Below are 90,325 nucleotides of genomic sequence, written 5' to 3'. Positions count from 1 at the left end.
AATCCATATTTTTCGGTACGTTACAGCAATTCCGAGAAAAGCGAGTGGGTAAAGATGCCTTTTGGGCAACAGGCCGTTGAAATATAAGGTTTCGTTGCTACTGCCCCACTCGGTGCCAGGTCTTGAAATATAAGGTTTCGTTGCTACCATTGCCGGACTATGGCGCGCCCACTTCGTGTTGAGTTCCCATTCGCCGTTTATCACGTTACCTCTCGCGGTAATGCGCGCGCCGATATCTTCCTCGACGACATCGACCGGCGAACCTTTCTCGATACCCTCGGCATCGTCCTCCTGCGATACAACTGGCTCTGTCACGCCTTCTGCCTGATGGGCAACCACTACCACCTCATCATCGAAACGCCCGATGCCAACCTCTCTCAAGGGATGCGTCAGCTCAACGGAACCTACAGTCAGACGTTCAACAGGCGCCACGGTCGTGTCGGTCACATCTTCCAGAGCCGGTTCCGGGCCGTTGTCGTCCAGAAGGATTCCCATCTCCTCGAATTGTCCCGCTATGTGGTGCTGAACCCGGTCCGGGCCGGGATGGTAGCAACTCCAGAGCAATGGCCCTGGAGCAGCTATCTTCCCCTGCTGGAGGGACCCGGTGCTTCCAAGGTGCTTACCTCCCAGTGGATGCTGAGTCAGTTCGGTGGAACCACATCCGAGGCTCTAAAGAAGTATCGGGATTTCGTCCTAAAGGAGGACCCACAAGATCGATCACCTTGGTGGAGAGTCAATGGGGAGGTTGTCTTCGGAACTGAGGAGTTCGCTACAAAAATCCATGCCTTGGTTGGGGCCAAGGAGGAAACACCCGAAATACCGAGTCTGCAGCGACATGTGGGCCGACCTGCGCTGGAGGTGCTCTTTCCCAAAGGTAGAACCGCCCCAAGAGGGGAAAGAAACTGTGCCATCGGCGACGCACATCTCAAATATGGCTACGGGCTGAAGCAGATCGCGGACCACATCGGCATGCACTACACCTCTATCAGCAAGGTTATAAAGACGCTTCTGGTGAAAAAGTGATTTTTCAAGACCTGGCACCGGTCGGGGGAAGCGATGTGTCGGTGCGTGACCGCTGGCGCCGGAGGAGAATCCTATGCAAGAGGAAGAACTCTACTGGTTGGCGCAGGATCAACAGCAGCGGCTTGATGAGCTGACCTCGTGGGACCCGGAGGTCAAGGTGAAGCCGCTCAAGCGCGACGTCCGCTCGCTGGGGATGCTCCTCGGCACCGTGATCCGCGAGCAGGCGGGGCTTTCGAGCTATGAGGCGGAGGAGGAACTGCGGCGCCTGGCGATCCGCCATCGCTCGCTCGATACCGGGGCAGGGGAGGGGAGCGGGAACGCCGCCGAGGAAGAGGTGCTCAAGAAAGCGATGGTGGAGATGGTGGGTAAGCTGTCCGAGGAGGAGGCCTACCACATCGTCAAGGCCTTTGGCACCTACTTCGAGCTGACCAACCTCGCCGAGACCAACCATCGCAAGCGCCGCCTGAAGGCCGCCCAGCTCGCCCGACAAAAGAAGGACAAGCCAGGCTCCATCCGCGGAACCCTGCAGCGGATGCGCGAGGCGGGGATCAGCGGACCGGATGCCCTGGCCTGTCTGAGACAGGTCGAGATCACCCCGGTCTTCACGGCTCACCCGACCGAGGTCGCCCGCCGGGTGGTCCTCTTCAAGAGGCGGCGCATCGCGGACGCGCTGGAGGTTCTGGACCGCCTGCCGTTATCGCCGGCTGCCGCAGCACACGAGCAGGACGCCATCCTCACCGAGATCACCGCGCTTTGGCAGACCGATGAGGTCCGCCGCACCCAGCCCACGGTCCTGGACGAGATCCGGATGGGGATCAACCACTATCCCGAATCGCTGATCCAGCCCTTGCCCCACCTCTACCAGAACATCGCGGACGCCTTCCGGGAGATCTACGGTCTGGAGGTATCCGCCAGCGAGCTCCCCACCGTGGTCCGCTTCGGGTCCTGGACCGGGGGGGACCGGGACGGCAACCCCTTCGTGACCACCGAGACCACCCGGGTCGCCCTGCAGATGGCGCGCGCCACCATCCTTGCCCAATACCTGCAGGAGATCGACGAACTGCGCGAGCTTTTGACCACCTCCAGCTGCCGGGTCGATTGCTCCCCGGAACTGGCCGCCGCCATCGAGGAGTACTGCCGGGAATTCCCGGTGCTTTTGCCCAAGGTCAGCGGCTACCCCACCTGCGAGCCGTACCGGCGGTTCCTGGCCATCGTCCTGCATCGTCTGCGCCGCGCCTACGACGAGCCGGGCCACCCGGACGCGTACCGGGATGCCGCCTCCTTCCGTGCCGATCTCACCCTGGTCCGTGCTTGCCTGGCCGCCCAAGGGGGCGAGCGGCTCGCCCGCAGGTACCTCGACGCCATCCTGCGCCGGGTGGAGACCTTCGGCTTCCACCTGCACACCCTCGACATCCGCCAGCACGCCCGGGTCCATGCCCAGGCGGTCGCCGAACTCGGTGCCGGCACTTCCCTGAAGGGGGGCGAGGGGGCCGTCTCGGCCGCGCCTTCTCCCGAGACCGTCAACCTGCTCGACACCTTGCGCACCATCGCCGATCTCAAGCGGAGCTATCCGCCGCAGTCGATCACCAACTACGTGATCAGCGGGGCCGAGTCGGTCTCCGACGTCCTCTCCCTGGTCTGGCTCATGGAGGTGGCCGGGGTGAAGGTCGCCGCCAGTGAAGACGGCAGCGATCCCGGGGTCATGCCGGTCCCCCTTTTCGAATCGATCCAGGATCTGCGCAACGCCCCGGAGGTCTGCCGGATCCTCTGGTCCTCCCCGGAATATGCCCTCTACCTCGATTCCTGGGAGCGCCGGCAGGAGGTGATGCTCGGCTACTCCGACTCCAGCAAGGACGGGGGGATGCTCACCAGTACCTGGGAGATCTATCAGGCTCACCGGGACCTGCAACGGGTCGCCATCGAGTGCGGGGTGAAGCTGCGGCTTTTTCACGGCCGAGGGGGGACGGTGGGGAGGGGCGGGGGGCCGACCTACCGGGCGATCGCGGCCCAGCCGCCGGAAGGGTTCAGCGGCAGCTTGCGGCTCACCGAACAGGGGGAAGTGATCAACTGGAAATACTCCGACGCCATTCAGGCGGAGCGCAACCTGGAGCTGATGGTGGCCGCCGCGCTCGACTCCTTGAGCCTCGAAGGGAATCGGACGACGGGAGGGGGGTGGGAGGCGACCATGGAGCGTCTCTCCGACTCCTCCTACCGCTTTTACCGGGAGAGAATCGCGGAGAACCCGGACATCATGCCCTATTTCGAGGAAGCGACTCCGTTTCGGGAGTTCGATCTGGCCAAGATCGGTTCCCGTCCGGCCAAGCGGAGCTCCAGTCACGACCTGGCCCAGCTGCGGGCGATCCCCTGGGGGTTCGGCTGGATGCAGAGCCGGCACGTGATCCCCGCCTGGTTCGGCGTCGGCCACGCCCTGGAGCAGTTCGTCGGGGCGCAGGAGGACGGTCTGGCGGTGCTTCGGGAGCTGCTGGCAACGGTCCCGATCTTCAACGACCTGATCCGAAACGTGGAACTCGCGCTCACCAAGGTGGACCTCCCCCTGGCCAGCCTCTATGCCGACCTGGTTTCGGACCCCGCCCTCAGGGAGCGGGTATTTGGCATGGTGGTGGAGGAGTACCAGCGCACCAAGACGCAGATCCTGGCGCTTACCGGCCAGCAGGAACTTTTGGAGCGAAATCAGGCGCTGGCGCGCTCGCTCAAGCTGCGCAACCCTTACGTCGACCCGCTGAGCCTGATCCAGATCGAGCTTTTGCGGCGCAAGAGAGGGGGGCAGAGTTCCGACAACACCGACTTCGTGCTCGCCGCCACCATCAACGGCATCGCGTCCGGATTGAGGAACACCGGGTGAATCTTCCGATTCCGTGTCTGCCCCTTAAAAGAAAAAAAAAGGCACCCGGTTTTGCCCGGGTGCCTTTTTCTACGCTGTGTGCGCCGAAAAGTCTGAAAACCTGAGTTAGTTGTTGAGGGGAAGTGACAACCGCTTCAGCTGGTGACAGTTGAACAGCATGTCTTCGTGTACCACCCTTTTCTGCCAGAAGCCGCGGCCTTCGATGCACTCGCCGACCGATAGTGTCTCCGCGGAACCAATGACGGTAATCAGCTCCTCGCTGCCCAGGACTCTGACATGAAGGATACTCAACCCGGATTGCCGACTCTGGTACACGATCCGCTCAACACTTCCCGTGACATGTGCTTGTATTCCAAGCATGGTGGCCTCCGTTTCCGTAGATTCTGGCATGCCGTGGCGGCCGAATCATAGCAGTTTCGTAGACCCTGGCAAGAAAAAATTAAACAGACCCAATAAGGTCACTTTTTTTCCTTTATTGGCAGCCGGATAGCGCTCGTGACGGTTCGGTCCCTTCGTTCGGTACCGGGTCAGCCAGGTTTCAGACTTCGCGAGCCCTCACTCCGACCTTCTCCCGAAGGGCGAGGGAAATCAGGTTTCCTCGTTATCAAAGGGGAGACGTTTGACTTCAGAGGGTGAAATAAAACGTGGCGCCTTGACCGGGCTTGCTGTCGGCCCATACCTTGCCGCTGTGGCGCTGCAGTATCTTCTTCACCGTGGCAAGACCGATCCCCTGCCCCTCGAACTCGGAGCCGTGGAGCCGCTCGAAGATCTGGAAAAGCTTCTCGCTGTAGGTCATGTCGAAGCCTACCCCGTTGTCCTTGACGAAAAAACAGTTATGCCGGTCGACGGTGGTCCTGCCGAACTCGATCTGCGCGGCAGGCCGGGGGGAACTGTACTTCCAGGCGTTGCCGATCAGGTTTTCCAAAAGCTGCCTTAGGAGAATGCGGTCCCCCTTGGCATGAAGCCCTGCCTGGACGGAAAACTCGACCCGGCGCTGCGCATCGGTTTCCCGGAGGGTCGTCGCAATCCCTTGGGCGATCTCGCTCAGGTCCACGTCTTCGCAGGTCAGGGCGGACCTGCTGATCCGGGACAGGTCCAAAAGGTGGTCGATCAGGCTGGACATGGTCCGCGTCGCAACTTTGATACGGTCCAGGCAATGCCGCCCCTCCGAGGTGAGCTCGGCCTCCAGCAGTTCCTCCAGCATGGTGCTGTAGCTGTTGATGTGACGCAGCGGTGTCCTCAGGTCGTGGGATACCGAGTAGCTGAACGATTCGTGGTCGCGGATGGCCGCCTGCAGCTCCGCGGTTCTCGCCAGGACCCGTTTTTCGAGGTCGGCATTGAGCTGGATTACCTCCTGCTCCGCCTGCTTGCGTTGCTGCACCTCTTTGGCAAGCTGCCGGTTCCGTTCTTCCAACTCTTTCGTCCGTTCCCGGACCAGCCGTTCGAGATTGTCCCGGTGGTGGCGCAGTTCACATTCGGCGCGTTCGCGCTCGGCGATGTCCCGGAAGCGTTGCAACGACTCGTCGATGGCCTCGAACAACGGGCGGAGTTCGATCGGTTTCAACACGTAGCGGTTGATGCCGAGCCGTATGCATTCGATGATCCGCGAACTCTCGCTGTAGGCGGTCAGAACCACGATGGGCACCTGCACCGCCAGTTTCCGTATCTCGCCGGCCATGGTCAGGCCGTCCATGCCAGGCATGCTCAGGTCGGTAACGACGATTTGCGGCTGCACCTCCTGGAAAAGGGCCAGCCCGGTCTCCCCGTCCTCGGCAAAGTACAGTTCCAGATCCGGGTAACGTTCGGAGAGAACCTCCACGAGCGCAAGCCGGGAAGCCCGATCGTCTTCCACGATCAGCATCGTCGAACTGCCAGAACCCTTCACACGTACTTCCGACATGGCCATAAGCCCTCCCCATAACTACTTCTCTGCGAGGTGTGCGACCTGTGAAAGCTACTGCGAATGCGCAAGTAAATGTCAGAACAACATGCCTGAACAGGAGTAAAGCTCGATTGCATCGAATTTTACTGTCATATCCGGAAAAATCCACAGTTCTGGTAGTACCAGATTCATTGGTCCGGCCCTCCTCTGGCAGAAGGTGGCTGGCTCACATCGTGTCGAGCCATAGCGAGCACAGGTTTTTATCGACAGACGTTGCAGCTGAGAGGGGCTTCGGCGGGGCAGAGGCGAAAGCACACAATGTGGATTTATTGTGGTGACTTAGAAATTTCTTGAATATCGGCACGCCGTGGACTAGCCTTCCCGCAAAAGCACCAACGAAGCAAAAGGAGATGCGTGGGCCTTCGGAAGCGATGGTCCTGACTCCAGGAGGAGAGACGATGAACTACAAGGTGTTGGGAAATACGGGCGTGCTGGTTTCCGAGCTTTGCTTTGGGACCATGACCTTTGGGAGCGAAGCGGACGAGGCGGAATCGGCGCGGCTTTTCAACCGGTGCCGGGAGGCCGGCATCAACTTCTTCGACTGCGCCAACAACTACGGCGACGGACGCGCCGAGATCATTTTGGGAAACCTGATCCGCGACTGCCGGGACGAGGTGTTCATCACCTCGAAGGTCTCCCAGCGGGTCGGCAAGGACATCAACGCGCTGGGTTCCTCCCGGCGCCATATCATGTGGTCGATCGACCAGAGCCTGGCCCGGTTGAAGACCGACCGGATCGATCTCTACTTCATCCACCACTTCGACCCGCTCACTCCCATGGAAGAGACGCTCTCGGCCCTCGATGACCTGGTGCACCAGGGGAAGGTGCTCTACCTCGGGGTGAGCAACTGGGCCGCCTGGCAGATCGCCAAAGCGTTGGGTATTTCCGGGCAAAAGGGATGGGCCCGCTTCGCCTGCATCGAGCCGATGTACAACCTGGTAAAAAGGCAGGCCGAGGTGGAAATCCTCCCCCTGGCGTTGTCCGAGAAGTTGGGGGTGATCCCCTACAGCCCCTTGGGGGGAGGGCTTCTGACCGGGAAGTATTCCGGCAGCGAAGCGCCGGCCGCCGGTCGGATCGCCGAAAAGAAGCAATATAACCTGCGCTACAGCAGTCCCCGCTACTATGAGACGGTGGAACGCTTTACCCATTATGCACAGGAGCTCGGGGTCAAGCCGGCTACCCTTGCGGTGAGCTGGGTGATGTCCCATCCCGCGGTCAGCGCGCCGATCATCGGTGCCCGCAACCTGGCGCAGTTGGAAGACTCTCTGGCCGCAGCCGATTTCGCCATGACAGCCGAGGTGCTGCAGCGCATCGGTGAATTTTCCGAGGCTCCCGGCAACGCAACGGACCGGTTGGAAGAGGAGATTGACGCGAGCTTCAAGCTGAGAAACAGGTAGGGGGCAAGGCAGGGCCGGCTCCTGAGGTACCGCTCCTTTGTCGCAACGGTCTTTCAATCGCACCCGTTGATACGAGGTTTGCTGAGGGGAGCATGCTGCCCCCTCATTCGGGAAGTAACAAAAGGGGACCGGCACCTTTCGGAGCCGGTCCCCTTTTCCATTGCACCGCTTACCCTTCCGGCGAGAGGTACGGTGATAGGTCGTCGTGCTGGTTTGAATTATTTTAAAATGCGAAAAGCTCTTGATATAATAGGTAGTTATCGGATGATGCGTCCGTGCCGGGGAGGCGGGCGGCCGCAGCCGATGATGGTATCCGGTGATGATGGTGTCCGGAGAAGGAGGCCATTATGAAGATAGTGAGAAACGTAGCAATCGTTGTGGTAACGTCGTTGACTCTGGGATGCTCGGGCATGACGCCGCGGCAACAGAGCACCTTGAGCGGGGGCGCGATCGGTGCCGGCGCCGGGGCCCTGATTGGCGGGGTTGCCGGTGGCAGCCCGGCGGCCGGTGCGGTGATCGGTGGTGCTGCCGGCGCTGCGGGCGGATACTTCCTTGGGCCGCAGCACCGCCGCTGATTCTGATACCGTCGACCTTGAGGCAGTGGCGCAAAGGCACCTGGTTCCGGCCAGGTGCCTTTGCCTGCTTTTGGGCTACCTACGCCGGGAGCCGTCACGGTGATGGGCCTATAAAGAGGCATTGGAGGTGCCGGATCACAGCGGAATCCTTTCCGGTTTTAAAAGAAATGACTAATAATTCACTATTAATTATAATTAATTATATGAGTTCAGCCGTGTCGTTTTCTGGTCATGTCGAGAACTGGGGAGATGATTATCGTGGCGACGGCAGTCGGGGTGGGATTCAGCACACAACGGAACAGCGTAGAGGCAGGGAGAGAGGCGGCCCGGGCAGCAATGCTGCAGGTAGCCATGGCCCGTCCCGATTTCGTCTTCGTTTTTGCCACGGTCGGGCATGAACAGCAGGCCCTCCTGCGTTCGGTGCGTGAGGTGACGGGCGGAGCGCCGCTGTCGGGATGTTCCGGTGAAGGGGTGATCACCTGGGGGATGGTCGACGAAAGCAACTTCACCGTGGCAGTGATGGCGATCAAATCGGATGAAATGCGCTTCGGAAACGTCAGCGTCAACGGCGATGGTCGCTCCGCCCGGCAGGTGGGGAGGGCTCTGGCTGAGGAAACATACCGTGTCTTGGCACCGGACAGCTTTGCCTGTTTTGTTTTTGCCGACGGCTTGGCGTTTGACTTCGAACCTCTGCTGCGCGCCTTTGAAGGGGGACTTCCGAAGGACCAGCGACTCCCGGTGTTCGGAGGGCTGTCCGCCGACAACTGGATCAGCAGGAAGACCTACCAGTACCACAACGACGAAGCCTCGAGCGGTACCGTATCGTGCGTCATCCTTTCCGGTACGGCCCAGGTGGCCTGGGGCGTAAACCACGGCTGTACCCCGGTCGGAACCAAGCGGATAATTACCCGCTGCAAGGGGAACGTCATTTACGAGATCGACGGGATACCCGCCTTGGAAGCAATCCGGGAGTACGTGGAAGGGGATCTCAATCATCACTGGAACAAGCTGTCCTTGAACCTGTGCCTCGGCTTTCGCCTTCCGCAGCATTTACAGACCGGTTACAACGAATACGTGATCCGGTACATGATGGCCAAGGATGATCGGGCCGGTTCGGTCACCATTCAGTCCGACGTGGAAAACGGCACCGAACTCTGGATCACGCGCCGTGACAAAGAGCTGATGCACGAGGGGCTGAAGTCGACAACGGAGCGGATCACTGGGCAGATGGGAGGAAGGCCACCCAAGTTCGTACTCCAGTTCGAGTGCGTCGGGAGGGGGCGGGTCCTTTTCCGGGAACAGGAAAAGCTGGAGCTTTTAACGCAGCTCCAAACGAGGTTGGGGACGGCGTTGCCGTGGATCGGGTTCTATTCCTACGGGGAGATTGCCCCCATTTCCGGCTGCAATTACCTGCACAACTTTTCCGCGGTCGTGGTTTCGGTTTACTGAGTACTTATCATGACAAAAGATGGCAGCTCGAAAGACGACAGATGGAGCGAACTGGTACACGAGAAGGAGACTCTTGCCCAGCAGGTGAAGCGCCTGATCCGGGCGGAAGGGCTGCTCTACAACTATCAGGAAAAACTCGACGACCAACTTCGGGAATACCAGGATCTTTACGATCTCAGCAAGAAGATCCTCGGCACCAACCAACTGCAGACGATCCTGGAACATGCCGTGGAGTACGCCACCGCACGGCTTCAGTACGAACGCGCCGTCTTCTTTACCCGCTGCGAGTTGAGCGGAAATTTCGTGGCCTGCGCTCTGGAGGGTTTTTACAACGAGGCGGAACGCGCTGAGGTGCGGTCCACCGTCATAGCGCACGACGCGCCGCTACTCGCTTGTTTCATTCAGGAAGGCGAACGACTCCTCCAGGACAAGGACCTTCTGGTGTGCCAGGAGGGGGCGTGTTCGGATCTGCTCAAGAGTTACCGCTCGGTGCTGCACTTTGAGGAGTTCCTGCTTTACGCGCTCGGTCCGCCTTCGGCGCCCCTGGCGCTGCTGATCGTCGGCAACTCCCAAGCTGATCCCAGCTTCTACCGCGCGGTTTCTGCCGCTCCAGACTCTCTCATCGGTCTGGGCAACTTCGTCAGCCTCATTTCGTCTCACGTGGAAAACACCATATTGCAGGTAGAGGTGGAGCGGATCCGCCAGCTGGAAATGCTCGCGGAAAGGAAGTACCGGGACATCTTCGAGAATTCGGTGGATGGAATCTTTCGAAGGACTCCACAAGGACGCTATCTCGACGCCAACCCAGGCCTCGCCCGCATGCTCGGGTATGACTCTCCGGAGGCGCTGTTGGGGGAAGTCTACCGGGTCGCGGACCTTTACGTCCGCCCCAGCCGGCATGATGAGCTGGTCGAGCAAATCGAGAGGCAGGGATTCGTCAGCGCGTTCGATGCCGAGCTCTACCGGAAGGACAAGAGCGTTATCTGGGTTTCGATTAGTGCGCGTGCTGCGCGCGATGAGAAGGGAAACATCAGTTTCTACGAAGGTGTTATTGAAGACATCTCCGAACGTAAGCGAGCCGAAGAAGCCTTGCGCCGGAGCGAACAAAGGTATCGGCAACTGACTGAGACGCTCGAGCAACGGGTGGGGGAGACGGTTGAGGAGTTGCGGGAAAAAGACAGAATGCTGATCCTGCAGAGCCGCTTGGCGCTGATGGGTGAGCTGCTCAACAACGTTGCACATCAGTGGAGGCAGCCGCTCAACATGCTGGCTCTCCTGGTGCAGGAAGTGCCGGTCATTTTCCGCCGTGGCAGTTGCGACGAGGCGTACATCGACGGCACCACCCGTAAGGAGATGGACATCATCGATTACATGTCGCGAACCATCGACGATTTTCGGCACTTTTTCACCCCGGATACCATAAAGACCACCTTCAACGTGCTGGAAAACATCCAGCACACCTTGTCGCTATTGGAAGGGATGTTGAAAGCCTGTCATATCGAAATCGTCGTCAAAGGGGATGTCGGCGCGGAAGTTTGTGGCTATCCAAACCAGTTCTCCCAGGTGATGATCAACCTCCTGAACAACGCGCGGGACGCCTTCGAGCGGCGTGAGATCGATGCGCGTCGAATCGAAATCGGTCTGGAAAGAAGTGCGGGGAACGTGGTAATCCGGGTGGCCGACAATGCTGGGGGAATTCCCGAGGCAATCGTGGATAAGATCTTCCAGCCTTACTTCACCACCAAGGGCCCGGAACAGGGAACGGGCATCGGTCTTTTCATGTCGAAGACCATCATAGAAAAGCATATGCAGGGGGTCCTGGAGGTACGGAACCGGAAGGGAGGCGCGGAGTTCATCATCACCCTTTGATCTTCATTGGCCTACTGCACCGGTAGCCCACGTACCGGCGAGCCTGCGGTGATACTCCTTCCTTTCCGGAAATGTTATGATGCAACCAAAACTCCCAATCGAAAGGACGCAACGTCATGGCAAATACAATCAGACTGCACCGTGTGCTTCGTTCACCCCCGGAAAGGATCTACCGGGCATTCCTCGATCCGGATGCGATGGTCAAGTGGCTTCCGCCGAATGGGTTCATCGGCAAGGTACACCACCTCGACGCCAGAGTCGGCGGCACCTACCAGATGTCATTCACCAACTTCAGCAGTGGCTTTAGTCAATCCTTCGGCGGGGAATACCTCGAACTGGTACCCAACGAGATGATCCGGCACACCGACCGTTTCGAGGACCCCAATCTGTCTGGTGTCATGCAAACGACGGTCACCCTGAAGCAGGTATCTTGTGGAACCGAGGTCAGCATCGTACAGGACGGGCTCCCCGATGTGATCCCGGTCGAGAACTGTTACCTTGGGTGGCAGGAGTCTCTGGCCCTTTTGGCAAAACTCGTCGAGGCCGAGATCCCCGACTGACCAGTGCGGCACCACCTGACCAGCCGCAGAAAGAAAAGGCACCTGGTTTCTACCAAGTGCCTTTTCACTTTCATTCACGAGGGTAACAGGGATGAAGGGGATGAAGGGGATAGAAACCATTCAGTTGGCCATGCTCAAGCCTTGCTGGATTATCGCAAAGCGATTGCCGAAACGGCGATACTCCAGTTTCGGAGTCCCAAAGTTGATCAGGAGACCTACCTCAATTCCCGTTGCCTTCAGATAATTCATTACTTGGGCAAGGTGCTCTGATGCGAGCGCCTTTACCGCTTTCAACTCGAGCAGTACTTGTTTTTCGACCACGATATCGGCGGTGAAGTTTCCTACCACCACTTCTCGGAATCGAACCTGAAGCGGCACCTGATTCTGGGCCTTCAGCCCCATTTCGCTCAATGCAATCAACAGAGCGTTTTCATAGACCTTCCACAAACCCGCAGCCCAACTCGTTGCTGACTTCGAAACAAGCTCCAAGGATTTTCTCGGTGAGCTCTTCAAAGAGCATGGGATCTCCTTTTGTTGCCGGGCTCATCCCCTTGATCCCCTGCATCCCTGTTTGATCCGGTGCAGTAACTGCTCAAGTGCGTTTGCGCCCCGTCCTCCCGCCGACGGCAAACGACAGTCGGGCCAGTCGGCGATGCCGGAACGCGGGATCGATAACCGGGATCCCTGCGCTGCAGGTCACCAGTCCTTCGGCTACTGCCTTGTCAAAGCAGTCGTGAGCGGCGTTTCTCAGGGTGTCGAAGAATAGGAGGCTGGATACCATCGCGTTGTAGCAGGAAACGCCGAGCACCTCGTGAGGCTGCAACCCGCTGGCGAAAGCGCCGATCGCGGTCAGAGCCACGAAGGGGGCACTGATCAGCGCGGTATAAAGGATCAGAGATGCCCGCGCCCGGATTGCCTCCCTGGTCAGCCGTACTGATTCCCAAGGATCCTCGTCGTCAAACCCATAGTAGTCACGTTCGTGCACGGCTCCCTCCCACTTTCCAGGATGACAGCTGTACGGGCGAATCGGTTCGGCAATTGTACCGGATATAACCTCCACCGGGGAAGCGTGAGATCCGGGGGATAAGGCGGCTTCGCAAAGGTTCCGTGTTGCGGCGCCCCTTACCGCCATCTTGGGCGGATCGCACAACGATTGGCGCTCCGGCAGGTCTTGCCTCGGCCGCGGTATGAGGTCGATGAATTTGTGAAACCAATCAAATGAGAGGGGAATGTGCAAAAAATGTGCAAATTTTCTATTGCAGAGTGACTGCTGTTGTGGTGAAATGAGCCACGCGTCGTCAAATTCATAAGTAGGCAGGGCAGTGTATGAGTGCGATTCTGTGGGCTTTTGGTTTGGTAAGTGTTGTCGTTGTGGCGGTTCAATTCTCCTTTTTATCGTCCCGCGCCAAGTCCGATAAAGACAAGGCCTGAACCCCGGGTGGCGCCGAGGCGGTTTTAGCAGTTTTCCGGCCCCAAGGGGAGGATCTGGTGTGGACAGAGAAAAGATTGCTGGCCAACTTCTGATGGAAAATCCTCCTGGTAACTATCCGGACTACGAGGCGATCGTTAAGGCGTTGAATCAGGGAGTAAGCAAAGAGGAAATTCTTTCGATGGAAGAAGTCATCCGGTGGCCGAAAACCTACCGGTGGCTCAAGGAACAGCTTTAACGCATTGAGTTTTACTGGCTGCAAGGCCACTTTGGTGGATATGGCCCTATCATCACGCGATGGTAGGGTTTTTTTTGCCCGCTCGAACGCCTCCTGTTTTCGTCGGCGCCCGTCGTGTCATTTCCAGATCTTTTTAAAGTAATGCGTTTTATAGCCGATAGATAGCTATGTTGACGTGGTGTCGCCGGCGCGCTTTGTCCGCTGACCGCGAAACTTTTACCAATCACCAAGGAGGGAAAGAGGGCACGCGGTAACGGGCAAAGAGCCTGCTCCACCATCGATAAATCCCTCGGAACACACCATGATAGATTTCCTGGTCGACAAGTACTACCGACTCTCCATCAAGTCGCGTCTTTTTCTGCTTTGCGTCTGCTATTCCGTTTGCATCATCGCGGCCTCCTACGCCGGGCAAAGCAGCAGCTACCTGATACGGTTCGGCGTACTGATCGTCTCGATCATCGCCGGATTCGTTTTCGGGTTCCTCAACATGGTCGGCATCAAGAACTCGATCGAGCGCACGCTCAATTGGGTCCGGACCCTCGCCGACGGTGACATCTCCAAGCCGATCATCGCTTTGCGCAACAACGAGATCAGCCACATCCTCCAGGCGCTCGAGGTGTTGCGTGTTGCCACCAGGGACAGCGTTACCCATTCGGCATCCGCCTCGCACGAGGCGTCTGCTGCCAGCCAGAAACTTTCCGACATCGTCGGCAAGCTGTCGCAAACTGTGCACAGCCAGACGGAATTGATCGAACAGAGCCACCAGCTTACCCAGACTGTGACGGTGAACCTCGACATAACCGAGGAAATGTCGGTCTCCACCACCGAGACGATCGAGCAGACCCGGGAATCGCTTTCCAAGTTCGTCGACGACCTGAACCGCGCTGGCCGCATCATCATTTCCGAATCCGACAACCAGGCTGCGCTGAACGTTCAGACGAAGGAGGTCTCCCAGAAAGCCTACGATATCCGCAATGTCCTGGAGATCATCTCCGACATCGCCGATCAGACGAACCTGCTCGCTTTGAACGCCTCCATCGAGGCCGCCCGGGCCGGGGAGGCCGGACGCGGTTTTGCCGTCGTCGCCGATGAAGTCCGGGCGCTGGCGGCGAAAACCCAGAATTCGCTGGCCCAGATCAATACCGGGATCGAGGCTGTGGTTCAGGGGGTGGAGCGTCTTTGTGCGGCCAACGAGTCGAGCGCGACGCGGATGCGCGAGATTGCCGAGAATACCCGCGGGCTCATCACCGATGTCGGTGAGACCGACGACCGGCTTAAAGGTTCGCTGCAGATATCTTCCGACCTGGTGAACAAAACGACCTTCATTGCCACCCGCACCAAGGAGTTGTTCGACCTGATGCAGCAGGTGATGACCCTGTCCGAGCAAAACGGCTTCGTGGTCGACGAAGTCGGTGTCGTGGCATCCAATCTCTCCGCCAAATCGGAAAACCTGGAGAACCAACTCGCCAAGTACAAGATCTGATGCGGTCACTTTGCCAGCAGGTAAACGGCCCGGTCTGAACGGCTGACAAAAGATCGTGATGCGAAGGGTCGATACTGGCATTGATTAAAACCCCGGCAGCTATACAATGAAAAGAAAGCTTCGGGGGTATGGAGGGGGATGTCATGGCAAAATGCAATTACTCAGAGACCTGTCCTTTCCTCAATACCAAGATGCCCGCTATGTCATTGGTGACCAGCGGCCTTCTGGCTCAGAAGTACTGCGACGGGAATTTCACCGGTTGCGAGATCCATAAGACCGCCACGGCCGAAGGGATGGAGAACGTCCGAGAGGATGCCAACCCGGTCGAGAAGGCCGAGGTTTACAATAAGGTTCGCAATTGGATTTCCCTGGGCCGGTATGGTTGGTAAGGGAGATCTGTTCCAGGAAAAAAGAAGAGGCACCCGGTTCGACGACCGGGTGCCTTTTCTTTTCGGGATGATGCCTGAAGCACCGAATCGTGGGAGCTCGAGTCTCGGGCGGGCTTAAATCAGCGGTTTTTTGAAGTTCCCCGGTTGTCCGAGGGGGATCAAGGCTGGACTGTCGGCATGCCGAGCCATTCCACGAAGTCGCTTCGCTGGGCGGGAAGTTTCAGCAGGTAAACGGCCATTTCATAGAAGTTGGTGTCGGTCCGGTTGGCACCGGCCCGGAAGTAACCGGTGAGGAGCTTCGACATCGCGTCTTTGTCCTGAGCCTTGGTCAACAAAAAGAGACGTTGCGCAAAGTCGGTCGGCAACGGGAGGTTCGCATCGAGAACCTGAACGTCTGAGTCGGAAAGCTGCATTACGATGAAGTGTCCGTTGCCGTCGTCAAAGTTTATTTCCCCGGAAGGCTTTTCGAAGTACGTGGTGATGACTACGCCATCGGGTGTCGACCCCTTTGCCGAAAACGACTGCCAATTACGCATGGAGTAGACGTTGCCGCTGGGAAAGCGCAGCTCTCCGTTGCCGGCGGGGGTGATGGCCCAACCGAAGTCATGGTTGAAGGCCTTGACCCTCGCCTCGACATCTTCTTGGGCGGGCGCGCCTGCCGGGCTCTTCCCTTCCGGATTCAGCACCGCGTTGCGGACCTCATGGACCTTCTCGGAGACCGATCGTTTGTCCCCGTCGAATATGGAAAGCGTCGCCTGGAAAGCCGTGGTCGGCGGCGTCGGCACCGCGTGGGCCACACCGGTTAAAAAAAGAAGCGCTAGTATCGCCAGGATTGTTCTCATCCGTACCTCTGTGATGGGCTCGTTTATGCTGCAGGTTGCTATTCTAGGGTAAAAACAGGAATAAAAACAACCGTATAGGTTCTAATGTGACCTCGGTGCCGGAAAGAAGAGGGCCCAGCCGATCATGGCTGAGCCCGTTTCCTTGGATAACGAAACTGGAGCTTCGAAAGCCTTTGCGTTCCCAGGGTGGACCTTGGGAACGAGAATAACGCGACCTACCTTTGCTTTTGGGACGGCGCGACAGGGGCGTGCCACTGCAACGAAAAAAGGCACCCGGTTTTCACCGGGTGCCTTTTTTTTCATTACTGCGTCTCTATCAGGGGAGTTCGGTCTCGCCCATCAGGTAGCGGTCGCATTCGCGGGCCGCGCCGCGCCCTTCGTTGAAGGCCCACACGACGAGGCTCTGGCCGCGCCGGCAGTCGCCGGCGGCGAAGACGCCGGGGATGCTGGTGGCGTAGTTGCCGTAGTCTGCCTTGATGTTGCTCCGGCCGTCCTTTTCCACCCCGAGGGCCTCGGGAAGTTCCTGCTCGGGTCCCCAAAAGCCCATCGCCAGAAGCACCAGGCTCGCCGGGAGGACCTTTTCGGTGCCCGGCACGTGGGTCGGCACGAACTGCCCTTTGTCATTCTTTTCCCACTTCACCTGGACCGTGTGCACCGCCTTCACGTTGCCGTCGGCGTCGCCTTCGAACTTGGTCGCGGTGGTCAAGAAGACGCGCGGGTCGTCGCCGTACTTGGCGGCCGCTTCTTCCTGGCCGTAGTCGACCTTGTGGGTCTTGGGCCACTCCGGCCACGGGTTGTCCTGGGCGCGGGTCTCGGGGAAGCGGGGCATGATCTCGAGCTGGGTGACCGAGTTGCAGCCGTGGCGCAGCGAGGTGCCGACGCAGTCGGTGCCGGTGTCGCCGCCGCCGATGATGATGACGTCCTTGCCTTTGGCGGAGATGACGTCTTTCCCCTTTTTGAGGATCGCCTTGGTGTTGGCGGTCAAAAAGTCCATGGCGAAGTGGATCCCCTTGAGGGGACGTCCTTCGATGGGGAGGTCGCGGGGGAGGGTGGCGCCGGTGGCCAGAACCACCGCGTCAAACTCGCCGCGCAGCTTCTCCACCGGATACTCGGCGCCGCCGATGGCGGTGTTGCAGACGAAGGTGATCCCTTCCTCCTCCATCAGCTTGATGCGGCGCAGCACCACGTCCTTCTTGTCGAGCTTCATGTTCGGGATGCCGTACATGAGCAGGCCGCCGGGAAGGTCGGCACGCTCGAACACGGTCACCTGGTGCCCGGCCTTGTTGAGCTGGGCTGCCGCCGACAGACCGGCGGGGCCGGAGCCGACCACGGCAACCTTCTTGCCGGTGCGGACCTGGGGCGGGTTGGGAGCGATCCACCCCTCCTGCCAGGCGCGGTCGATGATGCTCACCTCGATGTTCTTGATGGTGACCGCAGGCTCGGTGGCTCCCAAGGTGCACGACCCTTCGCACGGAGCGGGGCAGACCCGCCCGGTGAACTCCGGGAAGTTGTTGGTCCTGAGCAGACGGGCCGCAGCCTGTTTCCAGAGCCCGCGGTAAACCAGGTCGTTGAACTCGGGGATCAGGTTGTTGATCGGGCAGCCGCAGGCCATGCCGGAGACCAGCATGCCGGTGTGGCAAAACGGGATGCCGCAGTCCATACAACGGGCGCCCTGGGTGCGGAGCTTCTCCTCCGGCAGGTGCAGGTGGAACTCGTTCCAGTCCTTCAGGCGCTCCAGCGGCTCGCGGTCGGCGGGGAGTTCCCGAAGGTATTCCATGAATCCGGTTGGTTTTCCCATAGTCCTATCCTATTCCAAGAAATCGCTTCTCGATGAAAGTGTATGCAGGGAACGTCAGAGGGGGACAGGCACCTTTCGGTGCCAGTCCCCTTCCATCTTCTAGTGTCCGGCCTGGGCGTTTTCTTCGAAGGCCGCCGCCAGTGCGTCGTCGCCGCTCAAACCGGCGGCTTCGGCACGTTCGATGGCCTGCAGCACCCGCTTGTAGTCCGTCGGCATGACCTTGACGAACTGACGGGCATAGGTCCGCCAGTCGTTCAGGATGGTGATGGCCCGGGCGCTGCCGGTCATTTCGGCGTGGCTTTCGATCATCGCCTTCACGGTCGCCAGGTCCTTCTCGGTGAGCTGCTCCAGCTCCACCATCTGGATGTTGCAGCGGTTTCGGAACTCGTGCTGGTCATCCAGGACGTAGGCGACGCCGCCGCTCATGCCGGCGGCGAAGTTGCGGCCGGTCTCGCCGAGGATCACCACGGTGCCGCCGGTCATGTACTCGCAGCCATGATCGCCGACCCCTTCGACAACGGCGTTGACCCCGGAGTTGCGGACGCAGAAGCGTTCGCCGGCGATCCCGCTGATGTAAGCGTTGCCGGAGGTGGCGCCGTAGAAGGCGACGTTGCCGGCGATGATGTTCTCCTCGGCCTTGAACTTGGAGCCGGCCGGGGGATAGACGACGATGGTGCCGCCGGAAAGGCCTTTGCCGACGTAGTCGTTGGCGTCACCGGAAAGCTCCAGGGTCATCCCTTTCGGGACGAAGGCGCCGAAGCTCTGGCCGGCCGAGCCGTGGAACTTGAGCCGGATGGTGTCCTCGGGAAGCCCTTCCGCCCCGAAGGTGCGGGTGACTTCGTTGCCGACGATGGTGCCGACCACGCGGTCGATGTTGGTGATCGGAAGCTCCGCGGTGACCTTCTCCCCCTTCTCGATGGCCGGCTTGCAGATCTCCAGGAGCCGGGTCATGTCGAGGCATTTGTCGAGGCCGTGGTCCTGGGACTCGGTGCAGTAGCGGCTACCCTTGATCCCCATCTCCGGCTGGTACAGGACGTTGGAGAAGTCGAGCCCCTGGGCCTTCCAGTGGGCGACGGCCCGCTTGGGCTCCAGGCGGTTGGCGCGGCCGACCATCTCGTTGAAGGTCCGGAAACCGAGCTCGGCCATGATCTCGCGGACTTCCTGGGCGATGAAGCGCATGTAGTTGACCACGTACTCCGGCTTGCCGGAGAACTTGGCTCTAAGGACCGGATCCTGGGTGGCGACGCCGGCCGGGCAGGTGTTGGAGTGGCAGACGCGCATCATGACGCAGCCCAAGGTGACCAGCGGCGCGGTGGCGAAGCCGAACTCCTCGGCGCCCAGCAGGGCGGCGATGGCGACGTCACGGCCGGTTTTGAGCTGGCCGTCCACCTCGACGATGATCCGGCTGCGCAGGTTGTTGAGCACCAGGGTCTGGTGCGTTTCCGCGAGACCCAGCTCCCAGGGGAGACCGGCGTGCTTGATCGAGGAGAGCGGGGAAGCGCCGGTGCCGCCGTCGTAGCCGGAGATGAGCACCACGTCGGCATGAGCCTTGGCGACGCCGGCCGCGATGGTGCCGACCCCGACCTCGGAGACCAGCTTGACGCTGATCCGGGCGCGGCGGTTGGCGTTCTTCAGGTCGTGGATCAGCTCCGCCAGGTCTTCGATGGAGTAGATGTCGTGGTGCGGCGGGGGCGACACCAGCCCGACCCCCGGGGTGGTGTGCCGGGTCTTGGCGACCCACGGGTAGACCTTGTGGCCGGGAAGCTCGCCACCTTCGCCCGGCTTGGCCCCCTGCGCCATCTTGATCTGCAGCTCGCTGGCGTTGGTCAGGTAGTTCGCGGTGACGCCGAAGCGGCCGGAAGCGACCTGCTTGATGGCGCTGTTCTTGGAATCGCCCTTTTCGTTAGTCCAGGTAAAGCGCTCGGGATCCTCGCCACCTTCGCCGGTGTTGGAGCGGCCGCCGATACGGTTCATCGCGATCGCCAGCGCCTCGTGGGCCTCCTGGCTGATCGAGCCGTAGGACATGGCGCCGGTCTTGAAGCGCTTCATGATCTCTTCGACCGGCTCGACCTCTTCGATCGGCACCGGCACGCGGATCTCGGTGTTGAAGTCCAAAAGGCCGCGCAGGGTGTAGAGGCGCTCGTTCTGCTCGTCGATCAGCTTGGAGAAGACCTTGAACTCCTGGTAGTCGTTGGTGCGGGTCGCCTTCTGCAGCGCGGTGATGGTGAGCGGGTTGAAGAGGTGCTCCTCACCTTCCTTGCGCCACTGGTACTGGCCCCCCGGATCCAGGGTCGGATCCACCGGCACCCGGTGCGGGTACGCCTTTCTGTGCCGGACCAGGAGCTCGTCGGCGATCCCGTTCAGGTCGATGCCGCCGATGCGGGACGGGGTCCAGGTGAAGTACTTGTCGATGACCGACTGGTGCAGGCCCACCGCCTCGCAGATCTGGGCGCCGCGGTAGCTCTGGATGGTGGAGATACCCATCTTGGCCATGGTCTTGACGATCCCCTTGATGGACGCCTTGACGAAGTTCTTGACCCCTTTCTTGTATTCCAGCCCCGGGAGCATCCCCTCCTGGATCATGCCGTCGATGGTCTCGAAGGCCAGGTAGGGGTTGATGGCGGTGACGCCGTAGCCCAGAAGGACCGCGAAGTGGTGCACCTCGCGCGGCTCGCCGGACTCGAGGACCAGGGAGACGTGGGTGCGGGCCGCGGTGCGGATCAGGTGGTGGTGCAGGCCGGCCACGGCCAGAAGGGCCGGCAGCGCGGCGTACTCCTCGTTGACGCCGCGGTCGGAGAGGATCAGGACCGTGGTCCCGGACTCGACCAGCCGGATCGCGGAGGCAAACAGGCTCTCGAGCGCCTTTTCCATCCCCTGGGCGCCGTCGGTGGCCTTGAAGAGCAGCGACAGGGTGTCGGTCTTGAAGCCGGGCTGGTTCAGCTCGCGCAGTTTGGCCAGTTCCTCGTTGGAGAGGATCGGCTGCTCCACGTGGATGACGCGGGCGCTGGTCGCGGTCGGCTTCAACAGGTTCGACTCGGAGCCGATCCGGACCGAGGTCGCCGTGATGATCTCCTCGCGGATCGGGTCGATCGGCGGGTTGGTCACCTGGGCGAAGAGCTGCTTGAAGTAGTTGTAGAGGAGCTGCGGCTTCTCGGAGAGGACCGCGAGCGGCGTGTCGGTACCCATGGAGCCGAGCGGCTGGATGCCGTCGGTGGCCATCGGGCCGACGATGGTTTCCTGGTCCTCGAAGGTGTAGCCGAAGGCCTTCTGGCGCTGGAACAGGGAAGAGGGCTCGGCCGGCTGCGCGGAGGCGGCCTTGGGGAGATCCTCCAGGTTCAGGTGGTTCACCTTCACCCAGTCGCCGTAGGGCTTGGCGGAGGCAAGCTCGTCCTTGATCTCCTCGTCGGGGATGATGCGTCCTTGCTCGGTGTCGACCAGGAACATCTTGCCCGGCTGGAGGCGACCTTTCTTGATGACCTTCTCGGGCGGGACCTGGAGCACCCCGGCCTCGGACGCCATGATGACCAGGTCGTCGTCGGTCAGGTAGTAGCGGCAGGGGCGCAGACCGTTACGGTCGAGCACGGCGCCGATGATCCGGCCGTCGGTGAAGGTGAGGGCGGCCGGGCCGTCCCACGGCTCCATCAGGCAGGCGTGGTACTCGTAGAAGGCGCGCTTCTCCTTGCTCATCGACTCGTGGTTTTCCCACGGCTCCGGCACCATCATCATGATGGCGTGGGGGAGGGTGCGGCCGGACTGCACCAGGAGTTCCAGGCAGTTGTCGAACATCGCCGAGTCGGAACCGTTGGCGTCGATCACCGGCAAGAGCTTCTTGATGTCGTCGCCGAAGAGTTCGCTGGAGAACATGGACTGGCGCGCATGCATCCAGTTCACGTTGCCGCGCAGGGTGTTGATCTCGCCGTTGTGGGCGAGGAAATGATAGGGGTGGGCGCGGTCCCAGCTCGGGAAGGTGTTGGTGGAGAACCGGGAATGGACCACGGCAATGGCGGTCTCCATCGCGTCGTCGCACAGGTCGGGATAGTACTGGTCCAGCTGGGCCGGCATCAGCATCCCTTTGTAGACGATGGTGCGGGTCGACATGCTGGCGGTGTACCAGAGCGGATCGACCCCCTCGTCGCGGATCTCGTGGATGGCGCGCTGGTTGACGATGTAGAGCTTGCGGTTGAACGCGTCCTCGTCGGCGCACGATGCCGGGCGCTTGAAGAAGATCTGCCGGATCAGCGGCTCGCCGGCCTTGGCGGTATCGCCCAGCAGGGAGTTGTCGGTCGGGACTTCACGCCAGCCCAAGACTTCCACACCTTCTTCGGTGATGATGCGCTGGAAGACGTGCTTCGCGGCGCTCCGTTCGGTGGGGTCGGGCGAGGTGAAGAGCATGGCGACGCCGTACTCTCCCGGTGCGGGAAGTTCGATGCCGGCGGCCGGGCAGACCTTGCGGAAGAAGGCGTCGGGCATCTGGATCAGGATCCCGGCGCCGTCGCCGGTGTTGTGCTCGCTGCCGACCGCGCCACGGTGATCAAGGTTGGCCAGGACGGTGATGGCCTGCCGAACGATCTCGTGGGACTTCTTTCCCTTGATGTTGGTGACGAAGCCGACGCCGCAGGCGTCATGCTCGAACTGGGGATCGTACATCCCTTGCTTCTTGGGTAATCCGATTTTTTTCATGATGCGACCTTTGCGGGGTAGTGTTCCTGGATCAAGTGGACTGCCTCAGTGAGCAATAAAGGTGCCACTTTCGTATTAACGAGGCACCTTGAACGTTTACATCCGTAACTAGGGGTTTTATCAGGCGGCGTGTTTGATGGATTCCTAATGATAGGGGGCGCCGGACGACCGGTGTGAGTATTTTTGTGCTCAGGTGAGTACTCAGCCCGCCGGCGAGTCCCCGGGGGCGACTGCTCCTCTCACCCACGTTTATCTCTTTTCGCGGCCATGTATGTCAACCTGTTTTCTGATATCGGTTGACAAGTGGGGCGTGGGGTGGTAGCTCGGAACGGCGGGATTTCCCCAGTTGCTGCACGGTTGCTGCATCTTTCGGCCGTAAGATGCGGCAGCGCGAGGCGGAAACGGCCTCCGCAGCGCAGCGTCGGCTTGCCCCTTCCTGAGCACCGCGCCTTTCGGGGGGAGGCTCGACCCGCACTACTCCGCTTTCAGGGATCTCACGCATGGAATTTACCCCCACTTCCGTCCCGGAACTCCTCGAATCCGCGCGGCAGCAGGCTTCTTCCGGCCGCCCCGCCGACGCCTTGATGACCGCTCGCGCCGTTTTGCAGCGGGAACCGGAGAACCTCGCGGCCCTCGACCTGGCAGCGCGAGCCGCCTGGAGCCTCGGGGACCTCCGGGCGGCGGAAAGCTACTGGCAGACCGCGCTCCGGGCGCACCCCTTCTGTGCGGAGGCGTACAACAACCTCGGTGCCCTCTACGCGGGGAACGGGCAGCGCGAAGCCGCTAAGGCCTCATTCCTGCACGCCCTGGGGATCGCACCGGATTACGCGGATGCCCACGCCAACCTGGGGGCGCTCTACATCGAGTTGGGGCAGCTGACCGATGCGGTGGCCTGTTACCGGCGCGTCACCGAACTTCGACCGGAAGAGGCTACGGCTCATTACCGTTTGGGGATCCTGCTGAAAGAGCTGGGGGGTGTCGTCGAGGCGGAAGCCTGCTATCGGCGCGCCATCGAGCTCCGCCCCGAGTGGGACGAACCGTACAACAACCTCGGGGTCTTGTTGGTGCAGCAAAAGCGGTATCCGGAAGCGGAGGAGTGTTTCCGCCTGGCCATCACCCGGAATCCGGACGGCGTCGATGGCAGGAGCAACCTTGGGGTGCTCCTGGCCAAGTCGGGACGGTTCGCCGCCGCGGCGGTCTTTCTGGAAGAGGCCGCTGCCCTTGGGGCGGATCAACCCGAGGTGCACTACAACCTGGGGAACGTCCTGGCCGAAATGAATCGGTTTGGGGCCGCCGAAGCGTGCTACCGGCGGGCGCTGCTGATCCGGCCCGATCACGCCGACGCCCATTACAACCTCGGCAACCTCCTTGCCCGACTCATGCGCTTCAATGAGGCGCAGGCCTCTTTCCGGTGCGCCCTGGCGGCCCGTCCGGGTTTCCCGGAGGCGCTCAACAACCTGGGAAACCTCCTCGCCCTGCACCAGTTTCATGGCGAGGCGGAGGAGTATTACCGCCGTGCCCTGGCGTTGGAGCCGGGACTGGCCGACGCCCGTTGGAACCTGGGGTTGCTCCTTTTGGCCTTGGGGGAGTTCGAGGAGGGGTGGGAACTCTATGAAGCGCGCTACCATCCGGAGATCAGGCAGAACCCCTGGCGGTTGCCCGAGCTCCCCTTCCCGCAGTGGGGGGGGGAGGATCTGCGCGGCAAGTCGATCGTCATCTGGCCCGAACAGGGTTTCGGCGACGAGATCCAGTTCGTGCGGTACCTCCCGCTGTTACGGGAGCGGGGCGTCGCCCGGCTTACCCTGGTTTGCAAGGACGAGCTGAAGCAGCTCTTCCTCGATTCGGCTGTCGGTGCGGACCGGATCGTGGCGCTGAGCGAAACGGAGCAGCTTGAAGCACATGAGTACTGGTGTTACTCACTGAGCGTGCCGCGGCACCTGGGGACCAGGGTGGAAACCATACCCGCCGCCGTACCCTACCTGACGGCGACGCCGCTTCGGATGCGCGGCTGGGGAGAACGGCTTCCCGCCGCGGGGTTCCGGGTCGGTCTGGTATGGAAGGGGGCACCCGGGCACCGCAACGACGCCAGCCGTTCCCTGCCCGGCCTCGCCTCACTCGCCCCGCTCTGGTCGGTTCCCGGGCTGGCGTTCATCGGGCTGCAAAAGGATGCCGGGGAACCGGCCGCCTCTTTTCCGGAGCAGCCCCTGCTCGACCTGGGGCCCGAGCTGCGGGATTTCGCCGATACCGCCGCCGTGATCGCGCAACTGGACCTTGTCATCTGCGTGGACACGGCGGTCGCCCACCTGGCCGGCGCACTGGGCAAACCGTGCTGGGTGCTGCTCCCCTACCATGCCACCGACTGGCGCTGGATGATCGGGCGCGAGGACTCCCCCTGGTATCCCGGCGTCTTGCGCCTGTTCCGGCAGGAGAAGCTCGGCGAGTGGGATGAGGTCGTGGCGAGAGTGAGGAAGGCGCTTTCCGAAGTGGCCGGTCTCGGGTAGAACGCTAAACCTGACGCGCCCTGCGCTCCTTCCTTCATTTGTGGTAGGCGTCGGTCTTGATGATCTCCACGCCGGTCCACCCCCAGTAGACCCGGTGCCTCTTGATCAGGCCGTTTTCGATCTCCATCACTTCCACGAAATCCATCTGCTCGCCTTCCGGGGTCTCCCGGGGATATTCCCACAGCAACAGCCGGCCGTCGGTGAAGTAGCCCTTGCGGTAAAAGGTCCTGCGGTGCGGTTTGCGCGGTGCCGCGATCTCCAACAGCTCCCGGATCGCCTCCCTGCCGCGGCAGACGCCATTGCTGGTCCCGCGGAGGTGGGGAACCAGCGGGCTCTCCAGGACCGCATCGGGGGCGTACAACGCTATCATGGCGTCGAGATCGTCCTCGGACCAGGCCCGGTCCCACTCCTGGTAGACGTGCTCCACCATCGCTCTTTGTTCTGCCGAAACCACGTTCTCTGCCAAATTCCCGGTCATGGTGTATTCCCTGTTCACTACCAGCCGACGCCCCGTACTGAAACAACGATCTCACTTTTTGGGACAGGTGCGACCGGCCGGTCATCTGAGGTTGTCTTTCTCTAACTATTTTAGGAGAAAGGGCGGATTTGGAGAAGAGTCCGTGGAACGGGTGACGTGGTTATGGGGGGGAGCCCGATTGCCGGTGAGTTCCGCCGGAAGGCGGCAACTGCGGAGGTGGCGGATCAACTGGGTCAATTGCGCCTGGATAGTCGCTCTATTTCGTTTCTTGCCTGCGGGATTGTTTATGGCTTAATTGGACGGTCCCACTCACTGGCAATGAGCAGAGAGCAATAAGCAATGAGCAGTGAGCAGTGAGCAGAGAGCACAAGACAATGACTTCACTTATTCCCGCATCTAATCCCTCCCCGTACCTATGGTTGGCGGAGAAAGGAGTCTCATGAACGACATATTTAAGGCATTGACGGAACGGATCCTGGTGATCGACGGGGCCATGGGGACCCAACTCCAGGAGCGCCACCTCTCCGCCGATGATTTCGGCGGGCCGTCGTTTGAAGGGTGCAACGAGCACCTGGTGCTGACCCGGCCCGACGTGATCCGGGATGTGCACCGCGCCTACCTGGAGGCGGGTGCGGATATCATCGAGACCGACACCTTCGGCGGCACCGGGATCGTCCTTGCCGAATACGGGCTGGAGCATGAGGTGTTCACCATCAACCGGCGCGCCGCCGAGATCGCCCGGGAAGCATGCGAGGCCGTTGCCACGGCCGAACGGCCGCGCTGGGTGGCCGGCTCCATGGGGCCCACCACCCGCACCATATCGGTAACCGGCGGGGTCACCTTCGAACAGATGGTACACACCTTCCAGGGGCAGGCCGCGGGGCTTTTAGCCGGCGGGGTCGACCTCCTCCTTTTGGAAACCGCCCAGGACACCCTGAACCTCAAGGCCGCCGCCGAGGGGATCCGGCTTGCCTTTGAGGAGAGCGGGCGGCAGGTGCCGCTCATGATTTCCGGCACCATCGAGCCGACCGGCACCATGCTGGCCGGCCAGGGGGTGGAGGCGCTGTACGCCAGCGTCGCCCACCTGGAGGAGCACCTGGGGCTGATCAGCATCGGGCTCAACTGCGCGACCGGTCCGGAGTTCATGACCGACCACCTGCGCACGCTGGCGGCCATCGCCGACTGCTGCGTTTCGGTCTATCCCAACGCCGGGTTGCCGGACGAAAACGGCTGCTACGCGGAATCGCCTGCCTCCCTGGCGGCGAAGCTCGCCCGATTCGTCGATGCCGGCTGGATCAACATCGTCGGCGGCTGCTGCGGCACCACTCCGGCCCATATCGCGGCCATCGCCGCGCTGGTGGCGGGCAAGGCGCCGCGCCGACCCACCGCCTTGCGGCGCCGGGTCATCAGCGGCATCGAGGCGCTCGTCGTGGAAGAGGATGCCCGGCCGGTCCTGGTGGGGGAGCGGACCAACGTCATCGGCTCCCGAAAGTTCAAGAACCTGATCGTGGACGAGCGCTTCGAGGAGGCGAGCGAGATCGCCCGGTCCCAGGTCAAGGGGGGCGCCCAGGTGATCGACATCTGCGTGGCCAACCCGGACCGGGACGAGGCGGCGGACATGATGAGGCTTTTGGATTTTCTCCCCCGCAAGGTGCGGGTGCCGATCATGATCGACAGCACCGACGCCAACGTCATGGAGCTCGCCCTGAAGCGGCTCCAGGGGAAGTGTCTGCTCAACTCGGTGAACCTCGAGGAAGGGGAGGGGCGCTTCGCCCGGGTGGCCCCGCTGCTGCATCGTTACGGCGGCGCGGTGGTGGTCGGATGCATCGACGACGACCCGCAGCACGGGATGGCGATCACCCGGACGCGCAAGCTGGAGGTCGCGCGCCGCAGCTTCGAGCTTTTGACCGGTAAATACGGCCTGCGCCCCGAAGACCTGATTTTCGACCCGCTGGTCTTCCCGGTGGGGACCGGCGACGAAAACTACATCGGCTCGGCGTTGGAGACCATCGAGGGGGTCCGTCTGATCAGCGAGGCCTTTCCCCGGTGCAGCACCATCCTGGGGATATCCAACGTCTCCTTCGGGCTCCCCACCGCCGGGCGCGAGGTGCTGAACGCGGTCTTTCTCTATCACTGCGTCAAGGCCGGTCTGACCTATGCCATCGTGAACGCGGAAAAGCTGGAGCGCTACGCTTCCATTCCCGAAGCGGAGCGCCGGCTGGCGGAGGACCTGATCTTCTGGCGCGGCGAGGATCCGGTGGCCGCATTTGCCGCCGCTTTCCGGGACAAGAAGCCGGTCTCCGAGACCCCGGTCGCATCCCTTCCCCTGGACGAGCGGCTGCCGCTCTACATCATCGAGGGGAGCAAGCAGGGGCTCACCGATGACCTCGACGAGGCCCTGGCCCGGGGGGACCGTCCCCTGGACATCATCAACGGGCCGCTCATGGCCGGCATGGCCGAGGTGGGGCGGCTTTTCAACGACAACCAGCTGATCGTGGCCGAGGTGCTCCAGTCGGCGGAGGCGATGAAGGCGGCCGTTTCCCATCTTGAGCCGCACCTGGAAAAAACCGAGACGGCAGCCAAGGGGAAGCTGCTTCTGGCCACGGTCAAGGGGGACGTGCACGATATCGGCAAGAACCTGGTGGAGATCATCCTTTCCAACAACGGTTTCACCATCGTCAACCTGGGGATCAAGGTGGCCCCGGAGGTGTTGATCGAGGCGGCGCGCCGGGAGCGTCCCGATTTCATCGGCCTCTCCGGTCTTCTGGTCAAAAGCGCGCAGCAGATGGTGGTGACCGCCGCCGACCTCAAAGCTGCCGGCATCGACGTGCCGCTCATGGTGGGGGGGGCGGCGCTTTCCCGGGTCTTTGCCGACACCCGCATCGCCGCCGAGTACGCCGGTCCGGTCCTTTATGCCAAAGACGCCATGGCGGGGCTGGAGTTGGCCAACCAGTTGGCGGACCCGGCCCGCAAGGGTGAGCTTTTGAAGTCGCTTTCGGAACAGCAGGCGGCCTCGGCGAAGCTGATGGCGTTGAAGCAGGGGAAACCCGCGGAAACATCCGCCGGGGCCGGGACCTCGGCGGTGCGCCGCGACGCCCCGATCCTGCCGGCGCCCGATTTCGAGCCGCACCTGTTGCGGGACATCCCGATCGCCCAGGTGGTCCCCTTCTTGAACCGCCAGATGCTCTACACCAAGCACCTGGGGCTTACCGGGGTCGTGGAGCGCCTGCTGGCCGAGGGGGACGACAAGGCCCTCAAGCTGCACGGTGCCGTCGAGGAGCTGCTGAGCCTTTGCGCCCGGGAGAAGCTGCTCCGCCCCCAGGCGCTGTACCGGTGGTTCCCGGCCAACAGCGCCGAAAACGACCTGATCCTGTTCGATCCGCACCAGCCGGACCGGCAAACCGCGCGGTTTTCCTTCCCGCGGCAGCCGGGGGGCGAACGGCTCTGCGTGGCCGATTTTTGCCGGCCGCTCGAGGGGGGGGAGCGGGACAACGTGGCCCTTTTCGTGGTCACCTGCGGGCTGGGAGTGCGGGAGTTGGCCGAAAAGTGGAAACGGGACGGGGAGTTTCTCCGCTCCCACCTGATCCAGGCGCTCGCCCTGGAGATGGCCGAGGCGACCGCCGAGTACCTGCACTGGCGCATCCGGACCGGCTGGGGAATTGCCGACGATCCGAGCCTGACCATGAAGGAGATCTTCAATGCCGGTTACCAGGGGATCCGGGTCTCCTTCGGGTATCCCGCCTGCCCGGAGCTTTCCGACCAGCGGATCCTGTTCGACCTTTTGCAGCCCGAGTGCATCGGCGTGCAGCTTACCGAAGGCTACATGATGGACCCCGAGGCCAGCGTTTCCGCCCTGGTCTTTCACCATCCGGAGGGACGGTATTTCAGCGTGGGAGCGTAGCCGGCGGCGGGGAAGCGGCGAGCGGTAGTGGGTGAGCCCCGACCGCGGGGGACCTTCGCGTTTCATCCCCCAACGCGGCCTAGGTGCCAGGCGCCCGGCGCCCGGCGCGGAAAAAATTGGCGGCCCGACTAAAGTACAGATTTCATTGGAATGCGTTTTGTGTTATAAGCCGGCACAGTGAATACTGTGGAGTCTTGCCCGGGGCGGCAATGATGGAGCGCCTGGTCTGGGCAGGGCCGATGAACCTGCAGCTGCCGTTGGTTGTGGAGGGATGTAGTGGGAAAGTCGTCGGTTAACGAGGTGGTGGTCCGCCAACTCCTCATGCTGTATCGGGATCGGGAGTGCTGGCTCACCGTGCGGGAGATGGCGCAGCGCTGCGGGATCAGCACCTCCTGCGCGGAAAAGATCATCAGACGGTACCGCATGGGACAGATCGACGCCGACGGTTTGAAGACCGCGCCGCTTTTCCCCGAGATCTTCCGCAAGGGGAATGCCTGCAGCCAGCTCTGTTTTCCCTTCTGACCCCAGCGCGTTACGAGAAAAAGCCAGCCCCTCCGGGAAAACAGGAGGGGCTTTTGTTTAGTACCTGGCCGGCGATCGAGTGCCGGCCCCAACGATAGTGGTGCCGCGATGTCTTTGAAGAAGAGAGATTTGTACGTCATCCTGGCCGTCTTCTGTCTCGGCCTCGTGCTTGCCTTGGGCAGCTTGAAAGGCAACGGAAAGGACACCCCGTACGACGAGATGCATTGGAAAGTCTACCGGGCGCTGCAGGCCGGGCAGCAACGGGAAACGGTGGAGAAAGGGTGCAACGAGTGCCACGCCATCGTCACCATCAAGAACCACCCCCCCAAGGAGCAATGCCTCATCTGCCACAAGCGGGTCCAGCGGTGAACCGATCGGTTAGCGTGTCGGGGAAGGAGGAGCGGTGCACAAGATCGAGCCGGCAACTTTGGAAACGGGAAACGCCATCGCCATGCTCCGGACGCTCAACATCAACCTCAGGGAGATCGGCGAGTCCCATGCCGTCATGGAGGTCACGGTGGATGAGCGGCACCGGAACTATTTCGGCGGTGCCCATGGGGGACTCATCGCCACGCTGATCGACACGGTGTCCTTTTTCCCCAGGCCGCTGCTCCCTTCCGGGAAAACCTGCACGACCACCAATCTCGCGGTCACCTATGTCCGGCCCGCTCTGGTCGGCGACGTCTTGACCGCGCGCTCCGAACTCATGCATTCCGGGCGCAAACTGGTCAGCCTGAGCGTCACGGTGAAAAACCAGCACGACAAGCTGGTGGCTCACGGCAATGCCACCTTGATGGTTTCCGGCTGAAAAGAGGACGATAAGAAACGGGAGAAAGAAGGGATCGGCTGCTAGGGCGGCTGGTCCCTTTTTCGTTTGGGGAGACCGGTTCGGTGCGACCCCTGCCGGAGAAGGTAAATCAGCCCTTATTTGCGATTTTTACTGGGTTGATTGCAATGAGTTGTAATTATTGGGCAATCAAGAAATCCTTACAAAAGTTGACAATTTTGTTAAAGCGCCGAACTGCAGTGGCCGATAAGAAATTCCATAAGTTACGTAATTTCGTGTCATCGTTTTTATCTATGACGGCCATGGATTGACGAGATTGACTTGGGTTTGGGGCGTGGGGTCGGAACTGCGGGAGGATGATTCTATGGGGGGCACAGCATGAAGTGGAACGACATCAAGATGAGAGGGAAATTACTGGTTCTGGCATCGGTTGGTGTCATAGCGCTGGTTCTCGTTGGCGCCATGGGCACCTTCGATCTGCGGCGCTTGAACGTCGACCTGCGCAACTTGAACCAGAATATCGAGAACGTAACCAAATTCAGCGAAATGAAGGAAAGGTTGCTGCTGGCCCGGCTCGATGTCGTCTACATGATGTCGCTTCAGGACGTCCAAAAGGTCCAGGAGAAAAAGGACGATTACGAAAAGCAGGTCGCGCGGATCCACGAGTTGTCGAAGGATGTCGAGCGAATAAATCTCGACGGCGGGGAGAAAGGGCTGGTTGCCACCTTTAAGGAGGGGAGTGAAGCCTACGACGCGCAGGCCAGGAAGTTGTCCCAGATGCTTTTGGAGGCACACCGCTCCGGCAACCGGGCTGCCCTTGTCGAAGCCATCAACTTCGGTTCCGAACAGGTAGCGCCGTTGTACAAAAAGCCCGCTGAAGCGATCGAGGCACTGCACAGCAAAAATATCAAAGAGAGCAACGATATTTTCCTGACCGCCGACCACACGGCGCAGACCAAAGTGGTCGTGAACATCGTGATCATCATTGCCGCGGCCGGGGTTTCGCTGTTGATCGCCTTGGTCATCGCCAATGGACTTACCAAGGCTCTGCAACAGGTGTTCAGTACCATGGAGCGGATCGCGGACGGGGATCTCACGGCGCGTTCCACGATCAAATCCCGGGATGAAATGGGGATGCTCGGCAACGAGATGAACGCGATGGCCGAAAAGCTCACCGACATCATCAAAAGGCTTTCCGGCAACAGCCTGTCGGTCTCCTCGGCTGCGGTTCAGATGAATGCCACGGCTGAGCAGATGGCCACCAGCACCGAGCAGCTCGCGTCTCAGGCCAGCACCATCGCCACCGCCTGCGAGGAAATGGCCGCGACCTCTTCCGACATCGCCCGAAACTGCCATGCCGCAGCCAATGATTCGTCCAAGGCCAATGATGCGGCGATGGCAGGGACCAAGGTCGTCGAGCAGACCGTCACGGTGATGGAGCGGATTTCCTCGCGGGTACGCTCCACCGCACAGACCGTCGAGTCTCTCGGCGCCCGCTCGGACCAGATCGGTGAGATCATCGGCACCATCGAAGATATTGCCGATCAGACCAACCTCCTGGCTCTCAACGCCGCTATCGAGGCGGCGCGGGCCGGAGAACAGGGACGGGGGTTCGCCGTCGTCGCCGATGAAGTGCGCGCCCTGGCTGAGCGCACTACCAAGGCCACGCGCGAGATCGGCGAAATGATCAAGTCGATCCAGGCGGAAACCAGGAATGCCGTCTCGGCCATGGATGAGGGGGTGCGCGAGGTGGAGAACGGGACGATGGAAGCTTCCCGATCGGGCGAAGCCTTGCAGCACATCCTCGAGCAGATCGCCAACGTGACCAGCCAGGTCAACCAGATCGCCGTTGCTGCCGAGGAGCAGACCGCAGTCACCGTGGAGATCAACAACAACATCCAGCAGATTACCGATGTCGCCAACCTGAGCTCCCAATCGTCCCATGAGGAAGCGGCGGCGGCACATCAACTCGCGGCACTCTCCGAGGACCTTAAGAACATGGTTGAGCAGTTCCGGTACGCGTGACGCCGCAGACCGTACCTATTACCTTTCGATGAAAAAAGGCATCCGGAGACACCGGGTGCCTTTTTTCTTTGTCTGGACCCGTTTATTACCAAAGTCGCAGTCCGCTGTTCCAAAACTGTTACTGGGTATCGTTGCAAACTGTTGTATTTATCGGCCGATACTATTGGCAGTTCGGAAAATATTCTCTCTGGTTTACTGGAAGTGGCTGATCACCTTCCTGTTTTAGCCAATCCGCTTATTCCCTCTCACTGACAAGTGCTCTGCCCTCCTCCAATAATATTCTCAACTTATGACAGAATAAAAAAATCTGTAATACTTAAGGCGTCAAGAATTCCCTACACAAGGCTGGTAATGAGCTAAGGGTTGGGACGGTTGAGGTGCCGATGCCGTTTTATGAGTTCATGGCTGAGGTCTCTTCGCAGCGCAAGGTGGGCAAGGGCAAGCCGGTGGAGCGACCTCGTTGATTATCGGGTGCAGTATTGGAAAGGGAGGAAACAACATGTGGAGCGATATCAGGATGAAGGGGAAGTTGCTGGTTTTGGCTTCGGTCGGTATCGTCGCACTGGTCCTGGTCGGGATCATGAGTACCCTCGATCTGAAGCACTTGAACGGGAACCTGAACGAGCTGAACGGAAACATCGAGAGCGTCACCAAATTCAGCGAGATGAAGGAGCGGCTGCTGCTGGCCCGGCTGGATCTGGTTTACATGATGTCGCTGGAAGACCTGGACAAATTCCTGGCAAAAAAAGAAGACTACCGACAGCAGATTTCCCGGATAACTGAAATGATCAAAACCGCCGATGCCGGCCTGGACCAGGAAGAACAGGGCTTGCTGGCGGTCTTCAAGGAAGGCTATCTGGCTTACGATGTCGAGGGTAAAAAACTGGCCGATATGTTGGTCGAGGCCCGCAAATCCGGTGACAAGGCCGCCCTGTCCGAGGGGATCAGGTTCGGCGCCGAGGTGGTGGCCCCGTTGTACAAGAAACCTGCTGACGCAATTGCGGCCCTGCACGCCAAGAACATCAAGGACAGCAATGACATCTTCAAAGCGGCCGACAAGAGTGCGAAAAGCGAAATCGTGGTCAACATAGTGATCATAATCGCCGCCGTCGCCGTTTCGCTGGTAATTGCGCTGCTCATCGCCAACTCGATCTCCAAGGCTTTGCAGGAGGTCTTCAACACGATGGCGCGAATCGCCGACGGCGACCTTACCGCGCGGTCCTCCATCCGCTCCAAGGATGAGATGGGGATGCTCGGCAACGAGATGAACCTGATGGCGGAAAAACTCACCGGCATCATCCGGCGGCTTTCGGACAACAGCCAGTCGGTCTCTTCTGCCGCAGAGGAGATGAACTCGACCGCCGAACAGATGGCGGCCAGCACCGAGGAGCTTGCCGCCCAGGCGAGTACCATCGCTACCGCCTGCGAGGAAATGTCAGCCACCTCCTCGGACATCGCGCGCAACTGCCACAGCGCGGCCAACGATTCTTCCCGGGCCAACGAGGCGGCCGTGGTAGGGACGCAGGTGGTCGAGGAAACGGTCAGCGTGATGGGGCGTATTTCAACGCGGGTCCGCTCCACCGCCCAGACCGTGGAGTCGCTCGGGTCACGCTCCGATCAGATCGGCGAGATCATCGGGACCATCGAGGACATCGCCGACCAGACCAATCTCCTCGCCCTCAATGCCGCCATCGAGGCCGCCCGGGCCGGAGAACAGGGGAGGGGGTTCGCGGTCGTGGCGGACGAGGTCCGTGCCCTGGCGGAGCGCACTACCCGGGCAACCCGTGAAATCGGGGAAATGATCAAGAGCATTCAGTCGGAAACCAGAAACGCGGTGGTGGCAATGGAAGAAGGGGTGCGGGAGGTCGAACGGGGCACCGAAGAGGCATCGCGCTCCGGGGACGCGCTGCGGCATATCCTGGAACAGATTGCCAACGTGACCAGCCAGATCAACCAGATCGCCGTGGCTGCCGAGGAGCAGACTGCCGTCACGGTGGAAATCAACAACAACATCCAGCAGATCACCGAGGTCGCCAACCTGAGCTCCCGTTCTTCGCACGAAGAAGCAGCGGCCGCCAGTCAGTTGGCCCGGCTTTCGGACGAGTTGAAAAGCATGGTCGAGCAGTTCCGCTACGAGTGATCTCTCGCCCGGCCGGCGCAGCAACATCGGCCGTCTCACCGTTATCCGCTACGGCTGCCGCGTTCGCGGTGACCATACCGAACGACGCCTCATCCAGGGGGATCGGCACTGCAGTTGCCGGTCCCTCTTTTCGTCCGCGCCACTGTCTTAACGACCGGTCTGTTCGGATATGCCAGTCATGTTTGTTGGTTATCGCTCAATGATGCTTGATGAGTGATGCCTTATGTGCTATCTGTAAGACACTATGTTATTTCGTCCGTACGACGTTGGCTGTTCCACACAATGAAAGGGCATGCCGTGAATACCTTAAGTCATGCTGGACGATCGCACCTGTCACGAACCAATCCCCTGCCGACCCATTTCGCTCCCGCAGAAAGAAAGAACCACACTGAGCTTGCCCAAGACATCATGCGGGTGGTATCCGCTCCTTTGATCAGCAGTCTCATGACGATTGCCAACGGGCTCTTTGCCGTACTCAATGAACAGCGGCAGGTCGTGGCGGTCAATGACACCTTTCTCCGGATGCTCGGCATCGAGGATACCGGTGGCATTTTGGGGCTCCGGCCCGGGGAAATCGTCCATTGCATTCATTGCTGCGACACCCCGGGGGGGTGCGGCACCTCGGAATACTGCGCCAGTTGCGGCGCCGTTTTATCCATGCTCTCGGCAATTGAAACCAGGCAGCCTCAGGAGAGGACCTGCGCCCTCTCCGTCGAAAGGGACAGCAAGCAGGTGGACCTCTATTTCAGCGTCCGGAGCTGTCCCCTGATCATCGAAGGGGAGACCTATCTGCTGTTCTTCATGCAGGACAACAGTGTCGAGCAGCAGCGGGCCTGCCTGGAGCGGACCTTTTTCCACGACATCAACAACATCCTCTGCGGTTTGGTAGGCAAGAGCGAGATCCTGGCGCAGCAGCCGATTCCTTCGGACGACAAGGTCAAAGAGCTGCAGCATCTCGTGCTTCGGATCGCCCAGGAAGTTTCCATCCAGAACTCGCTCCAGAAATCGCTCGACGGATCCTACAAGCCGCTGTACTCCACCTTTTCCGCGCGGACGCTCCTGGGTGAGATCGAGCAACTCTTCCAGGACCACCCGCTGTCCGCCGGCAAAAAGTTCCTCGTGCAGCATGAGGGGGAAGGGGTCCTGCTCATCACCGACTTCCACCTGGTGAGCCGGATCGTGGTCAACATGGTGACCAATGCCCTCGAGGCGACCCCGGACGGGGGCACGGTGCGGCTGTACCTGGAGCCGCACCCCAGTGCGATCTCCTTCCATGTCTGGAACGAGGGGAAAATCCCCGACGAGATAGCCCTGCACATTTTCCAGCGCAACTTCAGCACCAAGGAGACGCTCGGAAGAGGGTTCGGGACCTACTCGATGAAACTGTTCGGCGAAGACGTCCTCGGCGGCATGGTCGGATTCGAGACCTCGGCAGAGGCCGGCACGACCTTTACCTTTACCATCGTCACCCAATGACCCACCGGCTCGGCTGGTGGTTACGAAGGCACGCGGATTGCTCCGGGTGCCTTTTTTCGTTTTCCGGCGCCGCCGCCGGGGCACGATATCCGCTGCGTTGGCCGATGGAGTCGTGGTAAGGTGAGGAAAAGGAGATCGTCATGAGCGGCATAGCTTTTATCTGCACCGTCGCGGTGGCCCTGGTCATCGGGAACGGTGCGAGCGGTTGGGCCTCTTCCAACCTGCGCCCGAAGGACACGCACGTTGCCACGGGGCAAACCCTCCAGTGGAACTTCGATAAGGAAAAGCCCGGGGAAATCTATTTCGGGGTGAAGGCGTTCAGCGGAAAGTGGCTGATCCGGAAAGAAGCCGGTGCGCCCACACCTCCCAACGTCCTGTGCCAGACGGCGACTGCCGACTACCCGGCACTTGTCCTCGGGGACAAGGTTCTTGACGACCTGACCGTCTCGGTGCTGTTCAAGCCCGTCTCAGGCCGGGAGGACCAGGCCGCCGGCATCATCTTCCGGGTGCGGGACAAGGACAACTTCTACATCCTGCGTGCCAACGCGCTGGAGGATAACGTCAACCTGTACAAGTACGTGAAGGGGAGACGCGAGTTGATCAAGGAAGGGGCGGCAAAGGTTTCGTCCGGGAGATGGCAGGAATTGCGGGTGGAGGCGGTGGGAAACGTGATCCGCGGGTACTTGGACGGTGCCGTGGTCGTGGAGGCCACCGATGAGACCTTCCGGTCGGGGCGGATCGGGTTGTGGACCAAGGCCGACTCGGTGACCTGCTTCGATAACGTGAAGGCGACCGAACGCTGAGGCATGAGCCAGCAGGGGGGGCGGCATGCTGCGACGGTGCGGCCGATGACGGGACCGGAATGCTTCTTCTTTTTGACCGGGAACTGTGATAGCTTCAGCTCCTCGCACCGCCGACGGTGCGCCAACCCCACGTTTAAGGAGAAGCGATGGCTGCCAGCGTACCTTCTGCCCTCGACAAGGCACTCGCCAAGGTCTGCGAGTGCTGTCCGGTCTGCCTCCATGCCCGATACCACCAGAAGGGGCTCGTCTTTCAGTTCGTGAAAAACGTCGAAAGGGGCATCTGCCCGTTCTGCCAGGCCTACGAGCGGGTGCACGGCAAGAAGGCCCACGAGAAGAGATGACCGGAAATACCTGACCGGACGCAAAGGGAGACGCAAAGCGGCCAGCCGAAAAAAAAATCGGCTGGCCTCTTTCGTTACCGCGTCAACTCCGGTGCCATTGCCGGCAGGGGCACCGCTGATGATCGCGACCGGAATGTCGCTCCTGCCAGAGTGTACGCTGCCGCTTCCATAGTTCTTGCGGCGGCGCGGGTTGCGGTTTTAATCGCGCCTGGAAAGGCGCTCCCACAGGGTAAGACGCAACCTTTACCTCGGGACTTGCCCAGAAGAGACATTGGATCGCGACCGGGCCGTCTCTTCAGAACCGGCTTGGCTCAAAAAAATCCCCGGCCGGGGCCGGGGATCTGGGGGTTACTTCTTCGCCGCGGGCTGCTTGGCGATGATCTTGTCCTTGATCTTCTCGTAAGTCGCCCTGGGGACGATCTTCTTGCTGAGCAGCTGATCTTTGCCGGCGTAGGGGCGACCGGCGACGATCTTCTTGGCGTAGGCGTCCCCGATGCCGGAAAGCGCCTTCAACTGCGCCTCGGTGGCGCTGTTCACGTCAACCAGTTCCTGCTTTGCCGCGGGTGCTTTCTGCTCCGCCTTGGCTCCCTTGGCGTCGGCCGGCTTGGCCGGTTTGTCGGCAGCTACCGCCGACATCGTGAAAGAAATGGAAAGCAGGGCAGCAACAACAATGGCAACGATACTACGCATCCATGACCTCCTCGTCTCTTAGATTGACCGCGGCCCGCATTATACAGAATCCGCCGGTGGGGTCAATCTTCATTAACAAGGATAGATCCGCTCGGCCGGCAGCCGACCGGGCCGATGGTTCCGGTTATGCCGCCTGTTCGATCTCCGGAGCATCGGAGGGGGACAGGCTCCGGGCGGTGCCCGTCCTCTTTGCGGTAACCTTGCCCGTCGCCTCGATCACCGCCTGTCCCGGAATGGTTTCGTGCTCTACCAACTGCTCCGCGATGGTTTCCACCGCTACCCGATACTGGACCAGCAGCTCCTGGCACTTTTCGTAGAGCGAATCCAAAAGCGCGCTCGCCTCGGCGACGAAGGGGGCCTGGTCGATGTGCAGCTGCAGGTCGGCCAGTGCCTGGATGCTGAAGAGCTTCCCTTCCTCCCCCATGCCGAAGGAGGAGACCATGTTGAAGGCAAGCTTGGACGCTTCCTTCAGGTCGTTGGCGGCTCCGGAGGAGATGTTCCCGAGGATGAGTTGCTCGGCGCCGCGCCCCGCCAGAAGCATCTGGATCCGGCTCTCGAGGTACGGCTGGGGATGCAGCAGGGAATCCCGGTGCTGGGTGACGAGGGTGACGCCCAAGGCGCCGCCGCGCGGCACGATGGTCACCTTTTCCAGGTGGCCGCACCCCAAAAGCACCGAGGCGACCGCGTGCCCCGCCTCGTGGATCGCGACCCGCCGGACTTCGTCCTGGGGCATCGGCGAGGAGGTCGCGGTGGCTTCACCCATCAACGAGACCTCGATCGACTCGGCAACATGGCTCATGGTGACGCAGCTCTCGTCGTTTCGGGCGGCCAGGAGCGCGGCATGGTTCACCACCTGAGCGATCGCGGCCGGCGACATCCCCACCGTCATCCGCGCCAGCTTGTGGCTGTCGATCTCGCCCATGCTCCGGACCTTGCCGAGATAGAACTTGAACAGCGAGGCGCGGTCGTCGATCCCCGGCAGGGGAACGTTGATCTTGCGGTCGAAGCGCCCTTCGCGGGTAAGCGCCGGGTCGAGCGATTCGGGATAGTTGGTGGCACCGACCACCACGACCCCTTCGGAGGGGTGGAAGCCGTCCATTTCGGAGAGGATCTTGTTGATGATCCGGTTCTGTTCCGCGGCGACCGCGTTGCCGTGCTCGCCGCGCTTGCCGATCCCGTCGAGCTCGTCGATGAAGAGGATGCACGGCGAGCGCCGGCGGGCGGTGCGGAACAGGAGCTTCGCGCGCAGGATGCCGTCGCCGACCCATTTGGAAGAGAAGTCGCTCCCGGTGGCCGCGATGAAGCTCACCTTCGCCTCGCCGGCAAGCGCCTTGGCGAGCTGGGTCTTTCCGACGCCGGGGGCCCCGGAGAGGAGGATCCCCTTGGGCGGGGCGGCGCCGAGCTCCGCAAACCGCTTCGGATCCTGGAGGTAGCCGATCACGTCCTTGAGCGCGGATTTCGCCTCGTGGGCTCCGATGACGTCATCGAAGGTCAATCCCGTTCCCTTGCTGACCACCCGGAAGCGCCCGAAGACGCTGAAAAGATAGGCGAAGAGGATGCCGCCGATGAGCGCGACATCGAAGATCTTGGCGCCGTTTACCTCGAAGAAACCGGGGGCGGGAGGCTCGGTGTTGGCGACAACGGCAAGGGGAAACCGGGCCTTCGGATCCTTGGCCGCATATTCCCGGAGCACCACCCCCGCGACGCTGTCCTTGCGGTCGGCGACACAGTACTTGGCTCCCGATCTCGTGGAGACGAGGACGCCGTACGGACCAAGCGTTGTGGCGGCGACCTGGTTGCCGTGCAGATCGGTCAGAAGGGTGGCGACATCCTTCTCGGTTCCCTTCCATTTCTCGGGATGCTTTTTCATCTGGGAAAGGATCGGGTTCACCACGACGGCGTCCTTTAGCTCCGGGGCAGGCCGGAGGTAGATGACGACCCCCGCGATAACCGAAGCGATGGTCACGGCGAATGCCGCCTGCTTTTTCCACTTTCTTCTCATCCAGAGTTTCTGCCAACGGCTGCTTGCATGACTACCTGTTACCGGCATCAACGGCTCTCCTCTATCTCTGACACGTGCTGCTCCCGTTTTCGGCGAAAGCGGCGGGCGGACCCGCGGGTCCGGCGGCGCATCGATCACGATGTTGAAAAGGCCGACGACCCGGAAGAGGATCTCGGCCCAAGATCATTACTATAGTGGAGATGCTTCCGGACCACTGTGACGGCCGTCACGTTTATGGGCATCGTAACCGATAAAAAAGGTCCCGCCGGGGCAAAGCGAGCGGCGTGGTCTACCGGCGAAGGAGCCCTGCCTGGTTTCTTGTTCGGTTCCTCCGCGGCCGATTTGACACCGAGCGTTGATCGGCGACATAATAAATGCCGGAAAAATCAACGTAAGGGAGAGATAACCTTGAGGTTTTTACTGGTAGGATTCCTGCTGTTTCTAGGTTCCGGCTGCGCCGGCAAGGACTGGCGTACCGCAAGCCGCGCGTCCGCCGGGATCGCCCCGGACCCCAAAACCACCCACGAAGCCGTGCTCCAGGTGTACGGCGCGCCGACCTGGGGCTGGAAAGGTTGGTTCGCCATCCACACCTGGTTTGCCGCCAAGCACACCAACGAAAACGCCTATACGGTCTACGAAGTCATCGGCTGGCGGCTTTACCGCGGCCTCCCCATCGTCCGCATCGAAAAGGACCTTCCGGACCGGTATTGGTTCGGCGAGAAACCGAGGCTTTTGAGCGAGCACCGCGGCCCCGACGTCGATGCGATGATCGACGCGGTCGACCGCGCCGCGCGGTCCTATCCGTGGCCGCAGCGGTACAAAGCCTTCCCCGGTCCCAACAGCAACACCTTCACCGCCTGGGTTGCGAAACAGGTTCCGCAACTGAACCTGTCGCTCCCCTTCTCCGCGATCGGCAGCGGGTACCGGGAATGATCCCGTTGGGGGCTCAGGGTAAGGACGGAAAAAGGGGCCGGCGTCAAAGGACGCCGGCCCCTTTTGCTCTGTCAGCTGCTGGGCCTGGGGCGGGACGGGATATGCCCGGCGGGGATGTCCTCATCCTCATTGTGGGAGCGCCTTTCCAGGTGCGATCCGCCGAAGGCGGTGACCGCGGCAACCGCGCCCGGAAAGGTGACGCTGCCTCTTCCTTTACTCCCCCCCCTTAAAAAATGCCGGAGAGTGGTCCTGTTCAATCGGTACACTGGCACTGTCCCAAAAAGGAACATGGTGTTTCCCTGGGTCACAGTCGAATCGACCCGTAAAGTGCTAACTAGGCTGAATATCAAGGGATTGTGTTTTGGCACTGTTCCTGTATCAGTATTGGCTCAGCAAGAGAAAAAAACATCTACATGTGTCTTCCAGGGACACCTCCCGATCCAGAGGTGACATCCAGGAAAACCGACGGGAGGAACATATGAGCAACCTACCGCAAGTACGAGCCGACAAGCACACCGTGGACGAGATGAGGCAGCTGGTCAGCTTCCAGCTTGACGCCGAGGAGTACGGCGTGGACGTCCTCTCGGTACGGGAGATCATCCGCCTGCCGGAGATCACCAAGACCCCCAATTGCCCGGATTACGTCGACGGCATCATCAACCTGCGCGGCACCGTGGTCCCCATCATCTCGCTGCGCAAGCGTTTCGGGCTCTGCGAGCAGGAGCACGACCGCCACAGCCGGATCCTGGTCATGGAGCGGGACGGGCGGCTGACCGGCTTCGTGGTGGATGCGGTCTCGGAGGTCCTTCGCGTTTCCGCGGCGAGCATCCAGCCCCCGCCGTCCCTGGTGACCTCGGGCTCGGCGCAGGACTGCCTGACCGGCGTCATCAATCACGGCGAGCGCCTGCTCATCGTGATCGAGCCGGCCCGGCTTTTAGGGGATGAACTGGATACGCAGTACGACCAGGCGGCCTAGCCGACTCCGGCAGTTACACCGCTTCAGGCCGGCGAGCGGCGCAGACGAAATCAAAGATCGGACTCTCTTGCCGGGTCCCCAGGTGGGAACGCGAAACCGGCCAGGGAGCAGGGCCGTTGCCGTGACCGGCCCGATACGAAAGGAGGCATCATCATGCTCAGCGAGGCAACCTGCCAATGGCTGGGAATTGACGGAGACGAGCTGAAAAAGCTCATTTGCCAGGACGTCAAGGAGATCTTCCTGACGATGGTGAACGTCGGCGACGTTGAGCCGGTGGCGATGTCCGGGCCCGTCGAAACCCGTTTTACCGATTGCGTGACCGCTATGGTCGGTTTCGCCGGATACTTCAACGGCGTGGTCTCGGTGCACGCCTCGGATCAACTCGCCATGAAATTCACCTCGCAGATGCTCGGGATCGACGTCGACGAGGTGGGCGAGGACGTGATCGACGCCCTCGGCGAGATTGCCAACATGATCGGGGGGTCGTTCAAGCACCACCTCTCCCGCGGGGGGGAGGAGGTCAAGCTCTCCACCCCCTCGGTCATCACCGGCAAGGAGTACTTCATCAACGCGGTCGCCCAGACCGAGGCCATTCCCCTGAGCTTCAAGACCGGCGGCACCGAGTTCGTCGTGAGCGTCCTGATCCAGAGGGATTGATCTTGTCCCGCAGGACCGGCGTATGCAGAGCAAATCGCGCCGCTGAGGCACCGAGAGTAGCCAGGTAGATTTTCTGGAGAACAGAGGGGGGCAGACACCGCAGGTGTCTGCCCCCTCTGTTTTTGTCCCCCCAAACTTCTTCCTCCCGCTCAATCCCCGAAACAGATCCCCAGGTCGCGGCCGGTCAGGACGGTGTCACCGTCGACCAATACGCGCTTTTGGACCCCGAGCGCCTCGCCCAGCGGCACCATCACGATGTCCGGGGAACGCAGCGCCACCATGTGGTTGAAGGTCCCCGCCTCGATGGCGCGCACCGCCGCGGCGCCAAAGCGCAGCGAAAGCAGCCGGTCGAAGGTCGAGGGGGAGCCGCCGCGCTGGAGATGTCCCAAAACCAGCGAACGGGAGTCCTTGCCGGTGCGGCGGGAGATCTCCTTCGCCACGTAATCCGCGACCCCTCCCAAAAGCAGGTGCTGACGCCCGGCCTCGCCGGACCCCTTGGCGATGACGTCGCCCCCCTTGGGGACCGCCCCCTCGGCCACCACGACGATGGCGTAGCGGTGCCCCCGAAGCTCGTTGTCCATGAGGTGGTCGCAGATCTTCTCGATGTCGAAGGGGATCTCCGGAATCAGGATCACGTCGGCGTTGCCGGAGATGCCGCTGTTCAGGGCGATGAACCCGGCGTTGCGCCCCATCAGCTCGACGACCATGATCCGGTCGTGGGACTTCGCCGTGGAGTGCAGCCGGTCGATCGCCTCGGTGGCGATGGAGACCGCGGTGTCGAAACCGAAACTGATGACGGTGCCCCCCATGTCGTTGTCGATGGTCTTGGGAACCCCCACCACCGGGATCCCCTTTTGCGACAGGCGATGCGCGATCTCCAGGCTTCCGTCGCCGCCGACGGCAACGAGCGCGTCGAAGCGGAGCCGGCGGAAATTTTCCACGACCCGGTCCGACAGGTCGCGCTGCTCCATCTCCCCGGCCGCATTGGGGACCGGCATCATGAACGGGTTTCCCTTGTTGGTGGTCCCCAGGATGGTTCCCCCCGTGCTCGCGATCCCGTCCACCTTGTCCGGGGTGAGATGGATGATGTCCTCGGTGTTCAAAAGCCCGGTGTAGCCGCACTTAATGCCGTACACGTCCCAGCCCCGGTTGCACGCGGCCATGGTCACCGCCTCGATGACGGCGTTCAGGCCGGGAGCGTCGCCGCCTCCGGTATTGATGCAGATCCTCAACCTCTTCGACATTATTTCCTCCTCGGCAGGTAGCACATTGTCATAGCGATTCTTTCGGTATCCTGATCTTCTTATCGGCATGAGCCAGTAATGTCTTAGCGGCAGGCTGCGTTAAACGGCGTCGTCGTGAAACCCAACGATTCCCTCCGCTCGCAGGTCTTCGTTTCGTCCCCCGCCCCGACCTGCGAGACTTTGCCTTGTCCGGCGGATCGGCCTAAAATAGAAGAAGGTAGCAATCGACACAATGATGGGGTGATCTTATGACTGAAAAATGCTGCAACAGCATGGCGCATTGGGAGCATATGTGCTCGCTGAACCTGAACGGGTGCGCGGTCGAGAGGGCCCGGTCCGAAAGCGCTTTCGAATGTGCCCCGTGTGATGATCCTTCCCACAACCACCGCTTCGTCTGCACCCCCAACGTCTTCGGGACCTGACGGGCGCGTCTTCGTTACCGGATAAAAAAGGCCGCGGGCGACCTGGGAAACCAGCCCTGCGGCCTTTTTGCATGGTTATTTCCGCCCGGTTACTTGAACAGGAAGCGCTCCGCGTTGGTGTTGCACATCGCCAGCTTCAGATCGAAGGCGATCCCCATCCTTTCGAGCTGCCGGGTGGTCAGGAAGAGGTCCAGGTAGTCGTTGTACGAGGCGATCCACTGCAGGTTGATCATGTAGTCGCTGCCGAAAAGGAGTCGTTTCGCCAGCTTGTCGCGCCCCCGGTCCGGCCCCTGTTCGGGAACGTTGCGGACCACCTCGGCGAGGTCGCCGTAGAACTCGTCGGCAAAAGCCAGGCAGGAGATGTCGGTGTAGACGTTCGGGTACATCAGGATGAGCCGGGTGATCGTCTCCCGCCACTCGTGCGGGTGGATCAGCCCCAGGAATTTCTCCTGCCGGCCGAAGTGGGCGAGGTTCAGCTTCAGGTCCTCGAACTGCTCCAGGACCTTCTCCCATTTCTCCGGGTTGGTGAGCTCGGCGGCGTTGTCCACGGTCTGAAAGCCGCCGTCGTTGCAGTGCGCGGTGATCGGGATCTGTTTGTCCTGGCAGAACTGGTAGAGCCAGCGGACCTTCTCAAACTCCTTCTCACTGCCGCGCGGCCAGGGGTCGAACCCCAGCGGCGGGTAGAGCTTGATGCCGGCAAAGACGTTGCTCCCGACCCCCCGGAGCGCGTCGCGGAAGTCGTCGCTGTCGCTTTTCTGGACCCGGAAGATTCCCATGTTCCGGTTCAACTGGTCACGGTTGCCGGTGTACCCGCCGAAGCAGCGCAGCAACAGGTCCTGCAGCTCCTCGAGCGGGTAGTTTTGCGTGTTGATGCCGAGAAACGGGTAAATCTCGAAGAGCTGCCGGGAGCTCCGCTTGGCCACCTTGATGTGCTTGCGGTTGCCGTCGGCCGAAACCACTTCGCAGTTGACGTATTTGGCGATCGCCTTCAAGACGTCCGCCGACTGCTCCGCCACCGGCTTGCCGACCGCGATGTCGTAGAAGGTGTCGGTCTCGATGTGCTTGAGGCCGAAGTCCATGATGAGCGGCGTCAGGACGATGCGGTCGAAGGGCTCCCCGGAAACCTGGAAGACCCCCTGATTGTCGAGCACCGGGTTCTTCGTCCTCAGGAAATACTCCATGAGGCAGAAGTAGTCATCGATGCTGTTTTCCATCACCGTGAGCAGGTTCAGGATTTCCGACTTCTTCTCGCCGAGCAGCGGCTCGAGCATCCCTCCCACCACCATCATGGGTCCCAGGCCGTGGATCCTCTTCATGAAGGCCAAAAGGTTGGGGTGACTGAGATCCATAGCATGCATGTGGACGTCGTAAAAGGTGCGGGCCATGTTCCCTCCTCATAGGACGAACGTTATTGTCACCGTCCACCCCGTGCGGTGAGTGAAGCGAGGGGCGGAATCTGTCAACTCTGTCATCGTGGGAAATACCAAAGTCACTACAGGAGATCACCGGTTAGTCTATAACTGAAAAGCCATTAGTAAAGTGAGTTTCCGCTGGACCGGTCACGGTATGACAGCCGTATCTCTGGCGGCATTGGATGTCACTAAAATTATGACAATTCTTCACCAGACTTAAGCCAACTTTACACCGCTCTTCTGTATGCTCAGGATGCACGGGTTTCCTGTTCCGCATCTACCCCGTCGGTAACTCTCAAACGAGCAAAAGGGGGCCAAAGGATGAACACAAAACAGACCGTCATCGCCATGAAAATGCTGCTTGACCCGCGACTGCCCCGCGACCAGAGCGAGGTATTCAGCCGTGCCGTCCTCGACGCCGCTCCCGGGGTGCAACTCGACATCCCGGACGACCGGCTGGAGGTGCTGTCCCAATTCCTCCCCGAGCTGGTGACCGCCTACCGCAAGGCCGGGCCCAGGCCCGCCCACCGGTAAGAAAACGGTGCGGGCTGTAGCAGGAAAGCAAGGGAGGATCTTGAAAAGGTACTTTTCCGGCTGCGGAGCACCATGCTGCACTTTCTTGTCTTTAAGATGTACTCCGTGTACTCTGTGCCCCGTCGAAACTCTCATTGCCAGCCTCGGAGTCCGAATGAAGCTATTCCTGGTGCCTCACCTGATCTGCCCGGCCTGTCTCCCCAAGGAGCGGCCTTTGGACCTTGTTGTCGATCATGAGTCGGAGGGGGATGTCGTCTCGGGCAAGCTCGTCTGCACCAAGTGCCGGCGCAAGTTTCCCATCCGGGACGGGGTTGCCACCCTGCTTGCCGATCCGGAGGGGGGCGCTTCGATGGGACAGCGGCGTTACGAGGAAGGGGAGATGGCGGGACGTTACCTCTGGAGCCACTTCGCGGACCTCTTTGGCGCCGCCGATGCGGGCTCCACCCACGGGGCCTGGACCGAATGTCTCCTGCAGCCGGGGCCGGCGCTCGATGCCGGCTGTTCGGTGGGGCGCACCACCTTCGAGATGGCGCGGCGCGGCGGCTGGGCGGTCGGCTGCGACCTCTCGGTCAACTTCGTCAAAACGGCGCGCCGGCTGGCCCGGCAGCGCTCCTTGAGCTTCACGCTGCCGCTGGAAGGAAACCTTCCGGACACCTTCCGCGTCGAGCTCCCGGCAGCGTGGCCCACCGACCAGGTCGAGTTCGTGGTCGCCGATGCGCTGCGGCTTCCCTTCGCGCGGGAAACCTTCCGTCAGACCGCCTCGCTCAATCTGCTCGATCGGGTCGGCTACCCGCTGGCCCACCTCTACGAGATGAACCGCGTCGCCCAGCTCACCGACGTTTCCTTTCTCTTCGCCTCACCCTTTTCCTGGAGCAACGGCCCCGCACCGCAGGAGCGCTGGCTGGGCGGAACCAACCAGGGGACCTATCCCGGCCGCGGCATCGACAACGTCCGCGCCATCCTGGAAGGGAAGGGGAACGTCATAGCGCCGCCCTGGCAGATCGCCCGCTCCGGCTCTGTCACCTGGACCCTCCGCTCCCATGCCCACCATCGAGAACTGATCGACAGCCAGTACCTGGTCGCGGTCCGCTAAACGCGAAGGGTGGGCACCCCTTGTGCCCACCAGAAAGCCCGATGGCCGGTAGGAGTCATTTTTACTGTGGGAGCGCCTTTCCAGGCGCGAACCGCCGAAGGCGGTGACCGCGGTCGCGGTCAATCGCGGCAGGACCGGCGCTTGCGGTTCTGGTTCCCAAGCTTGGAAACCCCGTCCGATTGCGAAGCTCCAGCTTCGTCACAGTACCAAGCGGGAGTTGTGGCGGGTGAGTGCGTTCCCAAGGTGGACCTTGGGAACGAGGGGAAGGGGCCGGAGTGTTAATCGCTTGAATAACTGATGGAAGGCAATTTTCACTGTGGGAGCGCCTTTCCAGGCGCGAACCGCCGAAGGCGGTAACCGCGGTTGTCTGTGGAACTTCGGACGAAGGGAAGGAAGTGCTAATCGCGGCAGGAATGCCGCTCCTTGTATACCTGCCGCGGATCTTTCTGGCTCCCAACCTCAGGCCCAGAAACCCATGCCCAACCCTTACTGCCTCTGTGGCGCCACCGCCAGCCGTTCGGCAACCTGCCGGTCGATGAAGTACATCATGAAGATGGTGACCATCATGGTTCCCATGGTTACGTAGCCGACGGTGTCGAAGTGCTGCAGCGGCGCGGTCTGTGTCGGCTGGTACACGATGAGCCCGGCCACGAACGAGGCAACCCCGCCGGAAACCTGCTGCAGCGAAGAGTTGATCCCCATGTACGCCCCCCGGTCCTTCATCAGCGGCACCCCCGAGGTGAGCGCCGACGAAGAGATCATCCGCGAAGAAATCCCCACCCACAGTACGGTGTTGACCGCCAGAATCACCCAGATCGGGTTCGGTCCCAGGTGCGTGTAGACGAACACCATCACCATCGAAAGCAGGCTCCCGAACACGAAGAGCCGGTACTTCCCGAGCCGGTCGCTCAGTTTCCCCAGGTAGGGGCCGAAGAAGAAGGCGCTCAGTCCGGTGACGAAGAAGATGACCGAGAGCCTCGTCTCCGGGATCCCGACGTTGTTCACCAGAAATGCGCTGGAAAACGGCATCAGCATGAACCCGCCGGTCGCCAAGAGCATGGTCGCCGCGAAGCCGCGCAGGTAGAAGGAGTTGGTTGCCGTGTGCCAGAGGTGGAGGAAGGGGTTCTTGTCCAGCCGGGTTTCGAGATGGGCGGTGACCGGTCTGAGCTTGAGCGCGATGAAAATCCCGATCGGCACCGCGAGGCCTACGATCATCAGGAACGGGGCGTGCCAGTTGAGCGCGGTGGCGAGATAGAGCCCGACCGGGATGCCGAGGACCTGGCTGGCCGCAAAGGCCATCTGCACGTACCCCATCACCCGCCCCCGCACTTCCATCGGGAAGAGGTCCGCGATGATGGCGAACGAGATGGAGCCGATGACCCCGCCGAAGATCCCGGTGAGGACGCGGGCGCCGAGGAGGAAGGGATAGCTTTGGGCGAGGCCGCAGCAAAGCGTGCCGGCGACGAAGCCGGCGTAGAAGAAGAGGAGCATCCGCTTGCGGTCGAACTTGTCCGCAAACCCCGCCGAGAGAAGGCCCGAGGCGCCGGCGCTGATGGCGTAGGCCGAGACGACCAGGCCGAACTGCGAGGTGGAGATGCCGAGCTTCGGCATGAGGAGCGCCCCCAGCGGGGAGAGCACCATGAAGTCGAGGATGACGGTGAACTGGAGGATCGCGAGCATCGCGATGACGAACTTCTCGTACGAGGTGAAAAGAGCAGCTTTGGAACTCATAGAAGCGGATTTCCTTTATGACCGTGGCGCCAGCAAATGTCGCATTCTACCATGAGCCTTCCCCAAAAACCGAGGAAAATTAAAGGAAAGCAGCGACCCGTAGGGCGCAGCATGCTGCGCCCATCAATCCTGTTGTCTCAAATCCTCGTTCCCAAGGTCCACCTTGAGAACGCTCACCTCATAGAAGCTCCAGCTTCATCTTTCCGACTGTCATAGCTGTACGTCGTTTACTCATAGCGCCTGCCAATCTTGTATGTCATTATAGTTATCCAATAAAATTGTAACAAAATGGACAGTGTCCATAATGTTACAATTTTCTCGTAAAGCACCGATTTAGTGAAGCTAAGACAGCAATCAGCTCCAAGACTGTAACAAAATGGACAGTACAAACGATCCCTGAACAAGATTGTGATGATGCGTAACCTGCTGTATTTGTAGGGTTATCGTGTTCTGTCCGAACTGGTACGAAACTTGTTATATACAGGGGTTATCCCACAAAGAAATGCAGCACAGGTACCCCCCTTTGCGAAGGGGGGCAGGGGGGATTTGGTTTTGAGGTTCTTGGTTTCTACTCTCTAAAGCTTGAACCTTAGAGGCAAATCCCCCTTCGCAAAGGGGGATTTGTCGGGCTTTTGTCCAGAGCCAGCACTGCCCTTGTTTGAGGATACTTCCGATCTTCTAATTCTTTTGGGTTTATCTGCGTTCATCCGCGTTCATCTGCGGCTGAAAATTGTTTTTCTGATTTCGCTTTGGGATTTATCCGCGTCCATCCGCGTTCATCTGCGGACGATTCAGTGAGGCAGTTCCGTATGTTTTCCCGACTCTTGATTACGCTGGTCGTCTTGCTGGTAGCGCTGGCGCCCTGCGTCTACGCCGCCTCTCCCGATGCCTCCCCGCCTTTGCGCGACTTCGGTGGGCGGGACAACTTCCTGATCATGAACAAGGAGGTCCTCCAGTTCGACCGCGCTCCCGCTGTCTCCAAACTCTGGTCGCCCGAGGGAGATACCGGTTTCAGCATCAGCAACAAGACCGAAGGTGAGGGCGCCTGCCTCTTTGCCCACAACGGCGGCAATGCCCCGGTCTCCGCCCTGATCCAGCTCATCGACCAGGACAACCTATCCACCGATCACGAATTCCCCCTTTCCGTCGTCATTCCCCCCAAGACCGACCAATGTGTCGCCAAGCTTTCCCCCCGAAACAAGAAGCTGCAATACAACTTCCGGTACAACTACGCCTGGATCTACGGCGATTACCGGGCTGAACATGCCGCACGGGGCGGATACCGCCTTCCGGTTGCCGGTGCCCGCACCGCATTGCCGCCGAGCGTGCCGTATCCCAATGTCAATCCCTTCACCGTCAACGCCATCGACTTCGTGGTCGATTCCGGGGCACCCATCCTCGCGATGCGCAGCGGGGTTGTCTTTGCCGTGAAAGATGGGGTGGACGACAAGAAACCATCGGCGAGCGGGCAGCAGGTCAGCACGGTCGACGTGCTCCATGACGACGGGACCATCGCCAGTTACATCGCCGTCGCGGACAAAAGCGCCGTGGTGAAGGTCGGCCAGTTGGTGGCGGCGGGGGACAAGCTCGCGTCCGCCCGGGCCGGCACCGGTTACGGTCCGCCCCGTTTCGCGTTTGTCGTCTGGAAACCGGGGCTCACCGAAAATGGCTTCGAACGCATTTCGCTCCCCGCTGAGTTCTGCCTGAACGACAAGTGCCGCCGTCTGGCCGGACAGGTCGACTTGGGCAAAGATACCGCTCTTACCCAGGCCGGGCCGCTGGTTGCCGATCCGCGCTATCCCTTTGAAAACGACGGGCCGGTAGCGAGGATCAAGCTGAAGCGGACGGCCCTGGAACTCCTTGCTGCGGAGAAATACGACCAGCTCGAGTCGCTGGCCAAGGAGTTGCGCCGGACCCAGGCCAGGTTTCGCGACGGCGGCTGGAAGATCCACGCCTTTTTCGAGGGGATCGCCGCGCCGGAGCGGGAAAGCAGGGAAGCTTGGGCCGCGCTGGTACAACGCCTGGTTAGCTGGCGTAAGGCGAATCCCGATTCGCTTACCTCCCTCACCGCATTGACCTCCGCCTTGAACAACGTCTGCTGGTATGCCTCCGGGGCGGGGTACGACAGCATCTCCCGCGCTGAATACCGCGAGCTGTACGGACTGCGCCAGGCCGCGATCCTGGAGTTCGAGAAGGTGAAGGTTGGACCGGCTGACGACTGCCCCGAGCGCTACCTTCTTCTGTTAGTCCTGGCCAAAAACGACGGGTTGGACCGGGCCGCTTTCGAGAAACGATACAAAACCGCCGTCGCCTTTGAGCCCCGTTACTACGATTACCAACTGGCCAAGGCCGAGTACCTGGCCGAGGACATGTTCGGGGCCAACGGCCCAGCGCGCCGGTTCATAGATCAGGTGGCGACCAAGGATGCCGGCAAGGAAGGAAAAGCGATCGTAATGCGGGTCTTGGCCGCCAATTACCGGACGTTGGCCAAGCTGACCTTCAAGAAGGGCGGTTTCACGTGGCCGCAGGTGAAGGAATCGTACGCCCAGATAGAGAAGCTCTATCCCGGATCAGTTTGGAACCTGAACCTCTATGCACGACTGGCCTGCATCGCCGGCGACAAGCCGACCGCCCGAAAGCTCTTCGCCAAGATAGGCGACCAACCCTACCTGGAAGCCTGGGAAGGCTCGACCCCGTTCTTCGAAAAATGGAAGCAATGGTCGAAATGAAAAATTTGCCGCAGATGAACGCCGATAAACGCCGATGGCGCCAAGCCCTTGGACAAGATAGTAGGTGAATCCGCCAGATCTGCGGAAATATCAACTGACTAACCAGCACACGTCCCCTCTCCTTCAAGGGTCGCGCGCGACAGCGCGAGCTTGCGACGGACAGGGTGAGGATGGGTTTCCCATCTGGACTTCGAAAACGGGGGCACAGCGTGCGATCTTTGGAAGATTTAGTGAATGGTTTGGTTGTTACTACAGACGGTGGAGGGAATGTGAAGCTCATTTTCGTTGTGGCTGGTTTGTTAGTGGGGATGTTCGTGACTACAGCAATGGCCTCTGGTCCGTACCTTGGAGCGGCGGGGGGAGTGGCCTTTTACCATGACGGCGATTTATCGACTGGAGGCACCGGTGAGATCCAGTACAACCCGGGAATTGCTGCTACCGCAGCTCTTGGTTACGACTTCGGCGTTTTAAGGGGAGAAGCCGAGTTCGGTTACCGAAACGCCAAGGTCGATACCTTTGCCACTTTTCCGGCGAACGACATGGATACGACTTTTTATTCGTACATGGGCAATGTGTACTGGGACTTCAAAACACGGAACATCACGCCTTTTGTTGGGGGTGGGGTTGGCCTGCTGCATGGCAGGTTTACCGATCACTACAACGCCTTCACTGACTCCGCCATCGGCTACCAATTGTTGGCCGGCATGGGGCTTCCGATGACACGACACCTTAACCTCGATGTTACCTACAAGTACCAAGCCGCCGCACAAAAATTTCATGTAGGTGTCTATGACATTACCTATGCCAGCAGCAATGTATTTGCGGGGTTGCGTTACTCGTTTTAAGGAATGGGCGCGGCAGCGCTACCAGAAATGGAAAAAGGTTGGAGTGAAGCAGTAAAAGGGAACGACTTTATTAGCCGCAGATAAACGCCGATGGCGCCAAGCCCTTGGACAAGATAGAAGGTGAATTCGCCAGATCTGCGGAAATATCAACTAACTAACCAGCACACGTCCCCTCTCCTTCAAGGAGAGGGACAGGGTGAGGATGGGGTTCCTTAAAAAAACATCTGCGTCCCTCCGCGTTCATCTGCGGCTAAAAATTGTTTTTATTGAATTCGCTTTTGGTTTTTATCCGCGTTCATCAGCGTTCATCTGCGGACGCTTCCGTGAAGTAATCAAGTCCTTAAAGGAGGGGCAAGATGAAATCCATCCTTATCCTTCTGTATCTTCTCGTGCTGGCCGTTCCGACCGCCCATGCTGGTATCGGCGACAACTGGTACCGCGACGGTCGTCCCGCTGCCGATGACGACACCCGCAAGACCATCGACGGCTTCGGCGCCGCGGTCATCCTGACCAGCGACAAGGACTGGTCCGAGAAGTGGAACACCCCGTCCGACGTCATCCCCAGATTCACCACGGTAGACAAGCTGCATCGGGGCGAGTCGGCGACCCTGCTCATCTTCTTCGCCAACCCCAAGCAGGACGCCGAAGGCAACGTAGACATCACCTGCGACGTCAAGACTATCCGTCCCGACAACCGCGTAACCGAAGACAAAGGCCTCCCCGGCTTCAAGGGCAAGATAGCCGGCTCCGCCAAGAACACCTTCCTGACCCAGGTCGCCATCAAATTCGTGGTAGAACCCAACGACCCGCTCGGTGAGTGGACCTTCGAAGTGACAGTACATGACAACCAGCGCCACGTGGCCGTTCCGCTCAAGTATCGGTTCACGTTGGTCGGCGTTGACAGCATGACGCCTGAATTCAAGAAGGAATAGGACCGGGATTGGCAGGTTTCGGCTTAAAGATCGATTTTAGTGTTTGATGCAGGAATGAGTGGACGATGGGTGCTGTCAAATGTGCGAGCCCGACCACCGAGAATTTCGGTCGTGTCAAATGTGTAGACCCGGTACAGACGATTTCAGACGCGACCGGAGCGGTGCCATGGAAGATGGCAATATTATTGAGGAGACAACGAACCGTATGAAAAACGTGAGGATTTCGATGAGATTTTTTCTATTGGTTAGTCTGGTATCTGCTGTCTTGTTCCATTCTCTGCTAATGGCAGGCTGTGGTGGGTCTTCTCCTAAGCAAGCTAATCTAACAACTCAGGTATCGGCATCAATTGTACCGATCGCCACATCTTCCGATGGCGTCACCTGGACAAACCTGGAGACCGCCCCACATGGCGTCATTTACGGCGGCGGCCAATTTGTGGCAGTGGGAGTCTACGGGACTATCCTTACCTCAGCCGATGGCGCGACTTGGACCCCCCGCACCTCTGGCACGACGTACGATTTGTATGGCATTACCTATGGCAACGGCCAGTTTGTCGCGGTGGGAGGCGCCGGAACCATCCTCACCTCAGCCGACGGGGTTACCTGGACCAGTCGCACCTCAGGTACCGCAAACTACTTGCAAGGCGTCACCTACAGCAACGGCCAGTTTGTCGCGGTGGGGTTGATTGGAACCATTCTCACCTCAGCCGACGGCGTCACCTGGACAAGCCGCGCAGGCACGACGGACCCGTTGCTAGGCATCACCTATGGTAGCGGCCAGTTTGTCGCGGTGGGAGGCGGTGGGACCATTCTCACCTCAGCCGACGGCGTCACCTGGATCAACCGAGTATCAGGCACACCGATCAGCACCTTTGGCACGACGGTCCCGTTGCAAGGGATCGCCTATGGTAACGGCCAGTTTGTCGCAGTTGGAGGCGGCGGAACCATTCATGGAACCATCCTTACCTCCGTCGACGGCGTCACCTGGACCAGTCGCGCCTCAGGCACGACGGACGACTTGTATGGCATCACCTACGGCGGCGGCCAGTTTGTCGCGGTGGGAGACGGTGGAACCATTCTTACCTCCACCAACGGCGTCACCTGGACCAGCCACGCATTAGGCACGACGGACAATTTGTCTGGAATCGCCTACGGCAGCGGCCAGTTCGTCGGGGTGGGAGGCGCAACCATTCTCACCTCCGCCGACGGCGTCACCTGGACTCGCCCCGTATCAGGCACGACGCACACCTTGTTTGGAAGCACCTATGGCAACAGCCAGTTTGTCGCGGTGGGGTCGTTTGGAACCATTCTCACCTCCGCCGACGGCGTCACCTGGACTAGTCGCACCTCAGGCACGACGGACGATCTGAATGGCATAACCTATGGCAACGGCCAGTATGTCTCGGTGGGAGGGGGGGGAACTATCCTTACCTCCACCGACGGCGTCACCTGGACCAGCCGCACATCAGGCACGACGTACGGTTTGTCTGGCATCACCCACAGTAGCGGCCAGTATATCGCGGTGGGAGGCGGTGGAACCATCCTTACCTCTGTCGACGGCGTCACCTGGACAAGCCGCACATCCGGTACGACGTACGACTTGTCTGGCATCATCTACGGTAGCGGCCAGTTTATCGCAGTGGGAAGTGGTGGAAGCATCCTTACTTCCGTTGACGGTGTCACCTGGACAATCCGTGCCTCAGGCGTGCCGTACTACTTGTGTGGCATCACCTACGGTAACGGCCAGTTTGTCGCGGTGGGAGGTGGTGGTGACGGAATAATCTATGGCTCCATCCTTACCTCCGCCGACGGCGCTACCTGGACCAACAGGATGCCAGGCACGACGGGCCTGTTGCAAGGCATCACCTATGGCCGCGGCCAGTTTGTCGCGGGGGAATCGGGTGGGACCCTCCGCACCTCAGTCGACGGTGTTACCTGGACCAGTCGCACATCAGGCATCGGCTACGTGACTAGCATCACCTACGGCAATGGCCGATTTGTGTTAACCGAATAAGGCTTAGCGAGTTTAACCCTGGTCTAGGCTTTGCCGGTAAAGGCATCGTACTGGTATTCGCAGTGGCTGGATATCTGATAGGTATGAAGGTCTTGCCAAAACCTAAGGACCGACAGGGGGACGCCCATGCAATTATGCGTTTCTCTCTGTACCAACGGATAAAATCATGGGTGTTCCCCGTCTTGGAATCTTGGATAGGGGATGGTAGCAACGTAAGGAGTGTCATTTGGTACAGGGGCTGAGCCACTTGACGTTCATCGTGCGGGACTTGGAACGGATGTCACTGTTTCTCTGCGAAGGGTTTGGCGCAAAAGAAGTGTATGATAGCAGCGAAAGGAATTTCTCCCGGTCTCGGGAGAAGTTCTTTCTTCTGGGCGAGGTCTGGATTGCGGCAATGGAGGGGGAACCACCAGCGCACAAATCCTATCAACACGTTGCCTTCCAAGTATCTGAATCGGATCTACAGACCTTCGAGAGCCGTCTGAGAAATTTGGGTGTTGAGATCGAACCACCCCGCAGCCGAATAGCCGGTGAGGGCGACTCCCTCTACTTTTATGATTTCGATAACCACCTGTTTGAGCTGCATACGGGAACACTCGAACAGAGACTCGCTTCCTATAAGAAAGTATCCTAAGACATGAAATACAGCTTTAGTAGTTGAATGACGGCCGAGAACCCTGGAGTCCCACAAATTATATATTTTCGTGGAATCCAGGTGACTGCTGCACCGCCAAGTGAAGGAGTTAATTGAATGAGAAAGTTGGTTGTCCTGTTTTTGCTTATGGTTGCATCAATGTTGGCAGGCTGTAGTGGCGGATCCACATCTTCCGGGGCACCGATCGGATCGTCAACCAGTTTGCCGGTTTTGACCTCCACCGATAGTGCTTCGTGGACTAATCTTGGCGGTTCAACTGTCGGAATTGCCTACGGAAACGGGCTTTTTGTAGCTGTTGGTAATTATGGCCCCATAAAGACCTCACCGGACGCCACAGTATGGACCCCCCGAGTTTCCGGCTCGAATAATGTGTTGGTCGGCATCACTTACCACGCTGGTCAGTTTGTGGCGGTTGGCTTTAATGGCACTATTCTGACTTCACCCGATGGAGTCACCTGGACAGGTCGCATCTCAGGCACAACCGCTACCCTTCACCGCATCACTTATGGTAACGGCCAGTTTCTGGTTGTTGGAGAAAATGGCACTATCCTGACTTCGACGGAAGGCAGAACCTGGACCCTACAAAACTCGGGGACCACAACCTATTTGCACGGCGTCACTTATGGCAACGGACGTTTCGTCGTCGTTGGGAATGGCGGTACGGTTCTTACCTCATCTGACGGTATAAGCTGGGCTGGCCAAACGTCCAATGTTTCGAATAACCTGAGTGCCATTACCTACCACGGGCAGTTTGTTGCGGTCGGTAGTGGTGACATATTGACTTCCCCTGATGGTATTACCTGGACGGTCCAAAATGTAAACAAACAGTTGTGGGCCATCAACTATGTGAATGGTCAGTTCGTCGCTGTAGGAAGTGAAGGCACAATTCTAACCTCCTCTGATGGCGGTACCTGGACCAGTCGAAGCTCAGGATCGACAACCAGCCTGTTTGCAGTAGATTACGCCAATGGCCAGTATGTAATCGTGGGCGACAATCATAATGGAACCGGCACCACACTCGTCTCAACAGACGGCATCACATGGACCACCCGAATATCTGGCTCCTCAAACGGGTTCAGTGCCGTCGCATATGGCAATGCACAGTTTGTCGCAGTGGGAGGGAATGGGGCTGCTATGACCTCCCCTGACGGGGTTGCCTGGACCAGTCGGACCACAGGTGTGACAAGTGTGACGAGTTTGAATGCCATTACCTATGGCAACGGTCAGTTTGTCACTGTAGGATCCGAACTTGGAGGTGTCGGAGTTATCCTGACCACGCCAAATGGAATGACGTGGTTCAACAGATCAGTTGGACCAATCGACCAAATGTGTAGCATCACGTTCGGCAACGGGATGTTTGTGGCGGTAGGGACCACCGGCACCATTCTGACCTCCCCCGACGGTATCGCCTGGACCAGTCGAATCTCAGGTACCACCGCTCCTTTGACCGGCATCACGTATGGCAACGGCCAGTTCGTCACCGTCGGTGGATTTGATAATGGCAACGCTATGATTCTTACTTCAACCGATGGCGTTACTTGGACCAAGCGATCACCTGCTGCTGCTGGACAATACCTGGCTTCCGTAACGTATGGCAATGGCCAATACGTCGCGGTTGGGGGGACTTACACCATTGGTTTTCCTCAGCCAGTGGTTAGCCCTGTCATCATGACCTCTACCGATGGCGTTACCTGGAATAGTCAGACATCAGGCGTTACCGGCGCACTGTTTGGGATCTCCTATGGAAATGGCAAATTCGTCGCGGTTGGTGATAGGGGCATCGGGGGTTTTATGTTGAGATCTTCAGATGGCGCAACCTGGTCCTCCGTCGATTTTGGCCCTTCGTGGTCGTTGACCGGAATTGCCTACGGTAATGGCAGGTTTGTTGTTACCCAAGGATTAAACGAGTGGTTTTGATGTCACATCTGAGTCGTTGAAGGGCAGGGGAGGGGACGTTGGTAACTTAGGTAACTTGTTGACGGCAATCGCCCGAAAAGTTACCTAAGTTGCCCGCGTCCCCTCGGTATTTTCAAAGGAATGGGAAATGAAAGACAGTGTTCCCAAGGAAGTAAGCGAGCTCCTGCAGGCGCTGTAACTTCAAGCCTTAACGGACTCAGGAGAGGCTGCAGGTTGTATTGCTGAGGTTTGGGATCACGTTGTACCCCGAAGGGGATTGGGAAAGGAACACGAGATGCGATTTCTTACGGTAGTGGCCATGGTAAGAGAGAACCTCGGGTCAGGCTTTTAAAGTTGCAATCTCCTTGAATCTTCTTGGGAACTTTGCAACATTGCAAGCCTGCCCCAAAAGCAAGGGCTGAGGTGTCAGGTCTGGACATGGACAAAAGGTGACGAAGGGTGGGGGACTTCCATCTGCTCTTTGATAACCGGGATAGCGAGCAGGCCCCGCTATCAAGGGATTTGCCGGCTCTGGCTGAAGTTTCGGCTTCACCACGACCGAGGGATCGCAAAACATCTTCCACCTTGTCATAGAACAGGGGGCCATCCATTCTAATGAGCTGTTGGGCTTGTTGTGATTTCAGTAGGTTGCAAAAAAAATCCGACGGATTTTTGTAAAATTCGATTGATTTTGCATAAAATCCGACGGATTTGAAGGGAAATCCGTCGGAATCGGAGCCGAATCTGTTCAACTTCGGGGCAAATCGGTCGTTTTTCGGTCGTTTTGCGGTTAAATTTAATTAAATTTAAGCGGTCCAGGAGCGAAATTCGATCGTTTCGGGCAAAAATCCGTCGGATTTTATGCGAAATCGATCGGATTTGAATCAAAATCAATCGGATTTGGAATGGAATCAATCGGATTTGAATCGAAATCGATCGGATTTGAATTGGAGTTGATCGGATTTCCCACCGAATCACGCTAGGGGACCAAACCTCGGGTCAGGTTTGTAAGGTTGCACATAACGAGGCTAAGGCGCCCATTTGGGCAACAGGGCCGAGGCCCGGTACCGTGAACGTTCCGAACCAGGCTCAGAACCAGGGGAACTGCCTGGGTTGTGAGAGAAGGGGGGATGCCTTCAATGAAGGAGGGACTGGGTGCCGGGACTGGGTGCCAGGTCTTGAAAGGTAAGGTTTCACATGGTTCTATAAGAATGAGGTCTAGAAAAGTCATTTTTCAAGATCTGGCACCCACTCAGGCACCCACTCAGGCACCCACTCATGTTGAATCCCCTTGACAACTTTGCAACATTGCGTGCCTGACCCGTGGCTTTGCCCTTTGGGGTGGCGGATTCAAAATTCACTATTTCAGTCGCTCCGGTAAATTTTCAAGACGCGAACCTCAATGACTCCTCAGAGCGACTCGCTTGCTACGGGGAAGACGCTTGCGCCGTAGATTTACCAGCTGCGAGGCTCAAAAGTTGGGTGAAATGACCATGCATAAATTGCTATCGATGGTGGTGCTGATTACTTTGACCCTGTCTTGTTCCGCTCCCGTTTTTGCCGACGAGACTCTTTCTCCGAAAATTCTAGAGCAGATTCAGAGTGCGGTCTTCGAGGTGGTGGTTCCCAAACCGGACAACGACGCTCTGATCAAGTACCAGGAGCCCTTGCCGCTCAACCGGATCCCCTTTACGGTCCGAAACGACAAGTTCTTCTCCATCGGCACCGCGTTTGCCATCGGGCCTAACACATTCGTGTCGGCAGCTCATGTCGTGACCATGGGGACGGAAAGCCTGGCGGGGGAGCCGAAGCTCCGCGACCGCTCGGGCAAGGTTTACGCCATCGACCAGATCTTGAAATATTCGGATCGGCGCGACTTTATCGTCTTCACCGCCAAGGAGTGCAGTGTCGGACTTCCGCTGGAGATCAATCCCACCGCACAGTTGAACCACCGGGTCTATGCGGTGGGCAATGCGTTGGGGGAGGGGGTGGTGATCCGGGACGGTCTCTATACCTCGGACACGCCGGAGCAGGAGGACGGCTCCTGGAACTGGCTTCGTTTTTCCGCAGCCGCCTCGCCGGGCAACAGCGGCGGTCCGCTCCTCGATGGTGCCGGGCGGGTGATCGGCATCATCCTTCGCAAATCCCCAAGCGAAAACCTCAACCTCGCTCTGCCCATCGCCGAAGTGACGCAGCACCAGGAACTGGCGCACTTCCACCGCTCCTCCTACTTCGCGCTCCCGATCATCGAGCACAAGCGGGAGATGACCCAGGATAACTTCTATCCGCTGCCCCGCTCCTTCGCCGATCTCAACCGCACCCTCATCGAGCGGATGATCCTGCTGCAGTACGTCAACACCAGAACCTTTCTCACCGATGCCGGTGCCCGGCTCTTTCCCAACGGCCAAGGTGCCAAGCCTTTTCTCGCCTGGGGCTCCAACATCACTTTTCCGGCCTTCATCAAGATGCGCGACGACGGGACATGGGACACCATGCCGGTTACGGCCACCCCTGCCGAACTCTGGAAAAACGGCAGCATCGCCTACGGGGAGGGGGATGGCTACGGCATCATCGTCTTGCGCAAACCGGACTCGGTCAGCCCGGAACAGCTCCATTCCGACGGCACCCTTTTTATGGATCTGCTCCTGAAAGGGATCAAGATGACCCGGGAGATCGGCGACGTGCCGATCCGCATCACTTCCCTCGGGCCGCCGGCGGAAAGCTCGACCTTCAGCGACTGTTACGGCCGGATTTGGCTGATAAAAACTTGGCTGCGCAAGTTCGATGATCAAAAGACGGTGACCTTTTCCCTCCCCACTCCGGAGGGGACCATCACCTTGATGAAGACTGCCCAAAGCGGCCGGGTGGATACGGTCGAGATTCCGACCCTGAAGATGCTCACGAACTTCATGAGTGTCTCCTACAGTGGCAGCCTGAAGGAGTGGAAGAACTTCCTCTCCCGCAAGGACCTGATTCCCCGCCCTTTCCTGAACCTCAGCGTCTCTGAGGGTGACGGCTGTCTCAGCGTCTCCTCGCCTCGCCTCACCTTTCAGGTGGATCGAAAGGTCTTGCCACTTACCGAAGAGAGCGTTCTGGGCATCAACATGGGGTACTACGTGGACCGCGGTGCCGTGGTGTGGGACGCAAACTCTCTCTGGGTCGCCGACGATCGATCCAACGGAACCGTTGTGTCGGTATCGCGCTACAGCAAACCCGACCCTGAGCTTAACCGCGATTTCCAGAGTGTTTGGGGAAAGATCACCCGGGAGGAATTCCCTTACAACCGGAACGTTTACAGCATCGAAGGCACCACACGCATCATGGCACGGGTTGAAACGAAGGCGGTGCCAACTGCGGGGGTGCTTCACTCGGTGATGGTTTCCAGCAAGGGGACGGTAAGCCAACGCTCGATGGAGAAGGTCCTGGCGCGGGTGCTGGACGGGATAGCGAAGGTGGAGGAGGCTCCCGACGCCGGGATGTCGTTCGCCCCGGTCTCGTTTCCGTTTTTGAAGTACAGCCGGATGATGCAGGAGTCCGCTACCCCGGTCCGTATCGCCTACCAAGGGGTGGCACGCATGCTGAGCGGAGACGCAAAGGGCGCCCAGCAGCGCCTGGACCAGGCGGTGAGCCTCGATCCACAATGCAGCGTCGCCTTCCAGGGAAAGGGTGCTTTGGCCATCTTGCTCCAGAATGCCGACCAGGCTGAAAAGGAGCTGACCCGGGCTCTCGAGCTGAACCCGGTTGAGCCGATGACGATGGTCCTCCTCGGGGGCGTGAAGATGGAGCGCCAGCAATTCGACCAGGCGGTAGCACTCTTTCAAAGGGCCCTGCAAATCAACCCGAAGATCCCCCAGATCTATCTGAACCTGGCGAAGATCCACGCCGTGGAGAAGCAGTTCGATATTGCCATCATGGATTTGGGCAAGGCGATTGAGATCGAGCCTTACGAGGCCAAGAATTATTATCTGCGCGGTGAGGCGTACCGGATGGCGCGGGACGCCAACAGTGCGTTGGCCGACTATGATCGTGCTCTTGAGCTGAATCCCAGTCTGGCCGATGCCCGGGTAGCCCGGGGGATGGTGCTTGAGGCGAAGCAGGCGTTTGCCGAGGCTGATCTTGAGTACGCCACGACCTTGCGGCTGGAACCCGACCATCCGCAAGCGCATTTCAGCCGGGGGCTCCGGTATCTGAGGAAGCGGGCGTTTTCGGAGGCAGTTGCGGACTTCGAAGTCGTGATCAAATTCCTGCCGCAGTTTCCCGCCGCCTACATGAATCGTGGCCTCGCCCTCAGCAGCCAAGGGGAATACGGCAAGGCGATTGCCGACTTCAGCAAGGTGATCGAACTTGATCCCGGCTCGGCAGAAGCGTTGGTGCAGCGTGGCTATTCCTATGCGCACGTCGGGAAGACCTCCGAGGCCCTGGCCGATCTGGATCGCGCCGTTGCCGTTGCCCCGGGGCGTTGGTTTGCTCTGTATGCGCGGGGTTTCGCCCATCTAGCGGCAGGGGCGCCGGTTAAGACGCTCGCGGACCTGAAGCTGGCCGAGGAAATGGCGCCGAACCAGCTGGACATCTTCGTGCTGAAGGGGGGAGCCCTTTTGATGAGAAAAGATCCCATGAGTGCGCTGGCTGAATTCAACCGCGCCCTGGCCATCGAGCCGAAGGACATGCGGGCCCATCGGGGCCGGGGACAGGCCTATGCCGACCTGAAGGAGATGCCCAACGCCTGCCTCGATTGGAAGCAGGCCTGTACCTTGGGAGGATGCGCCGAACTGATCAAGGCGCAAAAACAGGGGAACTGTCTGGGGTTGTGAAAGAAAAAAGGGCGGAGAGGACGTTCGGCGTATCGCCTGAATTTAAAAAGGTCGGAATAGGAGTTCGAGCTGTGCCCTTTCAGCGGGGGGGCGGTTTGAGCGTCTGGCCCAGACATCTTGGCATCCTCAAGGAGGCAGGAGTGATTAGACTGAAGGAAGTATTTCTTCTTGGCGTTCTTGTGTTGGGAATAGGCGGTCAGCCGGCGTTTGGCCTTGAGAAACCATTATTTCTTCCGAGCTTCTACCTTTCTGCTGTCGAAAATAGCCTTCCTGGTTCGAGTCTGGTCCAACATTCAACCCGGGATGGAGTCGAGTTGTACCTGTACAGTAAAGATAACGCTTCGTTTGTTGGAGTGCAGAACATCAAGGTCGATGCGCCGAAACTCCGGGCTGTCATGTCCTATCTCTTTCAGAACTTTACCAAAGAGATAGGTTCTAATGGTGGAGAGTACATTGTTCTCAACAACAACGAGATGTACGCCAAAATCGACAACAACGAAATGAGGCGCACCGTTTTCGTTTTCGCGGTGCCTACGGCGGTCCACATTTGGACCTACACCGGAGTTGCCTTCGAAAGAGTCGACCTGGATGAGAAGTTCCGGATTCTAAAAGAGTTGGCAAATCGAGAACGGTACCTTGAGGCAAAGAGTGCGGGAAATGTCGCTATGGGGTCATGGGGGACGGAGATCTATGATTACTACCTTGAACTGGTAAAGGAGAACAAGAAAAAGGAGGCGTGGCCGATCTTGCAGGAACTACTGGCGACGTCTCCCTACAACTACCGCGCGCACGCTGATGTGGTGCGGGAATCAGCTGATGTAAAGGCCGCCGAGAATAGCGCCCGGATCATCCTGAAAAACGCTGAAGATCAATCCATCAGGGCCCTGGCGATGAGATTCCTGGGCCAACAGCCGCTGGGGATGGAATCTATTCCCTATCTCCCGAAACGCGAGACCGGTCTGGAAGTCGTATTGGTTCCACTGGGACCATGCGATGTTACGTTGCTGAAAGATGTTGCCAAAGTGTACGAAAAGATCACGGAGATCCCCGTTAAGGTTCGGAGGCTTAAGGAAAACTGGAAATGGCGTACTCCAGACCGGATTCCTTACCAACGCTCGGTCCAGGAGTCCATCGTAAAGATGACTGAGGAAAAAATAGATTTCCAGGGATGGACCAAGGACAAGTACATAACAGGGCTAACGAAGGCCGCAGAGAGTAAGGACCCCCTGACAAGGTACCAGGTAAAGAGCGTGGTAGAGAAAATTAAAACGGAAGACGGGTCATATCTGGTCGACCCCTATTTGGAGGAATTTTCCCGAATTTTGGCACGGTACCGGAGTAATGACAGCCGGGTAATGTACGTTGGAATTACGGCGAACAACATATTTTCCGGTGACAGCAACTTCGTTTTCAGTTTGTACTCATCGGGACAGCAATCCCCTGCTAGTCTGATGTCCTACTACATGATGCTGTCAAAGAATCTGTCCGAGGACCACGAGTCCCGCATGCGCCTCGTGGAGCGAATTGCAAAGGAGTTGGTACCGGCAAGCCTTAAGGCCTTGGGGATTCCAAGGAGCACCGACCCTACGTGCCCGTATTCCTATTCGAATGGTACCTCACGGCTGGACGAAAAAACGCTGGTACTGTCCGACCCTGTCAAAGAAGCCATCAACAAGATCAAAGCCAGAAAGTAAAGAGAAGTTGATAAGTTAAGATGACAAAGAAGGTCCAAGGTGCCGGGGCTACATTTGACAAGGACTCCCAAGGGGCGGGATAGAAGAGTAGGCATGAAGTGGCATCGCATTGATATGAGGAAACCCAGATGATCTGTCCCCGGTGCCGGATGGCATTGCGGAAAACGCTTGTCGATAAGAGCTACGTGTGGATCTGCCCCAACTGTTCGGGACGAGCCGTCGCCCTTCCGGTGGTGCGGACCCGGATTCCGGATTCTGCTTTCCGTGATTTGTGGAAGCAGGGCAACGCTGCACCGGCGTCTGTTGATGTGCCGTGCCCGGTGTGCAATGTGAACATGTGCGAACTGAAGGCTGGTGGTGAGGTTGTTGACCTCTGCCGAAGCTGCCAGTTTCTCTGGTTCGACCGGAATGAGTTTGAGAATCTACCGCAAAATGCACTGCCTGCTGCACGTGCCGAGCTTTCCCCTGAGGGCAAAAAAGCGGTTGCGATGTTGCAGCTGGATTCGCTGAAGCAACAGCAGGAAGAAAAAGATGTCGGCCTAAGCTCCCCTGACAACGGGTGGGAACTCGTCCTCGGGTTTCTGGGCGTTCCGGTAGAGTACAACTCGAGGACTATTACCAACCTCCCCATCGCGACCTGGGCCCTTTCTGCGGTGATTGTCGTGGTCACCTTGCTATCTCTCGGCAGCCTCGATGACATTGTGAAGGAGTGGGGACTTCTGCCGGTTAACCCGCTGCGCCATGGGGGAATAACTTTCGTCTCTTCCTTCTTCCTCCACGCCGGAATGATCCATCTGATCGGCAATCTTTACTTTCTCGTTGTCTTCGGCGATAACGTCGAGGACGTCCTTGGCCCGGCAAAATTCCTCGTCTTAATCGCCCTAGCTGCACTGGTAGGAGATGTTGCCCAAATTGTCGCAGACCCGAGAGCTACCGTCCCTTCTATCGGGGCTAGTGGGGGAATCTCCGGAATACTGGCGTACTATGCTCTACGCTTTCCTAGAGCCAAAGTGGGAGTCCTTTGGTTTTTTCACTGGTTTCGTTTTCCGGTAGGATTCGTCCTGCTCTTCTGGGTCGGCTTGCAAATTCTCGGCGCGTTAACACAGATCTCAGGGGGCGGCCAAGTTTCATCTCTTGCCCATCTCGGTGGTGCAGTCGTAGGCCTACTGTTCTGGTGGTACCTGGACTTTGGGGACAAAAAAGCTCAACTGGCGGTGAGGTAGTGATAAACGGAAAAGAATCGGCTGGTCTTCCCAAAGGGGGCATGGGCCCAAACATGAAATCACTAGCCGCAGATGCACCCAGATAAAGGCAGATAGTCACAACAACAGGAGCAGGATCATGAAAAAGAATATTTTGGCTCTGGGTGGAATTCTTGTCGGTTCGCTAATAACCGCCACACCTGTGTTGGCCGGCCCAGCTACCGATGCCCTCATTACCTGCATGACTGACAATACGACAGGCAAAGATCGCAAGGATATGGCCCGATGGGTTTTTGCCGGCATGTCTGTTCACCCGACAATCGAGAGTCTTTCCAACGTGACTGATAAAGACCGGGATCAGTTTGACAAAGAGCTTGCTAGAATGGTCACCAGATTGCTGACCGAAAACTGTAAGGCGGAGGCAAAAGAGGCGTTGGGAAAAGAAGCCGGCGAAGCTCCGCTTAAAGCTGCCTTCAGTGTTATGGGAAAACTAGCAATGCAGGAGCTCCTGAATGATCCGAAAGTACAAGCTACGTTTACAAGCTTTGCTAAATATCTGGACGAGGATAAGTTCAAAGTATTTAATCCTGATTAAGTTCTGAATCTGGGAGACTGTTGCCACGGGTGAGAGGGGCGGTATGACACGGGTGCTACATATTACCAGCGGGGACATCGCTGGGGAGAACCTGAAGCAAAGCGGCGTGACGGGCGATTTGCTGGTCTGGCATGACATCCTTTACGAAGGTCCCCGGAATCCGGGCTGGCCGGAAGAGGAGACCTTACTGGCCCGCACCCAATTTCTTGATGAGGTCACCGACGGCGGGCTGGGCCGACAGCATATTCTGGAGACCTTGAGGGATCAGTACCGGAAACTCGAAACTGCCTCCGGATACGATGCCGTGATCCTTTGGTTCGACGCCTGCCTCTTCGATCAATCGATGTTGTCGCACATCCTTGCCTGTCTGAAGATCAAGGGCGTGGTCACCCCCGAACTCATTTGCGTTGCCGCCTTCCCGGGGATCGAACCGTATAACGGCATCGGACAACTTTCCCCCCAGCAGCTTGCTTCGGTCTACGGGCAACGCAGTCCGGTAACCGCCGAGCAGGTCGGGTTTGCCGAACGTGTCGACCGAGCCTTCGCCTTGCAGGACCTGGACGAATTCGCTCTTCTGGCGAAATACGACGCGGCGCCGCTGCCCTATCTCCCCGCGGCGGTGGATCGTTGGCTCAAGGAACAGCCCGATCCGGAAACCGGATTGGGGCTTCTGGAGCAATTGGCGCTCGATGCCATCCGCTCCGGCTGCCACCACCCTTGGGAAATCTTCCGGCATGTTGCCGCGCATGACACGCCTCCCCAGTACTGGGGGGACAGTACCCTCTGGGCAAAAATAAACCGGCTGGCGACGCTGAGCCCGCCCCTGGTGAAGATTGAAGGTCCTTCGGGAAAGCTCCCCCAGTGGATCAGCCAAGGGGGCGTCGAATCGTATCTCATTTACCCTTTGTAGAGCCGTCGCTTCGGAAGCGCACCGCAGAGGGCGCGGAGGCACGCCGAGGAAAACCGTTTTAAACAGGGATGAATAGGATGAAGGGGATTTGCTCGGCGCTGCCTGGAGTAAATCCCCTTCATCATATGCATCCCAGTTTGGTTGAAGTAATACGGGGGGCTTTCTTGTTCCTACGGGATGATGTTGATGAGGCCCCGCCGCAGCAAGGAACGCAGGGCCATCGCCGCGTCGGACGGGCTTGCGGCGATCCCGTGCAACCGCGCCAGCTGTTTCGATACCTCCACTTCTTCTCCGGTCATGAGGAGAAGGTCCCGCTCCAGGTCCTCCAGCCAGTGCTCGCTAGTCAGCGCTTTTCCGAGGAGGCGGGCTCGTACCTTGGAACGCAGCTCGCCTCCGAGCAGGAAAGACTCGGTAAGCGCGAGGGGGTGCGCCCGACGGATCCGGCAAGACGAAATGTCGTCCCGGCGTGCCGCTTTTTCCATGGCAAAGAAAGCGTCCACTTCGCCCCCTGCGTCGCGATCCGGCGGTGTAACGGTCTCAACCCGGGTCCAGGGCGGCCCGGCAGCGGGGTCGCTCCATCGAAAGAACAGGAGCACCGAAACGACCCGGGCGTAACCCTGTTGCCTTAAATTCTCCGACCATTCTCCTACCGACTCCAGGAACTCACCAAAATCGTAATCACCCTCGGCGTGCCCGATGGCATAGGTCTCCGCCGAATGTTCGCGCAGGCGCAGGATGACGACGTCCATCGGTGCGTCGCCGAGCCACCCGCGTACCCGATCGGCGACCGAAAACGCGTCCGACTCGCCGATCTCGGTGACGATGTGGGCGGTTCCCCCGGGGGCGAGACGCCGGGGGAGTCCTTCTACAATACGCCGCTGGACCTCTTCGCCGGACTTTCCTCCGTCGCGGAAGCCCAGGGTGTGGACCGGCGAGGGGACGAAAGGGGGATTGGCGGTGATGAGATCGAACCGCTCTTCTCCGACCGGTTGATACAGGTCGCCGGTTAAGCACTTCAGGTTTGCCGCACCGAAGAGCCGGGCGTTGAAACGGGTGCACTGGACGGCCCTCGGGCTTATGTCAACGGCGACCACCCGCTCGGCGTGCGCCGCAGCCAAAAGCGCATGGACGCCGGATCCGGTGCAGAGGTCCAGGGCGGACCCGACCGGCTTTCTCGACGTGGTGCGGGAGAGCCAGCGGCTGTCGGTGCCGATCGACATCACCAGGTCGAAAGGGATCGCGTGCCAACCCGGGTGCGGCAGTTTCGGCCAGGCGTGGTCCGAAACGACCAGGCGGTTTCCGACCGGATAGAGCGAGGCGCGGGCACGCCAGCTTCCCTGGACATCGCAGATGAGCAGACCGTTTCGCTGTAGGACCTCGGCGGCAGGAGGGTCGAACAGCCGAGCAAGTTCCTCGGCGGGCAAAATGCCCTGGAGCAGAAAAAGATCGATGAGCAGTGCCAGGGGATCACGGTCGCAAAGACGCTCCCTCCGATACAACGGGAGCGCCCGCCATCTCAGATCGGCCAGATCCTCGAGCCCCAGCCGTTCCCGCGTCCGGGCCTCGGTGTAGCCGAGATCGGTCACCCGGGCCACCGCTTGACGCAGCGCCGTCCCGTCCTTTTCATCGAAGGTGAAGGTCGGGGCCTCAGTAACTATCCGGTCTGCGGCGGAACTTCCATCACGCACTGACATCCTCCGTCCCTGCATAGGTGGGGTCTTGTTGCATGGGGGGTATTCTGCGCAGCAAGTCGGCAAGAAAGATGGACCAACCAAGGATATTTCCATCCCCGACATGCTTTTTTCTCCACGGTTTCTCCATGTTGTCTCCTCATTGCTCGGTTAAAAGGAACGGGCAATTTAAGAACCGCCCCGCAAATGGGAAGACCATGTTCCCCTCGCATTGGGAAAGGAGTAGGCAATGAACCCTGCACGCCTTGTCGCCATGTTGATTCTCCTGGCGGCGTCCGGCTGCGCCACCGATGGCGGCCCGCACCAGAGCAGACGGGCCGAATCGACGGCGGACCGGCAGCAACTCAGGCAAATCAAGAATACGGTCCGTGCCCTAAAGCAGGAGGGGATCGACGCGGTCAATTTTGACTACTGGCGACCGCTTCTCTTCACCGCGTGCATCAGTCTCAGGAGTTTTTCCCTGCCTCAGGAAAACCCCGCCGAGGCGGTACCAAGGTTGGAACAGGAGTTCGGGCCTCCGCGCGCGGCCCTGACCCCGTCTTTCGCGCTGGCGCAGTCGGCTGAGGGGACGCAGAAACTTCCCGACGATACCTGGACCGGCTTTGTCGAAACCTTCGATCTTTTCAAGGAGAAATTGGAGCGGAGCGGACGTAGTGGTACGGGGCGGGAAGGATTGGTGGCCCTCTACGGGAGCGCACTGGGCCGGGCGCCCCGGTGGCAGCTTTGGGTCGCGGACCGGTTTTCCCCGGGACTGACCACGGCTGTGCTCGTGAGAACGGGTGTCGAGGCCCAGGGGCTGCTGCAGCAACATTGGCTTGAAGTGGACTCCGGCCGCTACCCGGAAGGCGCGACCCGGAAAATCTTTGGCAACGGTTGGCAGCCCCGAGACTGGGCCACCCATGACCCGAAGGCGTCTGCGGCCCTGGCGCGGATCCTCACCCTTTTGGCCGGGTCCGAGGGGAGCGCCGAAAGGAGGGCCACCGCCGCGGTTGCAGTGCTCGACGATTTCCTCCGGGACCGGAACCTTTCGGGAACCGGTGCCGGTCCGAAGGTTTGCACTCCGGCGGTCGCCGAGGCGTTACCTGATATTCGGAAGGAAGACCTGCAACGCTACGGAGCCGAAGAGGAAGGGGCGGCTCCGGAACGCCAGGGGAAGAAAGGTCACAACCGCCGGGGGGCGGGTTTCTGACCGGAGGGGAGCAGCAAGGAACGGGGGCACTGATTTGAGGATGAGTGATGAAGCGGGAGCCGGTGGCTGCTTGAACAAGGATTTGAAGTCCCCCTTTAGGCAAAGGGGGGGAGGGTGATTTGCCTCTAATGTCCAGCTCTTACGTGAGGTAGAACCTAAATCCTCAAAAACCAAATCCCCCCTGCCCCCCTTTGCCAAAGGGGGATCAAAGGACGGACTTCTTTTGGAGCCGAGAGGTCCCTTTTCGAGCCGCAGGGTGCCTGGTCTTGAAAAAATGACAGTGTGGCTGATTAAGAATAGTGAGGTCCCTTTTCCGCACAGATGTCCCGTAGGTGAACATTCCATATCTGGTCTCGATGCGCCTAACCTATTGTAACTGCACAGAATTATTTTTGGCATGGTTCCCGCAAAGAGGTGCCCAACCTGTCGTAAAGTCCTGTTGTAAAACAATACCTAGGAGGGTACCCACCATGGAAGCTATCTTTGGAACCGCATTAATCGCATTTACTGTTATGAGCATCGTCGCCGTTTCGGTTCAGTACCTGGCTTACCGGAATTCCGAATACCACAAAGCGTCGGAGGAGCGTCGCAATGCCCGCCGCTCGGTTTCCTGGAAGGGGTCCGTGCAACCGCTCGTTTAGTTTCTTTCTCCAGATCGAAATCACCAATTTTCCAGGCGTGAAAAAGAAACGGCCGGCATCCCGAAGGGGACGCCGGCCGTTCTTTTTCACGTTTGATGAGGTTGGTGGAGCCGGCCGTTTCTGGTCTAGCGTGAGCCTGCAGAGTGCCGGGGTGCCGGAGACGAAAGTGTGGCAACTCGGAGAAGGGCTCCCAGCGCAAAGGTTGCGAAGCCCGGTCCGCTGGCGAACCGGGCTCCGCTACTTGGGAATATCACTGTGGCCGGGGCGGCGCTGCTAATCGGAAACGATGCCGCTCCCCTTGGTGGCCTTCCATTGGAACTGGTGCGGCCACTTCGTCGTGTCGGTCGTGGTGATGGCGGTGTGGCAGACATAGCAGGCATTGGGGCGTTTGCCGCTGCCGTGGGCTTCCATGAAGTCGCCGAGCCCTTCACCTTTGGAGTTCGCGTGGCAGGCCCCGCAGCTGCCGATCGCCTTGGCGTAGTTCTGGTACTGCTGCGACTGGTAGTTGTCGATGTCCACCCGGGAGGGGACCATGGCATGCGGGCTGCCGTGGCAGCTGGAGCAGTAGACCCCGCCGTGGCCGACGGAGTTTCTGAAGAGGGTGGCGCCGGTGTCGACCTGGGCCACGCCGGCGTGGCAGGTCACGCATTTCGGTTCATTCACCCAGGGGACCTTGGTGTTGTTGGTGATCGAGGCGGCCATGGTCGCCATGCTGCCGTGGCAGGTGGTGCAGTTGCCGTCCGGGGCGGTGTGGGCGAGGCTTCGGCTGCACTGGGTCTTCGCGCCGGGATGACAGTCGTAGCAGGAAGCCCCTTTGGAGGCATGGTAGCCGTGGATCGCTTCGGAGAGGTATTTACCGGAAGTGCCGCGCCCGCTCGTCCCCAAAGCCGGGCTCCCGTGGCAGGAGGCGCACAGGACCGGCATCTGGTTCACCAGGTTGGTCCCCACGTTCTTGTCGTGCTTCAAAAGGACGTCGAGCATCGGGTTCTTGTTGCCGTTATGGCACTTGGCGCAGTTGATCTCGTCCGAGATCGGGATGGTGGTCCGGGTCTGGGCCACGATGTTGCCGCTTTTGTCCTTCACGGTCACTTTGATCACCTGGAACGGATTCCAGACGCCGGAGTCGTCGATGGGGGTGATCGGAACCCCGTTCACCTGGAAGTGGTCCCCTTTGGCCACCATCTTTCCGGCAAGCCCGTTGTGGATGGTCGGATCGACCAGGTTGAGGCCGGTGTCGGTGGCGAGGTTCACCCCGAAGAGCTTCGCGCAGTACTGCCAGAACTGCCAGTAGGTCCCCTTGTTGGAAGAGAGGGTGTTGTTCACCACGCGGTATTCGACGGTCAGCCCCGCGGTCACCACCTTGGGGGGATTGCCGCGCTGCAGCACCTGCGCCCAGACGTTGTTGTAGGGGGGGAGGATCACCGCGGTGTCGTAGCTGGAGTTGGCGCAGTGCATGCCGAGGTCGTTCCAGGCGAAGACGACGTAGCTCGCGCCGTTTTGCGCCGGAACGATCGTGCCGGGGTGGGAAGGGGGCATCTGGGCCGGCGGCGGGGTCCAGGTGGTGGTCGACGTGCCGGTCGAGGTGGAACCGGTGGAGCCGGTCGTGGTGCCCGAGCCGCTCGTCGACGTGGTGGTAGCGAGCGCGGTGGCAATCGCCTGGATCTGGGTGGTGGTCAGCTTGGAAAGCGAGCGCATGGCGCTCACCGTGGAGATGGCATTGGTGATGCGCGCGGTGGTCGCCCCTTTCTTGGTGGAACTGGCCAACTGCCCGTGGCAGCTTGCACAGTAGGTGGCGTAGAGCGAAGCTCCGCTGGGTGCGGTGGCCGCCTCGCTGGTACCGTGAGCCGAAAGAGAAAAAGCGATCGTCATCAACGAAAAGAACAGAGAACCCAACACCTTGTACTGCATACTACCTCCTGAATAATGAGTCGAATTCCACATGGGCGGAAACGCTACCCCGGCCCAACCGGCCGGTGTTTCGCGTCCCTGACAGGGTGCATTTCCTGCGTTCAAGCCGATCGGTCCCGGGGGACCACTGCTGCCGAATACCTCCTTCGAGTGGGATGCGCAGGCGGATATCGGCAACAAAAAAAGCCGGGCTGCCAATATCCTTTGATATTTCGGCAACCCGGCTGTCTCGTGGAGACCCTGTAGGCTTTCCGCCCCACCCTCGCGGGTGGTTTAGTATTCTCGTGTATCGATCTATATGACTACCTGCATGTGCTGCACATAGAGCAAGGTGCGTGCCATCTGTAGAACGCAGCGCCGCGGCATTGGTTGACACGCAGTTGGCGCGGCGTTTTAGGGCGGAAGGGGACCCCGTTGCGATCGCTGCCCAACCCGCGCCAAGGCTGTTCAGAAAAGGCACAGCTGTTCAGGAAAGGGTCGGAAATGTTCAGGGAAAGGACAGGATCCGGGCTCCCGTGATGGGCGACACAAAGGTTGCCTTTTTGGTCCGGTTCCGATAATATGCAACCATAAGGTTGCGGTTTTTTCCGCCGCAACGGGAGGTATGACATGAACGATCGCATCGAGAAACGCATCGAGTTGAAGGCGTCGCCGGCGCGGGTCTGGCAGGCGCTGACCGACCATAAGGAATTTGGCGAGTGGTTCCACATCAACCTGGAGGGTCCCTTCGTTCCGGGACAGGTAACGCGCGGCAACATCACCTACCCGGGGTACGAGTGGCTGGTGGTCGAGTTCGACGTGCTCAAGATGGAGCCGAAGCGGCTCTTCTCCTACCACTGGCACCCCTATCCGGCCGATCCGGCGGTGGACTATTCCCAGGAGACGCCGACCCTGGTCGAATTCCGGCTGGAAGAGATTTCCGGCGGGACGCTCCTTAGGGTCACGGAATCCGGCTTTGACAAGATCCCGGCTCACCGTCGCGAAGAGGCGTTCCGGATGAACGACGGCGGCTGGTCCGAACAGCTGCAGAACATCGAGGCCCATGTCGCGCAGAAACCTTAGCCCGACGGCACGCCAGCCGGAGCCGGCCCCGGTGTTTGCGGCACTGGGGGACCCGACCCGGCTGGCGCTGGTGGCGAAACTGTCCCGCGGGGGCGCCAGTTCCATCGTGCAGCTCACCGAGGGGACCGAGCTGAGCCGGCAGGCGGTCACCAAGCATCTCAAGATCCTGGAGCAGGCGGGGATCGTGCACAGCGTCCGCTCCGGGCGGGAGAGCCGCTACGAGCTCGATCCGGCTCCGCTTGCCGAGGTGAAGGATTACCTGGACCGGGTCTCGGCGGAGTGGGACCAGGCGCTTATGCGGCTGAAGGCTTTTGTCGAAGAGTAAGGGGATGCGGGAAGCGGGAAGCGCACCGCAGAGGTCGCTGAGGGACGCGGAGAAAAGGCGGTCTTAACACGGGAAAAGCTGTTCAACAGGGATAGAGGGGATGCAGGGGATGCACCAGACGTAGCTGGTAAATCCCTGGCACGGGTTCATCCCTGCTATGAAAAATGAGCCGCCAAGGCTGCCGGCATCGGAGCCGTCGGTTTGGCTAACAAGTAAAGGCGCATCTCCTTTTGTCGCTTGCCAAGAGGGAGATGCGCCTTTTGTCGTTGGAACTTCTCTCTTTGTATGGGGCAGGGGGGATCAGCGGCGCTGCAGTTTTCCGGCGAGGTTCCCCAAAAGGGCGATGCCGGCGGCGACGCGGTCGGACCAGAAGGCGGCGCTCAGCCTCAGATAGTTGCGGTAGGTCCCGGGGCGGGCGGAAAAGACCGGCCCGGGGGCGAAGGTGATCCCCCGCTCGCGTGCCATTTCGTAGAGCTGAACCGAATCGACGGACTCCGGCATCTCGACCCAGAGCACGAAGCCTCCTTCGGGGCGGGAGACGCGGGTTCCGGCCGGGAACTGCTCGCTCACCGCCTGGGTGATCAGCGCGAGCTGGCGGCCGTAGATCCGGCGCAGCCGGCGCAGGTGTGCCTCGTAGCCGCCGTTGGCCAGAAACTCGGCGATGGCGAGTTGCGGCGGCACCGCGTTGGTCAGACTGGTGACCGCCTTCAGCCGCTCCACCTCGGCGCGGTACCGGCCCGGCGCGATCCAGCCGACCCGGTAGCCGGGGGCGATGGTCTTGGAAAAGGAGGAACAAAGGAGCACCCGCCCGTCCGGGTCGTAGGCCTTGGCCACCGTGGGGCGGCTCGGACCCAAGGGGAGATCGCCGTAGATGTCGTCCTCGATGAGCGGCAGGTCGTGGCGCGCGAGCAGACGCACCAGTTCCCGCTTGGCGTCGTCCGGCATCACGCTCCCCAGGGGATTGCTGAAGTTGGTGATGAAGAGGCAGGCGTTCACCCGGTTGTTCTCCAGCACGAAGCGGAGCGTGTCGAGATTCACCCCGTGCTGCGGATCGGCCGGGATCTCCAGGGTCTTCAGGTCGAGGGCGGCGATGGCCTGCAGGGTATTGAAGAAGGTGGGGGATTCGACGACCACCGTGTCGCCGGGACGGCAGACGGCGCGCAGGGCGAGCTCCACCGCCTCGGTGCAGCCGTTGGTGACGAGGAGATCGTCCGGAGAAAAGGAACAGCCGGCGGTCAGCATCCGGCGGGCGATCTGCTGGCGCAGCCGGGGATTGCCCGCCGGGCGCTCGTAAGATAGGCTCTGGCCGCCAAACCGGCGCGTTTCGCTGGAGAGCATCCGGTTCAGGCGGTCCACCGGCAGATTGTCAAGATCGGGAATCGCCGCGCCGAGCTGGACGAAAGCGGGGTCGCCGGCGTCGCGGTAGATCATCAGCGCGAGTTCGCTGTTGTCCACGTTGGTCGGGCGCAAAAGCTCACGGTCGCCGGCCGGGAGCCGCAGCGGCGCCGGGCGCTTGGGACATACGTAGTAGCCGGACTGGGGCCGCACCGCCACCACACCCCGGTCTTCCAACAGGGCATACGCCTCCAGCACGGTCGACGGGCTCACCTTGAGCTGGCGGCTTAGCCCCCGCACCGACGGGATCCGGTCCCCCGGCTGGAAGGTTCCTTGTTCGACCAGCGCGGCGACCCGTTCGGCGACCTGTTCGTAGAGCAGGTTTTTGTCTCCCGATAGACCGTTCATGCCAGGCATAGTAGCGCGAAGCCGTCTTGCAGTACAGATACAATTTCGACCAAGGTGCACCGATACAGTTTGCGTTCCGAGCCGACTATACCGCTTCACTTTGCCGGGATCTGCATCTTTTGCGGGGCCCCCTCCGGACCTATACTGAAGCCCGGGAAAAGGAGGATGCCATGCAGATCAGCCTGGAAAAGGAACAGGGGGTGACGTTGCAGGGGGATTGCCGCGGGATACGGGTGCGCTGCCTGGCCGGGGTGTTGTGGCTGACCCAGTGCGGCGACGAGCGGGATTACCTGCTGCGCCCGGAAGAGGAATTCGTGGTGCGGCGCCGGGGGAAGGTGATCATCGAGGCGTGGCGGGATGCGGTCCTGACCCTGCCGCCGGAGGCGGAGCCGACCGGCTGGCTGGAACGGCTGGCATGCCGGTTTGCCGCGCTGCGCCGGCCGGTGATCCCGACAACCATTAAGCGCACCGCAACGGTCGCGGAGGGGCGCGGAGGAAAAACTTTCTGAACGGGGATGAACGGGATGAAGAGGATTTCCAAGGCTCAACTATCCCCTTCATCCGGTTCAGCTCGGCGGGAAATCAGGGTTCCCGAAAAGCTTCCAGCTCCGGCGCGGTCATGCTTGCGACGAACTCGGTGATGGTATACCGGGCGAGACCGCGCGCCTTGAACGGGTCTTGCTCGAGAACGGCGTCCAGCTGTTCGCGGGTGATGCCGCGGGCTAGGATGATCCCGCCGGTGCGGGGGATTTTGCGGCCCGAGGCAACCAGGATCCCCTTGGCGTACTGCTCGCGCAGAAACGCCACATGGGCCTCCAGGGCCTCGTCGATTTCATTAAGCGGTACCTGGTACTGGACATCGATCAAAAACATATTCACTCTCCTCCTTTGGGATCAGTAAAGCGCACCGCAGAGGGCGCAGGGGTACACAGAGGAAAATCAAATTAACGGGGGGCACAGGATAAACAAGAATACGGATCGTCTCCATCCTGGTCAGAAGCTCTCAGCTTCGGCGTAGAGGTAAATTCATTGAACAGGGATGCAGGGGATGCAGGGGAAACCTTCATCTGTTCAAATAAAAGTCCCTCGGCGCACCTTGGCGTCCTCTGCGGTCGGCTTTCAGGATTTCATTAAGCGGTGCCTGGCACTGGACATGTGTGGCACTGGACATGCGGTGGGCTTTGGGCTATTCCGACAGTTCCCGCCAGCGGAAACAGTCCACCACGTGATCGTTCACCATTCCGACCGCTTGCATGTGGGCATAGCAGATGGTGCTCCCAACGAAGCGGAAGCCGCGCTTTTTCAGGTCGCGGCTCAGCGCGTCGGAGACCGGGGTGCTCGCCGGGATGTCGCTCAGCGTCTTCCTTGCGTTCTGGATCGGCTTGCCGTCCACGAAACGCCACAGGTAGGCGTCGAAACTTCCGAATTCCTCCTGCACTTTGAGAAAGGCACGGGCGTTGCCGACGGCCGCGGCGATCTTGAGCCGGTTGCGGACGATGCCGGGGTTGGCGAGAAGCTCGGCCGTCTTGGCGTCGTCGAAGCGGGCCACCAGCTCCGGATCGAAACCGGCAAAGGCGGCCCGGTAGGCTTCCCGTTTCCGGAGGATGGTGATCCAGGAGAGGCCGGCCTGCGCCCCCTCCAGGATGAGGAATTCGAAGAGGAGCCGGTCGTCGTGCACCGGCACCCCCCATTCCCGGTCGTGATAGTCATGGTAGAGCGGATCGCTACCCGCCCAGGCGCAGCGGGTGAGGTTTGGAGAGGTATCCATCGTTTGCCTCCTGAAGGGAGTATCTTCATGATCAAGCGCGTCGACGCAACCTAGCACGATCTTTCGGTAAACCAAAGCAAAAGGAAATATCCCTTTAACAAAGGTCAGGAAAAATCTCTCGTGCCGGCTTAGTTGAGGGTTTGAAGTCTTAGCAAAGGGGGGATTTAGGGAAATTTGCTTCTGAGCCGCGCATGTTACGGGGTGACGTCTTGTCCAAAGGGTATGTTGTCCCAGTTAACCCTATCCTCACCCTGTCCGCTGCAAGCCGTGCTCTCGCACGTTCATCCCGCTCCGAATCCTGCCGACGGGGCTTCTTTGTTTACCCCTCCTGATCTCCTCATTCGGGGCCCGCCATGAACCTGCCGCAATGGGTTCCGGACTGCGGGCAACTTGGTCCGAATCAGGCTGCAGGAACTGACCGCACTTAGGGAACGTGTCGAAGGGGAGAGCTGCTGTACCGGATTTGTCCCCAGGATCAGCTTCGGCCTTGCTAAACATCAGTGCATTAAGCTGATTGGCGCCTACCTTCTGCTCTGGGTGGTGCACTACGGAGAATGGCCCCAGGCGCAGCAGGAAAGGCAAAGCGTGGCATATGAGATATGGCAACGAGTTTGCGGCAGGTGTCCGCGACAATACCTTTCCGCCCGGTGCGGCGCACACCGAAGGTCGAGGTGCCGGGAATCCAGACGGCGTTGGTGGTGGGGCCGCCGGGCGAAAAAATATATACCGATCGTTACGGCAGGGTGAAGGTGCTAATTGAAGCTGGTATGGAATGTGGAGCGGCGAAGCAAGGTAGGCGTCTGGTATTCCATTTACGAAATCAGCGGAAAATGGGACATTGAGAAGAAGGTGGCAATACCCCCACCTTCTTTCTATCAGGCAGTGACAGAGAGGAAAACTGATTAACTGCTTCTTCGACTACCTTTTGGTTTGCCAGTAGAGACTTACGCTCAACACGGAAGCCAGGAGTATGAGGATAGGTATTGACAAAGCGGGCACTGCTGGAATAACCCCTTGTTTAAAGCTTACCTGAAGTGTGTGGTTGCTTGTCACATGGGACAAGCTATATCCAAAGTTACTTTTATCGATCCATACCATTGAGGAAACATCAACTCCGTTGTCATATAGTTTGTCGATCGTATAGCCAGTATTCGGGGTAATGGTAAATGAGAAGCTATCATTGTAATTGACAGCCCGAGATGTGGGATTAATAGTGCCATTTCCAGAACTGCTCGTAACCATAGTAAACGTTTGAATGTCAAACTGCGCATTGACCTTTTTAGCAGCATTCATTCCAACTGTACATTGATCGCCGTTTACATAGTCACAACCGGTCCAGGAAGTAAGTGTTGATCCACTCGTTGGATTTGATTTCAAGATTACATTGGTATTTTGTGGGAATAGCATTGTAGAGTTTGTTGAAAAGGCATATCCCCCTGATGCACTAACGGTTCCACTTCCATTGCCGGTAAAATCAATTTCGAAGACCGTATCAGCATATTGCGATGGCGTAGAACTATGATAATAGCCCCAGTACCAAAAAGTCCCGTCGCTTTTTACTGCAGCTATTTCTTGATATCCACTCCCGATATGCAGTACGTTTGAGATGCCTGAGACCTGTTTAACTACTGTTATTGGCGTAAATGAACCCCAAGTTGATGAAAAAGATCCGGCCATCCAAACTGTGCCATCACTCTTTAGAGCAATTACGTAGCCGTCTCCAGCTGCGATTTCAGTAATGCCGTTCAGCCCAGAAAGCTTATATGGAGTTTTTATTTCATCATACCCACCCCACACCCAAACACTACCATCGTTTTTTAAGGCCACGCTGTTAAATTCACTTGTTGCAATTGCAGTAATACCAGATAACCCTTGGACCTGCTCTGGAATGTTATTGTTATTGAATGTTCCATTCCCTAATTGACCATGCCCGTTATATCCCCAGGCCCAAACAGCACCATCGTTATTTAGTGCAAGAACATGCCCGCCTTTAGAAGAAACAGCCTTTGCATTTCCAAACCCGAGCGCTTTGACTGGAGCGCACCTAGTTAGCTGCGTGCCATCTCCAAGTTCTCCATTTGCATTACGTCCTTTACCCCAAATTGTGCCGTCGCTTTTAACTATTATTGTATTATCGACGCCAGCGTTAATGGATTTGATATTTGAAAAATCCGTCAGCTGGATTGGTGAGGTAACGACAGACGCCGTGTATCCATTGCTGCCGGAGTTATCAAACAAGTTGCAAGTACTATTCCCTCCCAATCCCCACAATGTGCCATCAGCCTTGAGAAAAAGTGTTTCGCTCATACTCTGGGAAAGATCAACAACATTAACCGCCCCTTCTACCTGGAAATCTGGACGTATATTCGTCGGTGCCATCCAGTAATTGTATTGCCAGACCGTACCATCGTCCTTAAGGCCAAAGAATGGGTCTGTAAACCATCCTCCTACCACGTTGGTTAGGTTGGCTCCATTGGCTATTCCTGGAACCATGAGCAAGATGATTATGAATGTATGGGCAAGCTGCCGTAGTCCGCTCCTTTGGTTGATCATTCTCATTTTGCCCCCGGGCTTAAATAAATGTATTTTAGTTTCAACTCCATTTATCCTGGCTGCAGAGCGGAGTTTTTTAGCCAAAAAAAAGCCCGCAAAGAGACCGTTGTCTCATTTGCGGGCTTTCTGGTTCATCGCGATGTCAGCAAAGTTCCCGGATGTGGGACCTTTATAACAGGAAATTGTCTAAAATGTGTGACGGTTATATTTTTTTTATGTAAATCTTTGAGTTAAATTTAACTTTGAATTGCCTCTTCACTGGGTGATGTTTGACCAAGATATTGAGTTGTTGGAATTAAATGTTCCCTTAAGGATTCCGCCACCATATGCGACGTAAATAATATTAGGGTTGGTTTTATCTATGGCTAGATCGCCAACATTTCGCGTCAGACCGGCGGTTGTAAGAGTTGAAAGCCACGTTTTCCCACCGTCATTGGAATAGTATAAACCATTCAGACTCATTACGTAGAGTCGGCCTGATGCGTCAATAACCAAACGGCTTATCCACCCACTGAGTTCATTTTTAAGTTGGAACCAAGTATTTCCACCGTCAGTGCTTTTCCAGAGACCAGAATTGTAGGCTCCGGCATAAATTGTATTTGAGTTTCTTGGATCAACTAGTATTGAGGAGATGTCTCTATGGAATGTGGCAAACGTACCGTCAGGCTGTTTTTCAGTAAAATCTAGCCCATTGTCTGCGTTGCCGCTAATAAATGACCAGTTTAGTCCTCCGTCACTACTCTTGTATACGCCAGTTCCTACACCACCATTATGTCCCCCTGCATACAGTACATTGGGATGATTTGGGTCGATGGTTATTGAGCTCAGCGTTGCTTTAGCAGGAAGGCCATTACCAATTAAATTCCAGCTAAAGGAGTTATTCAAATAACTGCTCATGTACAGCCAGCCCAGCGTAGCAATATAGATATTGGGATTCGTTGTTGGTTGTCCAGAAAAATCAATTGCAATATCTTCGAGAAGTCCAGCGCCTCCAAGTGAGGTCCAGCTTTGTCCCGAATCACCACTCGTAAATACTGCATACTCTGAACAAAAGTATAGCCTTGTTGCAGAGTAACTAGATGTAGGGTCTATAATCAGTCGGTAACCAGAATTAGTAGTAGGAACTTTACTGTATAACTGCCAGTGACTCGCCCCCGGTGATAACCTGTATAAAGAGGCAGAAGAGTATGACTTGAAAGTGTTGATTTTTGCAGAGGAAAACCGCGTAAATGCATTAATGCCTGCATATAATGCTCCGTCTGAGCCAGTTGCAATTGAATTTACTGGTAAAAACAATGATCCAATTAGCTCAAGCTGTGTACCACCCGTATCTTTTACTACCTGTTTGATCGGAGGATTGTTGTCTTGGTATAAATGCAATGCTGCAATAAAACCAGCCAAGGTTGTGCTTAAAGCATTTTTGCTAATGATATCGCCACTTATCGCATCGATTACATTGCTTACTGGGGTGCCAGAAGTTTTGGCCATTTGAGACAATGCGGCAAGAGCCAAGGTGTAATCTTTTTGCGACTGGGCTGATGTCTGTAGTGCAGCAACAGTCATTGCTAGAGGCTTTGTTTTGATTGAGTCAAATGTGAAAATGCTGGCTATCAAATTGTTAGCTGTATTGATACTAGTAGGTGTTAAAGACGTTGAACTTGCTTTTCTGACTGCAATTTCTGTAAATGGTGATACTGAAATTGTTGTCGCGCCGGTAATGTTGGGGTATGCCGCTCTTAATGGAGCATTTGCGGAAATAGTCATTTGCTGCCCTGTGGCTTCATCCTGATAATTGCCACTGGCTTCCACAAGTACAGGGCCAGAGTATGAACCGACCGTAGCTGCGTACTCACCGTTGCTGTCAGTTAATGCCGAAGCAAGCAAATCACCCTTACTGCCGTCGCTTTTTAACGAGTATATTTTAATGTTTCCGTTTGCTATTATTCCTTTTGATGCGACCCCAGAAATAACATTGCCGTTCAATGATGGACCACTGCTAGAGGACCCACCCCCGCCACTACAACCAAAACAGGCTAGAGAAAAAGCAGCGATTGCTAGAAAAAATACTGATGTAGCGCGCATGTACGGCACCTCCAGGTTGAGCACAATACATCAAAATTGTTACGTCTATGTATTTATCCATTGACAATGAAGGAACATTTCCCGCTGGCTGACTTTCCTGAGGCCACTATATCCACGCCAAATTGCAATGAGAGGTTTTCTTCGTTGCGGGTGATGTTCGAGTACTTCCTGCCCCGGGGCGTCGTGGTTTCGGCGGTATGGCGGCTGTCGCTTCGGAATAACTACCCCATCTTCCAGGAGACCATGACCGCGTGACGGTCGGTGGGGCGATGAACGAAACGGTTGCCGGAGCCAAGGCGGAGGAGGTGGGGCTGGCGAGGAGCGTACTGGTGGGAGGGAGGATGACGGAGAAGGTGGGGGGGGACCGGACCCTCAGCGTGGGCAAGGATTTTACCACCGAGGTTGGCGGAACCAGCACGCTGCGGGCCAGGTCGATCCTTTTTGAAGCTGACGACGAGATCGTTTTGAGGTCAGGTCCGGCGACCATTGCCCTCAAAAGCAGCGGCGACATTTTGATCAGCGGTCGGACCGTCCAGTGCCGCGGGGCCGGAGATGTCGTCCTCAAAGGGGGCAGGATATCCGAGAATTGATCAGGGTGAGAGTGGCGAAGATGGCAGGCGTAGCAAGGAAGAAGTGAATAGGAAAGGCACCCAAATCACCTTGGGTGCCTTTCCTGTTTCGATCAGCGTGTGGTGCTCTTACTTGGTTTTCTCGGGAATGGTGATGCAGAGGGCTTCGCCTTCGGCGTAGACGGTCTCGCCGTTTCTGATCCGGCCCCGGACGGTTACCTTGCGCCCGACCACCGAGACGACTTCGGTTTCCAGGGTGACGATGTGCCGGATCGGGAGGAGTTTCCTAAAGCTCACGTTGAGGTTGCCGACCACGATGGAGTAGCCGGCCGCCCAGGCGGCAAGGCCGAGCACTTCGTCGAAGACCGCGGCGATCGAGCCGCCGTGGGCGTTGTCGGGCGGCCCTTCGGTCTCGGGACCAAACCAGATGCGGGCCTGCAGCTGCTTGTGCTCGTCGCGGTAGTAACGGATCCGGAAACGGTTGCCGTGCGGGTCGCCGGATACGAATTTAAGGGATTCCCCGACCAGGGCGGATGCCGCGAAAGGGACCCACCCCTTCTCGCCGCTCAGATCGACGGTTTCCTCGGGAGTGAAAGATGCTTTGCAGTTGCTTGCTTCGGACACGGAACCTACCTCCTTGCCGGATTGCTTACGTCAACGTCAACGTCGGCAACCATAGCAGGTTTCGAGTTCAAAATAAAGGGGAACGTCGTTATAAAGTCGTCCCTGGGAAAATGCTGCGGCAGCTGAACGCAGAGACATGTCGATGAAACGGCAATTGCAGGGTGGGCAGCTGCCGCGTGGGCACGGGATGCCAGCCCGCGGTTGAAGATGAAGCTGGAGCTTCCGGGAAGGGAAACGTTCCCAAGGTGGACCCTGGGAACGAGAGGAAACGTCAACACCTTAGAGGCAAATCCCTCTAAATCTCCCTTTGTTAAAGGGGGACTTCTTGTGGTGTCACGTGGGATTTCCTCTCGTCGATCTGGACGTTCAGTAGAGATAGACCGGGGTTCCGATGGGGACCATCTGGTAGAGCTTGGCGATGTCTTCGTTGTGCAGCCTTACGCAGCCGTGGCTGACCGCCCGTCCTACGGAGTCGGGTTGGTTGGTGCCGTGGAGGCCATAGCCGTGGCCGAGATTCAGCCGGTGGGTCCCGAGCACCTTGTCGAACCGGCGCTGGTTGGTCTCCATCGGTGGGACCAGGATCCTGCCGTTGAGGATGATGTGGTGCTCTTCGGTCGCCCGCAGGACCCGGGTATGCCCGTCCGGGTAGACCCGGACCACGTCGGCCCCGGCGACCTTCACCGCCGAGCCGTCGCCGAGCGGGATCGTCTGCCCGTGCTGCAGGTGCATCAGCCCCAGGTGTTTCTTGCGCGCCTGTTCGACGTAGAACCAGTCCGGCGGAACCCAAAGCGGGTTCTCCTCCTTGCTCACCACGCTCAGGCGCCCGCGCGGGGTGTCGAATTTCCAGGTGCTGCTCCCCCCCTCCTTGATCAGCCGCTTGCCGCTTCCGGTGGCGACCCGCGTGGTCATCAGGGTGTTCCCCTCTTTCTTGTACCAAAGGCGCCGGTCGTAGAGGCTGATCACGATATAGGGGTGCCGGCCGGTCGGCGGGGGCGTTTCCTCGGCCTCGCTCAGCATCTGTTGGGAAAGGGCCAGGTTCGCCTGGGCGTCTGCCAAACCTTCCTGCCACTGCTGCAGTTCTTCGCGGGTTGCCTGGAGCTGGTCCCGCGCCTGAAGGGCGTCAAACACCTGCACGGCGCCGATTGCCATGACCACCACCAGCATCGCGACGTAGCGCAAGCCCCCCAGGTGGATGAAGTTCCCGATCCGTTCCGAATACTCCGGAATATGCCCTGCGACGTTGGCTCTCATGTCAATAGAGATAGATCGCCATGCCGGGCTTGAGCACCGCCCGCACGGCTCTTAGGTCGTCGGCCTGGGCCCGCACGCTCCCCGGGAGCACGTATTCCCGGTCGCTCAGCGGCCCGGACTTCGGACGCGAATAGATCACGGCATTGCCATCGAGGATGACGGCGACCGGCCCCAGGGCGCCGCGCACGTTACGGTCGGCGGGAATCGGCAGTCCGCGCTGCTGAAAAACCGACCGCGGGACCTCCCAGGGATAGGTTTCGTCCACCACGCGCACCACGAAGCGCCGCCCCCGCGGCGAGCGGAGCGGGTCGGCGGTGCCGGCCGGCTTGGGCAGACGGACCGCCATCTCCCGCAGGACCGCTCCGTCGCGCAGAAGGTACATGGTCCCCTTGCCGGTATCGATGGAGAGGTGCATCGCCCGTGCGGCAAGGGTTGCCCGCCGTGCCTGGGCTCCCACGTTTGCGGCGAGGTTGCCTTCCGTGGCGGTGAGGGCCTGGTCGTGCGTGACCTGGACCCGTTCCAGGGAAGCCCGCAGCGCGAGCTCATCCTGACGGGCATGATACGAGTAGTAGGTGAGGAGGACGTTGATACAGAGAAGGGCGAAGATGGAGAAAACCAATGAGTAAGCCAGGCGGGGATAGGCAACACGAAGTTCATGCCAGCGCGGCTTTTTGAGAGTGCCGGCAACCGTTGCGCTTTGCTGTGGGCTTCCCGTGACCATGGCCCGACCTCATCTGAGGCGTACGGACTGTTTGAACCCAAGCGGCAGGAGAAAGATTGTTCTCATAAGGTGGCAGCTATGCCAAAGGTGCTGCCATCTGATACAGCTTCGGGCTACCTTGATAGTACCATATAAAACGCTTCGTGTGTCGTGTTATAGATTCGGGCGGGGGGGCGGTGCGGTGGGGATTTGGTTTTTCTTGGGGGGGAGATCCATCGCGCCAGGAATGGCGCTCCCACAGTGTGATGGGGCACCCCCCTTCTGCTCGCGTCCGACCTTCGGTCATCGCGACCGGAAGGTAGCTCCTACCATGCGGAATCACCGCCGCTGACGCATCTCATCCTGTTAACCTGTCGGCTCCCATTAAAAAAGTTGTCACCGATGGCCCGGCTTCTGTCATGATAGGGACAACGATTCGCTACCATGCTTTTCATCCACTTCCAGGAGGCAATATCATGAAGATCGCATTGACGTGCACCACCGCTTTGGATCATCCCACCCCCGCACTGGTCATCGGCTGTTTTGAGGATGAAAAAAACGAACTTTTCGCCGCCTGCGATGCCCGGCTCGAGGGGTGTCTGCAACGGCTTGCGGACAACCGCGAGTTCTCGGGCAAGCTGAAGACCGCGCGGCTCATCCATACCCTCGGCAAGCTCCCCGCCGAGCGCCTCCTCCTGGTCGGGCTCGGCAAGAAGGGGGAGCTCGACGACGAGCGCCTGCGTCAGGCCGCCGGCAACGCCGCCGCCGCGCTGCGCGGGGCGCGGGTCGCAACCTTCGCCTCGGCCCTGCACCTGGCCGCCGGCACCCCCGGCGCGGTCGAGGCCTGCTGCACCGGGTTTCTCCTGGGGAGCTACAGCTTCGAGGCTTACAAGACCAAGGACCGGGAGGAGCGCTTCGCCTTTGACGGGATGACCCTGCTCTTCCCGGACCACGCTCCCCTCGACGCGGCGCAGGAAACCGTCTACCGTGCCGAGATCGTCAGCCAGGGGGTTGCGCTTGCCCGCGACCTGGTCTCCCATCCCGGCAACGTGGTCACTCCCGGGTATCTGGCCCGGACCGCGAGCGAACTTGCCGCCCGGCGCGGGGTGAGCTGCCGGGTGCTCGAGGTGGGCGAACTGGAAAAGCTGGGGATGAACGCGCTGCTCGCGGTCGGCAAAGGATCGGTGGAGCCGCCGCGCCTGATCGTTTTGGAATACCGGGGGGGAGGGGCGGCGCGCCCCACCGTCCTGGTCGGCAAGGGGGTCACCTTCGATTCCGGCGGGATCTCCATCAAGCCCGGCCCGGGGATGGAGGAGATGAAGACCGACATGGCCGGTGCCGCCGCCGTCCTGGGGACGCTCGACGCGGTCGCGGCGCTGAAACTCCCGGTGAACCTGGTCGGCATCATCCCGACGGTGGAGAACATGCCGAGCGGGACCGCCTACAAACCGGGGGATGTGATCACCTCCATGTCGGGCACCACCATCGAGATCACCAATACCGACGCCGAGGGGCGGATGATCCTCTGCGACGCGCTGCATTACGCCGTGAGCACCTTCAATCCCGCGGCGGTCATCGACCTGGCGACGCTGACCGGTGCCTGCGTCGTCGCGCTGGGGCACGAGGCGACCGCGGTGATGTCGGTGGACCCGGCGTTGGTCGAGGCACTCAAGAAGGCATCCGAGCTAAGCGGCGAGCGGATCTGGGAGCTCCCCCTTTGGGACGATTACGGCGAGGGGATGAAGAGCGACATCGCCGATCTGAAGAACGCGGGGGGGCGCGACGGCGGCGCGATCCTGGCCGGATGGTTTTTGAAGCAGTTCGTCGGTTCCACCCCCTGGGCCCACCTCGACATCGCCGGCACCGCCTGGACCGGAAAGGCCCGTCCCTACGCCCCCAAGGGGGCGACCGGCGTCGGTGTGCGGCTGTTGATCGAGTACCTGCGGCGGGGGGGAGAAAAGGCCGCCTGACCTTTGGCCTGCCAGGGCCGTGAAGCAATGGAAAAGGGGAAGTCCGGTTTGGGCTTCCCCTTTTCCTTTTTGGTGCGCTTTGCCTCTCCGTGTCATACCACCGAAGCAGCTTTTGAAAAGGTCAGCAATGCCGTCTCCTATTGTGTCAGTTAGAATATTACTCTTTGAATGAGAAAGTATTGTTGTATTTGTTCTTAACACAAAGATATTCAATCATTACCTTTCTTGATTTCGATCTGTATACGTCGTGATTGTGATTATTTATTAAAGATTTTATCGTCAAATGCCGAATGTTACTGAAATGTAAATTAGTTATGACGGTGCCATATAAGTGTGGCGCTTCTTTCCCATGCCCTTTCAATGGCGAAACGGAGGTAGTGGATGTTGAAGAAACTGAACATGCGTTCCAAGTTGTTGCTCATGCTGCTCGCGCCCATCATCGGACTGGTCATCTTCTCGGTCCGCGACGTTCAGCAGGCCTACGGTGTCCTCCAAAACATCTCCGCGGTGAACACCCTTACCGGGCTTGCGGTGCGGATCGGCGCCCTGTCCCACGAGCTGCAGAAGGAGCGCGGGCTCTCCTCCGGGTTCATCAACGCCAAAGGCGAAAAGTTCCGGGATGACCTCGTCAAGCAGCGCGAGACGGTGAACGGCGAGCTGAAGAAAGTTAAGGAGTACGTCGCAGCGAACCAGGGGGCCCTCCAGATGGTGCAGGGCTCCCTCGATACCGCAGCGGCGCGCCAGGAACAGTTGCCGGAAAGCCGCGGCAAGGTCGACTCCCTTTCCTTCACCGGTGCCGACTCGTTCTCCTTTTATACCGGGTTGATCGGATCCTATCTGGACGTGGTCGCCTCGGTCGCGACCTCCAGCCAAAAGCACGAGATCATGCGCATCGCCGCCGCCTACTACGCGTTTGTCAAAGCCAAGGAGGAGGCCGGCAAGGAGCGCGCCACCCTCAACGCCGTGCTGAGCGCCAATGCCCTGGATCGGGAAAAGGAGCAGCGCATCCTGGGGATCGTCGCCGCCAACCGGACCTACCTGGAGATGTTCCGCAAGTACGCCTCCGCGGAAGAGGTCGCAGCCTTCGACGCCACGGCCAAGGATCCCTCCTTCGCCAAGGTGGAGGCGCTGCGCGAGTCGGTCCTGGCCAACGGGACCGGCAATTCCGGGACCACTGCGGAGGAATGGTTTGCCACCGCGACCGCCAGGATCAATGCCCTGAAGGGGATGGAAGACACCCTTTCCCGGGACATCCTGAAAAGTTCGGACGATCTGGCGGGCAAGGCCAAGGGGGAACTGGTCTTTGCCCTGGTCCTCTCATCCCTGCTGGTCGCGACCGCTCTCGGGATCGGCTTCTTCGTCTTCGTCAGCATCACCCGGCCCTTGAGCCGCATGCTCGGCATGCTGAAGGACATCGCGGAAGGGGACGGCGACCTGAGCAAGCGGCTCCCCGTGGAGAGTTCCGACGAGCTGGGTGAGGTTTGCCGGTGGTTCAACCGGTTCGTGGACCACGTGCACGACATCATTTCCCAGGTCGCGGCCACCACGGTTCACATCGCCTCCTCGGCGACCCAGCTCAACGCGACCGCCGAGCAGATCGCCACGGCGGCCGAAGAGGTTGCCTCCCAGTCGGTAGCCGTGGCGACCGCCAGCGAAGAGATGGCCGCCACCTCCCAGGAAATCTCCGGCAACTGTGTCCTCGCCGCCGAGGTTTCCTCCGAAGCCGGGAGCACCGCCCAGTCCGGCGCCCGGGTGGTCGAGGCGACCCTTTCCGGGATGCAGGAAATCGCCCGCTGCGTCGAGGACTCCGCCAAGACGGTCGCGTCTTTGGGCGACCGCTCCGACCAGATCGGCGCCATCGTCGGGACCATCGAGGATATCGCCGACCAGACCAACCTCCTCGCGCTGAACGCGGCGATCGAGGCGGCCCGTGCCGGGGAGCAGGGGCGCGGCTTTGCCGTCGTTGCCGACGAGGTTCGGGCGCTTGCCGACCGGACCACCCGGGCGACCCGGGAGATCGGCGAGATGATCCGCACCATCCAGCGTGAGACCACCGGGGCGGTGAGCGGGATGGGGGAGGGGGTGCGGGAGGTCGGGAAGGGGATGGAGAATTCCCGCCAGTCCGGCGCTGCGCTGCACCAGATCGTCGATGCCATCGACCGCGTGGCGTCCCAGGTGCACCAGATCGCCACCGCCGCGGAGGAGCAGAGCGCGGTGACCGCCGAGATCACCGGCAACATCCAGCAGATCACCGACGTGGTCCACGAGACCGCCCGCGGCGCCCACGAGACCGCCTCCGCCGCCTCCCAGCTTTCCGGCCTGGCCCAGACGCTGGAGCGGATGGTCGGTCGCTTCAAGCTCGCCTGACCGGCGCCGGCCGGGACTCTTGCCAAAAGAAAAAGGACCCAGCCGCGTAGACTGGGTCCTTTTCTTTTGCCAAAGCCGCGCAGGCGCAATCGGGTAACCTCTCTTGCGCCTTCCTGCTCACTGACTGAATCACTGGTCGGTGCGCCTTATTCCTCGGCGGTTACGAAGGAAAACGCTTCCTCGAGGTCCAGGCACCCGATGTGGGTAACCGGGCTACCGGCCATTTCCGCATACACCGCGACCTTCCGGGTCAGTCCGAAAACGCGTTCGTCCTGGGTCACGTAAGCGGTCTTGGCGCCGGGAAGCAGGGGGCGGTACACCTTGGAAACCGCGCCGAGGCACTGGATCTCTTCCGCGGTGATCTCGCTCAGGTCGGCCCCGATCAAATCCCAGA

68 protein-coding genes and 1 riboswitch (1 of these 69 cut by a window edge) are annotated in these 90,325 nt (G+C 59.5%); of the genes, 44 read left to right on the top strand and 24 right to left on the bottom strand.

Annotated elements, in window-relative coordinates; translation table 11 throughout:
• Positions 1–159: 159 nt before the first annotated feature.
• A complete protein-coding gene (locus tag JFN93_RS26060; RefSeq protein ID WP_199383496.1) occupies positions 160–1,023 on the top strand; it encodes an REP-associated tyrosine transposase in 864 nt (287 codons plus the stop codon).
• Positions 1,024–1,096: 73 nt separating this feature from the next.
• Complete coding sequence (locus JFN93_RS08020) at positions 1,097–3,886, top strand: phosphoenolpyruvate carboxylase (protein WP_199383495.1); 2,790 nt, start codon at positions 1,097–1,099, stop codon at positions 3,884–3,886.
• A gap of 105 nt (positions 3,887–3,991) precedes the next feature.
• Here JFN93_RS08020 and JFN93_RS08015 read toward each other — a convergent pair whose 3' ends face one another.
• Positions 3,992–4,246, bottom strand: coding sequence for a YrrC family ATP-dependent DNA helicase (locus JFN93_RS08015; protein ID WP_199383493.1), 255 nt, complete (start codon positions 4,244–4,246; stop codon positions 3,992–3,994).
• Between the two features lie 265 nt (positions 4,247–4,511).
• Positions 4,512–5,786 carry a sensor histidine kinase gene (locus JFN93_RS08010; protein ID WP_199383492.1) on the bottom strand — a complete coding sequence of 425 codons (1,275 nt, stop codon included), beginning with the start codon at positions 5,784–5,786 and terminating at the stop codon, positions 4,512–4,514.
• Between the two features lie 440 nt (positions 5,787–6,226).
• Here JFN93_RS08010 and JFN93_RS08005 point away from each other — a divergent pair, with 440 nt between their 5' ends.
• The 5 genes from JFN93_RS08005 to JFN93_RS07985 all read left to right on the top strand — a co-directional run bounded on the left by JFN93_RS08005 (position 6,227) and on the right by JFN93_RS07985 (position 11,678).
• On the top strand, positions 6,227–7,225 hold the full coding sequence (locus JFN93_RS08005; protein ID WP_199383491.1) for an aldo/keto reductase: 999 nt from the start codon (positions 6,227–6,229) through the stop codon (positions 7,223–7,225).
• Positions 7,226–7,572: 347 nt separating this feature from the next.
• Complete coding sequence (locus JFN93_RS08000; RefSeq protein ID WP_199383490.1) at positions 7,573–7,800, top strand: YMGG-like glycine zipper-containing protein; 228 nt, start codon at positions 7,573–7,575, stop codon at positions 7,798–7,800.
• A 336-nt stretch (positions 7,801–8,136) separates the two neighbouring features.
• Complete coding sequence (locus tag JFN93_RS07995) at positions 8,137–9,249, top strand: FIST signal transduction protein (RefSeq protein WP_328753647.1); 1,113 nt, start codon at positions 8,137–8,139, stop codon at positions 9,247–9,249.
• A gap of 9 nt (positions 9,250–9,258) precedes the next feature.
• Positions 9,259–11,118 (top strand): sensor histidine kinase, encoded by a 1,860-nt coding sequence (locus tag JFN93_RS07990; RefSeq protein WP_199383486.1) that lies wholly within the window; start codon positions 9,259–9,261, stop codon positions 11,116–11,118.
• A 116-nt stretch (positions 11,119–11,234) separates the two neighbouring features.
• The gene (locus JFN93_RS07985) at positions 11,235–11,678 is read left to right on the top strand and encodes an SRPBCC family protein (protein ID WP_199383484.1); all 444 of its coding nucleotides are present in this window, start codon (positions 11,235–11,237) and stop codon (positions 11,676–11,678) included.
• Positions 11,679–11,798: 120 nt separating this feature from the next.
• Here the strand turns inward: JFN93_RS07985 and JFN93_RS07980 are convergent, their stop codons facing one another.
• Positions 11,799–12,191 (bottom strand): GxxExxY protein, encoded by a 393-nt coding sequence (locus JFN93_RS07980; protein ID WP_236021583.1) that lies wholly within the window; start codon positions 12,189–12,191, stop codon positions 11,799–11,801.
• A 79-nt stretch (positions 12,192–12,270) separates the two neighbouring features.
• A complete protein-coding gene (locus tag JFN93_RS07975) occupies positions 12,271–12,663 on the bottom strand; it encodes a hypothetical protein (protein WP_199383483.1) in 393 nt (130 codons plus the stop codon).
• A 505-nt stretch (positions 12,664–13,168) separates the two neighbouring features.
• On the opposite strand from JFN93_RS07975, the gene JFN93_RS07970 reads away from it, so the two are divergent.
• The 3 genes from JFN93_RS07970 to JFN93_RS07960 all read left to right on the top strand — a co-directional run bounded on the left by JFN93_RS07970 (position 13,169) and on the right by JFN93_RS07960 (position 15,217).
• Positions 13,169–13,345: a hypothetical protein gene (locus tag JFN93_RS07970; RefSeq protein WP_199383481.1), complete on the top strand. Its 177-nt coding sequence runs from the start codon at positions 13,169–13,171 to the stop codon at positions 13,343–13,345.
• 301 nt (positions 13,346–13,646) lie between these two features.
• Complete coding sequence (locus JFN93_RS07965; protein ID WP_199383480.1) at positions 13,647–14,828, top strand: methyl-accepting chemotaxis protein; 1,182 nt, start codon at positions 13,647–13,649, stop codon at positions 14,826–14,828.
• Between the two features lie 143 nt (positions 14,829–14,971).
• Entirely contained in the window at positions 14,972–15,217 is a 246-nt protein-coding gene (locus JFN93_RS07960) for a hypothetical protein (RefSeq protein ID WP_199383479.1), read from the top strand.
• 158 nt (positions 15,218–15,375) lie between these two features.
• Here the strand turns inward: JFN93_RS07960 and JFN93_RS07955 are convergent, their stop codons facing one another.
• The 3 genes from JFN93_RS07955 to gltB form a co-directional block, all read right to left on the bottom strand.
• Positions 15,376–16,059, bottom strand: a complete 684-nt coding sequence (locus JFN93_RS07955) for a hypothetical protein (RefSeq protein ID WP_199383477.1) — start codon at positions 16,057–16,059, stop codon at positions 15,376–15,378.
• 316 nt (positions 16,060–16,375) lie between these two features.
• Positions 16,376–17,857 carry a glutamate synthase subunit beta gene (locus tag JFN93_RS07950; protein ID WP_199383476.1) on the bottom strand — a complete coding sequence of 494 codons (1,482 nt, stop codon included), beginning with the start codon at positions 17,855–17,857 and terminating at the stop codon, positions 16,376–16,378.
• A 99-nt stretch (positions 17,858–17,956) separates the two neighbouring features.
• A complete protein-coding gene (gene gltB / locus JFN93_RS07945) occupies positions 17,957–22,537 on the bottom strand; it encodes a glutamate synthase large subunit (RefSeq protein ID WP_199383474.1) in 4,581 nt (1,526 codons plus the stop codon).
• Positions 22,538–23,037: 500 nt separating this feature from the next.
• Between gltB and JFN93_RS07940 the strand changes: the two genes are divergently transcribed.
• A complete protein-coding gene (locus JFN93_RS07940; RefSeq protein WP_199383473.1) occupies positions 23,038–25,038 on the top strand; it encodes a tetratricopeptide repeat protein in 2,001 nt (666 codons plus the stop codon).
• Positions 25,039–25,072: 34 nt separating this feature from the next.
• On the opposite strand, the gene JFN93_RS07935 is transcribed toward JFN93_RS07940, so the two are convergent.
• Positions 25,073–25,516, bottom strand: coding sequence for a nuclear transport factor 2 family protein (locus tag JFN93_RS07935; protein ID WP_199383471.1), 444 nt, complete (start codon positions 25,514–25,516; stop codon positions 25,073–25,075).
• A 439-nt stretch (positions 25,517–25,955) separates the two neighbouring features.
• Between JFN93_RS07935 and metH the strand changes: the two genes are divergently transcribed.
• The 9 genes from metH (at position 25,956) to JFN93_RS07890 (ending at position 37,511) form a co-directional block, all read left to right on the top strand.
• Complete coding sequence (metH, locus tag JFN93_RS07930; RefSeq protein WP_199383470.1) at positions 25,956–29,417, top strand: methionine synthase; 3,462 nt, start codon at positions 25,956–25,958, stop codon at positions 29,415–29,417.
• A gap of 276 nt (positions 29,418–29,693) precedes the next feature.
• Positions 29,694–29,939 carry a hypothetical protein gene (locus JFN93_RS07925; protein WP_199383468.1) on the top strand — a complete coding sequence of 82 codons (246 nt, stop codon included), beginning with the start codon at positions 29,694–29,696 and terminating at the stop codon, positions 29,937–29,939.
• A gap of 108 nt (positions 29,940–30,047) precedes the next feature.
• Positions 30,048–30,308: a cytochrome C gene (locus JFN93_RS07920; protein ID WP_199383467.1), complete on the top strand. Its 261-nt coding sequence runs from the start codon at positions 30,048–30,050 to the stop codon at positions 30,306–30,308.
• 34 nt (positions 30,309–30,342) lie between these two features.
• Entirely contained in the window at positions 30,343–30,747 is a 405-nt protein-coding gene (locus JFN93_RS07915; RefSeq protein WP_328753646.1) for a PaaI family thioesterase, read from the top strand.
• 357 nt (positions 30,748–31,104) lie between these two features.
• The gene (locus JFN93_RS07910; protein ID WP_199383465.1) at positions 31,105–32,751 is read left to right on the top strand and encodes a methyl-accepting chemotaxis protein; all 1,647 of its coding nucleotides are present in this window, start codon (positions 31,105–31,107) and stop codon (positions 32,749–32,751) included.
• 499 nt (positions 32,752–33,250) lie between these two features.
• Positions 33,251–34,891, top strand: coding sequence for a methyl-accepting chemotaxis protein (locus JFN93_RS07905; protein ID WP_199383464.1), 1,641 nt, complete (start codon positions 33,251–33,253; stop codon positions 34,889–34,891).
• A 444-nt stretch (positions 34,892–35,335) separates the two neighbouring features.
• A complete protein-coding gene (locus tag JFN93_RS07900) occupies positions 35,336–36,367 on the top strand; it encodes a sensor histidine kinase (protein WP_199383463.1) in 1,032 nt (343 codons plus the stop codon).
• Positions 36,368–36,507: 140 nt separating this feature from the next.
• Positions 36,508–37,170: a family 16 glycoside hydrolase gene (locus tag JFN93_RS07895; RefSeq protein ID WP_199383462.1), complete on the top strand. Its 663-nt coding sequence runs from the start codon at positions 36,508–36,510 to the stop codon at positions 37,168–37,170.
• A gap of 146 nt (positions 37,171–37,316) precedes the next feature.
• The gene (locus tag JFN93_RS07890) at positions 37,317–37,511 is read left to right on the top strand and encodes a hypothetical protein (RefSeq protein ID WP_199383461.1); all 195 of its coding nucleotides are present in this window, start codon (positions 37,317–37,319) and stop codon (positions 37,509–37,511) included.
• A gap of 348 nt (positions 37,512–37,859) precedes the next feature.
• On the opposite strand, the gene JFN93_RS07885 is transcribed toward JFN93_RS07890, so the two are convergent.
• Positions 37,860–38,201 carry a ComEA family DNA-binding protein gene (locus JFN93_RS07885; protein WP_199383460.1) on the bottom strand — a complete coding sequence of 114 codons (342 nt, stop codon included), beginning with the start codon at positions 38,199–38,201 and terminating at the stop codon, positions 37,860–37,862.
• Between the two features lie 124 nt (positions 38,202–38,325).
• Positions 38,326–40,203: an AAA family ATPase gene (locus JFN93_RS07880; protein ID WP_199383459.1), complete on the bottom strand. Its 1,878-nt coding sequence runs from the start codon at positions 40,201–40,203 to the stop codon at positions 38,326–38,328.
• A 408-nt stretch (positions 40,204–40,611) separates the two neighbouring features.
• On the opposite strand from JFN93_RS07880, the gene JFN93_RS07875 reads away from it, so the two are divergent.
• The 3 genes from JFN93_RS07875 (at position 40,612) to JFN93_RS07865 (ending at position 42,769) form a co-directional block, all read left to right on the top strand.
• The gene (locus JFN93_RS07875; protein ID WP_236021581.1) at positions 40,612–41,136 is read left to right on the top strand and encodes a DUF3750 domain-containing protein; all 525 of its coding nucleotides are present in this window, start codon (positions 40,612–40,614) and stop codon (positions 41,134–41,136) included.
• Positions 41,137–41,614: 478 nt separating this feature from the next.
• Entirely contained in the window at positions 41,615–42,112 is a 498-nt protein-coding gene (locus JFN93_RS07870; protein WP_199383457.1) for a chemotaxis protein CheW, read from the top strand.
• Positions 42,113–42,265: 153 nt separating this feature from the next.
• A complete protein-coding gene (locus JFN93_RS07865; RefSeq protein WP_199383456.1) occupies positions 42,266–42,769 on the top strand; it encodes a chemotaxis protein CheX in 504 nt (167 codons plus the stop codon).
• A gap of 149 nt (positions 42,770–42,918) precedes the next feature.
• On the opposite strand, the gene JFN93_RS07860 is transcribed toward JFN93_RS07865, so the two are convergent.
• Both JFN93_RS07860 and JFN93_RS07855 read right to left on the bottom strand, forming a co-directional pair.
• Positions 42,919–44,013 carry an ATP-dependent 6-phosphofructokinase gene (locus JFN93_RS07860; protein ID WP_199383455.1) on the bottom strand — a complete coding sequence of 365 codons (1,095 nt, stop codon included), beginning with the start codon at positions 44,011–44,013 and terminating at the stop codon, positions 42,919–42,921.
• 511 nt (positions 44,014–44,524) lie between these two features.
• Positions 44,525–45,820: an amidohydrolase family protein gene (locus JFN93_RS07855; RefSeq protein WP_199383454.1), complete on the bottom strand. Its 1,296-nt coding sequence runs from the start codon at positions 45,818–45,820 to the stop codon at positions 44,525–44,527.
• 348 nt (positions 45,821–46,168) lie between these two features.
• Between JFN93_RS07855 and JFN93_RS07850 the strand changes: the two genes are divergently transcribed.
• Positions 46,169–46,381: a hypothetical protein gene (locus JFN93_RS07850; protein WP_199383453.1), complete on the top strand. Its 213-nt coding sequence runs from the start codon at positions 46,169–46,171 to the stop codon at positions 46,379–46,381.
• A gap of 154 nt (positions 46,382–46,535) precedes the next feature.
• A complete protein-coding gene (locus tag JFN93_RS07845; protein ID WP_199383452.1) occupies positions 46,536–47,474 on the top strand; it encodes a class I SAM-dependent methyltransferase in 939 nt (312 codons plus the stop codon).
• Positions 47,475–47,960: 486 nt separating this feature from the next.
• On the opposite strand, the gene JFN93_RS07840 is transcribed toward JFN93_RS07845, so the two are convergent.
• Positions 47,961–49,205 carry an MFS transporter gene (locus tag JFN93_RS07840; RefSeq protein ID WP_199383451.1) on the bottom strand — a complete coding sequence of 415 codons (1,245 nt, stop codon included), beginning with the start codon at positions 49,203–49,205 and terminating at the stop codon, positions 47,961–47,963.
• Positions 49,206–50,014: 809 nt separating this feature from the next.
• Between JFN93_RS07840 and JFN93_RS07835 the strand changes: the two genes are divergently transcribed.
• From JFN93_RS07835 to JFN93_RS07785, 11 genes are all read left to right on the top strand, one after another.
• Complete coding sequence (locus tag JFN93_RS07835) at positions 50,015–51,934, top strand: M23 family metallopeptidase (protein WP_199383450.1); 1,920 nt, start codon at positions 50,015–50,017, stop codon at positions 51,932–51,934.
• Positions 51,935–52,203: 269 nt separating this feature from the next.
• Positions 52,204–52,779, top strand: coding sequence for an outer membrane protein (locus tag JFN93_RS07830; RefSeq protein ID WP_199383449.1), 576 nt, complete (start codon positions 52,204–52,206; stop codon positions 52,777–52,779).
• Between the two features lie 356 nt (positions 52,780–53,135).
• A complete protein-coding gene (locus JFN93_RS07825) occupies positions 53,136–53,711 on the top strand; it encodes a hypothetical protein (protein WP_199383448.1) in 576 nt (191 codons plus the stop codon).
• Between the two features lie 166 nt (positions 53,712–53,877).
• Entirely contained in the window at positions 53,878–55,725 is a 1,848-nt protein-coding gene (locus JFN93_RS07820; RefSeq protein ID WP_199383447.1) for a hypothetical protein, read from the top strand.
• Positions 55,726–55,951: 226 nt separating this feature from the next.
• Positions 55,952–56,359: a FosX/FosE/FosI family fosfomycin resistance hydrolase gene (fosX, locus tag JFN93_RS07815; RefSeq protein WP_199383446.1), complete on the top strand. Its 408-nt coding sequence runs from the start codon at positions 55,952–55,954 to the stop codon at positions 56,357–56,359.
• A 117-nt stretch (positions 56,360–56,476) separates the two neighbouring features.
• A complete protein-coding gene (locus JFN93_RS07810) occupies positions 56,477–58,297 on the top strand; it encodes a hypothetical protein (RefSeq protein ID WP_199383445.1) in 1,821 nt (606 codons plus the stop codon).
• A 1,472-nt stretch (positions 58,298–59,769) separates the two neighbouring features.
• Positions 59,770–63,087: a tetratricopeptide repeat-containing S1 family peptidase gene (locus tag JFN93_RS07805; RefSeq protein ID WP_199383444.1), complete on the top strand. Its 3,318-nt coding sequence runs from the start codon at positions 59,770–59,772 to the stop codon at positions 63,085–63,087.
• Between the two features lie 140 nt (positions 63,088–63,227).
• Entirely contained in the window at positions 63,228–64,781 is a 1,554-nt protein-coding gene (locus JFN93_RS07800) for a zinc metalloprotease (RefSeq protein WP_199383443.1), read from the top strand.
• A gap of 128 nt (positions 64,782–64,909) precedes the next feature.
• Positions 64,910–66,004: a rhomboid family intramembrane serine protease gene (locus tag JFN93_RS07795; RefSeq protein WP_199383442.1), complete on the top strand. Its 1,095-nt coding sequence runs from the start codon at positions 64,910–64,912 to the stop codon at positions 66,002–66,004.
• Positions 66,005–66,122: 118 nt separating this feature from the next.
• Entirely contained in the window at positions 66,123–66,578 is a 456-nt protein-coding gene (locus tag JFN93_RS07790) for a hypothetical protein (RefSeq protein WP_199383441.1), read from the top strand.
• A 43-nt stretch (positions 66,579–66,621) separates the two neighbouring features.
• A complete protein-coding gene (locus JFN93_RS07785) occupies positions 66,622–67,488 on the top strand; it encodes a DUF1835 domain-containing protein (protein WP_199383440.1) in 867 nt (288 codons plus the stop codon).
• A 170-nt stretch (positions 67,489–67,658) separates the two neighbouring features.
• Here the strand turns inward: JFN93_RS07785 and JFN93_RS07780 are convergent, their stop codons facing one another.
• The gene (locus JFN93_RS07780) at positions 67,659–69,176 is read right to left on the bottom strand and encodes a methyltransferase (RefSeq protein WP_199383439.1); all 1,518 of its coding nucleotides are present in this window, start codon (positions 69,174–69,176) and stop codon (positions 67,659–67,661) included.
• Between the two features lie 232 nt (positions 69,177–69,408).
• Between JFN93_RS07780 and JFN93_RS07775 the strand changes: the two genes are divergently transcribed.
• Together JFN93_RS07775 and JFN93_RS07770 are read left to right on the top strand one after the other, a co-directional pair.
• On the top strand, positions 69,409–70,368 hold the full coding sequence (locus JFN93_RS07775; protein WP_199383438.1) for a hypothetical protein: 960 nt from the start codon (positions 69,409–69,411) through the stop codon (positions 70,366–70,368).
• 470 nt (positions 70,369–70,838) lie between these two features.
• Positions 70,839–71,009, top strand: coding sequence for a hypothetical protein (locus JFN93_RS07770; RefSeq protein ID WP_199383437.1), 171 nt, complete (start codon positions 70,839–70,841; stop codon positions 71,007–71,009).
• A 273-nt stretch (positions 71,010–71,282) separates the two neighbouring features.
• Here JFN93_RS07770 and JFN93_RS07765 read toward each other — a convergent pair whose 3' ends face one another.
• A complete protein-coding gene (locus JFN93_RS07765; protein WP_199383436.1) occupies positions 71,283–72,917 on the bottom strand; it encodes a cytochrome c3 family protein in 1,635 nt (544 codons plus the stop codon).
• A gap of 211 nt (positions 72,918–73,128) precedes the next feature.
• Positions 73,129–73,205, bottom strand: a riboswitch (cyclic di-GMP riboswitch).
• Positions 73,206–73,526: 321 nt separating this feature from the next.
• Here JFN93_RS07765 and JFN93_RS07760 point away from each other — a divergent pair.
• Both JFN93_RS07760 and JFN93_RS07755 read left to right on the top strand, forming a co-directional pair.
• A complete protein-coding gene (locus tag JFN93_RS07760) occupies positions 73,527–73,979 on the top strand; it encodes an SRPBCC family protein (RefSeq protein WP_199383435.1) in 453 nt (150 codons plus the stop codon).
• The gene (locus tag JFN93_RS07755) at positions 73,960–74,304 is read left to right on the top strand and encodes an ArsR/SmtB family transcription factor (protein ID WP_199383434.1); all 345 of its coding nucleotides are present in this window, start codon (positions 73,960–73,962) and stop codon (positions 74,302–74,304) included. The genes JFN93_RS07760 and JFN93_RS07755 overlap by 20 nt, the downstream gene beginning before the upstream one ends.
• Positions 74,305–74,604: 300 nt before the next feature.
• Here the strand turns inward: JFN93_RS07755 and JFN93_RS07750 are convergent, their stop codons facing one another.
• Positions 74,605–76,047: an aminotransferase-like domain-containing protein gene (locus JFN93_RS07750; protein WP_199383433.1), complete on the bottom strand. Its 1,443-nt coding sequence runs from the start codon at positions 76,045–76,047 to the stop codon at positions 74,605–74,607.
• Between the two features lie 170 nt (positions 76,048–76,217).
• On the opposite strand from JFN93_RS07750, the gene JFN93_RS07745 reads away from it, so the two are divergent.
• On the top strand, positions 76,218–76,556 hold the full coding sequence (locus JFN93_RS07745) for a DUF2917 domain-containing protein (protein ID WP_199383432.1): 339 nt from the start codon (positions 76,218–76,220) through the stop codon (positions 76,554–76,556).
• A 73-nt stretch (positions 76,557–76,629) separates the two neighbouring features.
• Here the strand turns inward: JFN93_RS07745 and JFN93_RS07740 are convergent, their stop codons facing one another.
• The 4 genes from JFN93_RS07740 to JFN93_RS07725 form a co-directional block, all read right to left on the bottom strand.
• Positions 76,630–76,920, bottom strand: coding sequence for a YciI family protein (locus tag JFN93_RS07740; protein WP_199383431.1), 291 nt, complete (start codon positions 76,918–76,920; stop codon positions 76,630–76,632).
• A gap of 313 nt (positions 76,921–77,233) precedes the next feature.
• Positions 77,234–77,815 carry a DNA-3-methyladenine glycosylase I gene (locus tag JFN93_RS07735; protein WP_199383430.1) on the bottom strand — a complete coding sequence of 194 codons (582 nt, stop codon included), beginning with the start codon at positions 77,813–77,815 and terminating at the stop codon, positions 77,234–77,236.
• Between the two features lie 918 nt (positions 77,816–78,733).
• Positions 78,734–80,374, bottom strand: coding sequence for an RCC1 domain-containing protein (locus tag JFN93_RS07730; protein ID WP_199383429.1), 1,641 nt, complete (start codon positions 80,372–80,374; stop codon positions 78,734–78,736).
• A gap of 249 nt (positions 80,375–80,623) precedes the next feature.
• Positions 80,624–82,450, bottom strand: a complete 1,827-nt coding sequence (locus JFN93_RS07725; protein ID WP_199383428.1) for a WD40/YVTN/BNR-like repeat-containing protein — start codon at positions 82,448–82,450, stop codon at positions 80,624–80,626.
• Between the two features lie 269 nt (positions 82,451–82,719).
• On the opposite strand from JFN93_RS07725, the gene JFN93_RS07720 reads away from it, so the two are divergent.
• Positions 82,720–83,040: a hypothetical protein gene (locus tag JFN93_RS07720; RefSeq protein WP_199383427.1), complete on the top strand. Its 321-nt coding sequence runs from the start codon at positions 82,720–82,722 to the stop codon at positions 83,038–83,040.
• Between the two features lie 108 nt (positions 83,041–83,148).
• On the opposite strand, the gene JFN93_RS07715 is transcribed toward JFN93_RS07720, so the two are convergent.
• The 3 genes from JFN93_RS07715 to JFN93_RS07705 form a co-directional block, all read right to left on the bottom strand.
• The gene (locus JFN93_RS07715) at positions 83,149–83,643 is read right to left on the bottom strand and encodes a PaaI family thioesterase (protein WP_199383426.1); all 495 of its coding nucleotides are present in this window, start codon (positions 83,641–83,643) and stop codon (positions 83,149–83,151) included.
• Positions 83,644–84,009: 366 nt separating this feature from the next.
• Complete coding sequence (locus JFN93_RS07710) at positions 84,010–84,894, bottom strand: L,D-transpeptidase (RefSeq protein ID WP_199383425.1); 885 nt, start codon at positions 84,892–84,894, stop codon at positions 84,010–84,012.
• A 1-nt stretch (position 84,895) separates the two neighbouring features.
• On the bottom strand, positions 84,896–85,615 hold the full coding sequence (locus tag JFN93_RS07705) for a hypothetical protein (RefSeq protein WP_199383424.1): 720 nt from the start codon (positions 85,613–85,615) through the stop codon (positions 84,896–84,898).
• A gap of 455 nt (positions 85,616–86,070) precedes the next feature.
• Here JFN93_RS07705 and JFN93_RS07700 point away from each other — a divergent pair, with 455 nt between their 5' ends.
• Together JFN93_RS07700 and JFN93_RS07695 are read left to right on the top strand one after the other, a co-directional pair.
• Positions 86,071–87,564, top strand: a complete 1,494-nt coding sequence (locus JFN93_RS07700) for a leucyl aminopeptidase (protein ID WP_199383423.1) — start codon at positions 86,071–86,073, stop codon at positions 87,562–87,564.
• 381 nt (positions 87,565–87,945) lie between these two features.
• The gene (locus JFN93_RS07695) at positions 87,946–89,931 is read left to right on the top strand and encodes a methyl-accepting chemotaxis protein (protein WP_199383422.1); all 1,986 of its coding nucleotides are present in this window, start codon (positions 87,946–87,948) and stop codon (positions 89,929–89,931) included.
• Positions 89,932–90,077: 146 nt separating this feature from the next.
• Here the strand turns inward: JFN93_RS07695 and JFN93_RS07690 are convergent, their stop codons facing one another.
• On the bottom strand, positions 90,078–90,325 hold the 3' portion of the coding sequence (locus JFN93_RS07690) for a hypothetical protein (RefSeq protein ID WP_199383421.1). Its footprint extends 124 nt past the window's final position; the window shows 248 of its 372 coding nt (coding positions 125–372); the start codon falls outside the window, past its right edge — the gene reads right to left on this strand; the stop codon is at positions 90,078–90,080.

The sequence above is a fragment of the Geomesophilobacter sediminis genome (genome assembly GCF_016458275.1).
Taxonomy (GTDB): Bacteria; Desulfobacterota; Desulfuromonadia; order Geobacterales; family Geobacteraceae; genus Geomesophilobacter; species Geomesophilobacter sediminis.
Note: the sequence above shows the minus strand (reverse complement) of the source record. Positions and strands in the feature narration are given on the sequence as shown.

Bases quoted from the DNA above. Each gene is read 5' to 3' on its own strand.
- JFN93_RS26060 (WP_199383496.1), top strand. From the start codon at position 160: ATGGCGCGCCCACTTCGTGTTGAGTTCCCATTCGCCGTTTATCACGTT.
- JFN93_RS08020 (WP_199383495.1), top strand. From the start codon at position 1,097: ATGCAAGAGGAAGAACTCTACTGGTTGGCGCAGGATCAACAGCAGCGG.
- JFN93_RS08015 (WP_199383493.1), bottom strand. From the start codon at position 4,246: ATGCTTGGAATACAAGCACATGTCACGGGAAGTGTTGAGCGGATCGTG.
- JFN93_RS08010 (WP_199383492.1), bottom strand. From the start codon at position 5,786: ATGTCGGAAGTACGTGTGAAGGGTTCTGGCAGTTCGACGATGCTGATC.
- JFN93_RS08005 (WP_199383491.1), top strand. From the start codon at position 6,227: ATGAACTACAAGGTGTTGGGAAATACGGGCGTGCTGGTTTCCGAGCTT.
- JFN93_RS08000 (WP_199383490.1), top strand. From the start codon at position 7,573: ATGAAGATAGTGAGAAACGTAGCAATCGTTGTGGTAACGTCGTTGACT.
- JFN93_RS07995 (WP_328753647.1), top strand. From the start codon at position 8,137: ATGCTGCAGGTAGCCATGGCCCGTCCCGATTTCGTCTTCGTTTTTGCC.
- JFN93_RS07990 (WP_199383486.1), top strand. From the start codon at position 9,259: ATGACAAAAGATGGCAGCTCGAAAGACGACAGATGGAGCGAACTGGTA.
- JFN93_RS07985 (WP_199383484.1), top strand. From the start codon at position 11,235: ATGGCAAATACAATCAGACTGCACCGTGTGCTTCGTTCACCCCCGGAA.
- JFN93_RS07965 (WP_199383480.1), top strand. From the start codon at position 13,647: ATGATAGATTTCCTGGTCGACAAGTACTACCGACTCTCCATCAAGTCG.
- JFN93_RS07960 (WP_199383479.1), top strand. From the start codon at position 14,972: ATGGCAAAATGCAATTACTCAGAGACCTGTCCTTTCCTCAATACCAAG.
- JFN93_RS07955 (WP_199383477.1), bottom strand. From the start codon at position 16,059: ATGAGAACAATCCTGGCGATACTAGCGCTTCTTTTTTTAACCGGTGTG.
- JFN93_RS07950 (WP_199383476.1), bottom strand. From the start codon at position 17,857: ATGGGAAAACCAACCGGATTCATGGAATACCTTCGGGAACTCCCCGCC.
- gltB (WP_199383474.1), bottom strand. From the start codon at position 22,537: ATGAAAAAAATCGGATTACCCAAGAAGCAAGGGATGTACGATCCCCAG.
- JFN93_RS07940 (WP_199383473.1), top strand. From the start codon at position 23,038: ATGGAATTTACCCCCACTTCCGTCCCGGAACTCCTCGAATCCGCGCGG.
- JFN93_RS07935 (WP_199383471.1), bottom strand. From the start codon at position 25,516: ATGACCGGGAATTTGGCAGAGAACGTGGTTTCGGCAGAACAAAGAGCG.
- metH (WP_199383470.1), top strand. From the start codon at position 25,956: ATGAACGACATATTTAAGGCATTGACGGAACGGATCCTGGTGATCGAC.
- JFN93_RS07920 (WP_199383467.1), top strand. From the start codon at position 30,048: ATGTCTTTGAAGAAGAGAGATTTGTACGTCATCCTGGCCGTCTTCTGT.
- JFN93_RS07910 (WP_199383465.1), top strand. From the start codon at position 31,105: ATGAAGTGGAACGACATCAAGATGAGAGGGAAATTACTGGTTCTGGCA.
- JFN93_RS07905 (WP_199383464.1), top strand. From the start codon at position 33,251: ATGTGGAGCGATATCAGGATGAAGGGGAAGTTGCTGGTTTTGGCTTCG.
- JFN93_RS07900 (WP_199383463.1), top strand. From the start codon at position 35,336: ATGACGATTGCCAACGGGCTCTTTGCCGTACTCAATGAACAGCGGCAG.
- JFN93_RS07895 (WP_199383462.1), top strand. From the start codon at position 36,508: ATGAGCGGCATAGCTTTTATCTGCACCGTCGCGGTGGCCCTGGTCATC.
- JFN93_RS07890 (WP_199383461.1), top strand. From the start codon at position 37,317: ATGGCTGCCAGCGTACCTTCTGCCCTCGACAAGGCACTCGCCAAGGTC.
- JFN93_RS07885 (WP_199383460.1), bottom strand. From the start codon at position 38,201: ATGCGTAGTATCGTTGCCATTGTTGTTGCTGCCCTGCTTTCCATTTCT.
- JFN93_RS07880 (WP_199383459.1), bottom strand. From the start codon at position 40,203: ATGAGAAGAAAGTGGAAAAAGCAGGCGGCATTCGCCGTGACCATCGCT.
- JFN93_RS07870 (WP_199383457.1), top strand. From the start codon at position 41,615: ATGAGCAACCTACCGCAAGTACGAGCCGACAAGCACACCGTGGACGAG.
- JFN93_RS07865 (WP_199383456.1), top strand. From the start codon at position 42,266: ATGCTCAGCGAGGCAACCTGCCAATGGCTGGGAATTGACGGAGACGAG.
- JFN93_RS07860 (WP_199383455.1), bottom strand. From the start codon at position 44,013: ATGTCGAAGAGGTTGAGGATCTGCATCAATACCGGAGGCGGCGACGCT.
- JFN93_RS07855 (WP_199383454.1), bottom strand. From the start codon at position 45,820: ATGGCCCGCACCTTTTACGACGTCCACATGCATGCTATGGATCTCAGT.
- JFN93_RS07850 (WP_199383453.1), top strand. From the start codon at position 46,169: ATGAACACAAAACAGACCGTCATCGCCATGAAAATGCTGCTTGACCCG.
- JFN93_RS07845 (WP_199383452.1), top strand. From the start codon at position 46,536: ATGAAGCTATTCCTGGTGCCTCACCTGATCTGCCCGGCCTGTCTCCCC.
- JFN93_RS07840 (WP_199383451.1), bottom strand. From the start codon at position 49,205: ATGAGTTCCAAAGCTGCTCTTTTCACCTCGTACGAGAAGTTCGTCATC.
- JFN93_RS07835 (WP_199383450.1), top strand. From the start codon at position 50,015: ATGTTTTCCCGACTCTTGATTACGCTGGTCGTCTTGCTGGTAGCGCTG.
- JFN93_RS07825 (WP_199383448.1), top strand. From the start codon at position 53,136: ATGAAATCCATCCTTATCCTTCTGTATCTTCTCGTGCTGGCCGTTCCG.
- JFN93_RS07820 (WP_199383447.1), top strand. From the start codon at position 53,878: ATGGAAGATGGCAATATTATTGAGGAGACAACGAACCGTATGAAAAAC.
- JFN93_RS07810 (WP_199383445.1), top strand. From the start codon at position 56,477: ATGAGAAAGTTGGTTGTCCTGTTTTTGCTTATGGTTGCATCAATGTTG.
- JFN93_RS07805 (WP_199383444.1), top strand. From the start codon at position 59,770: ATGCATAAATTGCTATCGATGGTGGTGCTGATTACTTTGACCCTGTCT.
- JFN93_RS07795 (WP_199383442.1), top strand. From the start codon at position 64,910: ATGATCTGTCCCCGGTGCCGGATGGCATTGCGGAAAACGCTTGTCGAT.
- JFN93_RS07790 (WP_199383441.1), top strand. From the start codon at position 66,123: ATGAAAAAGAATATTTTGGCTCTGGGTGGAATTCTTGTCGGTTCGCTA.
- JFN93_RS07785 (WP_199383440.1), top strand. From the start codon at position 66,622: ATGACACGGGTGCTACATATTACCAGCGGGGACATCGCTGGGGAGAAC.
- JFN93_RS07775 (WP_199383438.1), top strand. From the start codon at position 69,409: ATGAACCCTGCACGCCTTGTCGCCATGTTGATTCTCCTGGCGGCGTCC.
- JFN93_RS07770 (WP_199383437.1), top strand. From the start codon at position 70,839: ATGGAAGCTATCTTTGGAACCGCATTAATCGCATTTACTGTTATGAGC.
- JFN93_RS07765 (WP_199383436.1), bottom strand. From the start codon at position 72,917: ATGCAGTACAAGGTGTTGGGTTCTCTGTTCTTTTCGTTGATGACGATC.
- JFN93_RS07760 (WP_199383435.1), top strand. From the start codon at position 73,527: ATGAACGATCGCATCGAGAAACGCATCGAGTTGAAGGCGTCGCCGGCG.
- JFN93_RS07755 (WP_199383434.1), top strand. From the start codon at position 73,960: ATGTCGCGCAGAAACCTTAGCCCGACGGCACGCCAGCCGGAGCCGGCC.
- JFN93_RS07750 (WP_199383433.1), bottom strand. From the start codon at position 76,047: ATGAACGGTCTATCGGGAGACAAAAACCTGCTCTACGAACAGGTCGCC.
- JFN93_RS07745 (WP_199383432.1), top strand. From the start codon at position 76,218: ATGCAGATCAGCCTGGAAAAGGAACAGGGGGTGACGTTGCAGGGGGAT.
- JFN93_RS07740 (WP_199383431.1), bottom strand. From the start codon at position 76,920: ATGTTTTTGATCGATGTCCAGTACCAGGTACCGCTTAATGAAATCGAC.
- JFN93_RS07735 (WP_199383430.1), bottom strand. From the start codon at position 77,815: ATGGATACCTCTCCAAACCTCACCCGCTGCGCCTGGGCGGGTAGCGAT.
- JFN93_RS07730 (WP_199383429.1), bottom strand. From the start codon at position 80,374: ATGAGAATGATCAACCAAAGGAGCGGACTACGGCAGCTTGCCCATACA.
- JFN93_RS07725 (WP_199383428.1), bottom strand. From the start codon at position 82,450: ATGCGCGCTACATCAGTATTTTTTCTAGCAATCGCTGCTTTTTCTCTA.
- JFN93_RS07720 (WP_199383427.1), top strand. From the start codon at position 82,720: ATGAACGAAACGGTTGCCGGAGCCAAGGCGGAGGAGGTGGGGCTGGCG.
- JFN93_RS07710 (WP_199383425.1), bottom strand. From the start codon at position 84,894: ATGAGAGCCAACGTCGCAGGGCATATTCCGGAGTATTCGGAACGGATC.
- JFN93_RS07705 (WP_199383424.1), bottom strand. From the start codon at position 85,615: ATGGTCACGGGAAGCCCACAGCAAAGCGCAACGGTTGCCGGCACTCTC.
- JFN93_RS07700 (WP_199383423.1), top strand. From the start codon at position 86,071: ATGAAGATCGCATTGACGTGCACCACCGCTTTGGATCATCCCACCCCC.
- JFN93_RS07695 (WP_199383422.1), top strand. From the start codon at position 87,946: ATGTTGAAGAAACTGAACATGCGTTCCAAGTTGTTGCTCATGCTGCTC.